A 114,936-nucleotide genomic window follows, 5' to 3' on the forward strand; every position below is an offset into this window, starting at 1 on the left:
GGCTTGCCGCGGAAGTCGGCATGAGCCCGTCGAGCCTGCACGAGCATTTTCGCGCCGTGACGGCGATGACGCCGCTGCAGTTTCAGAAGCAGCTCAGGCTGCAGGACGCGCGCAGCCTGATGCTGGTTCAGGACATCGACGTCACGACCGCCGCCTTCCAAGTGGGTTACGAAAGCCCGTCGCAGTTCACTCGCGAATATCGCCGCCACTTTGGAGAACCGCCGGCGCGCGACATAGCCCGCTTGCGCGCTTCGCCGGGCTTGGCAGTGGTAGCTTAAGTTCAGCTTGAGAGAAGTCGGCGTCGTGACGTTTATTAAAATATTCAGAGGGTGACCGACGAGAACGCGTTCGAAAGGACGCGCTATCGTTTTTCCTGATGCCATAAGCTGCCGGCTCCCTTTCGGCCCCATTGCGGAATCGCGCCCTGCGTGCGGTTACTTCGCCCATTTAGAAACCCCATTTCTAAGCTCATGCAAGCAACGGCGTCTAACTCCGTGTGGATTCGAAGCGTATCGTTGTTGCTGCACCGGACGATCATCCAGGAGATTGGGTCGGAGGTAAGCGGTCATCGCCATGCAGGACGCAACCCCATCCCTTCGACGTCGCACTCTTCATTCAAGAGGAACAAGCATGATGAACATTGTGGTTTCTGTTGCTGCCTTTTCACTGGTCCTACTGTCGACGACGGCCGCTGGCGCTGCAGAAGGAGATGCCGCCTTAGGGCAAAAAGCGTTTCAGCGCTGTTCCGCCTGCCATTCGACCACCGACCAAATGAAGGCGGGGCCCGGCCTCGGTGGGGTTGTTGGGCGTACCGCAGGTACGATGGAGGGCGTCCGCTATTCGGTGGCCATGAAAGCATCAGGGCTGGTGTGGGACGAAGCGATGCTGGACCGGTTCCTTGCAGCGCCCCGTGATGTCGTGCCGAAGACCACAATGACCGCTAGCGTGCCCAACCCTGAGGATCGGCAGAATATCATCGCCTACCTGAAGTCCCTGACCCAGTAGTGGCGATCGGCCAACCGAGCTGTTTCGCGCCCCGACCGAGCCCTCACGTGATTGTCCGCACGTTCGCTCGCATTCAGAAGCAGCGTTTCTAACCACATGCGGTCTCAGCAAGCTAATCCGCCACCGACGGACGGGTTATCGTCGGGCATCGGCGCCCCTGCCCGCAACACCCTTTTTGCGACTGGTTCTGTCCGCCAGAGCTTCATTCATATGAACCATAGGAGCACCGACCACCCATGATCACACTGAATATCAATGGCAGCCAGCACGAGGTCGATGCCGACCCGGAGATGCCGATCCTTTGGGTCCTGCGTGACACGCTCGGCCTGACCGGCACCAAGTTCGGTTGCGGCGCAGCGCTCTGCGGCGCATGCACGGTCCACCTCGACGGCGAAGCCGTTCGCTCCTGCAGTACACCCCTCTCGGCTGCCCAGGGCGCGAAAATCACCACTATCGAAAAGGTGACTGACGGCACCGATCGGATCGGCGCCGCCGTCCATGCGGCTTGGGTGAAGAACGATGTGGCCCAATGCGGCTACTGTCAAAGCGGTCAGATCATGAGCGCCACTGCGTTTCTCGCATCCCTGCCAAAGGGCACGCAGCCGACCATCGGTGAGATCGATGCTGCAATGGAAGGCAACATCTGTCGCTGCGGAACTTATGTCCGCATCCGCGCGGCAATCGCCGACGCCGCTAGCACTCTCGTCTGAGGAGACGCCATATGTTGCCGAACATCGATTACAGCGAATTACCGCGCGCCCTGCAGCACATGCTGGAAAAAGGACGCTCAACAATTGTCCCGGCAATGCCGCGCCGGAGCTTCCTGAAAATGACGGGAGCCTTCGGTTTGGCTGTCGGCGTTTTCCCTCACTTGGCCGCCGCGCAGGCCACTGACGCAGTTAACGCGGGTCTCAAGCCGACGGAACAGCCCTCTGCTTTCGTTCAGATAGCGACCAATGGCGAAGTGACGGTCACGATCAATCGGTTAGAGTTCGGCCAAGGTGTCCAGACGGCATTGCCGATGATCCTGGCGGAAGAGCTCGATGCGGACTGGAGTCTTGTGCGAAGCCAACTCGGTACCAATGATGCGGCCTACGTCGATCCGCTCTTCGGCATGCACCTTACCGGCGGTTCGAACACCATCAAGAACAGCTTTACGCAGTATCGCGAACTGGGTGCGCGCGTCCGCGCCATGCTCCTTGCTGCGGCGGCGGCTCGCTGGAGCGTTGACGTCGTCACGCTGCGGACCGAGGCAGGCGCGGTCCTCGCCTCCAATGGCCGCAAGCTCGGTTATGGAGAGCTTGCGGAGGCAGCTATGGCCCTGCCAGTGCCCCAGAAGATAGCATTGAAGGACCCGACGGATTTCCGCATCATTGGCAAGCCCACTCAGCGTCTGGACGCGCAGGCCAAGAGCAGTGGCCAGCAGAGTTTTGGCATCGACTTCAGGTTACCGGGACAATTGACGGCCGTTGTCGCTCGCCCGCCGGTGTTCGGCGCTAAGATTGCCTCCCTGGACGACAGTGCAGCACGCGCAGTAAAAGGCGTAAGAGCTGTTTTGCGGATCCCGTTGGATCGCGGCGCCGAGGGTGTGACGGTCATTGCCGACGGGTACTGGCAGGCCAGCCAGGGTCGTGATGCTCTCAAGGTGGAATGGGACACATCGGCTGTTGAAAAAGTCGATAGCGAAAAGCAGCTTGCTCAATTTCGCGAGATTGCGACTAACCTTGGCCCGCGCCTTTTCGATACAGACATGGCGCCATTGGAAACGGCACCGCTCACCCTGGATGCCGAGTTCGTGTTCCCGTATCTTGCTCACGCGGCGATGGAACCCCTGAACTGTACCGTCAGGCTTTCGAACGATCGCGCCGAGATCTGGATGGGCAGCCAAAGTGCCGGGCTCGATGCCGGCGTTGCCGCAAACGTGCTTGGGCTCAAGCCGGAACAGGTCGTGGTGAATGTGCTCACATCGGGAGGCGGCTTTGGTCGGCGCTTCTCGAGCAGCAGCGACACGGCAATGGAGGCCTGTCAGATAGCCAAGGCCGCCAAGGCAGCGGGAATCGACGCACCGGTGCGCATGCTCTGGAGCCGCGAGGACGATATGAAGGGCGGTTACTATCGCCCGACGCACCTTCATCGCGCCCGCATCGGCTTTGACAAGCAGGGCAACGTGCTCGCCTGGGATCACACCATCGTCGGTCAGTCCATCCTCACGGGAACGGTGTTCGAGCAATTCCAGGTTAAGAACGGCATCGATGCCGCGACAACCGAGGGGATGCGGAGCCCCTATCCGCTTCCCATGCGTCTGACGGTCCATCATCCTGTTGCCAACGTACCGGTTCTTTGGTGGCGCAGCGTTGGCTCCACGCATACGGCTTTCGTGATGGAGACCTTGCTTGACGATATAGCGCGAGCCACCGACCAGGACCCGGTCGCCTACCGTATGAGGATGTTCGGCGAGGAGCATATTCGTCATCGCGATGCGCTTCAGCTCGCGGTAGATAAGAGCGGTTACGGTAGCAAGACCTTGGCGGAAGGCAGGGCCTGGGGCGTTGCCGTGCATGAATCCTTTTCATCCGTGGTGGCATACGTGGTCGAAGCCTCCGTCGTCGATGGGCAGCCGAAGCTGCATCGCGTCACCGCCGGTGTTCACTGCAATCTGGCCGTCAACCCCCGGACGGTGGAAGCACAGGTGCAGGGAGCGGCGATCATGGGTCTTTCAGCCTGCCTTCCTGGCTCTGAAATCACGCTCAAGGACGGTGTAGTGGAGCAAGGCAACTTCAGCGAATACACGGTGGCAAGGATCACTGACGTGCCCGAGTTCGATGTCCATATCGTACCAAGTGCCGAGGCCCCGACAGGCATGGGCGAACCCGGTTTGCCGCCCTTGGCACCAGCGTTCGCCAATGCCATCTCGCGTTTGACAGGCAAGCCGGTGCGGCAGATGCCTTTCAACATCGCTTAGACGGACATGAGCGGGTCCTGTGCGCCACATAGTAAAGAGCATCGCACAGGACCAAGACGCGCTACAGCCCAACCCACGCTAGCCTTTGAAACGAAGTGCTTCGACGAATAGAGCAAACGCCGCCGTATGCTGGCGTCTGCTTGGATAATAGAGGTGATAGCCAGGAAACGGCGGACACCAGTCTTCCAGGACCCGGATCAGCCTGCCGTCTGCGACATGTTTAGAGACCTGGTCTTCGAAGGTATAGGCAAGCGCCAGTCCGTCCAAAGCAGCGGCTTCAAGCATGAGTCCATCGTTCAAAATGAGCGGCCCGTTCATCCTGACTTGGAGTTCTTCTCCGTCGCGCTCGAACTCCCATGCATAGAGTCCGCCTCCAGTGGTCTGCCGATAGCTTACTCCGCGGTGTTCCCCCAGTTCGCGGGGCGTTTGAGGGATTCTGTGGTTGGCAAAGTATGATGGCGATCCGACGACTGCCATGCGCAGGTCAGGGCCGATCTTCACCGCCACCATGTCCTTCTGGACCTGTTCGCCGACCCGGATGCCTGCGTCGAACCGGTCCGCCACGATATCGGTGAGGCCCTCGTCGAGGATGATTTCCATTTCGATATCGGGGTATTCCGCCAGGAACTTTGCAACGACGGGCCACAGTACGCTTATCGCGGCATACCGAAACGTCGTGATGCGGATCTTACCCGCAGGCTTGTCACGAAGTGCGGTGACGGCTGCGATCTCGCTTTCGATGTGATCGAACGCCGGACGGAGGTTTCTGAGCATGCGTTGCCCGGCGTCCGTCAGCGAGAGGCTTCGGGTGGTGCGAGAGATCAGCCGCACCCCCAGCTTCTGCTCCAGCATTCTGACTGAATAACTGACAGCGGATTGGGAAAGCCCCAGTTTGGCGGCGGCGCGAGTGAAACTGCCGGCCTCGGCGACAGCGATGAAAGCTGCAAGTTCGCTGAAATCACCGTGTCTCATTTATCAATCCCATTTCTGACTTCATGCCGATTATAGCGACTAATCAACAATTGTCTTCATCGCTATCTGTCGTTCCACAGTTCCCGACATTCTTCGAACCGACAATCAAGGAAACTATCATGAGCAAAGTGTGGATGATCACTGGGGCCGGGCGAGGCATGGGCCTCGATTTTGCCAAGGCGGTACTTGCCGCTGGCGACAAGCTCGTCGCGACTGGCCGCAATCGCGAACGCGTCGCCAAGGCGATCGGTCAATCGGAAAACTTGCTGGTTGTTACGTTGGACGTGACCAAGCCGGCGGATGCCGACGTCGCGGTTAAGGCCGCAGTTGAATACTTCGGCCGCATCGACATTCTGGTCAACAATGCCGCGAATTTCTATGCTGGCCATTTCGAGGAGTTGACGCCGGCCCAGATCGACCTGCAGTTGGCGAGTAGCCTTATCGGCCCGATGAGCGTCACCCGTGCTGTCCTGCCGCAAATGCGCAAGCAGAGATCCGGCAAGATCATCTCGATCTCGTCCACGGCCAGTTTGCTCGGCTTTGAATTTTGCAGCGCTTACGCCGCGTCGAAGTTCGCCCTCGATGGCTGGATGGAATCGCTGCAGGGGGAAGTGGCCCCGTTCAGGATCGAAACGATGATCGTCAATCCGGGCTTCTTCCGGACCGAGCTTCTGACCGACGAATCCACACAATACGCTCCGATATCCATCAGCGACTACGACGAACGGCGCGACGAGCACCTGGCCTTCTGGAAATCCGCCAACGGACAACAGAGCGGTGATCCCGCAAAACTCGCTCAAGCCTTGATCACCCTGGTGAACCAGGCGGAGTTGCCCCGCCGATTCATCGCGGGTGCCGACGCAGTCGGTATGGTGGAACAGAAAATTGCGCTGCTGCAACAGCAGATCGAAGCCCACCGGGAGCTATCGGTTTCACTGGGGTTTGAAGCCGAGGCCTAGGTCTTCTTCGGCAGTGCACCGACCCACACCCGCGCCGCCGAGGTCCGATGACTACCTGCCGCCGATCGGCATTCACCCAGCGCTGAGCGATCATTCGAATTCAGAAATGCCACTTCTAAAGCTATGCAGATATTCCCGCCTAATCGGATGATCCAGTGAATCCTATTCTTCAAGCCGTCAACATGAGCCGCAAAGACGAGGGCACTGCTTGCCTCGTCACACCGACGTTTCGGTAGACGACGCCCTCTTGGTCGCGGTCAATCTGGAGACTGATCATGGAAAAAAAGCAAAGACATCAGGCGATCGAGCTGAATATCGGCCGCCGAGATTTTGTGGTTGGGGCGACCATTACCGGAGCAACCTTGCCGCTGGTACCAATGGCCTGGGCCGCATCGTCGGATAAGCCAACCACACAGGCAGGATCGACCATGAAAACGCGCAAACTCGGAAATATGGAGGTGTCGGAAATCGGCGCCGGCGCCATGAGCATCAGCGGCACCTACGGTCCGCCGGCCGACATCGCCCAGGGTATCCAACTTTTGCGTACCGCCCATGACAAGGGCGTGACCTTCTTTGACACGGCCGAAGTTTACGGGCCATTCATAAACGAAGAGTTGCTGGGTGAAGCCTTGGCTCCCATCCGCGACGAGGTGAAGATCGCGACTAAATTCGGCTTCGCCCTCGACGGGACCACCGCGCGGGACAGCCGGCCGGAACGCATCAAGCGGGTTGCTGAAGCATCGCTGAAGCGCCTCAAGACCGATCGCATCGACCTCTTCTATCAGCATCGCGTCGACAGGAACGTGCCAATCGAGGACGTGGCAGGCGCCGTCAAGGACCTGATCCAGGAAGGCAAGGTGCTGCATTTCGGCTTGTCCGAACCGAGCCCCAGGACGATCCGGCGAGCCCATGCGGTTCAGGCGGTAACGGCAGTGCAGACGGAATACTCGATGATGGAGCGCGGGCCCGAGACGAATGGTGTCCTGGCGACGTGTGAGGAACTCGGAATTGGCTTCGTGCCGTGGGGCCCGCTCGGGATGGGGTATTTGACCGGCAGGATCGATAGCAACACCAAGTTCGACCCGAAAACGGACCTTCGCGCGAATTTTGAACGCTTTACCGCGGAAAACATGGCAGCGAATATGCCGATCATCACCTTCCTGAGCCAGTTCGCGGCGAAAAAGGGGGTATCGCCTTCGGCTGTCGCGCTGGCATGGCTGAGAGCACAGAAGCCTTTTATCGTGCCGATACCTGGCACCCGCAACATTGAACACCTGAATGAAAATCTCGACGCGCTCCGTGTTGAGTTGACGCCTGCAGATCTCGTCGAGATCGACGCCGTGCTCTCCACCATCACGGTGCATGGCGGGCGCATGAGCCCGATGTACATGGAATCGGTAGACGTCGACGCCTGACCTTCCCAAACGACGGGCGCCCACAGCGGCGCCCGTTGACATTTGCCTGGGCCGCGATCGGCCGCATTCCTGCATCCAAAAAGGATCCCCATGCCTTCGTTCCGCCCCGCCCTTGTCGCCCTTTTTGGGGCCGCTCTGCTCCTAGCGCCGAACCTCGCCGCCACGGCCGCCACCGCGCTACCTTCCCGAAAGATTTCAAGCAGATGGTTATGTATGGAGATTACAGGCGTGGCTCAGGTGGCGAGCTGGCCTATGCCCTGAAGGAAACGATCGACATCGCGAAGGCTGGCCAGCCGTTACCGCCGGGCACCAGGCTTGTACTGGAGATTTATGACGACGGTGCTCTAACCAGCTATTTCGTCATGGAGAAGGGCGTGGATTGGGGCCTAGAGGTCGACGAGGAGAAGCGCACCGGTGATTGGCATTTCCAGCAGTTCGATATTAACGGCGAGGTCAACCGCGCGGCCATCGCTGACCGATGCGAGTCCTGCCATCAATCCGCGGCCAACAACGACTTCATGTTCACCGTTAACAGGATGCGGGACTATCTTCCGTGATATCCTCGCTTCTTACTCGCTTGGGAGTGGTTTTCGTTGCGGGCGGCTTGTTGATGGTCGCCCTGGCTTACGATTGGCTCGGAAACGCAATGCACGAGATCGCGGGAACGGTCATGTTCGCGCTTCTGATCGTCCACAACACATTCAACCGCCGTTGGTACGCGAGAGCTGCGAAGACCCGCCGAAACCTCCGTGTTTCAGCCGACATCGTTGTTGTATTCTTTCTAGCGGCCACGACGATCGTGCTTCTGATGACGAGCTTGATGATCTCTCGCAGCCTGTTCGACTTTCTGCCATTCGGTGGGGGATCCAGCACCCGGCAAATCCACGGGCTCGCCGCATACTGGTCGCTTCTCATCGTTTCAATCCACGTCGGCATGCGATGGTCAAAGATAATGGGTGTGACAAGCAGATTATTTGGGTTCGTCGAAAGGAGTGCAGTTAGGACCGCCATCCTCCAGATGACCGCCCTCGCAATCGCCGGCTATGGAATCAATAGTTTCTTTGTCCTCGGCCTCCGGTCGAGGCTGAAGGCTGAGATCACAATGGATTTCTGGGGTTTCAGCCAGGCACCACTCGAATTTTTTGTCCATCTGGGCTCGATCATCGGACTATTTGCATGTGCCACGCACTACACTATGACGGTGCTGAACATCTGGTCAAAGTCTCGAAGCTGGCGCGCATCGTGATTGTGACTTAGTGTATCATGGCTGCAATGGACCAATCCTAGCCTAAGCGCGCAGCACCCTAACGTCAGCTTTTGCGTTGCGTGTCCTAGCAGCGGACGGTCTGCCGTCGGCCCCAAATCGGTCATTCCATCCAGGCCGAGCCGATGTCCGCTACTGGAGACGTAGCGCTTTTGTAAAACAGGGTCCTGCAAAGGGGACCAGTTCCAACCGTACATTTGCCGACTGATCGAATACGCTAACCGCTATTCCGCTCAAGCGTTTCAAGGTGCTCTGTGCACACGTCTTTGACCAACTCGAGCAGCAGGCTGGTCCGCTCTCCCAGCCACGAGAGCGCCTCCTCGTTGATCTCGTAGTGCTTTGAGTACCGCGCCTTCACGTAGGCTTCATTCAGCGTATTGAACCAGGCCCGTTCGCGATGCTGGTCGCGCGGAAAGGCATCGGCCAGCCGCCGGTCCTGTTCCTCGGCGAGAGAGCGCAGGAACTTGATGTTGTGGGAAGGCGGCCCGTAGTTCGTGAGCGTCAGTAGGACGCAGGAGTAGGCTTGCTCGAGCGACTGGTGGAGAAGAAATGCTGCCAAGCGGGTATTCTTCAGGTCTAAGTAGTAGCCAACGCCTTGAGCAAAGGATCGGGCCAACTCAAATCGTTCAGAGAAGTGGTTCCTACCAATACGCAACCGATCTTCCGGCGACAGCGGTTGCGGCTCCGCCAGCGGCTCGTCATCCAGTTCATAAAGGACGATGCCTTCCTTGCGAATGTCGGAGAAGAAATACTGCCCCTCCTTCAGGTAGGTGTTCACCTCGCGCCTGGAATGGACGATGAAGCTCACCGGCGTTTCGATCGACGTATCGCGGATCAGCCGGTCGGCAGCCTTGTACCAGTAGTCGGCGAACTCGCACAGCCTGCGGTCGTTGACGATGATCAGCAGATCGAAGTCTGACCGATAGCCTTTCATGGTGAACGGCTCGTCGACCCATCCGCCCTTGGCATAGGAGCCGAACAGGATGACCTTCAGGATCCGGCCGCGCTTCTTGAAGTCGGCCGTGCCCTCCTTCAGCGCGTCCTCGAATTCTTCGTGGAGGATCTCCAGAACCTGGGCCAGTTCGCGTTGTTTGCGCGGTGGCATGTGATCGAGGGATGACTTCATCATGGACGGCGATGATCCTCAGAAAGGACAGGAGCTGCACTTGCAATACGAATGGTTGCGTCGTTTGCTTCTACACACACGGCACGGCGCACGGAAGAAGGGATCGGCAAAGAAGACAGGGTCAGGCGGTAGGCTTTCATCGCCCCCTGCGCATGATCGAACATCCGTTTAAATTCCGGGTCGACCATAATAGCGCAGCTTGCCCGCCCTTGCGGGCCGTTCTCCCTGTAACGTAAGGTTTGAGCAAGGTGAGGCGCGGACCGATGTCATTCGAGCGGCAGGATCAGGACGTCGCGGGCCGGCACCTCGATCATGCCGCCGTCATGGGCGTGTCCGATCGGCCAGGCCGCCTTTCCAGTAGCGAGCCGGCCATGGCCTTCGGCGAGCTTGACCTCGGTCAACTGCGCCGCGCGGGTCGGGTTGACGAGCCAGAGGAAGCTGCCTTTTTCGCTCTTATGGATACGCGCGAACAGCGCCTTGTTCGACGAGGTCGCATGCGGCGCGCAGCGGCTCCAGCGCAGCAATTCGGCGAAGAAGGCGCCGTTCGTCTTGCCCTGCGACTTGTAATAGGCGACCGATGGATTGGTGCCGATCAGCAGCGTCCGGCCCTTGCCATAAGTGTTCTCGACCACGGCAAGTCGTCCGTCGTCGAAATTGCCGCGCGCGGTGCCACCGGCAAGCACATAGGATTGCAGGAAACCGCCGCCATCCACCGCCGCCCAATCCAGCTTGAAATGGATGCGGTCGCCGACATCCGGCATGAACTCGACCTGGTCCTCGCGAGCGCCGAAAACCTTGTCGAGGCCCATGTTCGGCTGCACCTGGCCGACATGGCCACGGTCGCCGAAATAACCGGGGCAGGCCTCGGCGATCAGCGTTCCGCCATTTTCCACCCAGGCGGCGAGGCGTTTTGCCTGCTCGGCAGTGAACATGATCGGATAGGGGAAATAGAGACGATCATAGGCGTCGATATCGTCGATATGGACCCAGTCCGGCTGGACGCCGGTTTCGAGGAAGGCGCGATAGGCCCCCCACATCGCTTCCGGATAGGGTTTTTCCTTGCGGTCGTAGTTCAGCAGGTAATCCCATTCCTGAGTCTCCGGAACCACCAGGATGCCGATTTCGCCGCGCACCGGCTTCGCCTCCCAAAGGGCGGCCTGCGCCGGGTCGTTCGCCCATTTCGCCATGTCGCTCTGCATCTTCGAGCGTGGTGTGCGGGCGCCGTCCATCCCATAGGCGCCGAAGGCACCGAAGAGCGGCCCGTCGAGCAGCGGCCGCCAGCGCAGGTTCAGCACCCCGCGGGCACCGCCCGCAAACGAGGTCATGCTCCACAGGCGGATATCCTCGGGCTCGGCGACGCGGCCGTCATCCTTGTCGCGGCCGATCACCTGCGGCTGCAGCCAGAGCGGTCCGCCCTGCCGCTCGGCATGCCAGAAGGGTTTGCCACGCGCCGCGGCGCGGTTGATATCGACGCCGTACCAGTTCTTCCAGGCTTCCGACCCCTTGCGCGCCTGGATCCAGGTGAACCCGTAGATCTCGACCTTGGAGGCGGCCAGCCAGTCGTCGCAGCCGTTCGCCGCCATGTTGGGGATGGCGCCGGAAATGCCGTGGGCGGCGATGGTGTTCTTCGGGTCGACGGCGCGGATGGTGTCGATGCGCCATTGCATCTGGTCGTAGAAATTGTCGCGCTTGAACTGCAGCCAGTCGATGCACTCCGGATAGGGCGCCATGTGGACCGGCGGCTCGACGTCCTCCCATTCGGCATAGCTGTAGCGATGCCAGGCCTTGGCGAGCACTTTCAGCGTGCCGTATTTCTTCTCCAGCCATGTGCGGAAGGCCGACTTGGTATAGCTGCTGTAATCGACATCGGCGGAATAGTTGCACTCGTTCCAGACGTCGTAGCCGTAGATCGCCGGATGGTCCTTGTAGCGGGTGGCGAGTGCCGTCAGGAACCGGCCGGCCGCTTCCTTGACTTCTGGGCAGTTGAGCGTCAGTGCGCCCGCACCGCCGCCATTGTTGGAAAAGCCGCCGGTCGCCGCCGAGACGCCCATATAGGAGCCGAGCCTGGTGCCGTCGGCATTGACCTGCAGCGCATCGGCATATTTGCGCACCGCCCAGTCGGGCACGGCGTGGATCAGTTCGGCGATGACCGTCTTGATGCCGTTCTGGGCGGCGAGATCCATCTGCTGGTCGTATTCCTCCCAGTCGTAGACGCCGGGCGCGGTTTCGATCGCGCTCCACATGAACCAGTGGCGGAAGATGTTGAGGCCGTCTTCGCCCGCCGTCGCATAGTCGCGCTCCCAGTCTTCGCGGGGCGGATTGGACTTGCGGAAATAGACGGCGCCGTAGGGGAATTGGATATCGTTTTTGAGCATGGTCCTGTCCTTCTTCATCGATGTTCGGACATGGCTCCGCCTTCCGGAGAAGGGCTCCGGTCTGGAAGTGGCGTCGGTGGTGTCCGTTTAGTTCCGAAAAGCATTGATCTTAGCGTGGCCCTCCGGGGAGATAGGGCTTCATCCACCCAAGGCCTTCGCTGGTGCCGGCCTTCGGCCTGTATTCGCAGCCGACCCAGCCGTCGTAACCGAGGTGGTCGAGTTCGCGGAGAATGAAATCGTAGTTGATCTCGCCGGTGCCCGGCTCGTTGCGACCGGGATTGTCGGCGATCTGTACATGGGCGATCTTCTCTTTCAGGCGGATGAAGGTGGGGATGAGGTCGCCTTGCATGATCTGCATGTGGTAGAAATCGTACTGGATGTAGAGATTGTCGGAGCCGACCTTGTCGAGGACGCGTTCCGCATGATCGGTCGTCGAGAGGAAAAATCCGGGAATGTCGCGCAGGTTGATCGGCTCGATCAGCAGCCTGACGCCGGCATCGGCGCAGCGCGGCGCGGCGTATTTCAGGTTGCCGACCAGCACCTCTTCCAGAACATCGACATCCGCATCCTTCGCCACGAGGCCGGAGATGACGTTCACCTGGCCGCAGCCGAGTGCCTCGGCATAGTCGAGCGCCAGAGCCACGCCGTCGCGGAATTCCTGGACGCGATCCGGCAGGCAGGCGATGCCGCGCTCGCCGCCGGCCCAGTCGCCCGAAGGCACGTTGAAAAGCGCCTGGACGAGGCCGCTTGCTTTCAATGCATCGACGACCTTCTCTTTCGGCTCGGCATAAGGGCCGAGATATTCGAGCCCGCCGAAACCGTCCTTCGCGGCAGCGGCGATGCGATCGAGGAAGGGCAGGTCCTGGTAGAGGAAGGAGAGATTGGCGGAGAATTTCGGCACTGGCACTGTCCTTCAGGAAACGGATGCGACGAAGCGGTGCCGGTGCAGCATGCGCTTGTCGCGGGGGTCGGGATTGGGAACGGCGGAAATCAGGCTCTTGGTATAGGCCTCCCGTGGCGCGGTGCAGATCTGCTCGGCCTCGCCGAGCTCGACGATCTTGCCGCGATGCATGACCGCGACACGATCGCAGAAATAGCGCACCACCGAAATGTCGTGCGAGATGAAGATGAAACTGAGGTTCAACCGCTGGCGGATGTCGAGCAGCAGGTCGAGGATCTGGCTGCGGATCGACACGTCGAGCGCCGAAGTCGCCTCGTCGGCGATGATGATGCGCGGATCGAGCGCCAGCGCCCGGGCAATGCCGATGCGTTGCCGCTGGCCGCCGGAAAATGCGTGCGGGTAACGTTCCATGCCCATCGGATCGAGCCCGACGAGCCGCATCAGTTCGGCGACGCGCTCTTCCAGCGCCTTGCCCTTGGCGAGACCGTTGATGATCAGCGGGTCGCCGATCACTTCCTTGACCGTCATGCGCGGGTTGAGCGAGGCGAACGGGTCCTGGAAGACGAGTCGCACTTCCCGGTGGAAATGGCGCAGCTCCTTCTTGGTCAGGCTGGTGACCTCGACTTCGCTGCCGTCCTTGTTGCGGTAGACGACGCTGCCTGTCGTCGGCTCGACGGTGCGCAGGATCAGCCGGCCGAGCGTCGTCTTGCCCGAGCCGCTTTCCCCGACGATGCCGAGGTTCTCACCGGGATAGAGATCGAAATTGGCGTCGTCGACGGCGCGCAGCGAATTGGTTTTTCCGTGCCAGCCGAAGGTCTTGCCGAGAGTGCGGACCGAAAGGATCGGCTGCCGCGGCTCCGACGACGCGGCCACCGCCGGCACCCTGCCTTCGACATGGCGGGTGAGCTTCACCGTCGAGGCGAGAAGCTGGCGCGTGTAGGGGTGCTGGGCGTCATGGTAGATCGCATCGACCGGGCCGCGCTCGACGATATGGCCGAAGCGCATGACGGCGACGTCATCCGCCACTTCGGCGACGATGCCCATGTCGTGGGTGATCAGCAGCATGGCCATGCCGCGCTCCACCTGCAGCCGCTTGATCAGGTCGAGGATTTCGGCCTGGGTGGTCACGTCGAGCGCCGTGGTCGGTTCGTCGGCGATCAGGATGTCGGGATTGCCGGCAAGCGCCATGGCGATCATCGCCCGCTGACGCATGCCGCCGGAAAATTCGAACGTGTAGCGGTCGGCCATCTGGTCCGGATTGGGGATTTCCACCTGGCGCAGCAATTCGACCGTTTTCGCCCGCGCGGCGCGCTTGTCGAGATTGCTGTGCAGGCGCACGGCTTCGGTGATCTGCGAGCCGATCGTATGGACCGGCGACAGCGAACTCATCGGTTCCTGGAAGATCAGGCCGATCCTGCGGCCGCGAATGGCGCGCATGGCTTGGCCATCCGGATCGAGCCTGGCGATATCCGGGAACTCGCCGGCGTTTCGCAAAAGGATGCGCCCGCCGACGATGCTGCCGGGCCTGTCGACGATCTGCAGCAGGGAACGGGCGGTGACGCTCTTGCCCGAACCGCTCTCGCCGACGAGGCAAAGCGTCTGGCCGCGCTTCAGCTCGAAACTCACATTCTCGACCGCATGCAGGATATGGGTCCGCAACCGGAAATCGATCGAGAGGTTTTCGACGGAGAGGACGGTGTCTTCGGCAGGACCGGTCATGGTTTCCTCCTCAATTGTCATAGGGGTCGGCGGCATCGCGAAGGCCGTCGCCGAAGAAATTGAAGGACAACACGGCGACGATCACCGCGAGCGAGGGCCAGATCAGCAGCCATGGTGCGGTTGCCACCGTGCGGATGTTCTGGGCGTCCTGCAGCAGCACGCCCCAGCTGACGACCGGCGGCTTCAGGCCGATACCGAGGAAGGAAAGCGAGGTTTCCGCAACGATCATCGTCGGCACGGCAAGCGTCACGACGGCGAGAATATGGCTCGTCAGGGACGGCAGGATATGGCGGAAGATCAGGCGCTTCTCGCTCGATCCGTCGAGGATTGCGGCGGTGACGAAGTCTTCGCTGCGAAGAGCGAGGAAACGGCCGCGCACCTCACGGGCGAGGCTGGTCCAGCCGAGCAGCGAGACGATAATGGTGATGACGAAATAGACGTTGACCGGCGACCATGTGAGCGGGATCGCCGCTGCGAGGCCCAGCCATAACGGGATGGTCGGCATGGCGCTGACAACCTCGATCATGCGCTGGATCACCGTATCGATCCAGCCGCCGTAAAAGCCCGATATCGAGCCGAGCACGACGCCGAGGACGAGAGACATGACGACGCCAACGAGACCGATCGACATGGAAATCCGGGTGCCATAGACCAGCCGCGAGAAGACGTCGCGCCCGAGGCGGTCGGCGCCGAGCAGATACATCGGATCGCTTGGATTGATCGGGCCGATCAGGTGGCGGTCCATCGGGATGAGGCCCCAGAGTTCGTAGCGCGGGCCTTTGACGAACAGGCCGACCGGCACGACCTTGGTGTCGTCGACGACGAAGGTGCGGCGCAGCGCCACCTTTTCGATCTCGACCTTGTAGCCTTTCACATGGAAATTGAACTCGGAACTGCCGTCCGGCTTTTTGACGAAGAAGCTCAGGCCCTGCGGCGGCGCATAGGTATATTGCGGCCGCGAGGTGGCGGGCAGGCTGGGTGCCAGGAATTCGGCGAACAGGCCGATCAGATAGAGGATCACGATGACCGCGCCGGCAAACATGGCCACCTTCTGGCGGAGAAGCTTTCCCGCAATCAGCCTCCAGGGGCCGACCGTTGCGGTCGAAACGGTCTTTCCGGCTTTGAGCGGACTGATCGAGGGGCCGTCGGCGACGGTGTGAGCGGGGCCGGAATAGGTTCCGAATGTATCGTGCGTGCTCATGCGGCCTCCCTCAATTGAACCGGATGCGCGGATCGAGCAGCGCCAGCAGCAGATCCGATAGCAGCATGCCGACAAGGGTGAGGGCACTGAGGAGCAGGATGAAACTGCCGGCGAGATACATGTCCTGCGATATCAGCGCTCGGAACAGCAGCGGCCCGGCGGTCGGCAGGTTGAGGACGATGGCGGTGATCGTCACGCCGGAGACCAGATGCGGCAGCACCCAGCCGATCGCCGAGACGAACGGGTTGAGGGCGATGCGCACCGGATATTTGAGAATGACCTTGTATTCCGGCAGGCCCTTGGCGCGGGCGGTGATCACGTACGGCTTGTGAAGCTCGTCGGTCAGGTTGGCGCGCAGGACGCGGATCAGCGCCGCCGTCCCGGAAGCGCCGATGATGATGATCGGGATCCACAGATGCGCAAGGAAATCGCCGACCTTGGCAAGGCTCCAGGGCGCTTCGGCATATTCGGGCGAGTTGAGGCCGCCGACACTCTGGCCGAGATAACGGTAGGCGACGTACATCAGCACCAGCGCCAGGATGAAGTTCGGCACCGCAAGCCCGATAAAGCCGAAAAAGGTGAAGACGTGGTCGCTGATCGAATGGCGACGGACGGCGGAATAAATGCCGATCGGCAGCGCGACGATCCATACGAACAGGAGGCTTAAGAGCGAGATGACCAGGGTCGAACCCATCCGGCCCCAGATCAGGCCGGAAACGGGCTGGTTCCATTCGAACGAATGACCGAAGTCGCCACGACTGACGATGCCCCAGATCCACTTGAGATACTGGATGTAGAAGGGATCGTCGAAGCCGTAGATTTCCTTCAGCCGCTCGATCTGGGCCGGATCGACGGTCTGGCCGCTGTCGCTCATCGTGGCGATCATCGACGTCAGGTAGTCACCCGGCGGCAGCTGGATGATCAGGAACGATATCAGCGACATGCCGAACAGGGTCGGGATCATGTAGAGCACGCGCTTGAAGATGTAGCCAAGCATCGGAATAGTTCTCCTCCCGTTGAAAGCGCCGTTTAGGCGCCACCTTCGGATCTTCATCCGCCCTCGGCCCCTCCAGGCCGAAAGCGTTCCTCCATTTTAGTCTCCCACCTTATTTCCAGGTGAGATGCAGCACTTCCAGCCGCTCTATTCCCGGCACGTCCACCTCCGCGCGTCCGTCCTTGACGCTGAAGCTTGCCGCCCTGTCCGCAACGACCAGCCAGGCTTTCGCAACCGATTTGCCGCTCGGAACTTCCACCGAAACGGTCTGGGCCGCCAGAGGATAATTTTCGCGTATCGGCCCTTTCATCATCATCGGGTTGGTGAGGTTGAAGAGGCTGAGCGCGATACCCTCGGCGTTTTCCCTGAGGGCGAGGTCGATGACGCCGGGGCCTTTGACGGTGACGCGCGGGGTCTTGCCAAGCGCCCAATGGACGGCGTTGGACAGCAGCCGGGCGTGATCGACGGCAAACACTTCCCAGAAGATTTCACCGATATTCCAGGGAATATAGACAGTGCGGCCACCCATGCCGGTTTCTCGGGCGATGACGGCCGCACCTTCCGGGTCTTTACGCGGATAGACCTCCTCCATCGGAAGATCCGGGAAATCGGGAACGTAGAGGACCGGCGTTGCAGCGCCCGCAGCCGGTTCGACATGGATCAGCCTTGTGCCGCCCATGATCCGCTCGGCGCCGTCGAAACCCTTGTTGACCGGGTGGTCGCCGGACAGCGCCACATAGGTGTTCTTGACGATGCCGCGCGGGCCGGAGACGAATTTGGCGCCAAGCACGTCCGACAGCCCGAATTCGGAACGCGCCTTGCCGAATTCATCGCGAAGCGAGGTCTCGTAGGAGGCGACGACGCTGCCGCCGCGCGCCACATAGGCGCGGATCGCCTCGTTCTGCGCATCCGAAAGGCAGGAGGCATTGGCAAGGATGATGACCTTGAAGCGATCGAGATTGTCCCGGGTGAGCACCTGATCGGACAGAAGCTCGAAGGGCAGGCGGGCCTCGACCAGGGCATGGTAGATGCCGAGGTCGTGTTTCTCCGCCGCGTGGCGGTCTTCCGGTGCCCAGTGACGCAAGGTGGTCGAAGGGTCGATCACGGCGATCTCTGCCGTCGGCCTCATGCTTTCGAGGACCGGCTCGACCGCCGACTGCAGCACGAAGGCCTCGGCGACCGGATCCACCCAGCGCTTGTCGGGCACCACGCCGTTGAATTTCGTGAACCAGGCGAAAAGCCCGTGGGCCGTGCCGTTGTTGATCCAGAGCTGCATTTCCTCGCCGGAGGTCACCGCATCCTTCCAGCGGTATTCCTCTTCCGGACCGATCGAGGTGATCAGCACCACCGGACGATCGGCAAAGGTGGCGCGGATGCGCTTGCCGTTGCGGCCCGCGGACCAGCCGAGCTCCAGCCCCTTGCGGCCCTGATGGTCGACGACGAGGAAGGGGCAATGTTTGGTGATGACCGAGAGGTCGAACTCCATCAGCGACGCGCCGCTCATGTTGGGGATGAAGCTCGCATGCGGCCGGATGGCTTTGACTGCGTCGTCCCACTGGGCGATCATATCGGTCAGCACCCGGCGGCGCCATTGCAGCCAGGCCTGCCAGGCCGGGTCCTCGGCATCCGCCCTTCTGGGCAGCGCATGGCCGGTCATGTCCTTGAAACGGCGGGCGCTGTCTTCGCTGTAGTCGACGCCGTGGCCTTGCCAGCGATTGGCGAAGATCGCGTCCACATCGTATTCGCGGACGATCTCCTTCACCACCTCCGGCATGAATACCGAGTTGTAGTCGCCATAGGCATTGGTGACCCAGACATCCGGATAGGCCCAGTGGCGGCGCGGCGTGCCGTCGGCATTGATCATCACCCATTCCGGATGAGCCCTGGCCGCATCGTCATGGATGGCGTGCGGATCGACGCGGGCCATGACATGCATGTCGAGCTTGCGGGCGGCATCGACCAGCGCGCCGAAAATGTCCCTGTCACCCAGATACTGGCTGACGTAGTGATAGGGAACCTCGCTTGGATAGTAGGCGATGTAACCGCCGGCGCTGAGGCATAGGGCGTTGGATTTGGTGCGCTTGAAGACGTCGATCCAGAAGGCCGGGTCGTATTTTTCCGGATCATCCTCCACGAAGGTCAGCTGGGTCCAGCGCGTCGCGGTCCTGTACCAGTCGGGAGTCCGCAAGGTGTCGGTGTTCTGTCGTCTCGCCTCGAGCATGATAGCATCCAGTTATCGGAAAAAGGGGCCCCATGGCGCCGGCCGGCTTGCGCCGGCGCCCGGAAAATCATCGCAATTGGCGAGGCCTTCAGACCTTGTAGAACTGCTCCGGCATGGTCGGGGCAGGGGTCGGCCAGCCGAACGAGTTCGGCATGGTCTTGGTGATGTTCCTCATGTTGTTCTTGACGATGCCGTAGCCGTCCGGCGGCTGCGAAATCCCGAAGACATAGAAGTTGTCGGCGGCCCCCTGGAGGATCTGTTTCATGATCTCGCGCTGGCCGGCCTGGTCCGATGTCGCCTTCAGCTTGTCGTAGAGCGCGAGCAGCTTCTTGGTCTCTTCCGGCGGCTCCTCGGCATTGGCGTTCTTGGGATCGAGATACCAGAGCTGCCAGGCCGGGGCATACATCGCGTTGCTGTCGGTCGGCACGTAGTAGCGCGGATCGAGCATCGCCGCGACGCCGCCATTGGCGCCGAACTGATGCGCGGTCGCGTCGAAATCGCGGCCCTGGCGCACGCGGGTCTCCCAGAGGGAGCGGTCCATGGTGCGCATCTGCGCATCGATGCCGACCGCCTGGAACATCGGGATCGCCAGCTGGAAGAGATCGAGGAAGATCGGGCGGGCCTGGTCGATCTCGAAGATGATCGTCAGCCGCCGGCCCTTCTCGTCGAGACGGAAATTCTGGCTGTCGCGCTTCGGAACCAGCTCGTCGAGCATGGCGTTCGCCTTGTCGACGCTGTACTCGGTGAACTGCTTGGCGAGCTGATCGCTATAGAGCGGATCGCCTTCCTTGATCGACGGCTGGGCGGCCGCGCCCTGGCCGACCAGCACGGCGTCGATCAGCGTCTGCCGATCGAGCGCGGTCGACAGGGCCGCTCGGAACTTCTTGTTGCGGAAGAGCTTTCGCTTCGTCTCGTCATTGTGGTTCAGGTTGAAGATGAAGTTCATGACGTTGGCCTCGGTCGAGGTCAGCGTGTAGAAATCATAGTCGCCCTGCTTGCGCGCGTCGTAGAGAACCGACTTGTTGTTCGGCGTGGCGATATACTGGTCCATCAGGTCGATTTCGCCCTGCATGCATTTCAAGAGCAGTACCTGCGGATCGGCGACCATCTGGTAGACGATGCGGTCCATATAGGGCAACTGATTGCCCGCGGTATCGACCTTCCAATAATAAGGGTTGCGTTCGGCCACGACACGCTCGGTGTTTTCGCCAGGCGCGATCGTGAAATACCAGGCGTTGAGGCAAGGCTTTTTCGACGAATTGAGGAAGAAGGCGTTGTCGTCCTGGAAGCCGGAGGCGGACTGAAATGCGGCGATCCAGCTCTGGAAGCCGCGCTGCTTGGCCAGCTCGTCTGCTTTCGGATTGTAGTCGATATGGAATTGCTCGAGATAATGCTTGGGGCAGCGCGTGGTGTGATCCCAGTTGGACCAGGCGACCTGCAGCGGGAACATGCCGTTAGGTTTTTCGAAGATCACCTTGAAGGTCTGTTCGTCGACCACTTCCAGCTTGGCGGGCTTGCCGGCGGTCTTCCAGTGGCCCTGGCTGGTGACGGCAACGCGTTTGTCGGTGAGCACCGTGTCATACCAGAACTTGACGTCGGCGGTGGTGTAGGGATGTCCATCAGACCACTTCATGCCCTTGCGCAGGCGAATGGTGTAGACGGTGGAATCTGCATTGCCTTCAAAGGCTTCCGCGACATTGAGCGTCACCCCCGACCAGTCGGGCGTGTAACGCAGGAGAGGCTCATAGGCCTGGTAGCGGAACAGCATCGAGAGCGAACCGCCGCCGACCAGCGCCAGCTTCCAATCGCCTCCGTATTTACCAACACTTTCAAGGGGTTTGATGACAAGGGGGTTGGCGGGCAGCCGATCCTTGAGGGGAGGAAGGGCGCCGCTGGCGACCTTATCCTTCAAGAGACCGGCTTCCTTGTAGTCGACGGCTAAAGCCGGCAGGGCCGGCAAAATCAAAACGGCCGAAGTCCCGGCCAGAAACGCGCGACGTTTCAGCTTGATCATGAGTGTCTCCTCCACACGCAGTCCCCGCCGTTACCTATTATTTCCCTTGGGCGTGGATAACGGAAAGCTTGCATTCGAATACTGTTAGGTAAAGTGTTATGTAGGCTTGTTTGGGAAAATTGCGTTTTGCAGTGCGGCAGTGCCGCCAGGCGGCAATGCAGAGAGGGCTGGAATGAAAAACAGGGGGCGGGTCACCTTGCAGACCATCGCGCGCGAGGTCGGCCTTTCGAAATATGCCGTGTCCAGATCGTTGTCGGGCAAGAGCGGCGTCAGCGAGGAAACCCGCGAGCGGATTCGCGAAACAGCCCTGCGTCTCGGCTATAGCAAGCCCGCCCGCCAGACCGCGCCGGGCGATATCGCGGTGGTGTTTCACGACCTCGACCCGGTCAACAGCGAGCTGCACATGCAGATCCAGAACGGGGTCCAGGCAGAGGCGCACAGGCTCGGCATGGCTCTCAGGATGTTATGGACCCACAGCCAGGGACAGCTTGAAGAACTGGCGCGCACCTGCGCCGGACTGTTGCTGGTCGGACCGCACGACCGCGAGGCGATCCGCGCCGCGATGGCGACCGGCACTCCGATCATCCGGTTCGGCTGGGTCGATCCGCTCGAAGATGCCGATCAGGTCTCCGGCACCGACCATGAGGCAGGGCAGGCCGTGATCCAATACCTGGTAGACCTCGGTCACCGTTCCATCGCCTATGTCCATGGCACACCCGGTTATCGCGGCCGCCGCGAGCGCTTTTATGGCGCGCGCGAAATCGCCGAGCGTCACCCGGATGTCACGTTGCATGTCCTGCAGTTCGAGGAGGAGAATGGTTTTGCCGAAACCTATCGCGCACTGAAGGAAAAAGGTGCTCGGCCGACCGCCTTCTTCTGCGCGCATGACGGCTTGGCGCTCACCGTCGTTTCCGAACTCCTGGGCCAGGGCTATCGCATTCCCGATGATGTCTCGGTGGTCGGTTTTGGCGATTTTTCACCGGCAAAGCAGATCTCGCCAGCTTTGACGACGGTGCGGATGGAAGGCCAGGAATGCGGAGCCGTCGGCCTGCGGCTCCTGCTCGAGCGGATCGAGAACCCGCGCCAGCCGGGGACGCCCGCCCGCAGGGTCCAGGTCGCGTCGAGGATCATCGAGCGCCGCTCCACCGGGCCATGCAAGGGCGGCGTGCATCCCGACGATCGCATGGTACTTGGGCAGGAACCGCGTGTAGTGCCCGTCTGACGGTTCCCGCCGCCGCCCGTCCGAGCATCGCTGCTCCGGTGGCGAATGGACTTCGAGGCCTCTATTTGAGGCTCTTCATATCCACCATGTCCATGTCGGTGAAGGACTGGTTGTCTCCGGCCATGCTCCAGATGAAGGCGTAGGCCCCGGTGCCGGCGCCGCAATGGATCGACCAGGGCGGCGAGAGCACGGCCTGTTCATTGCCGATGATCAGATGGTTTGTCGCCGCCGGCCGCCCCATCAGGTGAACGACGAAGGCGTTTTCCGGGATCTCGAAATAGAGATAGGCTTCCATCCGCCGGTCATGCAGATGCGCCGGCATGGTGTTCCAGACGCTGCCGGTCTCCAGCCGGGTCAGCCCCATCAGCAGCTGGCAGGTCGGCAGCACTTTCGGATGCAGATACTGGTAGAGCTTGCGCTTGTTCGACGTGGCACTTTCGCCGAGATTGTTCTCGATCGCATCTGCGCTGCTGACGATCCGTGAGGGTAAGGTGGCGTGCGCCGGCGCACTGTTGATATAAAATTTCGCAGGCGCAAACGGGTCGTGGCTTTCGAAGAAGATCTCCTTCGTTCCCATGCCGAGATAGAGCCCGTCCATTGGCAGGAGTTCGTAAGCCTTGCCGTCGGCGATGACGCGGCCCGGTCCGCCGATATTGATGAGGCCCAGCTCGCGGCGCTCCAGCAGGTAGTCTGCGCCGACCAGTTTGGCCAGTTCGCTGCCGACGCCGAGGCTTGGCTGCGTCGGTGCCACTCCTGCCACCAGCATTCGGTCATAGTGGGTATAGACAGCCTGCAGCGTCCCCGCGACAAACAGATTCTCGATCACGAAATTCTCGCGCAAGTCCGCGCTCGTCATACGCTCCGACTGGCTGTAGTGAACGGCATGGCGCGTCCGGACATCGATCGTCATGGTCTGTTTTCTCCTGTTTCTCGGCGCGAGCGCGCCGGGTAGTGTCTCAGTTTGAACTTCGGCTTTCGACCCGGATCCGAAGTTCGATCTAACCGGGTTGGTGTCCCGTGCGGACGCGGCACGCCGCTTCTATCCGGGCCTGGAACTCTATCTTCGTCACGCCCGGCTCGCCCGAACGCTCAGCCACCAATCATCGGGGCTCCCGACGCACCGACGTACGTCGCTGACGATCCAGCCGGCCTCTGTAAGTGCAGTTCGCAGGGCAGGCTCGCGCCAGTACGTTTCGACATAGCGCCGAGGCGCTGCAGCGCTGCCATGTGTGGACATATCCTCGCCATCACCCTCTCTGACAGAGGCGTGCAGCCGGCCGCCGGTCCGGGTCGCCTCGGCAAGCCGTCGAAGCACCACGCGCAAATCTTCGCGCGCGACGTGAATCAGGCAGGCGCAGGCCCAGACCCCGTCATACGGCGTGCCGGGACGTTGCGGGTCGGCCAGGTCTTCGGTCAGCGGGTCCAGCAGGTCGGTCTTAAAGCCATTGTCGCGAAGCAGTTCGACGAAACCCTTCGAAATGTCGGTGCGCCGGACGCTAATCCCGCGCTTCTCAAGCTCAAGTGCATCTCGCCCGCCACCGCTTCCGATCTCCAGCACCCTCCCCGAGCCACCCAGCGCAGTCACGAACGCATCGATCTCTGTCGCGACCCATTCGGGCATCGCCGCCGCTTCAGCAGCGTACTCCGCCGCGACCGTGTCATAGGACCGCACAGTGTCCCTGTCGGTGCTCATCTTAGCGCTCCTCCCCCAAGACAAGGGCCCCCCAAACGAGCGAGAGGCCCACCTCCCGACCATAGCAGAAGTTCGGTCTGAGACACTACCGAGGGCTGCTATCGCTTGACGGCGGTGCTGAGCTCGACCTGGTCCCCCAGCCGCCCAGACTGGGACATCATCGATTGTGTGTCCAGCAGCGTTTCCGCATAGGCCATCATCAGTGGCCCGACACCCTTGATGTCGTCGGGGCGGATTTCCTCGGAAAGATAATAGCCGACGGTGCCGTCGCGATAGCGGCCGTTAAAGCCTCCGAGGCCTGCGACGCAACAGATGTTGTGAAGCCTCGGCCGTCCATCAGCATCCCGCCGCAGCTCCTGTCCCGTCAGCGATTGCAGGCTCGCTCGACCGGCCTCGGAAACGTCGGGGGGGCCGCCAAGCCGCGCGAGCTTCTGGAGGAAATAGGAGAACATCGCCGTGGCCGAGCTTTCGGGATAGTTCTGCGCTTCGTCCGGCCGGTCGATCACCTGCAGCCAGCGGTGATCCGCGGTGCGAAGGGCAATGATCCGGGACGCCAGCGCCGCGGCGCGGTCGGTGAGCTCCCGCCGCGCTACGCCGGCGGGCAGGTTTTCGATGATGTCGACGAAAGCCATTGCCAGCCAGCCAATCGATCTTGCCCAATGGGCCGGCGAAAGGCCGCTTTCCGCATCCGCCCAGGCCTGTTGCCGGGCCTCGTCGTAACCGTGGCGATAAAGATCCGCCTGCCGGTCATAGGTGAGGTCGAGCGCCGTCGTGAACTGCCGGAGCGCTTCCTCGACGGCCTGGGGTTGTGAGACCGCCTGGGCGTATTCCACCTTGAACGGCAGCGCCATGTAAAGCCCGTCCAGCCAGATCTGATGCGGGTAACGCAGCTTGTGCCAATAGACGTCGCTGCCGGTGCGCGGATGCGTTTCGAGCTGTCGCGCCAGCGGTGCGGCGGCATCAAGCCAGCGGTTTTCGCCCGTCAGCCGATGGAGAAAGACGAGCGCCCGGCCGGGCAGGATGTTGTCGATGTTGAATTCGTCGATCGCGTAGCCGACAAGCCGGCCTTGCGCGTCGATCTGGCCGCTCACCAGACGGATGAGATGATCCAGCCACAGGCGCTCGCCGGTCGCTTCGTAAAGCGCGATCAGGCCGCGGTAGAGGCAACCGTCCTCGTAACACCAGGCGCCGCCTTTGTAATATTCATAATCGCGCGCGTAATTCTCGAAGTAGTCCCGAAGCATTGGATTTCAGTCTTGAGCTGGATGGATGGAAACCGGAGAAAGCCGCGCAAGGCGGCTGAAAACGGCGTTTTCCGCAACGATCCCGGCATGCCGGAGCGGCAGGAGTAGAGAGGCCATTTCCGGCACTTCGGCCTCGGCATCCGGCGCGAAGGAAACGGTATAGTTCTCGAAGGCAATGTCGCGGATCGCCGCTTCCGGCAGGCCATAGAAGACGGCGGCCGCCGTTCGCGCGCCGGTAACGGTAACATTCTCGACGGAGATCGAGCTTATGCTCGGCGTTTCCAGGGAGACCGGCAGCGGCGACCGGGACTGGACGTAGTCGGACCGGCCGTCGGCATCGCAGAAATAGAAGGAATTGACGGCAACCGGGGTTGCGACGTCCTCCATCAGGCTGTCGGCAAGCCGGATGTCGGCGACGGTGCCGCCACGCCCCCGCCGCGTCTTGATACGCAGCCCCCGATCGGTTCCCTTGAAGTGGCAGTTTCGGATGGCGATGGCGCTGATGCCGGCGCTCATCTCGCTGCCGATGACCACCGCGCCATGGCCGCGCTCCATCAGGCAGTTCTCTATCCGCACATGCTCGGTCGGGCGGTCCGGCCCACCGAGAAGGCTGCGTTTGCCGGCCTTGAGGGCGATGCAATCGTCGCCGACCGAGATATGCAGGCCGACAAGGCGGATATCGGAGCTGCTTTCGGGGTTGAAACCGTCGGTATTCGGGGAGTCCGGATCGTTCTCAATCGTGAGATCCGCGGCGATTAGCCGTCTGCAGAAAACCGGGTGGACCGTCCAGGACGGCGAATTGCGGATGGTGAGGCCGGAAAGGGTGACGTCCTCGCAAGCCGACAGGAAGATGGTGCGGGCGCGCCTGGCGCCCTGGCGTGTTTCCTTCGGCCACGACCACCAGTCGCCGCGGTCACCGCCGCCGTCGATGATGCCGGTGCCGGCAAGATGAACATTGCGGCAGTCGATCGCGTTGATCAGGCTGGCGTAGCAGGCCTCGGCCACGCCTTCCCAGGTGCCGAGAATGCGGCCATCCGCATGGCGCGCCGGCAGGATGGGAAAGTCTTGCCTGTTGGCGATTGCCGCGAGCTCGGCGCCGTCTTCGAGAAACAGGGTCATGTCGCTCTTGAGGAAGATCGGACCGCTCAGCCAGCGCCCGGCCGGTATTCTCAGCGTGCCTCCGGGAGCGAGCCCCGCGATGGCCCGCTGGATCGCCGGCGCATTGTCCTGTGCGTCCGTCGAGGCGCCGAAATCGCGGATGTCGATCGCGGCGGTTTCCCGCCGTGTGGTAAATTCGAGCCGGGCATCACCTGCATGGAAAATGTAGGTTGTGCCCGGCTCAAGGGAGGCGACCGAGAAGACGACGGTCCGTGTCGTCCCCTCGGCGACCAACGCGCCGCCGATCTCCCGAACCTGCCAGGCAAGCGCGTCATCGCGTGTGTGAAGATGCCTTTCGGCATCGACGCGGAAGGTCGCGTTGCGAGGGCCGGTGATCAGGAGTTCGATGGCGACGTCCGTCACGTCCTCAGATCCCCGTCAGCGCTTGGTTGATGCCGGCGATGATCTCGGTTGCGGCATCCTTGGAGGATTGCTGGCCATAAGCGAAGGCTTCGAAATTGGTATCGAAGACTTCGGTGACGCGCGGATGCTCGTTGAGCGGCGAGACGCCGGGGCTGGTCGGCTCCATCACCCGCTTGTAGGCTTCCAGCTGCACCGGCTTGATCTTGCCTTCCTTGGTCAGCGTGTCGAGCGCTATCTTGCTGGACGGAATGCCGCGCGTCGCCCCCATGATCTTGACCGCTTCCGGGTCGTTGAGCAGGCAGTTGAGCACCTGGGCCGCGGCCTTCGGGTCCTTGCTGTTCCTGGAGATCGAAAACAGCATGGAGGGCTTTCGGTAGACGCCGTCGGTCTTGGCGCCCTCGATCGTCAACAGCTTGACGGGCACGAGCTCCTGGCCCTTTTCCATCGGCGTTGCGATCTTGCCGTAGGTGCTGTCCCACTGGTAGGTGCCGGCGACCTGGCCCTTGGCCCATTTCTGGTTTTCATGCAGCGGCGTATTGCCGCCGGCGGCCACCTGTTTCCAGCTCTCGATGACGCCCTTGTCGACCAGCGTCTTGTAGAATTCCAGGCCTTCGGCGAGTTCGGCTTCGCTCCAGGCGACCTTGTTGGTGGCCGGGTCGATCAGGTCCTTGCCAGTCTTCTGGGTGGTGCGCAGGATTACCATTAGGCGGGCGTCGAGAGCCGCACCTTCGAACGGATAATACTCCTTGCCGAGCTTTTCCTTCATCTTCGGGGCTGCGGCGATCAGCTCTTCCCAGGTTTTCGGGATCGGGACACCGGCCTTGTCGTAGGTCGTCTTGTTGAACATGAAGACGCGGCCGGTCGTGGAGACGGAAATGCCGTTCAGCTTGCCCTTGACGGTGCCGCTGTCGAGGTCCGACTTCGACCACTGGCTGAGGTCGATGATGTCCTTGTACTGGTTCAGGTCAGCAAAGCCGTCGCCGTTCTTGGTGAACAGCGGCAGCCATGGCCAGTTCACCTGCATGATGTCGGCCTCGGTGCGGCCGGCGAGCTGGGTGGCGATCTTTTCCTGATGGCCCTGAAAGCCGGTGAATTCGGGCGCGATCGTATTGCCGAATTTCGCGCCGCAGACCTTCAGGGCCTGCTGGGTCGCGACATGGCGGTCGTCGCTGCCCCACCAGGACATGCGCAGGTCCGAAGCGAATGCGGTCGAAAGGCTGGTGGCGGCAAACAAAGCCGCCGTCATGAACATGGTTCTCATTTTGGCTCCTCCCAAGTTGGAACGATGAAGTTTCAAATCGCCAGGCTGATGTTCTCCCCGGACTGGCGGTCGAACAGATGCACTCCCTTCGGGTCCGGACTCAGCCAGACCCAGTCGTCGCGAAGCGCGCCGCGGTCGTAGGACGCGGACGGCACCACGGCGATGAGGCGTTTCGGGCCGATGTCGACATAGAGGTAGACTTCGTGGCCCATGAACTCGATATGGGTAAGCTTGCCCTTGATGGTGCCGGGCGTTTCGGCCGCGACGATGTGCAGGTGCTGTGGCCGGATACCGAGTGTGACGTGCTCGCTGCGTCCGGAAATCCGCTTGGTGAACTCGTCGCCGAGCACGATCACCTGCTCCGCTGCCCGCACGCTGTTCTCTCCCTCGAACGTGCCGTCGAGGAAATTCATTTCCGGGCTGCCGATGAAGCCTGCAACGAATGTATTGGCCGGGCGGCTGTAGAGCGTCACCGGATCGGCGACCTGCATGATGTGGCCGTCCCTCATGACGCAGATGCGGTCGCCCATGGTCATGGCTTCGGTCTGGTCGTGGGTAACGTAGATGACGGTCGCCTGCTGGCCGTCCGCCTTCAGTCGCTTGTGCAGGTCGGTGATGCGCACGCGCATCGAGGCGCGCAGCTTGGCGTCGAGGTTGGAGAGCGGCTCGTCGAACAGGAAGACCTGCGGTTTCTTGATCAGCGCCCGGCCGACGGCGACGCGCTGCGCCTGGCCGCCGGAGAGCTGTTTTGGGAGCCGGTCGAGCAAGGGGTCGATCTCGAGAAGACTGGAGACGTGGCTTGTGGCCTGCTCGATCTCGGCGGCCGGACGGCGCTTCAGCCGCATGCTGAAGGAGAGGTTCTTGTGGACCTTCATATGCGGATAGAGCGCATAGTTCTGGAAGACCATGGATATGCCGCGGTCGCCCGGCGTCTTGTCGTTGACCAGCTCGCCGCCGATGCGGATCTCGCCGCCGGTCACCCGTTCCAGCCCGGCGATCATCCGCAGCGTCGTCGACTTGGCGCAGCCGGACGGGCCGACCAGCACCATGAACTCGCCGTCTTCGACATCGAGGTTGATGCCATGCACGGCGCGGAACGAACCGTAGTCTTTTTCGAGGTTTCTCAGTTGAAGACGCGCCATGTGACTATCCTTTGATCCCGCCGGAGGAGATCCCGTCGATGAAATATTTCTGGGCGAGGAAGAAGACCGCGAGTGCCGGTGCCAAGGACAGGACCGACATCGCCAGGACCCGGTTCCATTCGAAGGCTTCGGTCGTGTCGATCGACAGTTTCAGCGCCAGCGAGATCGGGTATTTGTCGACCGAAGAGATGTAGATCAGCGGCCCGAGGAAGTCGTTCATCGTCCACATGAACTGGAACAGGCAGACCGAGATCAGCGCCGGCATCAGAAGCGGCACGACGATAAAGATCAGCGTCTGCCAGGTGGTGGCTCCGTCGACCCGCGCTGCTTCCTCCATGTCGCGCGGAATGGCACGCAGGAACTGCACCAGCATGAACACGAAGAAGGCATCGCCCGCCAGCGCCGAAGGCACCCAGAGCGGCAGGTAGCTGTCGAGCCAGCCGAGATCGCGGAAGATCAGGTATTGCGGAATGCGGGTGACGACGTTCGGCAGGAGCAGCGTCGCGATCAGCGCGGAAAACAGCACCTTCTTGAACGGGAAATCGAAGCGGGCAAAGCCATAGGCGACCGCCGTGCAGGAAATCGCCGTGCCGATCACCTTCGGGATGACGATCCACAGCGTGTTGATGAAGAACGTGCCGAAGGAATAGGGCGTCGAGGTCTTCCAGCCCCTGATATAGCCGTCGAGCGTCGGGTTCTCCGGCCAGAAGCCGGGATTGGAGAAGATCTCCGAATTGGTCTTGAACGATGCCCCGATCAGCCAGATCAGCGGATAGAGCATCAAGAGCCCGACCGCGGTCAGCAGAGCGTAACGCAGCGCGGCATTGAAGCGGTGGCGGCGCGTTTCGCGGCTGCGGACGATGTCGATGTCGCGGGTTGCTGGGGAATTCTGGGAGAGGATGTGATCGGTCATGGTCAGCTCCTCTTGTCGCCGGCGTAATAGACCCAGTGGCGCGAAGACCAGAAGGCGATGAGGGTGAGGGCCATGATGATGAGGAACAGGACCCAGGCGATGGCCGAGGCATAACCCATGTCGAAGCGCTTGAAGGCCTCGTCATAGATGTAGATCGGCAGGAGATAGGTGGATTTCAAAGGCCCCCCTTGGGTGATGATGTAGGGTCCGTTGAACTCCTGGAAGGCCTGGACCATCTGCATGATCAGGTTGAAAAAGATGACAGGCGTGATCAGCGGCAGGGTGATGTAGACAAAGCTCGTCCATTTGCCGGCGCCGTCGATCGAAGCTGCCTCGTAGAGAGTCTTGTCGATGCTCTGGAGGGCGGCGAGGAAGATCACCATGGCCGAACCGAACTGCCAGAGGCGCAACAGCGTGATGGTGAACAGCGCATTGGTCGGGTCGCCGAACCAGTTGACCGGCTCGAAGCCCATGAGGGCGAGGCCCATGTTGACGAGGCCGACATCGGCGAAGATGTAGCGCCACAGAACCGCGATGGCGATCGAGCCGCCGAGGATCGAGGGCACGTAATAGGCCGTTCTGAAGACGTTGATGAACCTAAGCTTGTAGTTGAGGATCACCGCCATGAAGAGCGCGAAAGCGAGCTTCAACGGCACCGTCGTGAATACGTAGACCAGCGTCACCCAGAGCGATTTGCGGAACGTCCGGTCGTTGGTGAACAACCGGATATAGTTCTGCAGGCCCGTGAAGACCGGCTCGTTCATCAGGTTATAGTTGGTGAAGCTCAGATAGAGTGACGCAAGGAAGGGCAGGGCGGTGAAAACCAGGAGCCCGATGATGAAGGGCGACAGATAGATAAGCCCAAGGAACTTGTTGTCGCCGCTCATGCCGCCCGCCCCAGTCTGGCCAGCGCTTCCGGCAGGCGGTTCATTCGACCGGCATGTGCGGTGACGGCTCGGTCACAGGCAAGGTCGCCCGTGAGGTTCGTCGCGCAGTTGAGCGAACCACCGCGGATAGAGGCGATGTTGAACGAAGAGACACTTGCTTTATTGTGCATCGCGACTTCTGGCCCTTCGATTTGCGCACACACCTGATCCGTCAGGCTCCCGCAATTGAAGCGCCATTTCCTCCCATTAATGTCTCAGGCGTGTTGAGTTCTTAGCTCCCGGGCTGATATTCTCACTTTACCAGTCAGATCAAATCGACGAATTCGGGGAAAAGGATGGAGAAAATCGAAGGTAGCGTTCTGTCTGCCATTCCGATGAACGCGATGGCGTTGACGTTGACGCGCTCAACCATAAGGATGCAGCACTCGCATACCTGGGGCGTCGACAAATCGAACAGCGTGCATGACCTGATCATCTGCCTGACGGGCTCGGCTCGTTATGAAGTCGGGGGCGAGACGATCGACATGGCGCCGGGCAGGGCGATGCTCCTGCCTGCGAATACGTGGTTTTCCGGTCATTCGACCTCGCGGGAGGCCTATACCGGCATCGCCCAGCATTTCACGCTCGACCTCTTCGGACGGCTCGACCTGATCGCTCAGATGAACCTGAAACACGCTGTCACGCTCGCCCGCTGGGAGATGATGGAGCCGCTGACGCGTTATTACCACGACAATTCGCCGCCCTATTCGACGACGCTGCTTCAGCATCACCTCTTCATGTTCCTGTTGATCGAATTCATCGAGCAGGCTCATACCGGCTGGAGGGAGCAGTCGGTCGGCAACGTCAACAATCCGGATGCGCTGTCCTTTTCCGTCATGGTGGCGGCGAGCCAGATCGCGGCCGATCCGCTCGGCGAGGAGATCGTCGGAAGAACGATCGATTCGGTGCCGTACAATCCGGATTACTTCAAGCGGGAGTTCCGCAAGCGCGTTGGCTGGACGCCCGACAAGTTCCAGGAGTTCAAGCGGATGGAGCGGGCCATGGGCCTGATGGCCGGCGGTTGTACGGTGAAGCGCGCCGCCGAGCTTTCCGGCTATACGGACGCCTACTATTTCTCCCGCATGTTCAAGCGCTATATCGGCATCAGCCCGCAGGGCTATCAGCAATCGGAAAAGCGCAGCCGCGAGGGCGCCTTCCCGAGAGGCGAGGAGGATGGCCAGCTCATCTATCCGCTGACCCGCTGAATAGGGCGAAGTCTCTGGGCCGGCTCCCGTGATTCCCGGCCGACCTTGCCGCAAATTGGCAGGCCCGGCGCCGGAATTTCTCCCGGCGCCGGGCGATTGTTCACGCGAGCTATTTGCCCGCCTGCCTGGCCGCACGCTCGATGACGTCGGCGACCTTCTCCGGCTGGGAGGCGAAGACGGCGTGGCTTGCCTTGATCTCGGTGATGTCGCTGCCGGCGCGCCGGGCCATGTCCCGTTCCAGTTCCGGATTGATGGAGCGATCCTCGGTAGCGACGATCGACCAACTTTTCCTGGTCTGCCAGGCGGGATTGCCGACCTTGGCCGAGAAAGCCTCCTTGGCGGCAAATACCTGCGACCGGGCGAGGAACCTGGCCTCGTCCTTCGGCAGGTCCGCCGCGAAATCACCCGGGAATGCGGCGGGGTCGATATAGAGATATTTGCCGTCCTTCGTCTCGCGGATGTTCATGCCGCCTGCCGGTTTCGAGCTTGCGAGGCTGAGCAGGCTTTCGCCCTTGTCGGGCTGGAACGCCGCCACGTATACGAGGCCGGCGACATGCGGGTTGTGTCCGGCTTCGGTAATCACCATGCCGCCATAGCTGTGTCCGACGAGCAGGGTCGGGCCGTCCTGAAGGTCCAGCACCCGGTTGGTGGCGGCGATATCGTCGGCAAGCGAGGTGATCGGCTGCTGAACGATCGTCACGTTGAAGCCGCGCCTTTCGAGGATTTCGGTTGCCTTGCGCCAGCTTGAGCCATCGGCCAATGCGCCATGGACGATGACGATGTTCTTGACCTCCGCGGCCTGCGCCGCAAACGCGATGACGCTGGTGGCAAAGGCAAGTGCGAAGGTGGAAATACGTCTTTTCATGAGCTTACTCCTGTTAGTTGATGTAGGATTGGGTTTGGGATAGGGCCTAACCGAAGGTGAAGGCATAGGCTTCGACACCCGGATCGAGGAAGCGGATCTCGAAGCTGCGGGCCTCGACATTGCCGGCCTGACGAACGAGCTGGTAGAGCTTTGTCGCCGTCACCGTGCCGTTGCCGTCTGCGTCGATATCGGCGCCGTGGTCCGTTCCCGGAGCCTTGCCGTCGATCGTCACCCGGAAGCGGACCGGCTTGCCGGCGGCGCCGGGACCGAGGACGAGATGCAGATCGCGGGCACTGAACCGGTAGGCGATGCCGCCGCCCGGCTGACTGAGCGTCGCCTGTTCCGCGCCGACCGTCCAGGTGCCGGAGAGGCCCCACTCGTTCAGGCTCGGTTCGTCGATCGAATAGTCGCGGGCGGCGTCGGCGCGCAGGGTCTCGCGGGAGGCGAAATTGGTGGCGCGCTTGTAGCCGAGATAGGTTTCGCCGGAGCGCACTTTGCTGAGATCCGGGCTTGTCTCCGCGCCCTTGGCGTCGGGCACGACCGGCGCGCTGGCTGCCATCTCGCTTCCGGCTTCGCGCAGCAGATCCTGGATCGCCTGCTCTGACTGTTTGTAGTTGCCCTCGCCGAAGTGGTGATAGCGGATCTGGCCCTTGGCATCGATCAGGTACTGGGCGGGCCAATAGCTGTTCTCGAAGGCGCGCCAGATCTTGTAGTCGTTGTCGATTGCAACCGGATAGCCGATCTTGAAGTCACCGACGGCCTTTTTGACATTGTCGATCTTCTTCTCGAAGGCAAATTCGGGTGCGTGCACGCCGATCACCACGAGGCCCTGATCCTTGTACTTTTCGGCCCAGGCGCGGACGTAAGGGACGGTGCGGATGCAGTTGATGCAGGAATAGGTCCAGAAATCCACGAGTACGACCTTGCCGCGGAGCTGTTCCGAGATCAGCGGCGGCGAGTTCAGCCACGCGACCGCGCCGTCGAGCGAAGGTGCATGACCCTCGACCGGCAGGGTGCTGCGGAACGGCCGGGCGATATCGGCTGCGGCGCTCGCCATGCCATTGCCGGCGATTTCCGAAGGCGTGCCGGTTGCGGGCTTGGAATGCAGCCTGTCGAGTACCGCCTGTTCGAAGGAGGCGGTGCTGGCATAGGACAGACGGGCGAGCAGGCCGGTATCGAGGCCAAGCGCAATGACCGCGACGCCGGCAAGCACGGCGGCACCCAGGACCTGGCGAATCCGTTCGCTGACACCGAGCGAACGCTTCATTCCGGCAAAGACCTTACCGCCGACGGTGAGCGCAACGGCGAGGGAAGTTGCTGCGCCCGCGGCATAGGCGACGAGCAGGAATGTCGTTTCGAGGTTCGCGCCCTGCAATGCGGCACCAGTGAGGACCAAGCCGAGAATGGGGCCCGCGCAGGGAGCCCAAAGCAAGCCGGTCGCGACGCCGAGGACCAGCGAGCTCGTCACCGTGGGTACCGTACCAGGTGTCCCCGAGGCATTCAGGAGCCGGTTGCCGAAGTCGACGACCGGACGGGTGACGAAGCTTGCGACACGCGGCGAAAGGAGGCTGACGCCGAAGACCGCGAGCAGGACGATGGCGGCGAGCCGGCCGTATTCGTTGGCGTGGATCGCCCAGCTGCCTCCGACCGCCGCAAGCGTGGCGACCAGCGCAAAGGTGGCAGCCATGCCGATGAGCATCGGCAATGTGCTGCGGACGAACGGTTGCCCGGCGCGCGCAAAAACGAAGGGAAGAATGGGGAGAATACACGGGCTGAGGATCGTCAGCGCGCCTCCGAGATAGGCAATGATAAGAAGCGTCATCATCGTTTCCTTTGACACCGGATGTTCGGGTTCTGGGCGGCGGTGCGGCTCAACCAGCAACGGGCCAATCTGGTCGGCGCGACGTATCCCGGATGTGTCCGGTTCGAGGGAAAATGTACCGAAGTGTAGGAAACCGCCCGATGCGCTACAGAGCGACACAAATCGCCAGGCGCGGCGGAAGGTGGCCGGATCGGCGCTGCCTGAATTGTATCAGAACGTATCCCGGCGGCCGGATGCTACATCCGCATTCAAAAACCGGCGGCTCGGGACATATCGGGGATACATGCTCCGGCTTCCTTCCGATCGTGATCAACACGAATTGGAGAGATCGATGCCCGACCTGATCAACCACCAGCGTCGCCGCTTCTTCGGCGTTGCCGCCATGACCGTTGCAGCGGTCGAATTCGGAATGACCGGCACTGCCGGCGCCCAGTCTCCACCGCCTGCGGCAACGACATTGACCGCCGCCAAGGTGGGCACCAACACCTCCTTCGAAACGCTGAAGCAGGTCAAGGCGGGCGTGCTCGATGTGGGTTATGCCGAGGCCGGTCCGGCAGACGGCCCCGTCGTTTTGCTGCTGCATGGCTGGCCCTACGACATCTACAGCTTCGTGGATGTCGCGCCGCTGCTCGCTTCTGCCGGTTACCGGGTCATCGTGCCCTATCTGAGGGGCCACGGCACGACACGCTTTCTGTCGAAGGATATGCCACGCAACGGCCAGCAGTCGGCCATTGCGGCCGATATGATCGCGCTCCTCGATGCGCTGGAGGTCGACAAGGCGATTATCGCCGCCTTCGACTGGGGCGCCAGGACCGCCAACATCATGGCGGCACTGTGGCCGGAACGCTGCAAGGCGATAGTATCGGTGAGCGGTTACCTGATCGGCAGCCCGGAAATCAACAAGAAACCTCTGCCGCCGAAAGCCGAGCTTGCATGGTGGTACCAGTTCTATTTCGCCAGCGAACGCGGCCGGTTGGGCTACGAGCAGAACCGGCGCGATTTCAACAGGCTTATCTGGCAGACGGCGTCGCCCACCTGGAAATTCGACGACGCGACCTTTGAAAGATCGGCCGCCGCATTCGACAATCCCGACCACGTCGAGATCGTTGTCCATAACTACCGCTGGCGGCTGGGTCTTGTCGAAGGCGAGGCCCGGTTCGATGCCTTCGAACAGCAGCTCGCCATGGGGCCGATGATCTCGGTGCCGACGATCACCATGGAAGGCGATGCCAACGGCGCGCCGCATGCCGATCCTTCTGCCTATGCGGGCAAGTTCTCCGGAAAATACGAGCATCGCACCATCACCGGCGGGATCGGCCACAACCTGCCGCAGGAGGCCCCGCAAGCCTTTGCGCAGGCTGTTCTGGACGTTGACCGGTTTTGAGCCCGATGGCTGCCGCGGAGATATTTCTTGGCTTCGCGGCAGCCATCCTGCGGTTTAAAGAAGGAAGGGCGGTGCGATACCGTTCTCATCGGACAAGGATTTGAAGCCCGAAAATGGATCATATCGACCATATCCTGATCGTCGATGACGACCGCGAAATCCGTGAACTGCTGTCGAGCTACCTGAAGAAGAACGGCCTCCGGGCGGCGGCGGCCGCAGATGGCCGCCAGATGCGCAGTTTTCTCGAGGCCAATGCGGTCGACCTGATCGTGCTCGACGTGATGATGCCGGGCGATGACGGGCTCGTGCTTTGCCGCGAGCTTAGGGCCGGCAAGCACAAGGCGACGCCGATCCTGATGCTGACTGCCCGCAGCGACGAGATGGACCGGATCATCGGGCTCGAAATGGGTGCCGACGACTATCTGCCGAAACCGGTTGCCGCGCGCGAATTGCTGGCGCGCATCAAGGCCGTCCTGCGCCGGACGCGCATGCTGCCGCCCAACCTGCAGATCAGTGAGGCAGGCCAGCTGCTGAGCTTCGGCGACTGGCGGCTCGATACGGTCGGCCGCCATCTGCTCGACGGACAGGGCACGGAAATCGCGCTGAGCGGTGCCGAATACCGGCTGCTGCGCGTCTTCATCGACCATCCGCAGCGCGTGCTCAACCGCGACCAGATTCTCAACCTCACGCAAGGCCGCGATGCGGACCTGTTCGACCGGTCGATCGACCTTCTGGTGAGCCGGCTTCGCCAGCGGCTCGGCGACGATGCGCGCGAGCCGACCTATATCAAGACCGTGCGCAGCGAAGGTTACGTCTTTTCGGTCCCGGTCGCGATCTCGGAGCCGAAGCCGTGAGCGCCAGCGTCTCCCGTTATCTGGGAAAATTATGGCCGAGCACCCTGCGTGCGCGGCTTTTCCTCATCCTGTTTGCAGGCCTCGCCATCGCCTACGGGCTCTCCTTCAGCATCCTCTTTATCGAACGTTACATGTCGGCAAAGGCCGTCATGCTCGGCACGCTTGAAAACGATCTTGCGACGTCGATCGCCATTCTCGACCGGCTGCCGGCCGGCGAGCGGGCCGATTGGCTGGATCGGTTGAGCCGCGGCAACTACCGCCTGGTGCTCGGCCCGGGGATTGCCGGCGTGCCGGAAATGTCGGGCCGCGGCGCCGAGATTACCGGCAGGATCCAGGAGGCGGTGGGGCATCGGTTCCCGCTGCGGGTGGAGTCCATCCCCGGTGACGTCAGGCGGCTGCAGGGCCATCTCACCCTTTCCGACGGCTCTCCACTCACCATCGACGTCACGCCGAGGGGTGTCATGCCGATCGCCGAATGGCTTCCTTACGTGTTCGCCGTCCAGATGGCGCTTCTGGTGATCTGCACCTGGTTTGCGGTCCGGCAGGCGATCCGCCCGCTCGGAGACCTTGCGGCCGCAGCCGATGCGCTCGATCCCAACAGGAAAGGCCCGCCGTTGAGCGAGACCGGCCCGAGCGAGGTCGCCCATGCGGCTCGGGCCTTCAACGCCATGCGCGACAGGATCGCCCACTATCTCGAGGAGCGGGTGCAGATTCTCGCCGCCATCTCCCACGATCTCCAGACGCCGATCACCCGCATGCGGCTGCGCGCCGACATGGCGGACGATTCGCCCGAGAGGGACAAGCTGGTGCATGACCTCGGCGAGATCGAGCGGCTGGTGCAGGACGGCATAGCCTATGCGCGCAGCGCGCATGGCAATGGCGAGAAGGTTTCCCGCATCGATCTTGCCTCGTTCATCGACAGCATTGCCTATGATTATCAGGACACCGGCAAGGCGGTGACCGTCGCCGGCGTGGTACAGGGCACCGCATCCACCAAACCGCACGCGCTGCGCCGCATCCTCTCGAACTTCATCGACAATGCGGTGAAATTTGCCGGCGCGGCCGAGATCAGCGTCGAGAGAAGGGGCGAGGGCGACATCGTCATCACCGTCCTCGATCGCGGGCCGGGGATTCCGGAAGAAATGCTGGAGGCGGCCATGCAGCCATTCTTCAGGCTGGAGCAATCCCGCAACCGCGAAACCGGCGGCTCGGGGCTTGGTCTTGCCATCGCCCAGCAGCTTGCCGCAGCGCTCGGCGGTTCGGTGAGGCTCTACAATCGCGCCGGTGGCGGGCTGGCTGCCGAAGTCACCATCCGCTGATACCGGAAACAGACTGATTTTTTGAAGCGTTTTGTATGAAAGGATGTCCTGCGAGGTCTGCGCTACGGTTCGATACATTTCCGGCGATTCTGGAAACATGCCGGATACCTCCGCCCGTCAAACCACTCCCGTCAACCGATGTCGCAACCGGCGACACCAACAAAGGAGTGTTCCATGACCAGGATCGACAAGGTTCTCTATACCGGCAAGACCCACACGACCGGCGGGCGCGATGGGTTCTCGCGCAGTGACGACGCCCAGCTCGACGTCAAGCTTTCACCTCCCGGCAGCGCGCATGCCGGCACCAATCCCGAGCAGCTCTTCGCAGCCGGATGGTCGGCGTGTTTCATCGGCGCCATGGGTCTTGCCGCAGCTAAGCGGAAGATCAAGTTGCCTGCCGAGACGGTGGTCGATGCCGAGGTCGACCTCGGGACGACCGAGGGCGCATATTTCCTGCAGGCCCGCCTCAACATCAGCCTGCCGGGCATCGATCCGCAATTGGCGAGAGAGCTTGTCGAAGAGGCTCACCAGACCTGCCCCTATTCGAAGGCGACCCGCGGCAACATCAATGTCGAGCTGATCCTCGCCTGAGGAAACGCGATTTGCGCGTCGCGCCGGATCGGCCGCGGCGACAGGCAAGAACGGACAACTGGACGAGGCGGGCGCCTCGTCCCTGGAGAACCCCATGAGATTGGTGATCATCTGCATCCTGGGAGCGGCCGTCTTCGCGGCGCCCTGCATATACGACGTAACCTCACTGGAGCCATCGGCCTTGGCCGGTCTGCTGGCTGCAGGTTCCTCGTTCTGAAATCCCGTCCGGGAAAAGCGGCGGCCGGAAGCGCGAACCCGGTCGCCGTCGTCACATGCTTCGCGATCCCGACCCGCACTCGACCACGCGACCGTAGTGGTCTACTCCTCGGAATGCGCGTGTCCGGCATGCCGGTGAAACGAATATCGTCATGCTGTGGCCCTGTCGTTTCAAGCAAACTGCAACGGACGCGCGTTAGGCAATGTGGGATATCGCGCTCGCAGGAATGCGGGCGGCTTTTGGAGGGAGCTTGGGCATGAGCCAGCCAATTCTGATCTGGGGCGCCGGTGCGATCGGCGGCACGCTGGGTGCGGCTTTCATCCGCGCCGGCGAGGATGTGATCTTCGTCGACAACGTCAAGGACCATGTCGATGCGATCAACGAGAACGGACTGAAGATCGTTGGCCCGATCTTCGAGGATACCGTCCAGGCCAGAGCGTATCTGCCGGAAGAGCTCGAAGGCCAGTATCAGCGGACTTTCCTCTGCGTCAAAGCCCATCACACGGAGGCGGCGGCAAGGTCTCTCGTCCAGCACCTCCCCGCAGACGGATATGTGGTCTCCGCCCAGAACGGGCTCAACGAACGCGTGATTGCCCGCATCGTCGGAGAACATCGCGTCATCGGCTGCTTCGTCAATTTCGGCGCGGACTACCTGGAACCGGGCGTCGTGCAGTATAGCGGCCATGGCGCCGCGGTGATCGGTGAACTCGACGGGCGTTTCACCGATCGCGCCGAGGATATCTATCAGCTGATGCGGCATGTCGAGCCGAAGGCCCTGATCACCAACAATATCTGGGGCTTCTTGTGGGGCAAGCTCATCTACGGTGCGCTGCTGTTCGGCACGGCTCTCACCAATGACAGCATCGCCGATGTACTCGATAATCCAATCGCCCGCCCGGTTCTGCGCCGGCTCGCGCTGGAAGTCGCGACGGTGGCGGCTATCAACAACATCCGGCCGGAAGCCTTCGACGGGTTCGATCCGGCTGCCTTCGGGCCGCTGGCCTCGCCGGAGCAGACCGACACGTCGTTCGACGACATGGTGGCGCATAATCGCAGGTCGGTGAAATCGCATTCCGGCATCTGGCGCGATCTCGCCGTGCGCAAGCGCAAGACCGAGGTGGACGCGCAGGTGATGCCGGTCGTCGAGATCGGCAGGGAATCACGCGTTCCGACGCCGCTTGCCGCCCGCCTGATCGCCATGATCCACGAGATCGAGGACGGTAAACGCCCGCTCGACATGGCCAATCTCGAAGAACTGGCGACGGTGACGGCATGAACATTTCGTTCGACGGCAAGGTGGTGATTGTCACGGGCGCCGCCCACGGTTTCGGCCGGGCGATCGCGCGAGGGTTCGCGAGCCGCGGCGCGGCGGTGCATGCCTGCGACGTCGATGCGGCGGGGCTCGATGAAACGGTCGGGCTCTGCGGGCCGAAGGCCGAGGCGCATGTGCTGGATGTCGGCAATCGCAACGCCGTGCAGGAGACCGTCCGGGCGATCGAGGCAACCTCCGGCGCGCCGGACGTGCTGGTCAACAATGCGGGCGGCGTGCGCGGGCAGGTGGGCCGGCCGATCGAGGAAATATCCGAAAGCGACTGGCAGACGATCTTCGACGTCAACCTGTCCGGCGCCTTCTTCATGGCCCAGGCGGTTGCGCCGGGCATGAAGCGGAAAAACGCAGGCCGCATCATCAATATCTCCAGCGGCGCCGGTCTTGGAATTTCGCTGACGGGCATCCAGGCCTATGCCAGCGCCAAGGCCGGCCAGATCGGGCTGACGCGCCAACTCGCCCATGAACTGGGGCCGTGGGGCATCACCGTCAACAATGTCGCGCCCGGCTTCGTGCGCTCCAACCCGGCGACCGAGCGCCAATGGGAAGCGATGGGCGAGGAAGGGCAGGCGCGGCTCCTGCAGAATATTGCCCTCAAACGCCTTGGTACGCCTGACGACATCGCGGCCATGGTGATGTTCTTCGCGTCCGACTTCGCCGGCTGGATTTCCGGGCAGATCATCAGCGTGGATGGCGGCAAATGAGCGTCGGGGGCCTATCTCGACGCGCATGATCAGGCCTGAAGAAGGGGCTCATTTCCGTTTGGCAATCTGCCAGAGAAAAAACGGACCACCGACGAGGGCGATCAGCAGGCCGACAGGCACCTGCCAGGGAAAGATGATCGTCCGGCTAAGCCAGTCGGCAACCGCCATTGTGACGCCGCCGAGGAACGCGCTGACGAAAAGCTGAGGCAGCGGCCGATGATAGCCGAGATAATCGGCGGCACGTGGCGCGATCAGCCCGACAAAACTCAGCGGGCCGACAAACACGGTTGCGGCAGCCGCGCAGAGCCCGGCCGCCAGGAGGATGGAGAGCCGCACGGTTTTCAACGGAACGCCGAGCGACAACGAGGTCGCCTGGCCGAGCGGCAGGATTTCCAGCCACCGCGACATAAGCGGTGAACCGGCCAGGATGGCGAGCAAGATGCAGCCCGCCGTTGCCGCATCGCCGAGAGTCGCCCGGTAGGTCGAGCCGGAGAGCCAGGCGAGCAGGAAATCGATACGCGGATCGCCGCTTGCCAGGACGAGCGCGGCAAGCCCCGTGCCGATGGTTGACAGGGAAATTCCCGCAAGCAGGATATGGTCGGGCGAAAAGGACGCCCTTGCCGCCATCAGCACGATTGCCCCGAGCGTCAGCAATGCGCCGGCCGCCGCCGCCAGGATCATGCTCGTCCGGTCGAGTTGGATACCGATCAGAAACAGCAGGATGATGCCGATCGCGGCCCCGGACGATATGCCGAGCACCTCCGGCGAAGCCATGGGATTGCCTGTCAGGCGCTGTATCAGCGTACCGGAGACGGCAAGGATCGCCCCCGCCGACAGGGCCACCAATGCGCGCGGCAGGCGTAGCGGCAGGAAGGTCGCAAGTTCGGCTCCGGAGGCCCAGTGCCACCCATCGACACCGCGTGCGAGAAGCAGGCTGAGGGCGATCGTTACGGCAATTGTGGCGATCGCCGCAAACGGCATCCACCAACCGATCACGTGGCGAGGCGACGCCATGCCGGACCCGCCGTGCGTCGGCATGATTGCCCGCATCCGCGGCAGAAGCAGGAGAAGCAGAGGAGCGCCGATGAGCGCCGTCGCCGTGCCTGTCGGCACTTCTTCCGACAGTGGCAGAACCTGCACGAGCTGGTCGGTGAACCAGAGGAGCAATGCGCCGCCTGCCGACGCTGCAACCATCCGCCGCGCAAAAGTGCGCGCGCCGAGCGCCCCTGCGATATGCGGCGCGGCAAGTCCGACGAAACCGATGACACCGACCGCGGCAACGACGGCCGCGCTTAGCCAGACGGCGACGGCCAGACCGGCCAGCCGGAGTACTGCAGGGGAAAATCCGAGGCTGCGGGTGCTTTCGTCATCAAGCTCGAGAATGCGCATCGGTCGGATCAAGCCTGTCGCCAGGGCAAATCCGATCAGCAGCTTGACCGAAAGGTTCGTCACCACGGCCGTGCCATTCTGGATGAGAGACCCCGTCTGCCAGATAAAAAGCTCCGTCATGTAGTCGCGGTCGAGGACGACGAGGAGCGCACTTGCCGAACCGCAGACCAGGCTGACGACGAGGCCTGCGAGCACCAGCAGAACCGGCGAGAGATGTCGGCGCCAGGCGATGAGGATGACCGCCGCCGTCGCCAACGCGCCGCCGCCGATCGCCACCAGCTCGCGACCGGTCTCCAGCAGGAATGGCGCAAGGATGGCGGCTGTGCCGAGCGCCAGGTTGGCCCCGGCTGCCGTGCCGACGGTTGCAGGTTCTGCGAGCGGGTTGCGCAGGGTCTGCTGGAAGATCGCCCCCGCAAGGCCGAGCGCTGCGCCGGCGACGATGCTGACCGCCACACGGGGAAGGGCGGAGTGATGGAAAAGCAACTGCCCGACATGGGTCGTGTCAGGTGCGATCAGTGCGCTCCACCAGAGGTTCAACGGCAGCAGCTCGGTTAGCCGAAGCGAGGTCAGGAGAACGCAAAGACCAGTAAACGCCAGGAGCGCGGGGATGGCGAACGGTGTTGATCTCTGCTCCAGCGAAGCCTGCCAGCCTGTTGTCATGCCGAAACCAGATTGTCGGCGAGCAGCGACGCGAAGCGGGCCGCTACATCCAGCCCGCCGAACGGCCAGAGGGTCGGAATGGAGGTGATCGGGTGGGCGCGCACGGCGGGCAGGTTTTGCCACAATGAACTTCTGCGCATCATCCGCACCGCATGCGGCATGATGGGCTCCAGACAAACGAGCCGGGCCTCATCGATGGTTGCGAGCTGCTCCACGCCGACCGTCGAAATCCCCCATTCGCTTGTCTCGCGGTCCCATGCGTTCCGAAGGTCCAGCCGGTCCAGCACATCCTGAAGCAGGCTGCCGGCACCGTAGATGCGCAGGTGCCGGTTGTCGAAAAAGGTGAAGAGGCAGAGAGGGGCAGCCTTGCGGTCCGCGAGCCGCAGGCGCGATTGGTTGATCGTCCGTTCCGTCCCAAGAAGAAGAGCTTCGGCCTCGCGCTCCCGCCCCAGGCGCTCGCCAAGCCTTTTCGTCTCCAGCCTGGCCTGCGCATATGGCGAGGTTTTGTCGGCATAGAGGGGGAGGTTGTAGGTCGGCGCGAAGCGTTCAAAATCGCTAACCTCCAATCCGTATCCGTAGGTTGCGATGATCAAGTCCGGATCGAGCTCTTCCAGCAGCTCAAGGCTCGGCTCGCCCCGTGATCCGAGGTCGAGCGTCGTCTCCGGCAATGTCGGCTGATCGACCCATTGCCTATATCCTTTGAGATCGCCGACGGCGATCGGCGCAAGTCCAAGGGACATCACCATCCCGGCCGCCGTCCACTCCAGGCAGGCGACGCGCCGGGGAGGGGATGACGCGAAACCGCGAAACGGGAAGGCGGCAAAGGCGCCCGTCCCGCCCAGGAACGCGCGCCTTGTCGGATAGTGGAAGCCAGCGCTCAAGTCGCCTTCCTTACCAGGTAACCCGCACGGAGGCAGTGATCCGGCGCCCTTCGCCATAGAAGCAACCGAAGCCGTCGGCAAAGCAGGAGGCAACGTAATCCTTGTCGAAAATGTTGCTGACGTTGAGCGAAAGTGTCGTGTTGTCCTTCTTGTAGCTGAGTGCCGCGTCGGCGAGCACATAGCTGGGAACCTTGAAGGTATTGGCGTCATCGCCCCAGGTCTTGCCCACATATCGAACGCCGCCGCCGATGGTGAGGCCTTCCAGCGGGCCATTCTGCAACTCGTAGTCCGCCCAGAGCGAGACACGGTGCCGGGCGACGCCGAAGGGCGTCTTGCCGACGTCACTTGTTCCGGCGCCAGAATCCCCGTTGGTTTCCTTTGTCACTTCCGTATCGAGATAGGTGTAGGCAAGCCGCACATCCAAACCGGAATCAAGGCTTGCCACACCCTCGAGTTCAATGCCGCGCGAGGTGATTTCCCCCGTCTGCGAAATTGTCGCTCCGCCCGGGCCACTATGGCTCACGACATTCTGGCGGGCGAGATCGAAGGCCGACACAGTCATGAAGGAGTTTGAACCCGGCGGTTGATACTTGATGCCGACCTCATATTGGCGGCCGGTCTCCGGTTCGAACCCCGCCTGGGTGATCGGGTTGAAGGATTCGGTATAGCTGACATAGGGCGCCAGGCCGCTGTCGGTGAGATAGACGAGGCCGGCACGTCCGGTGAACGCATCGTCTTTCATGTTCACGTTATTGCCGGATTCGACGGCATCGCGAGCCGTTCCCCATGCCCAGTCGTAACGTCCGCCCAATGTCAGCGTCCATCGATCGAGCTTGATCTGGTCCTGTCCATAGATGCCAAGCTGGCTCTGTACGGTTTCAGTGTTCCGGTAAGGCGCCATCGCGCCGATCAGGCTGCCGTAGACGGGATCGAAGATATCGAGCGTACCCACGGTACCGCTCGATGCATAGTCGCGATAGTAGTGGCGCTTGAAGTCGATACCGGCGAGCAGGGTATGTGCCAACTCACCCGTATCGAATTCGCCGATGATCTGCGTGTCGATCGTTGCGCCCTGGAGATTGGTGCTGCCGCCGTCGGCATAACGATCATAGGTCCGGCCGTCTGCCTGCAATCCGCCGCCGAAAACGCCCTGCTCCTCATGGGTCAGCCAGACATAGCGCGCGTTCTGCCGGATCTGCCAGACATCGTTGAAATGGTGTTCGAATTCGTAACCGACGGAGCCGAGCGTGTTGTTATATTCGTCGAAAGCAGGCTCACCGACAAAACGGCTATTCGGGATCTTGCCAAAAGGATTGCCGGAAACAGTGCCCGATGCCGGAAGATACTGCATGGCCCAGCCGGAGCGATCACGCTGATACTGGCCGAGAACGGTGAGCTTTGTGTCTTCGTCCGGCTTGAACGTGATCGCCGGCGCCAGGAAAAGGCGGTCGTCGTCGACGAAATCGATCTGCGTCGAGCTCTCGCGCACAACGCCGGTCATGCGATAGAACAGCGTGTCGTCGTTACCGACAGGTCCGCCGAAGTCGAACCGGCCCTCATAATGCTCGAAACTTCCGCCGACGATCTCGACCTCGCGCAGCACCTCTTCGGTCGGCCGTTTGCTGACGTAGTTGACCAAGCCACCGGGTGTGGCCTGTCCGTAGAGAACGGAAGCCGGGCCGCGCAGGACCTCATAACGCTCGGCGCCATAGGACTCGATGGCGTTGAACATGGCGAAATTGGAATCCTTGAGCTGCAGGCCGTCGCGGTAAAACACACCACTATTGCCCGTGCCCATGCCGCGAAGCTGGACCCCGAGACCGCGATTGTCCGTACCGTAGAGATCGCCGCTGGCGCCGGGAGTATAGCGCAGCGCGCTGTTGAGGCTGTTGACCCCCTGCACGTCCATCTGATCGCGCGTGATCACGGAAATAGACTGGGGGGTCTCGATCAGCGGCGTATCGGTCTTGGTGCCTGTCGCGCTACGGGTCGCCACGAAGCCGTCCACCGGCCCCCAGGCGGTCTCCGAGGTCAATATGATCGGAGCGAGCTCTGTCGCGCTGCCCGACGATGCGGCGGCACTGGTCGTGGTCGAATCCGTCAGCACGACGGTGTTGGCACCCTGGAACCGCCAAGAAAGGCCGCTTCCGGCGAGCAGCCGACCGAGCGCTTCCTCCGGGGATGCGGAACCGCTGAGACCCTGCGTGCGAGCGCCGGCCGGCAGGGTGCCGTTGAAAAGCACGTCGATACCCGTCACCGAGGAAAAGCGCACCAGAGCAGAAGAAAGGGGCTGGGCAGGGATCGAGAACGTGTAGGACGGTGCCGGAACCTGCGCCGCTGCCGGCATTGCCTGAAAGAGCGGAATGACGCAGGCGGTCGCCAGAAGCAGCTTGCGGAACGATCCTGCCGACATGCCTGGCAGATGGCTGTTGATGATAAGACGCGACACGAAAAATCCCCCTTAGGCAACGCGACAGACCAGCGCGATACACACGCTCTGATCATGGGGACGAACGTTTTCCCAAAAAACCTGAGTGAAATTTGAAATATTTATCTCGGGTAAATAAAGGTCAGCCATGGCGATAGGGTCTGGACCTTGATCGGCAGGCCGAGCGCCAGCGTGTCGAGGATGGTATCGGACCGCTTCACGTCGACGATGATCGTCACCCGGCTCTGCGCCAGTCTGTCGTCCATGACGATGATCTTGCCGGTGCGCCAGCGGGAGAGAGACGATACGACGTCCCGAAAGGGGGTCGAAAGGAAAACCAGCTTGCCGCTCCTCCAGGAAAGCTGCGTCTCGACGTCCGCTCCGACAGGCACCGACATCCGCCCGTTCCTGTAGATCAGGCTCTGCCCCTGCTCAACGCGCTGGAATTTGTCGCGAGTGGAAACGCTGACCGCATGTTCGGTGACCGTCACGGCGATCCCGTCTTCCTGGAAGCCGACCGAAAAGGCTGTGCCGAGCGCTGTTGAAAAGAGATCCGAGGCCTCGACGACGAAGGGGCGGGATGCGTCCGGTGCGACCTGGAAAAACGCCTCGCCTTTTTCAAGGACGACCCGGCGCCGTTCGGCATCGAAATTGAGTGCCAATGCGGTCCGGGTCGATAGCGTGGCAATAGAACCATCGGGCAGTGTCACCGAGGCGGTCTCACCCGTCCCGGTGCTGTAAGCCGCCGCCGGACCCAATAGGCGCATGCCGCCCCAGGCGGCGCCGGCGAGCACCACGGCAGCCCCGCCCGTTTTCAGGACGGTTCGCCGCGATGGGGACTGCGCCTTGCCGAGATCATGGACTATGCCGGCCCCGGACCATAACCGTTCCAGATCGGAATAGGCCTTGGCGTGTCTCTCGTCGGCCAGCAGCCATTCCCGAAGGCGCTGGCGGTCGGACGCAGTCTCGCGGCCATCCAGCAGAAGCGCGAACCACTCCGCTGCCCTGCGTGAGATCTCATTCTCTGCCTGTCTGTCGCCGTCCGGCGCTTCTTCCATGAGACGCGATTCCTCAAAACCCATGAACAGAACGAATAGGAGGGGGAGAAATCTGGTCCGGCATCATGAAAGAACTGCTTACATTCCGGCTTTCAACCGTTCCAGCGCAGTCACCATATGGCTGAAGACCGTTTTGGGAGAAATTCCGAGCTTTGTGCCGATCTCGACATAGCTTAGCCCTTCTATCCGCGAGAGCAGAAAGACCTGCCGGCACTTCGGCGGCAGCGAATTGACGATGTCCTGCAGCTTTTTCAATTCATCGCGGGTGAGAACCACGTCTTCGGCAGAAGGACGATTGTCTGCGACGTATTCGAGGTGATCGACGCCGGCGACGAAAGGTGCGATGCGCCGGCGACGTTCATGGTCGGCAGCCAGATTACGTCCGGTGGTCACGAAGTAACCGGCCAGGTCGGAGACGTCGCGCAGAAGACCAGGTCGCTCCCAGAGCCTCAGGAACGTATCTTGCGTGAGATCGGCTGTGGTCGCCGCACATTCCACCCGCCGTTGGATGGCGGCGGCCAGACGTTCTCTCACAGAGAGAAAAACCTCGAGAAAATCGCGTCTACGGATATCGTCCATGCCTCCGACTATACCGGCGCCCGGGGTGGCGGCAAGAGGCCTATCTAAAAATCATGACTAACTTCATCAGGTTTTTCAAGATCACGCATGACTCGAAATCGACGCGGGTTGCTGGTTCAACGAATGGGCGAAGCCGTCGTCGATCGCGCTTGATGAACCCTGACTGAGAGCGTCAGCGCAAGCGGTCCCCACCTTCGGGATCCAGCTCTATCAGGAAAACTTCCGAGTCCCCGGAGATAACCAGATCGTCCGCCGCTTCGGCGCCGAAGGTCAGGCAATCAAGTGGCCCGAGGTCAAATTTCTCCGAACCGAATACGATCGTGTGTTTTCCTGTGGCAAGGACGAATCTCAAAAATGCCGCCGGCGGCAGCGACACGGGCGTCGGCTGCCTGATGACGCGGTGAGAAAATCGGCCGCGCCGCGTCATCACGTTGAGGTCCGTCGTCACGCCATTGACCAACGTGGCAAAAACCGGCCTGTCGGCAGGAAACGGATAAGGCTCCGAATCGAGCTCGAGAGTGACGGACAGGCCGCCATCGATCGTCAGCTCCATTCCGGCACCGGAGAGGATCGACAGGGTTCGGTCCACGTCCGGAAAGATCGAGAACGGTCCGTCGGAGGCGACGGTCGCCATGCTGATGCGCCAGTCGAAGTCCTCGATCGATGCGTCGGCGGGAAAGACGGCGATCTCCACCGTCTCGCCGCCTCCGTTCTTCCACGGCATTCGCTTGTGGTCGGATGCGCGCAGGATTTTCATGGGTCAGTTCCCGAGAATGCCGGGCAGGCGAAGTCCGTTTTCCTGCGCGCAATCCACGGCGATCTCGTAGCCTGCATCCGCGTGACGCATGACGCCGGTGGCGGGGTCGTTCCAGAGCACCCGTTCGATGCGGCGGTCGGCGTCCTCGCTGCCGTCGCAGCAGATGACCATGCCGGAATGCTGCGAATAACCCATGCCGACACCGCCGCCGTGATGCAGCGAGACCCAGGTCGCACCAGACGCCGTATTCAGCAGCGCGTTCAGCAGCGGCCAGTCGGATACCGCATCCGAGCCGTCCTTCATCGCTTCCGTCTCCCGGTTGGGAGAGGCGACCGATCCGGAGTCGAGATGGTCGCGGCCGATCACGATCGGCGCTTTCAGCTCGCCATTGCGGACCATCTCGTTGAAGGCGAGGCCGAGCTTGTGGCGCACGCCGAGGCCCACCCAGCAGATGCGCGCCGGCAGGCCCTGGAAGGAAATCCGCTCGCGCGCCATGTCGAGCCAGTTATGGAGATGCGCATTGTCCGGCAGCAGTTCCTTCACCTTGGCATCGGTGCGGTAGATATCTTCCGGATCGCCCGAAAGGGCGGCCCAGCGGAACGGGCCGATGCCGCGGCAGAACAGCGGGCGGATATAGGCCGGCACGAAGCCCGGGAAGGCGAAGGCATTTTCCAGCCCCTCGTCCTTGGCGACCTGGCGGATGTTGTTGCCGTAGTCGAGCGTGGGAATGCCGGCGTTCCAGAAGGCGATCATCGCCTCCACATGTTCGCGCATCGATGCGCGGGCGGCTTTTTCCACCGCCTTCGGATCGGTTTCTCGCTTGGCCTTCCATTCCGCGATCGTCCAGCCCTTCGGCAGGTAGCCGTTGATCGGGTCGTGGGCCGAGGTCTGGTCGGTGACCATGTCCGGGCGGATGCCGCGGCGGACCATTTCGGGAAGAATTTCCGCGGCATTGCCGAGCAGGCCGACGGATTTTGCCTCGCCGGCTGCCGTCCAGCGGCCAATCATCTCCATGGCTTCATCAAGCGTTTCCGCCTTGGCATCGACATAGCGGGTGCGCAGCCGAAAATCGATGCTGTCCGGGTTGCATTCGACCGCCAGGCAGCAGGCGCCGGCCATGACGGCGGCAAGTGGCTGGGCGCCGCCCATGCCGCCAAGCCCACCGGTCAGGATCCACTTTCCCTTGAGGTTGCCGCCATAATGCTGGCGTCCGGCTTCCACGAAGGTCTCATAGGTGCCCTGCACGATGCCCTGGGTGCCGATATAGATCCACGACCCGGCGGTCATCTGGCCATACATGGCCAGTCCCTTCTTATCGAGCTCGTTGAAATGGTCCCAGGTGGCCCAGTGGGGCACGAGGTTCGAGTTGGCGATCAGCACGCGCGGCGCGTCCTTATGAGTGCGGAAGACACCGACCGGCTTGCCCGATTGCACCAGCAGCGTTTCCTCCTCCGTGAGCGTCTTCAGCGTCGCGACGATCCGGTCGAAATCGTCCCAGGTGCGGGCAGCGCGTCCGATGCCGCCATAAACGACCAGTTCATTGGGGTTTTCCGCCACGTCGGGATCGAGATTGTTCATCAGCATCCGCAGAGGCGCTTCCGTCATCCAGCTTTTGGCGTTGAGCTGGTTGCCGCGCGGGGCGCGGATTTCGCGGATATTGTGGCGGGGATTGGTCATCGGAACGTTCCCTTTATCGGTTGTTGTTTTTCTGCGACGCGAGGCCGAGGGCGACCCGCTCGATCTGCGTCAGGATATCTTTGAGATGGACGCGCAGCCGCTCTGCCTTGGCCGGATGATAGGCAAAGGGCAGGGCCTCCGCCGCAAGGTGGGTGGACTGGGCAAGTTCCATCTGGATCGCGTGGACGCCGGTTTCCGGCCTGCCGTAAAACCGCGTCGTCCAGCCGCCCTTGAAACGGCCGTTCAAGGTGCTCGTGTAGTCCGAAACCGCAGTTGCCACATCGAGCACCGCCTGTTCGATTGCCGGGGCGCAGGTCCTGCCCATGTCCGTGCCGATGTTGAAATCGGGCAGGGTGCCCTCGAACAGGAACGGGATATGTGAGCGGATCGAGTGGCAGTCGTAGAGCACAGCAATGCCGTGGATGGATTTTACCCGTTCGATTTCGGCTGCAAGCGCCGTGTGATAGGGCGCATGGAAATCGCGCAGCCGCTCGGCGATGTCGGCCCCGGTCGGCGCGGCACCCTGTTTCCAGATGCTCCTGCCGTCGAAATCCGTTTCCGGAACGAGGCCGGTAGTGTTCTGGCCGGGATAGAGGCTGGCGCCTTGCGGATCGCGGTTGGCGTCGATCACGTAGCGGTGGAACGTGGCCCGCACCGTCGTCGCATCCGCCAGAAGACCGTCATAGAGCTGGTGGATATGCCAGTCGGTATCGGCAAGTAGGCGACCATTGTCGTTCAGCCGGTCCCAGATCGCCAGGGGCACATCGGTTCCCGTGTGTGGAAAACCGAGAATGACGGGGGAGGTGCCCTGTCTGGTTTCAGCAATAGCCATTCACGCCTCCAGGACCGGCAGGATGTCCGCTGAAACGGACGCGGCGAGCGCGCCCGAAGCGACGAGATCTGTCGCCGCCTTAAGGTCGTTTGCCATATAGCGATCCTCTTCCAGGCTCGGAACAACGGAGCGGATGGTGGCGATCACCTTCTGGAGTTCGGAGCTGGTCGTCAGCGGCTTGCGCAGTTCCACGCCCTGCGCCGCCGTCAGCGCCTCGATGCCGATGATGGTCGCGAGATTGTCGGTCATCTGCAGAAGCCGGCGTGCGCCATGGCAGGCCATCGAAACGTGGTCTTCCTGATTGGCGGAGGTCGGCGTCGAATCGACCGAGGCCGGATGCGACATCTGCTTGTTTTCCGACATCAGGGCAGCGGACGTGACTTCCGCGATCATCAGCCCGGAATTGAGCCCCGGCTTCTTCGCAAGAAACGCCGGCAGTCCATAGGAGAGGGCCGGGTCCACCAAAAGCGCAATGCGGCGCTGGGAGATCGCGCCGATTTCGCAGACCGCAAGCGCGATCTGATCGGCGGCAAAGGCCACCGGTTCGGCGTGGAAGTTGCCGCCGGAAACGACGGTGTCATCCGAAAGCACCAGCGGATTGTCGGTGACCGCATTGGCTTCGATCTCGAGCGTGCGGGCGACCGAGCGCAGGAGATCGAGGCAGGCGCCATCCACCTGCGGCTGGCAGCGGATGCAATAGGGATCCTGCACCCGTTCGTCGCCCTGCAGATGGCTTTCGCGAATGACCGAACCCGACAACAACGCGCGCAGAGCCGCGGCCGCATCGATCTGGCCCTTGTGGCCGCGAAGTGTGTGGATATCCGGATGGAAAGGCGCGGAGGAGCCCATGGCGGCATCCGTCGACATCGCGCCGGTCACCAGCGCGGTCTGGGCAGCCCGATGGGCGCGGAACAGGCCGGCCAATGCCAAGGCCGTGGAGGTCTGGGTGCCGTTGATCAGGGCAAGACCTTCCTTGGCGGCCAGCACGACCGGGTTCAATCCGGCCTTCGCAAGAGCCTCGGCGGCGGGCAGCAGATTGCCTTTATAGAAGGCCTCGCCTTCGCCCATCATCACGGCCGCCATATGCGCGAGCGGTGCGAGATCGCCCGAGGCGCCGACCGAGCCTTTTTCCGGGATGAGCGGAATCACGCCCTTTTCCAGCATCGCCTCGATCAGGCGTACCAGCTCGAGCCGCACGCCGGACGCGCCGCGCCCAAGCGAAACGAGTTTCAGTGCCATGATCAGCCGGACGATATTTTCGGCAAGCGGTGCGCCGACACCGCAGCAATGCGACAGGATCAGGTTGCGCTGGAGCGTGGCGACATCGGCACTGTCGATCTTGATCGACGCCAGTTTTCCGAAGCCGGTGTTGATGCCGTAGACCGGCTCGTTGCCGGCTGCGATCTGGGCGATCCGTGCGGCAGCCTTCTTTATCCCCGCGTCGAACGAAGCATCGATCCGCGCCGGCGTGCCGTTCCAGTAGATGTCCTGAAGCTCGCGAAGGCTCACCGAGCCGGGTGTCAGAACGATGCTCATGCGGAAACCCTCTTGCCGTTGTAGATCCGTGCTGCCAGCGGATTGAAGCCGATGCGATAGACAAGCTCCGCCGGCCGCTCGATATCCCAGATCGCGAAGTCGGCAGATTTGCCGACTTCGAGCGTGCCGGTTTCTGCTTGAAGGCCGAGGGCGCGTGCTGCCTCCCGCGTGACGCCGGCAAGGCATTCCTCGACCGTCAGGCCGAACAATGTCGCGCCCATGTTCATGGTCGTGAGCAGCGAGGTCAGCGGCGATGTGCCGGGATTGCTGTCGGTCGCCAACGCAATACGAGTGCCGGCGTCGCGTAGTGCCTGGACGGGCGGTGCCTGCTTTTCGCGAAGCGTATAGAAGGCACCCGGCAGTAGCACCGCGACGGTTCCTGTCTGCGCCATCGCCCCGGCATCCGCCGCCGAAAGATATTCGAGATGGTCGGCCGACAATGCGCCATAGGCGGCGGCGAGGCGCGCGCCGCCGAGATCGGAAAGCTGTTCCGCGTGCAGCTTGACGGGAAGGCCAAGCGCTTTCGCCTTGTCGAAAACCCGGGTGATTTCGGCCGGCGAGAAGGCGATGCCTTCGCAGAAACCGTCGACCGCATCGACGAGTCCTTGCGAATGCGCCGCCTCAAGACCCGGCAGGACCACGTCGGTGATATAATCGCCGTTGCGGCCCTTGTACTCCGGCGGTGTCGCATGCGCAGCAAGCCAGCTCGTGACGATCCGCACCGGCCTGATGTCGCCAAGCCTGCGGGCCACCCGCAGCATTTTCAGCTCGCCCTCGATGTTCAGCGCATAACCGGATTTGATCTCGACCGTGCTGATACCCTCGGCCAGAAGCGTGTCCAGCCGGCGAAGCGCCTGGTTGAGGAGCTCGTCTTCCGAGAGCGCATTGGTTGCCTTCACCGACGAGATGATGCCGCCGCCGGCCCGTGCGATCTCCTCGTAGGTCGATCCCGCCAGGCGCATTTCGAATTCCATCGCCCGGTCGCCGCCGAATACCAGATGGGTATGGCAGTCGATCAGGGCCGGGGTGATCCAGCGCCCGCCGCAATCGGTTTTGTTTTCGGATTTCTCAAATTCGGCAGGCAGGTCGGCTAGGGCGCCGATGAAAGCTATCCGCCCGTCGCGCACGGCGATTGCACCGGCTTCGATCATGCCGAGGCCGGATGCCGACGGAGCAAAAGTGACGATCCGCGCATTGTGCCAAAGCGATGCGGAGCCTGCTGCAGATTTTGAAGAATCTTCCCCATCCATAAGCTTTTCGCCTTTCCTTATGGGCGAACATGTATATACATAATAATCCGAGTGACAAGAAGAATTTTGGTCTCCGCGAGGAAAAGGGAAGGGCGTCCATGGTCACGCTTCATGCGCAATTGGCTCTTCTGCCGGATGGCTGGCAGCAGAATGTAAGGTTGACGATCGAGGCGGACCGGCTCGCCGGAGTCGAGGTCGGCATCGAGGCGGCGGCCGAAGACGAGCGTCATAAGGTGCTGATGCCTGCGATGCCGAACCTGCACAGCCATGCCTTCCAGCGCGCCATGGCGGGTCTCACGGAAGTTCGAGGCCCCGGCGACGACAGTTTCTGGAGCTGGCGGACGCTGATGTACAAGTTCGCACTGTCAATCACGCCGGAACAGGTCGAGGCCGTCGCCTCGCAACTCTATATGGAAATGCTGGAGGCCGGCTTTTCGCGGGTCGGCGAATTCCACTATCTCCACCACGACAGGGATGGCAGCCATTACGCCAATATCGCCGAGATGGCCGAACGCATCGGGGCTGCAAGTACCGAGACCGGTATTGGCTTGACGCTGCTGCCGGTCTTTTATGCGCATTCGGGCTTCGGTGGTGCGGCGCCGATCGAGGGTCAGCGCCGTTTCATCCACTCGATCGACGATTTCGCCAGGACCATAGACGGCTGCCGTCGCCTGACCGCGGCCATGCCCGGTGCTAAACTCGGGGTCGCGCCCCACAGCCTGCGAGCCGTGATCCCGCAGGAGCTCAGGCAGGTCGTGCCGATGGCGGGCGACGGGCCTGTGCATCTCCATATCGCCGAACAGGTGAAGGAGGTCGAGGAGTGCCTCGCCTGGTCCGGCGCCCGACCCGTCGACTGGCTGCTCGCAAACATGCCGGTGACCGAACGCTGGTGCCTCATCCACGCAACGCATATGACCGAGGATGAAACCCGCCGCATGGCGGAAAGCGGCGCTATCGCCGGGCTCTGCCCAATCACCGAGTCCAATCTCGGCGACGGCATTTTCCCCGGTGAGCTTTTCCTCGGGCAGAACGGCCGCTTCGGCATCGGTTCGGATTCGAACATACTGATTTCCGTGGCGCAGGAGCTGCGTCAACTCGAATATTCCCAGCGCCTCGGCCTGAAGAGGCGCAACGTCCTGGCAAAACCGGAAGGTTCGACGGGGCGGCGGCTGTTCGAGACGGCGCTTTCGGGTGGCGGTGTGGCGCTCGATGCGGCTGTCGGCCTGGCTCAAGGCAATTACGCCGATATCGTCTCGCTTGATGTGAAAGATGTTCCCTACCTTGCCGCCGATCAGATTCTCGACCATTGGATCTTTGCGGGCGGAATTGCCGTGGATTGTGTCTGGGCGCTTGGCCGCAAGCAGGTCGAAGGCGGAAAGCATGTCCGGCGGGATGCGATCGGCCGGCGGTTCAGGACGGTAATGCAGGAATTGCTGACACTATGACCAATGGCGGCAAGGAAGCCACCCTTCATCATCGGATTCTGAGCGATATAGAGGGGCGGATCGTCTCCGGCGAATGGCCTCCCGGGTATCGCCTGCCTTTCGAGGTCGATCTTGCGGTACAATACGGCTGCTCGCGGATGACGGCCAACAAGGTGCTGACGCATCTGGCGAGGACCAGGCTGATCGAGCGCCGCAAGAAGTCCGGCAGTTTCGTGGCGCAACCGGTGACGCAGGCCGCAGTGCTCGAAATCCATAGTATCGAGGCGGAGGTCCGCTCCCTCAAGCTTCCCTATTCCTACCGGCTGGAGAGGCGGGTTCGACGCGAGGCGAACCCCGTCGATCGGCAGCACCTGGAGCTTTCGGAAACGGCTCCGGTCCTCGATCTCGTCTGCCTTCACCATGCCGGCGAGCGGCCGTTCTGCCTTGAGGAGCGGCTGATTAACCTGACGACGGTGCCCGAAGCGGAAGGCGAGGATTTTTTGGAGTCGGCGCCGGGGACGTGGCTGATCAGCCAGATCCCGTGGAGCGCTGCGGAGCATCGTATCTATGCCCAGTCGGCCAGCGCGGAGGTCGCAAAGACGCTCGATATTTCCAGGAACGCGGCCTGTCTGGTCATCGAACGGCGGACCTGGGGCAGCACCGGCCCGGTAACATTCGTGCGTTTCACCTATCCCGGCGACCGGCACGCATTGGTCGCCCGGTTTACACCCGGCGGAGAGAGCTAGTCGACGCCACTGCGCTATCAATACCCTTCGCCGGTCAGGGCGTCAGAGGCACAATGATCTCGAATTCAGTCCCTGCGCCGGTCGCCTGCCGCAGGTGAATCGTGCCGCCGTATGATCCCAGCATGGTGCGGACGATGTCGAGGCCCATCCCGGTGCCGCCCTGTTCGCGACGGGTCGAAAAGAAAGGTTGAAAGACGCGTTCCGGGTTTCCCTCCGAAATGCCGCTGCCGTTGTCGCGCACCAGAATGGTGGCGGTTCGCGCGTCGGCCGCCACAACCAGTTCCAGTCTGGTGGCGCCGTGCTGAGCCGCGTTTTCCGCAAGATTGGCGAGGACGATGCCGGCTGCTTCGAACGGCAGGGCGACGGTACTTTGCGTGTCTCCCAAGCCGAAAATTTCAAGACCGGGAAACCGTTTGCGCAGCAGGGGCAGGATATCTTCGACGCTCGTTTCGCCCTGAGCCATGGGAAGCTCCGCCTGAGCCAGCTCCCTCAACCTCGACAGCAAGGCGTCGAGCCTTTCCGCATCGGCGATGATATTGTCGAGAAAACGCAGGCGTTGCGCTGTCGTCATCGGTAGATCGGCCTGGTCGTCGCGCAGCAGTTCGGCAGCGCCCCGGATCGCGGTCAATGGCGATTTGAGTTCGTGGGAGACATGCGCGGCAAAGGAGCGGACATATTCGGTGCGGTCGACCAGCCTGCCCGCGAGGTCGAGGAAGCTTTGCGACAGTGTCGCGATCTCGCGCGTTCCATAACGTTCCAGCGGCCGGATTGCCGCCTTGCCGCCACGGGCGATCTCCTCGGTACGGGCGATCAGCGCATTGATGGGGCGGGTTATGGTGCGGGCAAGCACATAAGCGACCGCGAGCGTCAGTGTGAGGACGACGACCAGTGCCCCCGTTTCGGCGGGCGTCATCCGGATCGAGGTCGTTTCCGTGGCACGAAACCAGATGATGATCAGGACCGGCAGTGCCATCACGGCCAGAAGCACCGCGTACACGATCAGCGCCAGCGGCGGCCGCCATTTGGTCCGCACCCTTGGCGCCGTCATCACGCCTTCCTCCCGAGATCGCTGCCCAGCCTGAAGCCGACACCGTGAACGGTAGCGATAATGCCGATCGCGCCTGCCGCCGAAAACTTGGCCCGGATGTTGCGGATATGGCTGTCGATCGTGCGATCCGCCACGTGGATGCCGGGGCCATAAGCCGCCGCCATCAGCTGCTCGCGGCTGAACACCATTTCAGGGCGGGAAAGCAGCGCATCCAGAATGGAAAATTCGAGCGCGGTGGTCGTGACTACGGAGCCGCCGAAGCTCACGGTCCTGCCGGCCCGGTCGAGGCTGATCTCTCCGGCGACGAGGATATTCCCGCGGTTGTCGAAACCGCCGCCATTGCCACTGCGCTTCAGGATCGCCTTGACGCGGGCGATCAGTTCGCGGGGGCTGAAGGGTTTTGTGACATAGTCGTCGCCGCCGATCTCAAGCCCCAGCACCCTGTCGATCTCCTCGTCCCGGGCCGATAGGAACAGGATCGGAAGCCCGGAGGTCCTGCGGATCTGGCGGCAGACCTCCAGGCCATCCATTTCCGGCATGCCGATATCGAGAACGACGAGGTCGATGTTTCCTCGATGGAAGGCCATCATTGCTTCGGTGCCGTTGCGGGCGGTCGTCGACACCATGCCGGCGCGCTCCAGGGCAAAGCAGATCACGTCGCGGATATGAGGTTCGTCATCGACGACGAGGATGCGATGCGCCATGATGGGTCCTGCAGAAATTTACCGCCGCTGTTGTTATCGTTCTTCTTCTATCTTGCAATGGTTGCAGGTGAGCGAAGATAGGCTTCGATCCGCTCCGCGCGGAAACTCCAGTTCCGCCAGTCACGCGGCCGGGCGGCAAAATCATGGCCAAGCGACTGCCTGACCAACAGCGCCCTGTGCTTCTTGTCGATCGCCTCGTCGGGCAGGGCGGAGAGATAGAGATCAAGCGCCGGGATGGCGGAGGGGCCGAGCGACGACAGGTAGTCGACATCAAGCGGGACGCCCTCATGGCTCAGTTCCAGGCTGTGCGTGACGTTGAAACGGGCGATGAAGGCGGAAAAATCGATGAAGGCACTGAGATAGAGCACGCCTGCCAGCACGGCTATATTCGTGGCGATCAGCCATTGGTTGGATTGGCGCAACACGATCCGCAGCAGGATCAGGACAAGTCCGACGGCAACCAGGCCCATCCATATTCCGGCGGCAACGCGCAGTTCCGTCAGCGAATACATCTCGACATAGAGGTCGAGCCGCAGGATCGACGACAGGCAGAGAAGCACGTTCTGGCCGATCCAGACATGCACGAGGCCGCGGATCAGAGGGCTTTTGTCGCCGGGGCCGCCGCGACGCATGGCGATCAGAACGAAGGCTGCGGCAAGCAGAGCCGTGGCGATCAGCGGATAGGCGCCGCGATGGGCATATTCCGCATGGGTCATGCCATCCGGGAGATCGACACCGCCCCAGAGATAGAGGAGATCCAGCAAGGTCTGCATCGCAAAGAGCGCATTGAAGAGGAGCAGCGACCGCAGCAGAGAGGCATGGGTGAGAAACGGAATTTCGGTTGGATCCGCGGCCGTGTCGTCTGCCCGGCGTCGAGCGATCCTGCGCTTGAGGCGCGGCCGCAGCATGGCCCAGACAAAAGCGGCCATCGCCAGCCAGAAGCCGATCCGCCAGAGATCCATGAATTGCAGCAGGAATGCGAGATCGATGCTGCGCAGCGCGTCTTCGATCAGCGGATTGGCGACGGCGAAGAGAAGCAGGAAAACCGAAGCGAGAATGAGCGGCACCATCCAGATGCCGAGGTTGCGCCAGATTGCGGCAAAGGACGAGCGTTCAGCCCGCAAGGCAAGATGTTTTTGGAAATCCCGGAGAAGTCGTAACGGGACAACCAGGACAAAACGAAAAAGGACCGCGGGAAGACCGCTCGGCCGCTGCGGCACGAGCCCAACGCTCGCCAGCGCAACACACATGATCGCGCCAAGTGAAATCGCGATGCCCATTGGTGATGGGGTTTCGATAAGCGGCGCCGAGGCGAAAGCCGAAAGACCGAACAGGAGGGCCGCCGTCAAGGGCTGCGCGCGCCGCCTTGCCGACAAGAGAATCGCGGCGGTTACCAAAATCGCAAACAGGAAGAGGTTGAGCCCAGGCGCCTGACCGAAGATCAGGAAATCCGAAATCGCCACGACCGCCAGAAGTGCGGCGATCCGGTTGGCTCCGCGTGCCCTGGGCATCGGTGCCGTCAGCTTGTCAGTCATCTGCACTGCTGGTCCTCTCTCTGACGCCGCCTTCGATCACAATGAGCATGGTCGCCGGACGCCGGTCAGGAGGAATTCCTTCGGGTTGGCGATCGTCCACCAGCCACCATCCGTCATGGCGGAGGCGATCTGGCAGTGTCGAGGGAGTGATGTGGAGCGGGGTGCTGCTCTTGTTCATGACAAGAGAATGCCGGACCGGATTGCAGAATCTGTGCAGGTGGCAAGGAGTAATTCAGGAGAGTGGCGAGGCCGCGGTCCGCGCTTTCGTAGTGCGGCCATCCAGCGAAGAAGCATGGTTCATCGCTGGATGATTTCATCCGAAATCATGGATACGAAGGATCAGACCACTGGTCGCGTGGCCTGTACCGGCTCCTCGATCGCCTGGATCGCTTCATAGGCGGAAAGCACGGTCTCCATCTGCGCCGTGTGGCCCTGAATGAAGGCCGGACCATAGATGGTTTCGTCCGGATATTCGGTGATCAGCGTCAGCGGAACCGTGTGGCGGTCGTCGATCGAGATCAGGCAGGGGAAACCGTTGATGATGCGGAAGCCGGTCTCGCCGGCATGGGTTTCGAAAAGCTTGATCTGTGCGGCATTGTAGGCGACGAGGCCGGGAATAGCGGCGAGGTGGCGGCTGACGCGGTCGATCAGGATTTCCGCCTGCGCCGTCCATTCGGCGTGATGGCGCATGATGAGGAAAAAGCCCTTCGGCACCGTCCACATGGCGAATGTGCGCGGCACGTAGCCGGAAAGCGGCCGCGTCCATTCATGCGAAGGATAGCCGTGCAGATTGACGTGCAGCTTCGCACCGCTCAGCCTTTCCGCTTCAAGGCGGATCGCCTTTTCGAACAGCTCCTTGCCCGAGCGGTATTCGAGATCGTCGCCAAGCGCGGTATAGCGCGCCGCATGGTGCATGTGCAGCGGGTTGTCAGTGCGAAGTCGCCAGTGCACCTGATAACCGTCGGGATTTTCGAGCGGCGATATGACGAAATGCGCGTTCGGTCTTGAACTCAGCGTCTGCGCGGCACGCAAAGCGCCGACGATGCCGGTCGTCTCGTTGGCATGCTGGCCGCCGCTGATGATGACGGGCTTGTCGCCGCCGGCGTGATAACGGGCCTCCACGGCGCGGCCGGTCCGCGAACGGGCTTCGAAGGCGACGCCATCTATCGTAGTGAGTTCCCGGCGGATCTGCGCCACTGAGACGGGCGACACGGCGGAGGCGAGGCGCTGCGGCTCGGTTATGGCCTCGGAGGTCCAGAGCGGGCGCGTTTCGATGCGGACGGAGACGGTTTCTCCGTGACGAATCTCCGGGATGATCTGCCCCGGCTGCAGGCCCCGGTCGCCGATCGGCCGGCCGGACTTTTTCTGGAAGATTTCCAGAAGCGTGAAATAGAAATCCTCGTGCAGCGCCTCGCGCAGGCTGACGACCTCTTCGCCGACGGCCAAACGCCGGTCTTCGGCCGGCAGGGTGACGGCGATATTGAGCTCGTCGAAATAAGGTTCCGTAGCCCCCCAATCATGGGCCGCGACGGCTTCGACGGCCGAGGAGAACAGGAGTTCGTAGTCGGTCTCCAGCCGTTCGCCGGCTCCGCCGTCGAGGCACAGCCAGCCGGTCGGCGACAGCAGCGTTTCGCCGATGAAATCCGTATGGAGCCGGTTCGGCGCGAAGACTTTACGGGTCTCGAGGCTGCCGTCCCTGGCGGTCAGCGTCACTACGTAAAAGGCATCTTCGGACCCGGCCTCGAAGGTCAGCCGCGCTTCGTTTACAAGACCGGCCAGAGGATAGGCTTCGAGCAGGAAACGGTTTTTCGGGCAAGCCCGATGAACGGGGTAGACGATATGCAGAGCCGAAAGGCTCTCGAGATCGACCTCCTCGAGAAAGAAATGCAGCAACGGCTTGTAGGCGCTGCGGAACTTCGCCTCGACGCCTGCGGCGGCAAGTATCGCCTCGGCCTTCCCGCGGCTCTGTTCGTCGTCGAACACCCAGGCTTCGATCCTGGTCCCCTTGGCGCTGGAAAAGCGCGCGACGAGGGTGTCGAGCGTGCGACCGACCTGCTGTTCGTGGATCAGTGTCATGCGGAGGTTCTGCCTGTGGGATCGAGACTGTCGCGCAGCCAGTCGCCGAGGAGGTTGAGGCCAAGGACGGTGAGGAGGATTGCAAGGCCGGGGAAAACGCTGACCCACCAGGCGGTCTGCAGATAGGTGCGGCCTTCGGCGAGCATGCCGCCCCAACTCGGGATGGTCGGGTCGATGCCGAGGCCGAGGAAGGTGAGGCTCGATTCGAGCAGGATATTGGTGGCGACGTTGAGCGTCATCAGCACGATGACCGGTCCGATAAGGTTGGGCAGCAGGTGCTGGACGATGATCCGCCAGTCCTTGACCCCGATCGCGCGGGCCGAAAGGATGAACTCCCGCTCGCGCAACGTCAGCACCGAGCCGCGGACAAGGCGGGCATATTGCACCCATTGCGAGAGGATCAGCAGGATGATGGTATTCGCCAGCCCGCCGCCGACGATGGCGATGAAGGTGATGGCGAGCAGGATGAAGGGCATTGCCAGCTGGATATCGGCAAACCGCATCACCAGCATGTCCCAGATGCCCCGATAATACCCGGCGATCAGCCCCATGACGACGCCGATGGTGACGCCGCCGGCAACCGAGACGAAGCCGACCAGCAACGAGATCTTGCCGCCGGCCATGACGCGGGCGAGCACGTCGCGTCCGAGCGGATCGGTGCCGAAAACATGTGCCGGCCTGACGAATGGCGGTACGAGGCGCGACATCAGGTCGATCTTTTCGGCGCCGCCCGGAAAAATCACGCCGGAAAAGATGACGGCAATGCCGATGACGCCGACCAGCAGGGCACCGAGGACAAATTCGAGTTTCAGGAAATTCGAGGAAGCAGTGCGCGAGGCCATGGCTCTCACTCCGTCCGGATGCGGGGATCGACAAGGCCGTAGGCGATGTCGACCAGAAGGTTGATGCCGATGATCATCAGCGACAACACGGTGATGACCGCCTGCAGCACCGGATAGTCCCGGGCGCCGACGGCGTCGAAGGCAAGCGTGCCGAGGCCCGGCCAGTTGAAGACGCGCTCGACGACGACGATGCCGCCCAGCAGGCCGCCGAACTGCAGGCCGAAATAGGTGATCAGCGGAATGGCGCAGTTCCTCAGCGCATGTTTGTAAAGCACGGCGTTTTCGCTGAGACCCTTGGCGCGGGCGACCATGATATATTGCGAGCGCAGCGTCTCCAGCATGGTGGTGCGCACCAGGCGGACATTGGTCGCGGTCAGGATGATGCCCATGGTGACGGCCGGCAGGATGAAGCTTTCAAATCCGTCCATGCCGCTCGGCGGCAACAGAGGCAGGGCGATCGCGAAAAGCAGCACCAGCATGGTGGCCAGCCAGAAATTCGGGAATGACAGGCCGACGAGCGACAGGATGCGGATCATCTGGTCGGCCCACTTGCCACGCGTGGTGGCGGCCTTGATGCCGAGCGGGATGGAAATCACGATCGAGACGATCAGCGAGGTGAAGGCGAGCGCCAGCGTCGCCGGCAGCGCCTTGCCGATCAGCAGCGACACCGGCGTGCCGCCGAGGAAGCTGTTGCCGAAATCAAGCGTGAATATGCCCTTGAGGAAATTGAAGTACTGGACGAAGAACGGCTCGTTGAGGCCGAGGCCCTCGCGGATTTTCACGAGATCGGCCTCGGTGACGCTGCCGGCTCCCTGCGTCAGCATCAGCGCCGGGTCACCGGTGAGACGGATCGCGAAGGCGACCGTCAGTGTCACGGCGATCACGACGAAAATCGCCTGAGCCAAGCGTTTCAACAGGAATGCGGCCAATCTCTCGTTCCCTTGTTTTCTTGTTGGAGCCGCCGCCCCCAGTCGAAGGCGGCGGCTCGCGAAGTTTTAGTCGACGGTGACGTCGGTGAACTTCAGGCGGCTATCCGGCACCGGCGTGAAATTCTTCACCCGCTTATTGATGCCGAAGATGGCCTTCAAATTGTAGAGCGGCATTTCCAGCGCCCGGTCGGCGGCGTAATGGGCGATTTCCTGCAATAGCTTTTCGCGCTGGGCAACGTCGGTGACGGTGCGCTGCTTGGCAAGCATATCGTCCATCTTCGGATCGCTGTCGTAGGGGTTCCACTTTTCCTTGGTCTTGTACATCGAGACCGCAGTGTTGTCGTAGTCGAGCGTCCAGCCGCCCCACGACTGCTGGAACATCGCTCCCGTCTTTCCATTCGGGATGATGTCGTTCAGCAGGACGTTTGTTTCATAAGGCTTGATCGTCGCGGTGATGCCGATCACCTGCAGATAGGCGGAGATCGCCTGGGCGACTTCGATGAAGGTCGCCTCGTTGCCGCGTAGGTCGATCTGCAGGGCAGCGCCCGGAGCGACGCCGGCTTCCTTCAGGAGCGCCTGGGCCTTGGCCGGATCGAAGGGCAGCGGCTTCATGGCCTTGTCGAAGCCGAAGGACAGCGGTCCCTGGAAGCTTGCGATCGGTTCCGCCTGCCCACCGAGGATCGTCTTGATGATCGCATCGCGATCGACGCCCATGATCAGGGCCTGGCGGACCTTCGGATCCTTGGTGATGCCGTCGCGCGTGTTGAAGCGCAGTGCGTAGACTGTCGGGCCCGGCGAGGTGACCACGGCGAGCTTGGCATTGCCCTGGATGGTCGGGATCATGCCGATCGGAATGGTCGGCGGAATGACCAGATCGACGCGGCCGGCCTGCAGTTCGGCAACCGCTGTCGCCGGCTCGGAGATGAACTTGTATTCGAGATCCGAAATTTTTGGCGCGCCGCCGAAGTAGTCCGGGTTAGCGGCGAGGACGATGTTCACCTTCGGCTCGTAGGAGACGAATTTGAAGGCGCCGGTACCGACCGGATGGGCGTTGAAATAGGCGTCGCCCTTTTCGGCGATATATTTCGGCGGAACGATCATGCCGCCGTAACCGGCGAGCTTGGTGAGGATGACCGGATCGGCGACTTTCATCTTGAACTCGACGGTGTTGGCGTCGATGATCTCGACGCTGCCGATCGAATTGTAGTTGGACTGTTGCGGACCTTTGGCGCCTTCGGCTCCGAGCAGGCGGTCGAAGGTGAATTTGACGGCATTGGCGTCGAAAGCCTCGCCATTGTGGAATTTCACGCCTTCACGCAGCTTGAAGCGGATGCGCATGCCGTTGTCGAGCACTTCCCAGGAAGTCGCGAGACCCGGGACGAGCTTCAGGTCGGGGCCGCGATAGGTGAGGCCGTCAAAGATATTGGTCGAGACCGAGGCCCAGTTGACCAGGAATGTGTCGATCGGATCCCAGCTGCCCGGATCCTGCGGCGAGGACACCGTCAGCTTGCCGGCGGCGAGAGCCGAGACCGGCGCGAATGCCGTGCCTGCGAGCGCCATCGCCACGAATGCCGTCCGCAAGCCCCTCTGCATTTTTATCATCGTTTTTGCTCCTGTTGAAAAACCGAATGTCAAATCGTCACGCGCTGCGCGCCACGTAATGTCCGGGCGCGATCTCCTCCCGGGCGAGAAGCACCGGCTCGTTGCCGACAGCCCTGACCGGGCTTGGAATGTCTCCCTCGATCATCGCCAGCGGCTTGCGCCGGCGCGGATCGGCGACCGGCACGGCCGAGAGAAGCCGGCGCGTATAGTCGTGCGACGGCGTTTCGAAGATCTGGCGGCGATTGCCGAATTCCATGATCTGCCCGAGATAGAGCACCGCCACCCGGTGGCTCATCTTCTCGACCACGGCCATGTCGTGGCTGATGAAGAGGTAGGCGAGGCCGCGTTCTTCCTGCAGGTCCATGAACAGGTTGATGATCTGGGCCTGGATCGAGACATCAAGTGCGGAAAGCGCCTCGTCGGCGATGATCAGCTTCGGTTTCGAGGCGAGCGCGCGGGCGATACAGACGCGCTGGCGCTGGCCGCCGGAGAACTCGTGCGGATAACGGCGGGCATGCGCGGAGGTGAGGCCGACCCGTTCGAGCAGGGCATCGACGGTTTTTGCGATCTCCTTCTCGTTATCGAGAAGGCCGTGGGTGCGGATCGGCTCGGCGATCGAGAAACCGACCGTCTTGCGCGGATCGAGCGAGGCGAACGGGTCCTGGAAGATATATTGCACGTCCCGGCGCAGGTTGTGCCGTTCCGCCATGCTCATCGCCGACAGTGGCTTGCCCGAGAAGGTGATATTGCCGGCCGTTGCCTTTTGAAGCTGCTGGATGGTACGGCCGATCGTCGATTTGCCCGATCCGGATTCGCCGACCAGCGCCAGCGTCTCACCTGGATGGATGTCGAAAGAGACCTTTTCCACCGCATGGACGCGGTGAGTGACCTTGCCGAGCAGGCCCTTCTTGATGTCGAAACGCACCACGAGATCGCGCACCGACAGGAGCGGAGCGGCATCGTAGCGGGCAGTATTCTGGATGCGCTCGACACCCGAGAGCCTTGGTTCTCCGTCTTCGAGCACGGTCAGCGGCAGGCGCTTGGGAAACTCTTCGCCGGTCATGCTGCCGAGCTTCGGCACTGCTGCGAGCAGCGTGCGCGTATAGGCATTGGTCGGCCGTTCGAAAATATCGAGAGCCTTGCCCTTTTCCACCGCCTTGCCCTTCCACATCACCACCACGTCGTCGGCCATCTCGGCGACGACGCCCATGTCATGGGTGATGAAGATGACGGCGGCGCCGAGTTCCTTCTGCAGGTCGCGCAAGATATTGAGGATCTGCGCCTGGATGGTGACGTCGAGCGCCGTGGTCGGCTCGTCGGCGATCAACAGCCGCGGCCGGCAGGCGAGTGCCATGGCGATCATCACCCGCTGGCGCATGCCGCCCGAAAGCTGGTGCGGATAACGGGTCAAGAGTTCCGCGGCATCCGGCAGGCGGACCATGTCGAGCAGCCGCTTCGCTTCGGCGAGTGCCGCGCTGTTCGACTTGCCCTCATGCAGTTTCAGAATCTCGGCTACCTGGTCGCCGATCGTGAAGACGGGGTTCAGCGAGGTCATCGGTTCCTGGAAGATCATCGAGATCTCCTTGCCGCGAATGCTGCGCATCTTCTTCTGGTCGAGCTTCAGCAGATCGATCTCGCCGGCTGCGGTCTGGAACAGGATGCGTCCGGTCGGATAGCTGGCGCCGAGCATGTCAGCGAGCCGCATGATCGACAGCGACGTCACCGACTTGCCCGAACCGGACTCGCCGACGATTGCGACCGTCTGGCCGGCTGAGACGGAGAAGCTCAGGTTCTCGATGACGCGGGAAGCGCCGAACTCGACCGACAGGTCGTCCACGGCCAGAAGAGGGGTGGAGGCGGTTGGCGTCACGCGGGGAACTCCCTACCGATTGCGGCGGCGCAGGGCGCCTGATTGAAGGCATCGGCAGCGAAATTCACGAGATGCTCGTGACGTCTGGCGTGGCGGCTGCCGGCAGCCACCCCCATCGCTACCCGCCTGCTTTCCCGGCTCCGAATTTCTTTCGGTCTTTCCGTCAACTGCCTCATCCCCGCCTTGATAAGAATATGTCATCACTTTGTCGACAATTTGTCAACGGCGCAACGAGCTGATATTCCCGGCGGTCGGATGGCGAAGGTTCAGATGGTCTCAACTCCGGGCAGGTTCACTTGTTTCCGCCCCGTTGAAGGTCCCGGCCTAGCGGAAATGCAAGACAACCGGCGTATCGTCGAACGTTTCCACCCGCATCTCGAAACCGAAGATGGCTTGCAGGGTGTTGGGCGTCAGCAGGTCGGAAGGCGTGCCGTCGGCGACAATCCGGCCGGCTTTCATTGCCACGATCCGGTCGGCATGGGCACCCGCCTGGTTGATGTCGTGCAGCACGATGGCAATGGTCTTTCCGTTTTCATCGGCGATCCTGCGGAGCGAACGCATCAGTTCCCGGGCGAAATACATGTCGAGATTGTTGAGCGGTTCGTCGAGCAGCAGATAGTCCGTCCCCTGGGCAAAGGCCATCGCCACCAGGGCTCGCTGCCGCTGGCCTCCGGAAAGGGTTTCGATGAAGCGGTCGGAAAGATCCGTCAGGTCGAACTGCTGCAGCGACTGGTCGATGATGGCGTAATCGTCAGGCGTCAGGCGTCCGCGTCCATGCGGAAAACGGCCGAAGCCCACGAGTTCGCGCACGCGCAGCCGGCTGGTGACGATCGAATCCTGCCGCAGGATGGCGAGGATTCGGGCGAGATCGCGGTTCGGTGTCGTGTCGACGGGGAAACCGTCGACACTGATCCTCCCGGCCTGCAACGGCTGCAGCCGGGAGATGAGCGACAGGAGCGAGGACTTGCCTGCGCCGTTCGGGCCGACCAGAGCGGTGATGCCGCCCTTCGGGATCGTCAGCGAAATGTCGTGGAGGATCTGCGTCTGGCCGTGCCGCAGCGAGACGTTTTCTATCCGGATCATTTGCGGCTCCCGAAAACGAGCAGAACAAGAAAGGCGAAGCCGCCGACGAATTCGATGACGACGCCGAGTGTCGAACTGCTGCCCAGAGCATGCTGAAACAGCGTCTGTCCGCCGACGAGGATGATGACGGCCGTCAACATGGTGGCCGGCATCAGAGCTGCGTGGCTGCGCGTATCGACGATGCGTTCGGCAAGCGCCACGACCAGTAGGCCGAAAAATGCGACGGGCCCCACCAGCGCCGTCGAAACGGCGACAAGCGCCGAGACAAGCAGCAGCAGCCCGGTGACGCTGCGCGACCAGCTGATCCCGAGCCCGGTCGCCGTATCGGCGCCGAGCGCAATGACATCGAGCACATGCCGGGCTCTCCATGCGATCACCATGCCGGCGATTGTGAGGATGGCGGCGAAGGCAAGAAGGTCGGTGCGGACGTCGTTGAAGTCGGCGAAACTCGCGCCCTGGACGACGGCGAAGTCATTGGGATCGATCAGGCGCGCCAGCAGCGAATGCAGGCTACGAAACAGGATGCCGAAGATGATGCCGGCGAGCAGCATCAGACCCATGTCGGTGCGGCGGCGGAGCATCGGCAGGAGGAGGCCCGTTGCCAGTGCCATCAGTACGACAATCTCGCCGCCGAACTTGAGCTGCGCGTCGAGCGCCGCATAACCGAGCCCGCCGAGCAGGAAGACGAGCAGCATCTGGCCGAACAGGTAAAGCGCGTCGAGACCCATGATCGACGGTGTCAGGATACGGTTGTTGGTGACGGTCTGGAAGATCACCGTCGAGACGGCGATCGACACGCTCACCTGCAGAAGGGCGGCAAGCTTCATGGCGCGCAGGGCGAGCACGAAGCCGATATTGCCGCGCAGCCCGATCGTCATGAAGGCGACGATGCAGAGGAGGGCTGCCCCGGCAAGCCAGAGAAGCCGGCGATCGGGCATGTGCCGGCGCTCAGACATGGGAAGGCCGCCGGAACAGAAGCCAGAGGAAGATCAGTCCGCCGACGCAACCCATCATCGTCCCAACCGGAATTTCGTAAGGATAGCGGAGCAGCCGTCCAAGGATGTCGCAGCCGAGCACCAGGATCGCGCCGCTGGCGGCCACGAAAGGCAGCGTGCCGCGCATATTGTCGCCCATCAGCCGAGAGACGATGTTCGGCACCACGAGGCCGACGAAGGGGATCATGCCGACGACCACGACGCTCAAGGCCGAGATGACGGAAACGATGATCAGCCCGAGCTGCAGCATGCGCGCATAGTCAAGGCCGAGCCCGATGCTGGCGTCGCGGCCGAGCGCCATGATCGTCAGCCGGTCGGCGACGATCCAGGCGACCACCACCATCAGTGCCCCGAGCCATAGAAGCTCGTAACGGCCGCGCAGGACGCCGGAAAAGTCGCCATTGGTCCAGACCGAGAGATATTGCAGAAGGTCGGCCTGCCAGGCGACGAAGGTGACTGCCGCGCCGATGACGCCGCCATAGACGAGCCCGAAGAGCGGCACGAGAAAAGGCTGCGTCGGCGGAAGCCGGTGCGCCGTCATCAGGAAGAGCGAGGTCCCGAGAAGAGCGGCGGCACTCGCCGCCAGGCTTTTGAACAGAAGGCTGGCGGAGGGAAGGAGTAAGGTGACAAGCAGGATCCCAAGTTCGGCGCTCTGCGCGGTTCCGGCGGTGGAGGGCTCCACATAGCGGTTGCGGGCAAGCGTCTGCATGATGAGCCCGGCGATCGCCAGGCCGGCGCCGGCGAGGATCGCCGCGAGTGTGCGGGGCAGGCGGCTGACGAGCAGGAGTTCCAGCGCCCGCCCGTCCGAGAACAGCCGGCTGATCGGCATGTCGCCAACCCCGACGCAAAGGCTGAAAACAAAAAGGATCGCAAGCATCAGGCCGGCGATCCACCCCGTTTTCGACGATTGCTTGGCGGCGGCGATGCTCATCTGGCGGCGGTGAACGCCTCAGCGACAGTCGCGACAACCCGCTGTATCGACTGCACCCCGCCGGCGGCGATGTAGAATTCTGCAGCTGGCAGATAGATCATCTGGTTCTTCTTCCAGGCTGTCGTCTTGGCGACCAGTTCGTTGTCGAGCGTCGTCCTGGCGCCCTGTTCGCCGGAACCGATCGCGGCGGCGCGGTCGAGCACCAGAAGCCAGTCGGGATTTGCCTTGGCAATGAACTCGAAGGAGATCGCTTCGCCATGATTGGCGGCTTCGATGTCGGGCACCGCCGCCGGCAGGTTCAGCGCGGCATGCACCCAGCCGAAGCGCGAGCCGGGACCATAGGCGGTGACTTTCGGCCCGTTGGTCATGATGATCAGGCCTTTGCCCTTGCCGGCAATCGCTGCCTTGGCGGCTTCTATCCGGGCATCCAGTTCCTTCACGGCGGAAGCGGCTTCGTCCGTCTTGCCGAAGAGCGCGCCATAGGCAGCCAGCCGTTCCTTGGCCTGGGCAACGAGGTCGTCGCCATCCATGGTCATGTCGATGGTCTGCGCAACCTGCGCGGTCGCCGAAGCCTTGGTCGAGGAGCGGCCGCCGACGATGATCAGATCCGGACCGAGCGCGCTGAGGGCCTCGAGATCGGGCTCGAAGAGATCGCCGACGACTTCCACGCCCTGTTTCAGAGGCTCCAGTTGCGGGAGGTATAGCTTCTGCGGAACGCCGGCTGGCTTGATGCCGAGGCGATCGAGCGTATCGAGCGCCGCGATATCCAGGACCGCGATCTTGGCGGGTGAGGCGGCAACCTGCACCGGGCCCTTGGCAGTCAGGATATCCACCGCTTGCGCGGGGAGGGCTGAAAAAGCAAAAGCGGCAAAAGCCGCGATCGTCCTCAAGTTCATTCTCTCACCATGTCTTGACCGTGGGCCGAATGCTCGATCAGGCCTCAGGCGGCCCGATCCGGCCGCTGCCATTGCAGGCTTTCCAGATTTTCACGGAAAGCGAAGCGCACGAGATGCCTCTCGATCACCGATTCCGTTTCCGTCAGCTGTTCCTCGTCGGCTGCCGTCGCGAGGATCCTGAGGCCGCCGTCATCCGCATCGAGAATGGCGGTGCCGCAGGCAAAGCGGCACTCCCCATGGGTCTCGGAATAGGAGACGTCGATCTTGTGAGCGAAATGCTTGCACAACTGGACGAGGTATTTTCCGCCGTGTTCGGTGCGCCATTCCGCAGTCGCCTGTAACAAAGCCCTCTCCTTAAGATGACTGTCGCTCTCCACTTATCTCACCCCTGCTGCCGCGGCAACCGGGAACGCGGTTGCTGCACGGTCATGTGAACGCATGATCATGTTCTTCAGAACGTCGCCTTGGCGGTCAGAAGGAAGCTGCGGCCCGGTTCGTAAAGCGGGGTCACGTTGCCGAATTCTTGACCATAGGTGGCGCGGTCGGAATAGGTCTTGTCGAGCAGGTTCTGCACCTCGGCGCGGAATGTGAAGTTGGGCAGAGCTTCCGGCTTCCATTCTGCAAAGATATTGACGACTTCATAGGCCCTGAAGGGCGGAGAGCCTGACGTGATATGGTCGTATTCCGGAGCGATCTCGATGTCGCCGCCGATGATCAGCCCCCAGTCCGCGAATGTGTGTGCGGCGGTAACGGTGATGATGTCACCCACAGGCGTCGCGAGGTAGTTCCCCGTTTCGGAATCCGCTGGTCGGCCGTTGATGTCGACGTCGATATGGGCGTATTTCACCTTCACATAACCGCTCGACCACTCATAACCTGCACCGATCTCGAAACCCTTGGATTTCAGATCGTGATTGAGCAGCGCTCCGGCCGCAGCCGGACTGTAGCGGGCAACACGGGCATCGTTGATATCTGTGCGGAACAAGCTGGCTTCAGCGGTGAAGCCCTCATATTTGGCTTCGAGCCCGATCATGTAGTTGTCCGCCGTGACGACTTCCGGGCCATCGGGGCCGTAGCTCCAGAGCGGATTGATGTTGAAGGTCTCTGCCATCGGAACGCCGGCCCATACATGCGAGAAGCCGGCTTTGGCAGTCAGGAAATCGGTAAGATCGTATTCGCCCGAAATGTTGGCGCTCAAGCCGCTATTGTCGAAATCCGAGCCGTTGACGCCTGTGAACCATTGATGATCACCGCGGGCGCCGAAGGAAAGCCGGGTTCTTTCCCACGGCTCAAGCCTTGCCTGCGCATAAATTCCGATATTGCTCGCCTTTTCCCTTCCGGAATCCGTGGACGCTTCAAGCTCCGTCCGGTCGTTATAAAAGTCCACGCCGGCGGTAATGCTGCCGATCTCGAAAGAGAACTTGTTCTCGAACTTGCCGTTGAAACTCGTGGTCTCGCCGGTCGCGGTATAGAGGAAGCCCGGAGAACCATAAACGGGCACGCTGACTTCCGTCCCGCTATAGGCCAACATGATAGTCGGGTCCCACCAGCCTTCCGGGCTGGTGTCCGTGTAGGTGAGGACTGTATTTTGCCGTTCGAGACGATAGTCGCGAATGCGCGGCTCCCAGGGCCGGCCCGTATCGACGAAGCCGGCGTTTGCACGGAACGGGCGGGGCGCATCGTCGACCACGCGGTCGTGGCTGATCTCGATGCGGTCGCCGCTCTCGAATTCATAGGCAAGCTTGCCAAGGCCACTGATGATATCTGTGCTTGTCCCGGAAACCTCGCTTCCGGCGCCGCCGACAAAATCGTCGCCCTTGCCGAAGGTCAGGTAGCCGAGGAACTCGAAGCCCTCACGCTTGCCGTAAGCGGAAAGCCCGGTCGTCACCGTATCGCTGTTGAAATTGTAGGTCGACGTGACGAAGCCGCCGAAGGATTTGCCCGGCGCCAGAAGGTCGATCGCATCCTTGGTTTCGTAGTTGATCGAGCCGGCGAGGGCGCCGGGACCGGCGTCGGCCGGCGCGATGCCGGCGTCCACGTCCACTGCCTTCAGCAGGCTCGGGTCGATCAGGTTGGTCGCGTTGTGATGGAAGACCTTGTTGTTCTGGCGCGCACCGTCGATGCTGATGGCGAGATTGGTTTCCTCGACCCCATGGACATAAACCTTCTGCGACATGGGAAGCGAGCTGCCCACCTGTATGCCGGCCTGTTCCCGGAACACGTCCGCGAGGTCGGTCGGGTTGATGCGCTCGAGCTGCTCGGGTCCGATGACCGTTTCGCCGATATCGCCCTCGGCACCCGGTTGGCCTTGTAGGACGATCGGCCTCAGCGTCGTGGCTCCTTCGGCCGGCACATCGCCGGACGCATTTGCGGGCGTGCCGATGACGGCCGTGCCGTTGGCGATCCTGTAGTTCACGCCCGTTCCTGCGAGCATGCGCGCGAGCGCCTGATCCGGCGTGAGATTGCCGCTGACGGCCTGCGCGGCGACGCCGCGGGAAGTCGAAGCGGCCAGCGTCACCTGAAGGCCGGATTGGCGGCCGAAGGCATTGAGAGCCGAAGCAAGCGGCTGAGCCGGGATATTGAAGCTGCGCGTCGCCGTCTGGGCGAGGGCCGGGAACGCAAAGATCGCGCTTCCGCCAATCGCGGCTGCTGCGACCGTTGTCATCAAGCTCACTGCAAAAGCACTCCGCTTGCCCTTTGCCCCCACGCTACGCACTACTCCACTCACCGGCAAAATCATCCGCCCCGTCTCCTGCTACACTGTGTTCGCCAAGGCCCCCCGGCCTGCGCTTCAGGGTAAAGACGACTACGCCCGGCGCTTTTTTCACCGCATCGCAAAAATTTTCAGGAAATTTTAACGGCCTAGAAAAGCGCAAGCACCCTGAGATAGGGGGAGATGTGGTGCACCCTGCCGCCATAAGGCTGGACCAGCGCCTCGAGGGCCCGATCGGGATCGGAGAGATCGTAGAGGCCGGTGACGCGCCGATTGGCGAGATCGCCGCTCGGGATGCTGATCCACGCGGCATGATAGCGCTGCAGTTCCTCGGCGACCGAGGCGACGGTCACGTCGTTGACGAACAGCCGCCCGTTTCGCCAGGCCGCCATGTCTTCCGGCGCCAATCTTGCTCGCGACACCCGGCCATCGGTGTGGCTGACGGTCATGGAATCGCCGGGAGAAAGCTCGAAGGCGCGCGCCGCGCCGTCGATCGTGAGGCCGACCACGCCGCGAACCAGTTCCACCGTCGTATCTTCGGGCTTGATATGGACATCGAACGCGGTGCCGAGCACGGTGACCTTCACGCCGGCTGCGGTGACGGTAAAGGGCCGCGCCGGATCGTGCTTGACGTCGAAGAAGGCTTCGCCGGAAAGCAGCGTCACATGCCGTGCGCCGTTGGCAAAATCCGCATCAATCGCGCTTTCGGCGCCGAGTTCGACTGCGCTGCCGTCCTCGAGCGTGATCTTGCGCAGCTCGGCCGCTGCGGTCCTGAAATCTGCCCGGTAGCGAATGAAGAGGGAGGGGCCGGCCAATGCCAGCACAAGACAGGCCGCCAGCGCCAGCGCCGCGCCCGCACTCCAGACGCGCCGTCGGTGGTGAGCGGCAAGCATTTTCGCTTGGCCTGCCGGCCGCCAGAGGTCTTCGTGGATGGGCGTCGTCTCGCCCATCAGCTCCCAGGTCTTGCAGGCTTTCGTCCAGGCATCGCGATTTGCAGGCGACCGGTTGAACCAGAAGCTGAAATCGCGCTCGTCGGCGGCTGTACGATGTGGTTCGCGCAGGCGCAGGAACCAGTCCATCGCCTCCTCCAGAATGCTCTCGTCCGTTTTGTCGTGCCCTGCCAAGTCTCAACCTGCTTCGGATGTCTTGCGATCTCTATCCGAAATTCCCCTTCTTGCGTAGGAACGATTGGCTGGTCCGGATTTTTCGCATGTGTGGAGATATTCAGGCGTTTTTCCTGTCGAGCGCGGTGGCGATCTTGACCATGGCGGTCCGCACGTGGCGATGGGCGGTGGCGACGGAGATGCCCAGGTGGTCGGCTACGCCTTCGAGCGTATGGCCACCGAACCGGTACATTTCCACAGCAATCCGGATCTCGCTTGGAAGCGCATCGAGTGCCGCGGCCGCCACACGCACCTCGTCGCCGAACATCACCGTCTGTTCCGGATTGTCGGCGGCTTGTGGAATGGTCCAGAAGGGCGGGTCTTCGGCATGGCCACGATACTCGATCTTGCGGCGCTTCAGGACGTCGAAGGAGAGATTGCGGACGATGCGATAGAGATAGGCAAGTCCCTGGCGCGCTGATTCGCCGGGCGTCTTCCCCGGCGCGAAACGCAGGTAGGCCTCCTGCACGATATCCTCGGCCGCCTCTCGGGAACCTAGGATTCGAGCGGCATAGTCGACCAGCGCCGAGCGGTGGGCGAGATAGAGGCTGTGACGACTTTCAGCTTCCAAGGTCATGGGGTCAGAGTATCTGAGCTCGTCTAATATGCTGACCCAGCGCTCGCCACGAGATGCAACGGATGGGTCGATGATATGAATGACATGGTTGGACTCCCTATCATGCGACGCATATCTACCATCAAAAACTTGAATGCAATAGTCATATTATGATGACGGCAGCAAAGGGCGGGTTGCCTTTGCCGCCGTCATCAGTCCCTCGGCCCCGCCGCGACACGTTGGGAGAAGCGAGGCGGGGAGAGATATGCATGTTTCAGCCCTATCCGGCCGCTCTTCTAAGTCTCGGGGCGGTGAGCGGTAGATTTTGGTCGCACCAATCGGAAAAGACCTCGCCAAGCCTGTCCTTCAGTTTGCGTTCCAGCCGGTCGGCCTCGTCAAGGCGTGCGAAGACTGCACCGGCCTGGTTCCTGTCGCCGGTCTGGCCGAGTTTCATGCAGGCGTAATGCAGGTTTTTCAGCGATTGGACGAGCGCTTCGATCTCCTCGCACCAGGTTTCGAATTCAGCGGATGGCAGTTTCAGGGCGCGCCAGAAGAAAGCGAAACCGTGCTCATAAGCATATTTGCGGATGGTGATCACCGGCAGTTCGCGAACCGCCGATGCCAGGTTCGCCAGCTGCAGTCCATTGCGGCCCTCGATATGGGCCGTGACGATGTCGCGCACGGCATCGGACAACGGATTGCGGTCAGCAACGAAGCAGGCCTCGAAATAATCCCTGAGATCTTCCGGCGCCGGATTGCGTGCCTGTGCGTTGTCGAAGACATAACCGCCACCCACCGTCGGCTGCATGATCGCATGGATCACCTTTTCCCGCTCGATCTCGCCTTCCCATCGGTAATCGGGATCGTGCACGAACCATTTGTCCGGGTCGGCGGTCTTCTGCAGCATCAGGTAGTGCGGGAAGGGGTTCTGGTTGAATTTGTTCTCGCGCTCGGGAAGGTGGAACATGTCGAGCATGACCATGACCGAGCCGGTCTCCGGGCGGCTGTCGACGAGGTCGAAAAGCGTGGCGAGGTTGTCGCTCTTCGATTTCGCCGGGTCGTACCACTCCCGGACCTGGACCTGGTAGAGCCGCCGGAACCAGTCGCGGAAGAAGTCCTGGGTAATCTCCGGCGAATGATAGAGGAGCTGAAAGCTTTCGCTGACGGTGAACCGCGCATCCCAGACCCCGAAATAGAAGGGCCGCTGGTCGAGCCCCTGCCGTTTCAGGCCGTCGCAGACGCAGCTGACAAAGCAATGCACCTTGATGTCGTAATAGGCCTCGCCGTGGACCCCCTCATCTGCGGTCCCGCCCGTCATCGGGAATGACGGAATGATGGCCTTCGGCACATAGAGCGCCACGAGGTCCGCAACCGTGTCGAGTTCCTGCCGCGCGATCGCCTCTTCCGGCATGGCAAGGCCGTATTCCAGCTCGAGATTGAGGAAGATCTGCAGGATCAGAACGGAATCGAGATAAAGATCCTCGTTGAGGCGGGCTTCCGGTGCGAAGCCACGCATATGCGGATGGGCCATGTGCTCGGAAAGCACGGCCCGGACGGCTTCGAGAATATCTTCACGGGTCATGAGGCAACTCCTGCTTCGGGGCCTGCGAACTCGCCGGCCGCATGACGGACAGCGACCTCGCGGCGGCTGATCTTGCCGTTCGCCTGGCGGGGGACTTCTGCGACCTGGATCATTTCCATCGGCAATTGGTGGCTGGCGAGATGGCGGCTGCACCATGCGCGGATATCCTGCGGTGCCATGGGCTGGTTGGCGCTGTAGAGCAGGGCCACGCGTTCACCGGCAAAACGGTCGCTCCTGCGGAAGGCGACGGCGTCGGTAACGCCGGGCATCGCCATCACCGCGTCCTCCACGTCACCGGGATAGACGTTGAGCCCCGACACGTTGATCATGTCGTCCATGCGCGACACGAAGACCAGCATGCCGTCTGTGCGGCGGTAGCCGAGGTCGCGGGTGTGGATTGCCGCGCCGCCATCGCTCCGGACGACGATCTCGCCGGTATCGTCGGAGCCCGTTCCGGTCTCGGCCGTCAGATGCGGCAGGACGAAACCCATGTCGCCTGCGGCTCGCATGTCAGGGTTGATGGCGATGCAGCCGGATTCCGAGCAGCCATATTGCTGGAAGAGATGCTCGCTCCTTGCGCGGATCTGCACGAACCACGGATCGGGAAGCAGTGTGCCGGAGGTCATCGCCGCATGAAGCTTTTCCCCCTCGGGCAAAAGCCGCGAGAGCGTATGGAGGATCGCCGGGGAGGAATAGAGGAGCGGCCGCCCGGTTTCGCGCAGCACTTTCAGGAGATATTTCGGATTGGCGGTCTCGACGATGACGGGGACCTGGCCGCGCTTGAGGGCCACGAGAATCCCGCAGATCAGCCCGTAGGAATGGGTGGTCGGGCAGGCGATCACCGGCGTCATGCCTTCGGGTTCGCGGAAGGTCGCGACATAGCTTTCGACCTCCCGGTCGATTTCGGCCCACGGCCGGGCGATGCATTTTGCTGCCCCGGTCGTTCCCGAACTCATGTGCAGCAGCCGACCCGGCTTTGGCGCCTCTTGCTTCGCGTCGAGCACTTCGGCCGTCAGGCTGTTGTAGAAAAGCCGGTCGCAATTGGCCGTGATCGCCAGTTTTCGGGCAGCGGCGTAGGGCGTGCCGGGATGGATCGGCAGCACGCTGGCGCCCGCCTTGCGGATGGCGAAGAACAGGGACAGCCATTGGGTCGTCTCGCTGAAGCAGACCGCGTAGCGTCCGCTGTCGTTTTCAGCAAGGCCGATCTGCGCGGCGATGCGTCGCGATGTTTCATCGAAATAGGTGTGATCGTAGAGCCGTCCATCGATCTGGATCATGGCTTTCTCCTTCGTTCAGACGTCCTGGCAGCCAAGGCATTCGGCACCTCGTGGTGATATTCCGGCTTCAGCGCGAGGAGCTTTCGGGTGATCAGGGATTCGGTGAGGATGAGCGCGCGGTCATGTCCCAGCAGCGATTGCCGGTGCTGCATGTCCTGCTCTTGCGCATAGGACGTGAGCAGGCTTTCGACCCGCTGCCAAAAGCGGAATTCCGGAAGTCCGTAACAGACGTCGAGAAGATGCGAGATCTCCGCCAGGTTGAACACGAACAGCGTGTCCATCACGAGTTCCCGCAGGGAATCGAGATTGTCCGTCCAGTAATACTGATCCGGTTCCGCATGGCGGTAGAGCGGGTTCAGCGCAGCGAAATCCGGAGCTCTCTTCGGCTCGTGCAGGAAATCGGGCGCAAATTCCACGCTCTCGTGGAAATCGCGCAGGATAAGCCGCACCGGCCAGCCGTCCCGGTGGACGAGCAGCATATTCTGGCCGTGGGCTTCAACGGCGATCCCATGGGCGACAAGGAGGTGCCAGACAGGCAGGACGGTGACCTCCAGCAGCCGGTTCATCCATGGCATGAGGCCGAAACGCTCGATCCACTCATCCGCAAAGGGCCTTCCGTCCGCTTCGATCATCATCAGGGCGTTGAAAGGGATGATCGCCTCGCCGGGTGACAGCGTCGCCTCGGCGTTTTCCCGCCAGATCGCACCCAGCTGGCCGGCCAATGGACCTCCGGCATCGGCGATGACCCCGGCATATTCCTGCAGGATGGTGAGGGGAAATTCCCGGCCAAACAACGGATCGTCGCGGACGATGCCGGCGATCCAGGCAGACAGCACCGGCGCCGTGCAGACCGAATGCGGCTCCAGCGTCCTGCGCGACGAGGTGTTGACGATGTTGAGCGGCAGCTTGATGCTTGCCGCGAGCGGCCGGTCGATATTGAACAAGGACCGGACCGATTGGCTCGCCACGTAGCGATCACCCGCGGGGCCGAGAGAATGCGCCTCTCCCGCGGCGATCCACCCCGTTCGCATGGTTTCGCCAACGTCTTTCCATTGCCACGGATGGAGAGGCACCAGCCCGAAATCTCCGGCCGGCAAGCCGAGCTGTTTCCGCCTCGCCTCCAACGCTGTCCACGTCTCGTCGCCGAGTTCGGTGCGCCAGAAGGCGTCGCTGCTGCCCGGAAGCGCCTGAGCGAGATGTTTTTGCGCGACGAGCAGCCAGACGAGCTGGAATGGCTGCCCGGCTTCCGGTCCGTAGGCGGCATGATCGGCAAACGAAAATCCGGTTCGGGCTCTGTAACAGGGATGGTACGGATGCCCTTCATCGACGGCACCTTCCAGTTCGACGAAGGAAAGGGCACGGCGGTTCTTCAGGGGCAGGTTCTGATGGTTCCATTCGGAAAAGGCGATCGTCTGCTCCAGCTCGCCGAGCAGCTTGCCGCGTGCGATCCCGGTGCCGGGCAATGACGGGATGATCGCGCCGAGCGAGGCGCTTTCCCAATGGCCATCCACGGCCCGTATCTCCACCGAACCCTTCGCGATCCGGGCGCGTCCGAACGGGCCGATCGTGCCGCGGCACCGGAATTCCCGACCACTGAGCATCCACTGAAATTGCGGCGCACCGCCACAGGCGCTTTCGCGCACCTCTATGACGCCCTCGAACAGCAGTGCCGCCACGAGCTGGCGGATGACGCGGTCGCGAGGTTCTGCCGCGGCTTCAAGAGGCAATGGCATGGCCGGTCCTCGGTGCCGCAAGCGCGATCGGAACCCTCAGCGGGTTCGGGATGGGCCGATAAAGGGAATGCACGCCGCTCGACTGCAGTTCGTCGACATCGAAAAGGCGGGTCGTGAGATTGGCCTTCGACGTGATCGTCGGCAGATCGAGAACATGCCTTGCAAAATCCCGGCCGGCGCCGGACATCGTTTCGGCGCAGTGTTCCAGATGCGCCCGCAGGGCAAATAGAAGGACACCCTCGTCGCAAAGTCCGTCATGGCCCATCCGGCTGATGACGGAAAAGACCTGGTTGACGATCAGGTAATAGGCGAACCGGTCACGGATTTCGGCATCCGCGAAATAGAGCGAAGCGATCGTTTCCGTTTCCGGCGCGTGCCCGGCAAGCAGGCTGCGATAACGCTCCGAAAGATAAAAGCCCTGGTTGTCGCGATAGTAGCTGGCGGCCGGATAACCCATGCCGATATCGAGGAGGGTGTTCTGCTGGTGGGCTTCGAGCGCCACCCCGTAATCGTCGTAGAGTCGGATCAATGGCTTCACGGCACAGCCGAGATAACGCCGGAACCATGCAAGCGCGGTGTTTGAAATGCCGTCGCCGCCCCTGGCTGCGAGCTTGCGGATGGTCCGCGCCAGTCTCGACAGATCGCCTGGAAGCGGGTCGGCGGTGAGGGCGGCGACCGTCACGACGCCCTGTGCCCTCGCGCCCTTGAATGGATTTTCGCGCAGGATGATTTCGAAACCGCTCTCCTCGCGACCCGGTATATCGAGGGTGATGTAGGCGGGATCCTGGATGATGCGGAAATTTTTTGAACGCTCGGCAAAGCCGAGGCCCTCTATCAGTTTTGCCATCGCTACCCCGGCTTCAAGCTCCGGCCGGCGATTGATGCGCACGGAATTGGTGATGCGCACGGGAAGCGAGAACTTCAGCATCCAATCGGAATGGGGGCTGTAGACGGTGCGTACCGACGACGTCGCGGTGAACAGAGATCCCGCGGGACCGAGATGACGCAGGCGGCCGTCGCGCTGCAGCGTCTGGATGCCCGGATCGAGAAGCAGCGCTTCGGCCTGTAGCGGGTGCATAGGTAGGAGGCATTCGTCCGGTTCGATGCCGAGATCGGCTCCGGATGCGCCGAGCTCCGCGCGGATGATTTCGTGCGCCTGCATCGTTCGCGCTGAAGCCTCGCGGACATGTTCTGTCCGGGCGGCAAAATACTGCAGCTGGAATTGTCCGCGCAGTTCCGGGGCGTATCGCTCCTGCTGCCAGAATGTCATGCCCTGCCGGCTTTTTGGCGTCGGATGCTGCCAGTGGCCGAAGACGAGCGATTGTTCCGCCTCGATGAAATGTCCCTCGTCCGGCGGCGCGGGCGAGGCCTTTTCGAGGTAGAGCGTCATCTGCTGGTAGCTGTCGAGAACACGCACCAGCAGCTCCAGTTCAAAGCTGCGCAGGGCCTCGGTCCGGTCCTCCTCCATTTGCCGGTAGGCTTCCTGGAGGAGGAGATGCAGCGCCGACATCGGCTCGACCGCCCGCCAGGACATGTCGGACGCGGCGCGCGTCCACAATCTGCCGAAATGCTGCGGTCCGCAGACGGACGCGGAGAGGATCTCCGCACGCAAGAGGATCTGCTGCTGCGTCAGCGGCCATTCGATGGCATCGACCGGTCCGCTCATGCTGCGGTGGACAATCCGGCTGCCGGAACTGACCTCCCGCAGATAGCAGTTCGCAAAACTCTGGAATGTCGCCGCTTCCGCGGTCTGTCTTGACGATTGCATATGTCTCCATCCCCATTGCGCAAGCCGACGACCACGCAATGGCTTTCCAGTCAGCGTCAGGCGGTCGGAGCCGACAGCCTGTGCCGGTTTTCAGCCAGGCCTCCTCCGACAGTGATCTGGCTGCTGGGAGTGTTTTTTCTGGATTTCCGGCTGCAGCGCCGGGGCAGGGGACCGTCTGACGTTTGGCCCTGCAGGAAGAGCAGGAACCGAACGCCCCGCATTGCTGCGATGCGACGGGCTCGTTGCGGTCTGCGATGCCTGAAGCTGTGATCTCATGGCGGCGAACCCGTCCCTGTCATCCGTTTTTGCACGCCTTGCTCTTGCTCTGCAGGCGCTCGGCAACAAGGACGATCTGTCCGCTCCTTTTTTTCATCGCTTTCAGAATTTTTGATCCGCGCCGGCAGGTTCTGCTTTGATGATTATCCTGTGGGCGACAAAATCGCGGGTCTTGCCTTACCAAAGGCCAAGGCCTGTGGTTGAATTCGCAAGGGAGGAAACAATGAAGATCACCAAGCTTGAAACTGTGCGCGTTGCAGAGCGTGCGAACCTGTTGTGGGTACTGGTCCACACCGACGAGGGAATTACCGGCCTCGGCGAAACCTTTTTCGGGGCAGAGACCGTGGAAAGCTATATCCACGAATACGTGGCTCCGCGGGTCATCGGCCGCGACCCGCTGCAGATCGACCTCCTGGCGCAGGAACTGGTCGGTTATATCGGTTTTCGTTCCTCAGGCGCGGAAGTTCGGGGCAATTCGGCGTTCGATATCGCCCTTTGGGACATTTTCGGAAAGGTCACGGACCAGCCGATCGCCCAGCTGCTCGGAGGCTTCAGCCGCAGGGAAATCCGCACCTACAATACCTGCGCCGGTACCGAATATATCAAGAAGACGACGGGCCAGGCGACCGCCAACTACGGTCTGACCGGTGGCACCACCTATGACGATCTGAACGGCTTTCTGCATCGCGCCGACGAACTGGCCGAATCGCTGCTCGAAGAGGGCATCACCGCGATGAAGATCTGGCCGTTCGACGCGGCCGCGGAAAAAACCAAAGGCCAGTATATCTCGATGCCGGACCTGAAACTTGCGCTTCAGCCTTTCGAAAAGATCCGCAAGACCGTCGGCGACAGGATGGATATCATGGTCGAGTTCCACTCCATGTGGCAACTCCTGCCGGCCATGCAGATCGCCAAGGCCCTGACACCGTACCAGACCTTCTGGCATGAAGACCCGATCAAGATGGACAGCCTGTCGAGCCTGAAGCGTTATGCGGAAGTGTCGCCGGCGCCGATCTCAGCCTCCGAGACGCTTGCAACCCGCTGGGGTTTTCGCGATTATCTCGAAACCGGCGTTGCCGGCATCGTCATGCTCGACATTTCCTGGTGCGGCGGCCTTTCGGAGGCACGCAAGATCGCGTCCATGGCGGAAGCCTGGCATCTGCCGGTCGCGCCGCACGACTGCACCGGCCCCGTGGTCCTCTGCGCCTCGACGCATCTGTCTCTCAACGCGCCGAACGCCCTGGTGCAGGAAAGCGTGCGCGCGTTCTATAAGACGTGGTACCGGGACCTGGTGACGGCGCTGCCGGAGGTGAGAAACGGCATGATCACCGTGCCGCCAGGCGCCGGCCTTGGCATGGAGCTCAACCCCGAGCTTGATCGAGCCTTCACCGTCAGCCGACGGACGTCCGACGTCTCCATTCTCTAAGGTGCAATTGAAATGACTATATCCTCGGCGACCGTGCTCAAGACCGCGAGCATGACCGGCCCGATGCTGATGCTTCTCGGCATGCTGATGTTTGCCCTCAACGACGCCATGGGCAAGTGGCTCGTTGTAAACTATGGGCTCGGTCAGGTTGTCCTGATCCGCAGCCTGGCAGCACTGATCATCCTGGTGCCGATGGTCTGGAAGGCAGGTCTTGGCAATCTGCTGACCGTCGAAAGGCCCGGCATGCAGTTCTTCCGCGTGGCGTTTTCGACGGCTGAAGTGTTCTGCTTCTATTATGCGGTCATGTACCTGCCGCTCGCCGACGTCATGACCTACTGGCTGGCGGCGCCAATCTATGTTGCGGCCTGCTCGCCCTTCCTGCTCGGTGAAAAGGTCGGCTGGCGGCGCTGGACGGCAATCGCCGTCGGTTTCGTCGGCGTCATCATCACGCTCGAGCCTTCGAGCGCCATGTTCAGCATGCCGGCCGTCATTTCGATCGTCGGCAGCGCCGCCTTTGCCTTCATGCTGATTTCCGGACGCTTCCTGCGCGGCACGCCGGATAGTGCGCTGGTCTTTTTCCAGGTCGTGGGAGCCGGTATCGCCGGCCTTGCCTTCGCGCCCATGGACTGGTCACCGATTGCATCGAGCCGCGATCTTCTTCTGCTCGGGCTGCTCGGTATCGTCGCAATGGCCGCGCATATGCTGGTCAACCGCGCCCTGAAGATTTCCGATGCCGCGACCGTGGCGCCGCTTCAATATACGCTGCTGCTCTGGGCGGTGATCTTCGGCTGGATGTTTTTTGGCGACGTCCCACGGTTCGGCATGATGGTCGGGGCGGCACTGATCGTCGCTTCCGGCCTCTTCATCTTCATCCGAGAGCAGATGCTCAAGAAGCGCCAGAGCGTGCTTCCGGCTGTTCCGGAATGAAGTAACCCGCGGCGCTTTGAGGCACCGCGGGTTTCATTCGTCAGACGGGCTACAGCCGGGATACGGGCGCGTTCCGTTACTTGCGGACTTCCTTGAGCTCGGCGACGATGGCGTCGACCACCTCGGCGCCAATTGCAGCCTTGTGCTTCTCATAGACGACCGCGGACTTTTCGCGGATGCGCTGCTGCTCTTGCGGCGAAAGCGTGTTGACCTGCAGGCCGGCCGCCTTGATCTTCTCAAGCGACTTCTTGTTGAGGTCGCCGATCACCTGGCGTTCCACATCCCTGCCGACGACCGCGCAGGCGCGAAGGGCAGCCTGCTCGTCCGGGGCATAGGTGTTGAAGATTGCCTTGGAGAACAAGAAGAGGAACGGCGTGTAGGCGTGGTTGGTCTCGGTGACGTATTTCTGGACTTCGAAGAACTTCGAGGTATCGATCGTCACATAGGGATTTTCCTGTGCGTCGATCGCCTTGGTTTCGAGCGCCGAGAAGACCTCGCCGAAGGCCATCGGGGTGGCGTTGGCACCGAGGTTCTGGAAGGTGTCGAGGAAGATGTTGTTCTGCATGACGCGAACCTTCATCCCCGAGAAATCTTCCCATTTGGTGACCGGGCGAACCGAGTTTGACAGGTTACGGAAGCCGTTTTCCCAGTAGGCGAGATTGACAAGGCCGGCGGCATCCAGCTTCTGGTTCATCATGTCGCCGAACTTGCCGTCGAGCACCTTGTAGGCTTCCTGCGCATTGCCGAACAGGAAGGGCAGATCGAAGACGCCGAGTGCCGGGACGATGCCGACCAGAGGCGACGACGACGTCACCACGGCTTCCTGGACGCCGGAGCGCAGGGCCTGGGTGGCCTGCAGGTCGCCGCCGAGCGCACCGCCCCAGAAGGCTGTCAGCTTCATCTTGCCGCCGGACTTCTCGTCCAGGCACTTCTGCATGGCGGCGATGCCGTTGCCGACCGGATGGTCGGCATTGATGCCGTTCGAAACGCGGATGTTGCGCGCCTTGAATTCGGCGAAGGCCGGTGCGGCCGATGCGCAAGCGATGGCAAGTGTGGTGGTAGCCAGTAGCAGTTTTCTCATATTATCCTCCCATGGATGAGCTTGAGACAGGTTTAATGGAGCCAGCGTGCAGGCACGAGCACGAGGTCTGGAAACAGGACCAGCAGAAACAGCACAATCGTCTCAGCAATCAGGAACGGCCAGACCCCGGCCGTGACCTTGCCAAGCGGAATGCGTGCTACGCCGCTGACCACGTTCAATACTACGCCGACCGGCGGAGTGATGAGGCCGATGGAATTGTTCATGATGAAGAGCACGCCGAAATAGACCGGGTCGATGCCAGCCTGCTTGACGATCGGCATGAGGACCGGTGTCAGGATCAGGATGGTCGGCGTCAGGTCGAGCGCAGTGCCAACGACGAGCACCAGGATCATGATGGCGAACATCAGCAGCATCGGACGGTCGATCAGCGGCTCGATGTAACCGACGATCTCGGCCGGGATGTTGGCCGCGGTGATCAGCCACGAGGACACCAGCGCCGCCGCGACCAGGAACATGATGACCGAGGTGGTCTTGGCGGCCTGCAGGATGACGTGCGGCAGGTGGCTTGGCTTCAGCTCCCGATAGATCACCATGCCGACGAAGAGCGCGTAGGCGGCGGCGACGACGGCGGCCTCGGTCGGCGTCATGATGCCGGCCTTGATGCCGCCGAGGATGATCACCGGCATGCCGAGCGCCCAGGCGGCACGGCCGGTGACGCGCAGGCGTTCGCTCGTCGACGCCTTCGGCAGCGGCTGGACATTGTCCTTCCGCACGACGATGAGCCAGGCGATGATCAGTGACAGGCCCATCAGGATGCCGGGAAAAATGCCGGCAAGGAAAAGCTGGGTGATCGAGACGTTGCCGGCGACGCCGAAGACGATGAAGGCCATGGACGGCGGAATGATCGGCGCGATAATGCCGCCCGCCGCTATAAGGCCGCCGGAACGGGGAACGTTGTATCCAGCCTTCGCCATCATCGGGATAAGGATGGCGGCAAGGGCTGCCGTATCGGCAGCGGCCGAGCCCGAAATACTGGCCATGATGACGGCTGCCATGATCGCGACAATGCCGAGGCCGCCGCGGATATGGCCGACGCAGGCAATGGCAAAATCGATGATCCGGCGCGACAGGCCGCCCGAGTTCATCAGCTCGCCTGCGAGGATGAAGAACGGAATGGCGAGCAGGGTGAAGGTATCGACACCTGCGATCATGTTCTGGGCGATGATCTGGGTGTTGAACATGTCCATGTACCACATGAGCACGACGCCGCAGAACATCAGCGAGAACGCGACGGGCACCCCGATCGCCATGGCTCCGAGAAGCGATACGATGAATACGATAAGTGTCATCAGGTACGCTCCGCCATCTGCTCGATCGTCAGGTTTTCACCGGCAAAGATGCTGATCTCCTCCGCCGTTGCCCGGCCGGTGACATAGCGGAACAGCCGCTCCAGCGCGATCAGCGACAAGCCGGCGCCGGTAAACAGGCCGATGCCGTAGACCCAGATCATAGAAATGCCGGTCACCGGCGCGCTCATGCTGGCGTTGATCTCGAATTGCTGCCAAGTCCCCCAGAAAAAGATCATCGAGCAAGCGAGGATGACGAGGTTAGAAAGGATCATGCAGACCAGCCGACCCTTGCGGCCGAAAAGCGCCACGACGCTTTCGACGCCGAGGTGACCATGTTCGCGAAATGCGACGACTGCGCCGACGAAGCTCAGCCAGACGAAGAAGTAGCGGGAAAGTTCTTCAGAGACGGACATGCCGGAATTGAAGGCGTAGCGAAGAACCACATTGGCAAACACCATGATCGCCATTGCTGAAAGCAGCAGGATCAATAGGACTTCCAATGCCTTAAAAAAAAGATCGATTGCCTTTTGCATGTTCCCCTCCGAATTCTTACAAGAGCCCGCGCCGTGCGAAGGTCTTCGTCACCGTCGACAACGTCAAATTCCGCTCCGGGCGTTTGCCCGATGCTCCGCTTCATCGACCAGCGGCTCAAGCGGCAGACTGGACGCCACGATGTGGTTTCCGATTTGGTATGCGATCAGACTCTCCTCCATCGCAAAGATCTCTCCCACGCTCCCTCAATTGTCAGGATGTCTGACAACCTCCACCTGCGGTATCTCTAAAGACAGTTTTACTCGCTGTCCAGCGGCCCTTGACCGCTTTCGGGAAATCCCCTGGATCGATCTAACGAGGCGGCTGGCTGGAAGCTTAGTAAACTTTCAACTGAAGGTCGAGACGGCTTGCCGCACCGTGAAGGTGATGGCGCATTGCCTCCCGGGCGCGGATGGGATCGCGGCTCGCAAGCGCATCACGGATTGCGACATGTTCCGCGATCGTCACTTCGACGATCTCAGTCAACACGGCTGCCTCCCTGGCCGTATTGATGGCCAGATGAATTCGCTCCGCGATAAAACCGAGGAATAGCAGGAAGTATTCGTTATGCGTGGACGCCGCGATCTGGCGATGGAAGGCGAGGTCGGCGAGGACGCCTTTCTCGGTCCATTTTTCTCCGCCCGTCATCTGTTCAAGCGCTTCGTCGAGTTTCACTAGGTCTTCGGCGGTGTGATTGGCGGCTGCGAGACCGGCCGCCTCGATCTCGAGGGGCAGCCGGAGCTGAAACAGGCTTTGAAAACTCGCGTGGTCGGAAAGATTGCCCTGTTCGATGCGAATCGACTGCCTGTGCTCAAAATCGGTGGCGAACGCTCCAACGCCTTGCCGGGTCTCGACCAGGCCCTCATTGCGAAGCTGCGCGATCGCTTCGCGCACGACCGATCGGCTGACGCCAAAGGTCTTCGCCAGAATGTGTTCCGTCGGCAGCTTTTCGCCGGGCGCAATCCGGCCGTCACTGATCTCGCGCCCGATCTGCGACGCGATCCGTGCGGGCAGATGCTCGTTTCGTCTGATCTGGCTGAAGTCCATTACCACGGCGCCGCCCCTCCCTTGTGACGCTCTTCTACGACTTCCCGGTAAAATTTAACTGGCAGCCCGGGTTCATCACCATGTCAGGATCGATGGCATTCTTGATGGCCGTCAGCAAGCGGCGTTTGGTTTCCGGAAGGCGTGCATCGAAATCTGCCCGCTTGAGGCGGCCGATGCCGTGCTCGGCGCTGAGGCTTCCCTGGAAGCGGTCAAGCACCTGGTTCAGGATGGCCTTGGACTGATAGATTCTTTCGAGCCGCTGCTCATGGGGCAGTTCCACGGATGGCAGAACGTTGAGATGGACATTCCCATCGCCGACATGACCGTAGGAGACGCAAACGCAGTCGGGCAGCGCGTCGTGGATCGCCTTTTCGGCCTCGGCGACAAAGGCGGGCACTTTGGAGAGCGGAACCGAAACGTCGCTGCGCATGTGGACACCACGTTTCGCCTGGCCTTCGTTCATCCCTTCGCGGATCAGCCACAGGTTTCGCGCCTGGGCCTGTGATGAGGCGATCGCGCCGTCGAGGACGATTCCGTCTTCCATGACGCCTTCGAGGAACCGCTGCATCAGGTCGCCGATATCGACGAGGCCCGAGCCGGAAACCTCCATGAGAACATAGCAGGGATAGTCGGTGGCCATCGGCATCGGCAGGTCCGGGATGGCTTCCCGGGCGAGCGTGAAGGCAAGGGGTGGCATAAATTCGAAGGCGGACATCAGGTCGCTGCAGTCGCGCCGGGCACGGCGATAGAGGGTGATTGCATCCTCCAGAGAGGCGAGGCCGACAAGGGCGGTCGCCACCTGATCGGGGTTGGGCGTCAGCTTGATCGACACGGCGGTGACGATGCCGAGCGTGCCTTCGGCACCGATGAAGATCTGCTTCAAGTCTATGCCGCGATTGTCCTTCCTGAGTGTCGAGAGGCCGTCGAAGACCGTACCATCCGGCAGCACGACCTCGAGGCCCAGCACCAGTTCGCGTGTCATGCCGTATCGAAGCACGTTGATGCCACCGGCATTGGTGGAGACGTTGCCGCCGATCCGGCAGCTTCCCTGCGCGCCGAGCGCCAGCGGGAAGAACATTCCCTCTGTGGCGATCGCCTCCTTCAGCTCCCACAGGATGCAGCCCGCCTCGACGACGGCCGAGAAATCGTCGACATCGATCTTGCGGATACGGTTCATGCGTTCCAGGCTGAGAACGACTTGACGCTCCGGCGCATCGGGAATGCCGCCCAGCACGAGGCCTGTATTGCCGCCCTGCGGGACAATCATGAGCCCGAACTCTCGGCAGGCTTTGACGCAAGCCACCACGTCATCCGTCGATCGCGGCCTCAGGACGGCGACCGCAGCACTGGTCACGTCGCCGTGCCAATCGCGACAGTATCGCGCCATCGCATCCGTATCGGTCAGGACAAGGTCCTCGCCAAGCATCGATCGCAGGAGGAGGCGATGCTCTCCGGCCGGGTCAGTTTGCAGGCTCGTCATTCTGCGTGGTTCCTTCGGATGATTCGTCCCCTGGATGGATAGTTTCGTTTGCCCCACGCCTTGTCCCGGCGCACAACTATCCTGTTTGCAACGGAAGCATATAAGGTTATCAGACAACCGTACAATATAAATTTGGCGTATCCGGGCAGTCATGTGCTTCGGTCGAAATGGGAGGAAGCATGCATATTCTGATCATAGGCGCGGCCGGGATGGTGGGCCGCAAACTGACGGCGCGTCTCATCGCCGACGGTGGCGTTCTCGGCAAGCCGATCGATAAGCTGACCCTCGTCGACGTCGTGAAGCCCGATCATCCGGAGGGGTTTTCCGGATCCGTGGTGACGAGCGACGCCGACCTCTCGATGCCGGGCGAGGCCGAGAAGCTCATCGGGTCCCGCCCCGACGTAATTTTTCATCTTGCCGCGATCGTCTCGGCGGAGGCGGAGCTCGATTTCGAAAAGGGCTACCGGGTCAATCTGGATGGCACCCGCTACCTGTTCGATGCGATTCGCCTCGCAAACGGCGAGGATGGCTACAAGCCGCGGGTCATCTTTACGTCATCCATCGCTGTTGCGGGTGCTCCCCTGCCGTTCCCCATTCCCGATGATTTCCATCTGACGCCGCTTACCAGCTATGGCACCCAGAAGGCCATTTCGGAGCTTCTCCTCTCGGACTACACCCGCCGGGGTTTCTTCGACGGCATCGGCATCCGGCTACCGACCGTGTGCATCAGGCCCGGCAAGCCCAACAAGGCTGCATCCGGCTTCTTCTCGAACATTCTGCGGGAGCCGCTGATCGGGCAGGAGGCGATCCTGCCGGTATCGGATGACGTGCGTCACTGGCATACGTCGCCTCGCTCGGCTGTCGGATACCTCGTCCATGCGGCGAATATGGATCTCGAGCGGGTCGGCCAGCACCGCAATCTTTCCATGCCGGGCGTCAGCGCAACCGTCGGCGAGCAGATCGATGCGCTTCGCCGCGTGGCCGGCGAAAGGGCAGTACATCTCATTCGTCGCGTCCCGGACGAGATGATCATGAGAATGGTTGCAGGCTGGGCACCTGGTTTCGAGGCAAAACGCGCGACCGCCCTCGGCTTTACCGCGGAGAGAAATTTCGACGAGATCATCCGCGTCCATATCGAGGATGAGCTTGGAGGCCGCCTGTGATGGGAAATCCGCGAGTGGACTAAGGGGCTTGCCTCAAAAACGAACGGCGGTCCTCGCTCAGATGTCGGAATCCCTCGGAGCGAGGCCGCGTCATTTATATGTGGCGTTTGAACTTTAGCGATTTATTTCATTCTTGCCGCGTATCCTCCATCCGTAGATTTTTCCCAGGCAGATTGGCAGTGCTTGAGGGGGCTATGCTTGGTGCGGAAGTGATGACCCTGCTGGAATCCTGTCCGCTTGCCGCGCTCATTGTGAACGCAGCGGGCTTCGTCACCTTTGCGAATGCCGAGGCAAGAGCGCTCTTTGGCGCAACCGACACTTTGCATGGCACAGCCATAACCGATCTCCTGCCCGGGTGGCCGCTGGACAATCCCGAGGGTTCGCCGGTTCTCTTGAGCAGCAGGGCAGGGGAAGCTCGGACCTGCAATATCAGAGTTTCGCCATGTCCCGGCTCGGATGAGCCGCTCACCATGATCTGGATCGATGCCGGCGGCCAGGAGAAATCGGCGGGGCTCGCCGCACGGGAAGCCAATCTTCGTCTGCGATATGTCATCGAGATGTTGCCGCAAGCGGTCTGTGTCTTCGACGCCAAGGACCGTTACGTCCTATGGAACCAGAAATACGCCGATCTCTATGCCGATATCGCCGAATACCTGACGCCCGGAATTCCGTTCGAGGAGATCTTGAAGATCAGCCTTGCAGGCGGCAGCATCCAGGAAGTGGTGCCGGACCAGGACGTCTGGCTCAGCGAGCGCATGGCGAAGTTTCGACAGCCCGTTTCCCAGGAGGAGCGGCAAATGAACGACGGGCGATGGTTGCGCTATGACGATCGCCGCACGCCGGATGGCGGCGCCATCGGGATGCGCATCGACATCAGCAGCCTCAAGCAACGGGAGGAGTGGCTTCGGCAACTGTTCGACGCCAACCCGATGCCGATGCTGCTCTGCGACGGGGACAGCCTTGCGATCCTTGAAGCCAATCACGCGGCGCTTCAGTTCTATGGCTACGATAGATCGGTCCTTCTTGCCAAAGTCGTTTTCGACATGCACGCCGAAGGCCAGGGTGAAGAGTTCGCCGCGAGGCTCCGCAATCTCGACGGCAACTGCGAAGCGCGCACCGTCTGGCGCCAGCGAACGGCGGAGGGCCGGGAACACCATGTCCTCATTTATGTCCGGTTGCTCTACGACGGCGGCGATCGACGGCTCCTGCTGACGATCGCGGATGTCAGCGACCGGGTGCTGGCGGAAGCGGAGGCCAACAGGTTGGCGCATCATGATATTCTGACCGGCCTGCCGAACCGTATGCAGTTCTACAAAGCGCTCGATGAAGCATTCAAGACTGAAGCGACCGAGGGCGCCGTCATCGTCTACTGCCTCGATCTCGACGGATTCAAGCCGGTCAATGACACGTTCGGCCATGCCGCCGGCGACGAGGTCCTGCAGCTTGCCGGTGAGCGATTGCGTTCGGCGGCAGGCGGACATCTGGTGGCCCGCCTCGGCGGCGATGAATTCGCAATCCTCGTGAAAACCGAAGACCAGGCGGATATCGGCCTTGCCGATCGGTGCATATCGGCCTTGAACGCACCCTTCCGGATCAAGGGATTGTCGATCAGCATCGGGGTCAGCATAGGCGTAGCCGCTGCAAGCGTTGCCGCCGGCGATCGGGAAACGCTTGTCCAGGCAGCGGATCGTGCGCTTTATCGGGCAAAGTCGGCCGGCCGCAACACCTGGCGGATGGCCGAAGACGAGATTATGCCCTTGGCTGTCACGGTTGGCTGAGGCCACAGGCAGACCCGCATCATCGCTTGGCACCTGGTCTTGAGAACGCGGCGGCTCCGGCGGGTTTAAACGTCATTCTCAGGATTGGCTGCCGTGGGACATCTCATGTTCGTAAAGCTGTTCCATGCTCAAGGATGCAACCTCGGCAAAGGGCGTCTGATTGCGGACGCGGCCGGCACCGAGAATGACGACCTCGTCGCAGAAGGAAATGGTGCTGTGGTGATGGCTGACGACGATTGTGGTGCGGCGCCCGGCTCTTAATTTCAACGTCTCCACGATCGATGCCTCGGACAGGCCGTCCATGGCATTGGTGGCCTCGTCCAGGATCAGGATTTCCGGATCGCGGACCAGAGCTCTTGCCAGTGCGATCCGCTGTCGTTGACCGGCCGACAGGCTCGCTCCCCGGTAGCCGACGACAGTTTCATATCCGTCAGGCAGCTTCTCGATGAATTCATGCGCTTCGGCAAGCCTCGCTGCGCTTTCCGCCGCGGGGAGGGACGTATCGTGGCCGTAGACAATGTTCTCGAAAATGGTGCCATCCACCAGTTCAAGATCCTGGCTGGCAAGCGCGATCTGTCGGCGCCATGCAGCAGGATCGATTTGATCGAGTGGAATGCCGTCGACAAGAATATTGCCCTGATCCGGCTCCACAAACCGGCATAGGAGATTGACGATCGTGCTCTTGCCGGCGCCCGACCGCCCGACAATTGCGGTCGAGCGGCCCTGGCGAATGTCGAAGCTTACCGAACGCAGGACCACGGGCCGCGTGCTGGAGCCCGGATACCTGAAGGTCACCTGGTCGAACTTGATCTGCTGGCGGAGCCCCTGGATCGGGTGGCTACCCTGGGGCGCCGCTGGTTTGTCGGAGGAATCCAGTAGCCATCCGACCTCTTCCAGCGACCCGCTCCATCCCTGGATCTGGCTCCAGGCCATCTGCAGCGCGCGGACATGCGGTTGCAGCCGATAAAGCAGGACGACGAAAGCGACGATGACCGGGAACCCGACCCCGACCTGCCATGCGCTGACAACCACGCCCAGAAAGAGGGCGGAATGCAGCACTTCGGTTAGTGGCGGGAGAGCTGCCTGGCGGCTGTTAAGAACGAAGCCAGCCTTCCGCACCGCATTTGAAGCCGCGTCGAAGATCGTTCTTTCACGCAGTTCCTGTCCGAATGCGCGGATCAGGCGCCCGGCGTGAACGAGGTGAAGCATTCTCGCGGCAAGTTCACTGTTGAACGACGTGACGTTGCGGCTCGGGCCCTTCAGGCCTGCCGACAGCAAGGCATGGATAGCCTGGATCAGGACAAGCCCAAGCGTGACGCACAGCGACATCTGCCACGAAAGAAGCAGCAGAAATGCGAGCAGGATAACGGCCGCCGATGCATTCACGATCGCGGCAAGGATGGTCTGGACCGCGTCCGAAGCCCGCCAGGACTCGTTGGAGACGATGTTCAGCAGCCGCCCCGGGCTTTGCTGCAGGAAGAACGGGTAGCCGATCGTCAAAAGCTGGTCGGCGAGACGGTGCCGGATCGAATGACCGGCCTTGCCATAAATGAAATTGGCAAGCACCGCGTTGGCAAAGGCCAGCACGTTCTTGACGGTGATCAATCCGAGAATGGCGGCCGCGATGACGATTAGCCGCGTCTGGTCGTCCAATCCGGTTCCCACCCGTTGAAAAACGGCGGAAAGGCCGGCCATTCCCGAAACATCGTTCTCACCGGCAATGATGCTGAGCATCGGGATGACAAGACCGATGCCGGTGCCTTCGAGCACGGCGCTGCTCAGTCCCAGGACAACCACGACAGCCAACAGGCCGGTGTTTTTCCCCAGAGCCTCGCGCAGGAGGTGAGAACTCGATGTGAGGAAATCTAGCATGGCGGCGTTCCCCGTTGCGGGCGGGGCAGACGGCTGGTCGTGTCGGTATCCGCCTGTCTTGGCCACCGGACGGCGAGCAAGGCAAATTTGGCTGCTCCGACCAGGTTCATGGCCACGATCGTCAGGTGGGACAGGGAAATCTCCGGATCGAAACGGTAGCCGCCGAACAGTTCCCGCCAGGCCGATCGGGTCGTCCAGCAGAAATGGCGAAGCAGCCAGGGGGCCTTGAAGGCATGCTTGACGCAAAGGCCGCCGTTTCCAAAGCTGTAATCCCGGTGAAGCCGTTCGATGGCATCGCGTGTGGTTCGCCCGTGAAAATGCTGGACCGTCATGTCGGGAACATATTCGATTGGAATGCCGAGCTGATGGGCACGAACGAGGTAATCCGTATCTTCTGCGGACCGCAGCGGGCCGCCGGCCCCGAACCGCTCGTCAAAGCGCCCGATGCGGGCTGCCGCTTCTCGGTGCATGGTCATGTTGCAGCCGAGCACGAACCCGCCGGGATGAACATCCGGCGTGAAGCGGGCCCGGAATCGCGACCGCTTGATTGTGAAAGGAAGATCGTGCGGGCTGCCGAGATCAACGCGGCCACCCCGGACAATACACCGTTCACCGGCCGAATAATGGCGGTTCAGATCCTGGAGGTACGAGCTCTCGACGACGCAGTCATCGTCGATAAAGATCAGCAGCCGGCCTCGCGCCCGCTCCATTCCCGTGTTGCGCGCGGCAGCCAGGCCAGGCCGCAGCTCCACCATCCACCTGACGGGAACAGCGGATTTCGCCGCGATGCGGGATAAACGCGCGGCTGTATCGTCGGTGGATCCATTGTCGACCACCACCAGCTCGCAGCTTAGGGAACAGGCTTTGCAGGCGGCTTCGATCGAGCTGATACATGCCTCGAGCGCGGCCGCCCTGTTGCGGGTGCAGACGATAAAGCTTGCGTCAACAGGGTGATGCGCGTCGGGGGACGAGGCGGGGCTGGCGCGTATGGGTTGCTCGTGCTCCCTGGACATCAGGCGAGCCCTCGAAGCGGTAACACCGTTTTGGCCGGCACCGATTGATAATACCGTGCCAACCCATCGAGCCTCCGGATCGCCTCTTCCGACATGCGGCTCAACCAGGGTGCAGCGACGGCGGCTCGAAGGCCGTAGCGTTCCCGCCGCCGGATGACATCCCATTTTCCCGTTCGCATGAGAAATGCGTGGGTCAACTCCGGACGCTGCTCGTCAGCAATGAATTGGTAGAGAAAATAGAAGAAGCACAGGGCTCCTTCTGCGTAGCTGCTGGCGCTCGTACCCACCTGCTCGGCGACCTTTCCTTCGATCGCGAGCATGCAATCGGCGGCTAGCCGCACCGTATCCGGCGTAACGGCTGCGCCGATAGCAAGAAGAGCATCGGGATCGTCGTTGAGAGCCTGCCGTTCGAGGTTCTCGGCGACGATCTTCAGGTGGGTTCGGCGCATTTGCCGCCTGTGCTTGTTGGTAACGCTGTCGCTGTGGATACGATAGGCGATCAGGCTCTCATCGATCATCGCCGCCGGAAACTCACGGGTAATGCGCCTGAAGAGATCGAAATCCTCCGCGTGGACATAGCTTGCGTCATAAACCAGCATATCCTCGGGAATGATGTTGCGATTGTACATCACCGTCGAATGCAGGAAGATCGTGAAGAACAGCGACAATATGTGCCAATCCCCCGACTGATAAATGGGATTTGGCGTGCTGCGCACGACGCGGCTGCCGAGAAGCCGATCGACTTCCGTTCCGCAGATCGCAAGCTGAGGCTGCTGCTCAAAGAGCGCGATTTGACGGGAAAAGCGGGTTGGATAGGAGATATCGTCCGCGTCCATTCGGGCGATCAGGTCACCTCTAGCCAGGGCTATGCCCTCGTTCAAGCTCGCGATCAGTCCGCGGTTCTCGCGCGAGACGATGCGAACGCGATCGTCAAGCTTCTGATATCGGTGCAGAATATCCAGCGAGAGATCGTTCGAGCCGTCATCGATGGCGACGATCTCAAGGCGCCTGTAGTCCTGCCGCAGGATGCTCTCGACCGCGGCAGCGAGATAAGCTTCGCCGTTGTAGACGGGCAATACGACGGAGATCAGCGGGGAGGACATCGTTCGACTCGCAATGGCGTGGCAAATCGGAGTTCCTGCATTTGCGCAGCCTCCGAAATGGCTGTGGCAGACGGCGCGTCACACGTCGGGTCAAGCTTTCTTGGCGGGACGTACGGGAAATAGCGCTTGAGCTGGTTGAGTGGTTTTTCGAAGGCCAGCCACGAGATCGCGGCCAACGCCAACGTACCCGTGGTTCCTAAGATGAGGCGTCCGAAACCCTGTTCCGAGACGTTGAACGGAATCCACGGCTGTGCGCTTACGACGAAAGAGAGGACGATCGGATGGAACAGATACACCCCGTAGCTGACACGTCCGATAGCGGTGATCGGGGGCAATTCCAATAGAGGGCCGGGAGCTCCCCGCAGACCCGACGAACAGTATCCGACCAGGGCGGTGAGCGGGATAAGAGGAAGAACCTCCAAGCCGATCCAATTCATCCAGGCGAGCGTCGGTGACAGGGGGAGCGGTTTCAGCCACATCAAAATGGCTGTTGCAACAAGCAAGGGTGCCGAACTTAGCCGCATCCAGTGCGGCAATGTCTGAGATCGCGTGCGATGGAGCGCAAGGAGCGCGCCCGCCACCAGCGCGTCCATCGACGCCGGAGGAAGAAGATCCCGCGCGAGCGAAGGGGTCCCCGTGAACGGCCAATAGAATCGATAGGCAAGCGAGCATGCGATGAGAGCGATGCAGATCGGCTCAAGCCAGCGGCGCGAGGCGAGCAGGATGACGAGCGGCCACACGATATAGAACTGCTCTTCGATGCTCAGGCTCCAGGTGTGACAAAGCACCCAGGGCGTCCATTCATCGCGAAGGGCGTACCAGAAATTCGAGAGGTAAAGGGCGTGCCATTTGATGCTACCGCGGGCCTGCTCGAGGTTGACCAGCCAGACGAAGCTGAGCACCGCAAAGTACGGTGGGAATATGCGGAGCGCCCGGCGAATATAGAACGATCTTATCGCGGTGCCTGGTTCGTACTGGGTGGCAGAGCGCGCTTCCAGCAAAAGCCGGGTTATCAGGAAACCGCTGAGAACGAAGAACAGGCGAACGCCGATATGGCCCCAGTGCGACCCATCGGCCGCGAAAAAATGCGCGTACAGAACCATCGAGACGGCAAGGGTTCTAAGGCCATCCAATTGTCGGTCGCGTGCATGAAGCATGGAGCCCCCCAGTTGCGCAGAACTTGTGATAACTCCCGCCTCGCTCGAATTTTGCCGCCGTGCTTTTGTTTGGAACCCCAAGGAACTGTTTTGGCAGCCCGAAAAGTTCAGGTGGAATCCGACCAAACTGTGGCCGCCACTACTTTTCAGACTTTAGCCCCGCAATAGGGCAGCCTTTAGTCCTATTTGAAGAGGCAAGGTTTTCGACTGCACGTTGTGCAGGTCCATTCCGGGACCATTGCCCGGTGCATCGTCCGACCGACGATGCGTAGCAGCGACCTGGCGCTCCGGTTGATACCGACGGCCGCCGAAAGGCAGGCCGTCGGGCAGGATCGTTAGCCCTTGATGGCGATCCGCTTGACCTGCGACTGCGCCTTTTCCGTCTTCGGCAGGGTCACAGTCAGAACACCGTTGCGGAAGTGGGCGTCGCCCCTGTCTTCCTCCACCTCGACACCAAGCGGGATGCGGCGTTCGAAGCGGCCGTAGAAGCGCTCGGAGAACTGGCGGTCCTTGCTCTCGGTTTCGGACTGCTTTTCGCCTTTCAGCGTCAGCACGCCATCGTTGAGCAGGACTTCGATATCCTTTTCCTCCAGGCCCGGAATCTCGGCCGTCACCTTGACCTCCTTCTCGTTGTCGGAGATCTCGACGCTCGGCCATCCACCGCCGAAGCTGTTGGCTGCACTCAATGACGACAGGCCGGAACCGAAGCCACGGAAGACGTCATCGAACAACCGGTTTACCTCGCGATGCAAAGACAGGAATGGGTCGCGATCATTGTCGCGCAACAGACTGGGAACCTGATTGCCATTGTTGCGGCCCCAGGGAATGAGATCACGAACACTCATGGTTCTTCTCCTTTCTGTTGGTTCAGTTGGCATGATTTTTCCGCCGGCACCGGGGGCGGCCCGGTACCTTCGATCCTCCTTGGAAACAACATGGATACAAGAGGCGCCAAAAAGCGATCAGCGCCTCCCGGACTTACGCCAGGCCCTCACAAGGAGGCCCACATAACTGATTTAATTCAGGTGGTTACAGTTTCAAGAGGAGCCTGATCTTAGACATCAGGAATGGAAAATTTCGCCTCCGTTTCGGTATGGGGCGGATGAATTTTTCATAGGGGGCGACATGATGAGCAGTAGCCGGCGAGGGCGCGCTGCCTCGTCAGGGGCTGAAGCAACCTCGTGCTTGGCCGCGCATCGCCATTTCAACGACGCGTGCAGCGATACACTTTTATACAAATTCGGACGCCCGCGGCACATCTGTGCGACAAACCTTCGGTAGGTCTTCCATGTGATCGATGGTGCCGGCGCAATAACGTGCTGGCGCCGGTGATAACTCAACATGGGAGAGGTTTCATGGCTCGGCTTTCTATAAACGATATCATCCGTGACGTTGACGTTGAGCCTGACACACCGCTGCTATGGGTCATCCGCGAACAGGTCGGGCTGACCGGTACCAAATACGGCTGCGGCATTGCGCAATGCGGTGCCTGCACGGTTCATATCGACGGAATTGCGACGCGCTCCTGCGCCATTCCGGTCTCCAGCGTGACCGAGCAGCAGAAGATCGTCACCATTGAAGGCCTTTCGCCGGACCTGACGCACCCTGTTCAAAAGGCATGGCTGGAACTTGACGTGCCGCAATGTGGCTACTGTCAGTCCGGCCAGATCATGGCGGCGACAGCCCTGCTGAGCGCCAATCCCCGGCCGACCGAGCAGCAGATCCGTGACGAGATGACCAACATCTGCCGCTGCGGCACCTACAATCGGATCAAGGCCGCGATCGAGCTTGCATCCAACACCATGGCCGGCTGAGGAGGACACCATGAACACGATCACTGTTTCCCGCCGCGGCTTCCTTGCCAGCGGCGCTGCGGCCGCCGCGGGCCTCACGCTCGGCTTTCACGTACCCTTTGCCGGTGACGCTTCTGCACAGTCCGTCACACCCGAGGTCAATGCCTGGGTGGTTATCAGGCCCAACGACACCGTGGTGGTGCGTGTCGCACGCGTCGAAATGGGGCAGGGCACGCTGACAGGTCTCGCGCAACTCGTTGCCGAAGAGCTTGAGTGCGACTGGGACAAGGTCACCTGGGAGTATCCGACGCCTGGCGAGAATGTCAGACGCGGCAGGGTCTGGCAGAACTTCGGCACTGCCGGCAGCCAGGGCATACGCCAGTCCAACGAATATGTGCGCAAGGGCGGCGCGGCGGCGCGCATGATGCTGGTTCAGGCCGCGGCGAATGAATGGAAGGTGCCGGTTGGCGAATGCACCGTCGCCAAGGGCGTCATCACGCATGCGGGCACGGGCCGCTCGACCAGTTATGGCAAGGTTGCAGCGGCGGCTTCCTTATTGACGCCGCCCGCGGCTGACAGCATCACGCTGAAAGATCCGAAAACCTGGACGATCGCCGGCCGGCCGTTGAAGCGTCTGGACACGGCGGAGAAATTGAACGGCCGCCAAGTCTACAGCATCGATATGAAGCTGCCGGGCATGCTGAATGCCGCGCTGAAGGTCTGTCCGGTATTCGGTGGCAAGATCAAGAGCTTCGATGTCACCCAAATCGAGAAGATGCCCGGCTTCAAGAAAGCCGTAAGGCTGGGTGATACTGGCGTCGCTGTGATCGCCGACACCTGGTGGCGCGCCAAGACCGCACTCGACGCCCTGCCGATCGAATGGGATGAAGGCCCGAACGCCAACGTGCAGCAGGCCGATATTCTTGCGGCACAGCAAGAAGGGCTGACGGCCCGCGAAGCCATTCTCGGTAGCAAGAACGGCGATGTGCCGGCGGCTCTCGCGAGTGCCAGGCGTACCGTCGAGGCCGTCTATGCCGTACCGCACCAGCACCACGTCACGATGGAGCCGATGAACGCGACGGCGCTCTGGACGGCTGAGAAATGCGAGGTCTGGACGGCCACCCAGAACGCCGAGGCAGCTCTCGCCACCGCCGCGGAGGTTTCCGGCCTGCCGATCGACAAGAACGAAGTCTACCGGCTGCATCTGGGCGGCGGATTTGGCCGGCGCTCGTCGAGCCACGATTTCGTGCGCTACGCCGTGTTGATCGCGAAGGAGTTGCCGGGCACGCCGATCAAGACGATCTGGTCGCGCGAAGAAGATATGACCCATGGCTGGTATCATCCCGCCACGCAGTGCCGCCTGGTCGCAGGATTTGACGAGCAAGATAATCTGAGCGCGTTGCACATGCGAATTTCCGGTCAATCGATCCTTGCAACCCTCAATCCTGACCGTCTGCAAAATGGCCGCGATGCGGCGACATTCCAGGGTCTCAACCCCCAAGGGCCGGAAAGCCAGTTGGGTTATACCGTTCCGAACCTGCTGATCGAGCACGCGATGCGGAATCCGCACGTGCCCGCAGGCTTCTGGCGCGGCGTCAACAATAACCAGAACGCCATCTATCTGGAATGCTTCCTGGATGAACTCGCGCATTCGTCGAAACAGGATCCGCTGGAGTTCCGCCGCAAGTTGATGGCGAACCATCCGAAACATCGGGCGGTGCTCGACGCTGTCGCAGAGAAGGTAGGATGGGGCACGCCGGCGCCTGCCGGTGTCTATCGTGGCATCGCACAGCAGATGGGCTTTGGCAGCTACGTCGCGGCCTGCGCCGAAGTCTCGGTAAGCGAGGCCGGCATCTTGAAGATCCATCGCATCGTCGCAGCGACGGATTGCGGCCATGCCGTCAATCCGCAGCAGATCGCTGCGCAGGTCGAAGGCTCATTCGTCTACGGCCTTACCGCAGCGCTCTATGGCGAGATCACCGTCGCCAATGGCCGGGTCGAGCAGGAGAATTTCGATGCCTACCAGATGCTGCGCATGGACGAGATGTTCGACGTCGAGACGATCATCATGCCGTCCGGCGGCTTTTGGGGCGGTGTGGGCGAGCCGACGATTTTCGTCGCGGCACCGGCGGTGCTGAACGCCATTTTTGCTGCAACCGGGATAAGGGTGCGGCAGGTTCCGCTGTCGAAAACCAGTCTGAAGAAGGCGTAGGCACACCAACCGTCGCAAAGTGAGTGGCATCGATGAAGCGGGTGCGGCGCATGAGGGAAGTTTGGATCTCGATCGGTCTTCTAATGGCGTCATCTCCCGCGATGGGGCAGCCGGCGGTTAGTCCGGCTGCGGCGCCTCCGGGCGCGTCATCCTGCTCGGGTTGCCATGCACCGTCAGCCGTCGGCCATTCGATCGGTTCGCTGCAGGGTCTTTCCGCGCCCGACATCCTTGGCGCTCTGCAAGCCTTCCGCAATGGCGAACGCGAGGCAACGGTCATGGGTCGTATCGCAAGGGGCTTTAGCGATGGCGAGATGCGGGCCATCGCGGAATGGCTGGCAAGGGGAGAGGAATGACACGAGCTTCCTTCAGTCGTCGCGCAGTGCTTCAGGCTGGTGCGGCTCTCGGCGCAGCCGCGGCACTGGCGCGGCCGGCGATTGCGCAGTCGGCTGGCCGCGTCGTGGTAGTCGGCGGCGGCTTTGCCGGGGTAACCTGCGCGCGCGAACTCAAGCGCGGCGGTTTCAACGTGACACTCGTGGAGCCATCGGCCACCTACACGGCATGCCCGTTCAGCAACGGAGTGCTTGCCGGCTTGCGGCCGCTGTCGCGGCAGCAGTTCACCTATGACGCACTCAAGAAGGACGGGTTGGCGGTTATCGCGCAGCGTGCGACAAAGATTGACGGGCAGCAGAAACGCGTCTCGTTGTCGGATGGCACGATACTCGGGTACGACCGCCTCGTGCTCGCGCCGGGCATCGACCTGCGCTTCGACGCACTGCCCGGCTACTCGGAAGACGCCGCACAGATCATGCCGCATGCCTGGAAAGCCGGTGAGCAGACCTCGTTGCTGCGCAGCCAGCTGGAAGCGATGCCGGATGGCGGCACAGTGATAATCTCAGTGCCGGCAAATCCCTATCGGTGCCCGCCGGGACCGTATGAGCGGGCGAGCCTGATCGCGTATTATCTCAAAACCCAAAAGCCGCGCGCAAAGCTCATCATCCTCGACGCCAAGGACACATTCTCGAAGCAGGGACTGTTTCAGGCGGCGTGGAAGGCGCTTTATCCGAACCTCGAATGGGTCTCGATGTCGTCCGGCGGCAACGTCATCGAGGTGGATGTCGGGCAAAGGGTACTCGTCACCGAGTTCGGCCGCCACAAGGCCGACGTCGCCAATGTCATTCCGCCGCAGCGCGCGGGCGAGATTGCCGCACTTGCCGGTGCCACCGACCGCAGCGGTTGGTGTCCGATGGATCCGGTCACCTTCGAGTCGCGACAGCAGGCGGGCATTCATATCATCGGCGACGCCTGCATCGCCGGCGGCATGCCGAAATCGGCGTTCGCAGCGAATGCGCAAGCGAAAGTCTGCGCCGTGGCGATCGCAAGTCTGCTCGGTGGCCAGGCACCGCAGACGCCGAAATTGATCAACACCTGCTACAGCCTCGTTGCGCCCGATTACGGCATCACGGTCGCGGGCGTCTATCGGCCCGTCAACGGCGTGCTGACTGACGTGGAAGGGGCAGGCGGTGTCAGCCCGGCCGATAGTTCAGCCGCCTTCCGCTCGCTGGAAGCCTCGCACGCCGATGCCTGGTTCCGCACCATCACGGACGAAGTCTTTGGTTAGATGGCTGTTCCTCATTGCTGCGTTGTTCGTCGCCCCGCCGGCGATAGCGCAATTGCGCGCTTTCACTGTGGTCGGCGACGCCATTCCGCAGTCGCTGACCGGACAAGCCGGCGCCGCGGCGCGGGGCCGTACCGTCGTCACCGACCGCCAGAAGGGGCTTTGCCTTCTGTGCCATACCGGACCTTTCCCCGAACAGCGGTTTCAGGGCAATCTCGCGCCAGATCTTCGCGGCGCCGGCAGCCGGTGGGATGAGGGGCAGTTGCGATTGCGTCTGGTCGACAGCAGCAAAGTGAATCCGTCGACGATCATGCCGGCCTATTATCGTCTCGATGGTCTGACGCGCGTCGGAGGCGCCTGGCAGGGCAAGCCCGTCTTGTCGGCTGAGGAAGTCGAGGACGTCGTGGCCTTCCTGCTGACGTTGAAGGATACGCCATGACGGAGAGATCGGTCCAACCAAAGCTTTCTCGCCGCGCCGCACTTGTCGGCGGCCTTGCACTGATCGTGGCGCGGCCGGCGCGTGCCACGCCGGAGGCTATGCAGGACGCCATCCGCGATTTCATCGGAAGTGCCTCGGTCAAGGCTGGCCGTGTGAAGATGGACATTCCCCCGCTCGTTGAGAACGGCAATTCCGTGCCGCTTGCGATCACCGTCGAAAGCCCGATGACAGAAGGTGACTTCGTCAAGGCGATTGCGGTCTTCAACGAGAAGAACCCGCAGCCGAACATCGGCGTTTTCCATCTAAGTCCTCGATCCGGCCGGGCGTTCGTATCGACACGCATCCGGCTCGGCGATTCCCAGAACATCACGGCGATTGCCCAGATGAGCGACGGCAGTTTTTGGTCCGGCTCGGTTGAATTGATCGTCACCCTTCCGGCCTGCGCGGAGAATTAACATGGCTCGCGTCTTGATCAATCTGCCAAAGGCGAAGCGGGGCGAGATTGTCGAGATCAGGACGTTGATCCAGCATCCGATGGAAACCGGCTATCGCCCGAAAGGGGATGGCACGTCGTTCCCCCGCGACATCATTCGGAATTTCGTCTGTAAGCTGAATGGTATCGAAGTTTTTCGCGCCGATCTATTCCCGGCAATTGCCGCAAACCCGTTCATCGCGTTCACGATCAAGGCAGAAGAGGGTGGCACCATGACCTTCTCGTGGATCGACGACCGCGGCAGGTCGCAAACAGAAACCGCAGATTTCATCGTCGAATGATGCCCTCCGTCGCCTTCACCTCGATGCTGTTCTGCGCGGTGGCGGTTTCAACCGTCATTGCCGCCGCCCAGACACGAGACCCCCGGCGGTCGGGGTTTGAAGACATGAGCCGAGAATCGCAGGCAATGCAGCGCGACGATACTGCCAATCCCGGCATGTTTGCCGTATTGGAGGGCGAGGAATTATGGAGGGCGAAAGTCGGCAGCCGGAAAACGTCTTGCGCCGATTGCCACCAGAATGCCGAGGTCAGCATGAGTGGCGTCGCCGCACGCTATCCCTCCTTCAGCACGGCACGGAATGGGCCGGTCGATCTGCAGGGACAGATCAATCTCTGCCGCGAGACCCGTCAGAACGCGCCGCCGTTTCCGCTTGAGGGACCGGAATTGCTCGCGCTCTCGGCCTATGTCGGCAAGCAGTCGCAGGGTATGCCCCTCACGCCGCCGGACGATGCGCGGCTCGAGCCGTTCCGCAGGCAAGGCGAAGCACTCTACAACATGCGGCAGGGACAGCTTAATTTCTCCTGCGCCAACTGTCATGAGGATCATGCAGGGCAGCGCCTGGCCGGCTCGCTCATCCCCCAGGGGCACCCGACCGGTTATCCGCTCTATAGATTGGAGTGGCAGGGTATCGGATCGTTGCAGCGGCGGCTGCGAGGCTGCCTTATCGGGGTCCGCGCAGAGCCTTACGCCTATGGCGCGGAGGAATATATCGCGCTTGAGTTGTTTCTGATGTCTCGGGCAAAAGGCATGGCGGTCGAGACGCCCGCTATCAGGCCGTAACTGTACCAAACGACGCGTGTTCACCTCGCGTCGAGGCAACGACGCGCCGCCCCGACAACGGCTACTGTCTTTTGCCGGATGCGTCGAATTGCTTGAGATAGGCGATCAGGTCGGTGATCTGGTCGGGATTCTTGATCCCCGCATAGATCATTTTGGTGCCCGGGATCTTTGCCCTTGGGTTGGTCACAAACTCACGAAAGCTTTCATCGGTCCAGGTGATTCCGGCATTTTTGTTTGCCGCCGTATAGGCGTAGCCTTCCACGCTGCCGCTGGTGCGGCCGAAAAGCCCGTTGAGGTGAGGACCCGTAACATTGCGTGCGGTCTCACCGACCTGGTGACACGCCCGACATTGCACAAAAACGCGCTCACCGGCTTCGGGACTCTGTGCCAGCGCGCTGCCGGGTTGTAGGAGAAGTCCGACAATCAAAACAACAGCAAGCCGCTGCATGCCCTCACGTGTGGTGTTTCGGCGCGCAGCGCCCGGGCGTTCGGTATTCTCTCGGTGTGGGACTGCCATGTTTGCTCTCTGTTTAGCTTGGGAAGCAATGCGTCGGGGCGCGTCAGAACAAATGCTCGCCCTTCCAGCTGGTCTGCCGATTGATACTTTACCCCTGTCGCACAACTGTGCCGTCAGGCAGGAAATTTGTCGCAAGATGTCGCAAAACTTGGTGGTTGGTCTTGCGCCTCTGCAACCTTCTCCGATCCGCGAAGCCGCGCATGACTGCCTAAAAGAACGATAAAGCCCGCAAAGGGGCGGACGAAGGCGTTCCGGAACGTCCCCTAAGGTCATCGGAAGGTCAACGGAACGTCGCCGCCGGACAGCAGGCTTGCGAAACTTTGATACACTTTTCTTGGTGCAGGAGAGGGGGATATTCTTATATAGAATGCTGAACAGAGGTTACGCAAAATGCATGACTTGGCGCATGTCGTGGTCGTCGACGATCACAGCGATATCCGGGATCTCGTTCGACAATATCTCGAGCAGCAAGGCTACAAGGTCAGCGTCGCCGAGAGCGGCTCGGTGCTGCGGCGGGTGCTCGAACACCATACCGTCGATCTCATCATTCTCGACATCATGATGCCGGGTGAAGATGGGCTTTCGGTCTGTCGGCAGGTTCGCGCCACGCTAGACGTTCCGATCATCTTCCTGACGGCGATGGCTGAAGATACCGACCGGATCCTCGGCCTCGAACTGGGGGCGGACGATTACCTCGTGAAACCATTTAATTTCCGCGAACTGCTGGCTCGTGTTCGGGCTGTCCTGCGCCGGGCTGCCAATCCCGCGGTCCCGGCCGCAGCACGGCAGTCCAAAAAGCTGCGCATCGCGGGATGGCGGGTCGATATGGGTCGCCAGGAAATTTCCGGAGCAAACGGCGTCGGCATACCTTTGAGCACGGCAGAGTTTCGCTTGCTGAAGGTCTTCATCGAACGGCCGGGCATGATCTTGAGCCGCGAACAACTTCTGGACCTCACCACCGGAAGAAGTGCCGATATCTTCGATCGCAGCATCGACAACCAGGTGAGCCGCCTGCGCAAGAAGATCGAGGAAAATCCAAAAAACCCTTCAATCATCAAAACCCATTGGGGCGGCGGGTACAGCCTGTCGGTCGAGGTGGCATTCGAATGATCAAGCTCTGGAAAAAAAGCCTGGCGGCGCAGTTCATAGGACTGATGCTTGCCGCCCTGATCATCTCGCAGGCGCTGGCTTTTCTGATCTCGTGGGACGAGCGCACAATGGCGTTGAGAGCCGCGGCGAAAAGCGAATTCTTCAGCCGGGGCGCGTCTATAACCCGGTTGGTCGAGTTGATACCCCCGGAAATCCGCGCGCAGGCTCTTTACGCCAGCGAAACCAACTACTCGAAAATCTGGCTGACAGACCAGGAACCCGAGAAGGCCAGCGCTTGGCGCCTGCAGGCGGTGGGTCAGCTTTCCCGCCAACTCGAAAACTTCGTCGATCTATCAAAGCAGGTTGACTGGACCGCTCCCTCCAAGCCGCAATTGCCCGATCCGAAGGAAGTCGCGCGTGAAAATACGGACGAGGAATGGGCGAGCCCGCCGCCGATCCTGTGGAACCTGCCGCAACCCGCGAAATTCACCTATTTCGACCGGCGCAGAGGGTTTGGCCTTGCGGTCCAGCTTGGCGACGGACGCTGGCTGAACTTTGCTTCGTACCAGGAAAACACCGGCCGATGGTGGAATTCCAAGTCCCTGACCTCGGTCGGATTGACAGCGCTGATCCTGGCGTTGATCGGGATCTTCATTGCAAGCCGCATTTCCCGCCCCTTGCGCAATCTGGCGCGGTCGGCGGAGGCGCTTGGGCGGGGAGAAAACCTTCCGCCTATTCCCGAGGGCGGGCCGGGAGAGATCCGGCGCACGGCGGAAGCCTTCAACAGGATGCAAAGCCGCCTCCACCGTTTTGTCGAAGACCGGACCAAAATGCTTGCGGCGATCGGCCACGATTTGCGAACGCCGCTGACCTCGCTTCGTTTGAGAGCAGAATTCGTCAAGGATCAGGAAACACAGCAGAAGATGCTGTCTACCATTGACGAAATTCAGGCGATGACGGAAGCCGCCATTGCGTTTGCGCGCGGGGAATCGACGGTAGAAGAAACCCGTGACATCGAACTCGATGCTCTTATCGGCAGTATCTGCGACGACCAGTCGGACCTTGGACATCCGGTCAATTACGTGGAGGCGGAACAGACGCCTTATCGCTGTCGGCCGGATGGGCTCCGCCGTGCGGTCCGAAACGTCGTGGAGAATGCCGTACGATATGGCGGTGAAGCCAAAGTCTTCATCCGGCACACGGCAACCACAGTCGATATCGTCGTCGAGGACCGCGGACCGGGGATACCCGAGGCCATGAGGGAAAAGGTTTTTGCTCCCTTCTTCCGTCTTGAAGTATCGCGGAACAAGGATACGGGCGGTATCGGCCTGGGGTTGTCGATCGCCCGTGCCATCGTGCGGCAACATGGCGGCGACATTTCTTTCCTCTGCGGTGAAAGAGGAATGCAGACGATCATCTCCCTTCCGCGAGAAGGAATAGTCGATCCGGTACCCCTTCACCAAGGCCGCGGGTGGAAACTGACGCGAGCGCCGACTTCTTCGCAAACCGCGGGAATACCCGGTAAAATTGCTTCTCCGTCGCGGCGGTCCGCTTAGTCCCGCACGAGGGTCGTCGCAGATGCAGGAGCCGGTGGTTTCCAAGCTCTTGGGCGGCCTGGCGGGATTGATCCGTAAATCCAATGGCGCCGCGCCGGGGTGTTGCATCAAGACGGCGATGGTGGGGGCATACGAGACGTGCTTTCTCGGACTATAAGCTCCCATTCGACAAGTGTCGTATAAGGCGTGACGTCATTGATCCGCGAGACGATCGCCTCCGCCGTCAATCTGCCGATGCGTTCGCGGTCGGGGCGAACTGTCGTCAGCGAGGGGCTGACGCAGCTCGCCGCCTCGTTATCGCCGAATGCGATGACACCGATGTCTTCGGGTACGCGCCGGCCGAGTTTCCTGAGCGCGCGCAGCACGCCGAACGCAACCACATCGCTGTTGCAGGCGATCGCATCGATCTCCGGATGGCTTTGCAGAAGCTCGGTCGCGAGCCGCTCTCCGAGTTCCGGATTGCCGCCCTGCTGCGCCGTATGCTTGACGACGTCGGGGAGCGAGGCCTTGGTTGCTGCGGCTTCCAGCCCGCTCAGGCGCTTCTGGGCGCGTTTATCGTTTTCGCGGACACTGCCGACGAAGGCCAAGCGCCTATATCCTTGAGCTATCAGATGGTTGGCCTGGGCCGCCCCGACGCTTGCGTGGTCGAAACCGACAGCAGTATCGATCACGTCTCCGCCCGTGTCCCACATCTCGACAATCGGGATGCCGGCTGCCTTGAGAAGCTCGACGACTTTCGGCGGATGATCGACGCCGATGATGGCAACCGCCGCCGGGCGCCAGCTCAGGATGGAGCGGACGAGCCGCAGCTCCTGGTCGGCATTGTACCTGGTATTGGCGAGCATGACCTGCAGGTCATGCTCCAGCAAAGCCAATTGCAGCGAATCGATGATGTTGGCGAATTCCGAGTAGTAGAGTGAGGTTACCACGACCCCGACAATGTCCGATCGCGTCCCGGAAAGCCCGCCGGCAAGCCGGTTCGGCACGTAGTTCAGCTCTTCCATGGCCGCATTGATCCGGCGACGTAGCTCGACCCGGACCGTGTTTGGAGCGCGCAGCGCGCGCGAGACGGTGTTGACCGAAACGCCCACACGCTCGGCGATCGAAGCAAGGGTCGGGACGGTGCGCCCCGCACCCTCGGAAAGGTCCACTGTCATTCGGCTCTAAAAAATCCTGTGAGTGATCGTTGCGTTAACGGTAACTTTATGCCATCGTTTTGAAGGAGAGGCAAGCGAAAGACCGAACACCGGCGCTTTCTTTGGATGGAAAACGACGGCACGGTTGACAATCACCGGCGTGGAGGCGGGACATATGGCTGAAAAGCCAAACATCATTCTGATTATGACGGACCAGCAGCGCTACGACTCGATCGCTGCGCTCGGATACCCCTATGCCGTGACGCCGAATATCGACGCGCTCGTCGAGAAGGGCGTGGCGCTCACCAATTGCCACATCACCGCGCCGAGCTGCGTTCCATCTCGTGCGAGCCTGTTCACCGGTTATTATCCGCATACGACGGGCGTTCTGGCGAACGGCCAGAAATGGCAGCATACCTGGGTCGAGCAGCTCCGCGATGCGGGCTATCGTTGCGTCAACGTCGGCAAGATGCACACGATTCCATACAATTCGGATTCCGGTTTTCATGAGCGCTATGTCGTGGAAAACAAGGACCGCTACATGGAAGGCCGCTGGTATTTCGACGAGTGGGACAAGGCGCTTGCGGCGAACGGCCTCGTCAAGCGGCAGCGCGAACTTTACCGTGAGCTCGAGGATTACCGCGACCGGTTGGGCTGCTTTGAATGGGAACTGCCCGAGGCGCTGCATTCCGATGCCTTCGTTGGCAATATGGCGAAGTGGTGGGTCAATACCTATCCGCCGACCGAGCCGCTTTTCCTTCAGGTCGGTTTTCCAGGCCCCCACCCGCCGTTCGATCCTCCTGCTCGTTATGTAGAGCCCTATCTGAAGCGTAACGACCTGCCGCTGCCGAAGCCGACCAGGGAAGAGCTGGATTCGCTTCACCAGGAGCTGAAGGAAAAACGCCAGCACGACGTCGAGGTTGACCATGATTCCGTCGTCTGGAGCCTTGATCCGAGAGAAGACCAGATGCAGCGGCTGTGGGCGCACTATCTCGGCAATGTCACGCTGATCGATGAAAAGGTCGGGGAATTGCTCGAAGCGCTCGAAGCGCGCGGCTATCTGGAGGATGCAATCGTTATCTTCACCTCCGACCATGGCGAATGCCTCGGCGAACACGGGCTGATTCAGAAATGGTCGATGTACGACATAGTCACCCGCGTGCCGACCATCATCTGGTCGACGGCGAACCGGTTCGAGGGCGGTCGCACCGTGGATGGGCTCTGCCAGCTCTTCGACCTCGGCCCGACGATCCTGGAATATGCCGGCATCACGCCGCCGATATCCTTCGAAGCGCAAAGCCTGAAGCCTGCACTGGAGGGCGAGGACTGGAAGCCGCGCTCCCATGTGTTCTGCGAGCAGATCGGCGACGTGGCGATGGCAGGCGGTGTCGAGTTCATGACCGGTGTCAGAAGCGACCGGTGGAAGCTCGTTCACTTCAAGGGCTCAAGCGACGGGCAGCTCTTCGACCTCGAAAACGATCCGAAGGAAGTGAAGAACCTCTGGAACGATCCAGGCTGTGTCGAGCAGAAGCGCGAACTTTTGGATGTGATGCGCGACTGGTTGATCGAATCGAATTTCAAGACACGCGACGTCACGGTGGGGATGCGATGAACCACCAATCTCAGCAGAGCCGGCAAGTTTTCGCGAGGGAGGCATGACCTTGTCAATTTCAACGATTGAGGAAAAGCCCGAACGAGCCCCTCGGCGCTCTTTGCTGTCGCACCCGATGGGCATGCTGGCGGTCAACATCGCCGCGGTCGTCGTCGGCATCTTTCTCTGGGCCTTCGTCACGTCGCAGGGCGTGGTTGGCTTGCCGACGCCGCTCGCTGTCGCCAAGCAGGCGGTGATCCAGGCGAAGAGCGGCCTCCTGTGGACCGACGCCCTGGCGAGCCTCGGACGCGTTTTTACCGGTTTTGCGTTCGGCATTGCGGTAGCAATCCCGGTCGGTTTCCTGATGGGCTGGTACCGCATCGCCCGCGGCATCATCGAACCCTATGTCCAGTTCTTTCGGACGATCCCGCCGCTTGCCATCATTCCCCTGGCGATCGTCACCATGGGCATTGACGAAACTCCCAAGATCTTCGTCATTTTCCTGGCGTCTTTCCTGTCGAGCGTTGTCGCGACATATCAAGGTGTCGTCAACGTCGACAAGACGCTGATCAATGCCGCGCGTGTGCTCGGTGCCAACGACTTCACCATCTTCCGGCGGGTCATCGTCCCGGCATCGCTGCCCTATATCATGGTCGGCGTCCGCGTCGGCCTCGGTTCGTCATGGGCGACCGTCGTGGCGGCGGAGCTGATTGCTGCGCAGTCTGGCCTCGGTTTCCGCATGCAGCAGGCGCAGCTCTATTACGATCTTCCGACAATCTTCGTCAGTCTCATCGCGATCGGCGTGCTCGGTCTCATCATGGATCGCATCGTCATCGCATTCGATGGCGTTCTGACCGCATGGCAGGAAAAGCTATGAGCATCAAGATCTCGTTCCAGAACGTCTCCAAGACGTTCATCATCGCCGGGCAGACGTCCTTCAACGCGCTCCAAGGTCTCAACCTGGACATCGAAGACGGGGAGTTCATCACGGTGGTCGGGCCATCGGGCTGCGGCAAGTCGACCGCCATGAACATTGCCGCAGGCCTCACAGGTCCGTCTTCAGGGCAGGTCCTGGTCGACAACGTTCCGGTCAAGGGACCCGGCCCCGAGCGTGGCGTGATCTTCCAGCAATATGCGCTTTTCCCCTGGCTGACGGTCCGCGAGAACGTCGAGTTCGGGTTGAAGATTGCCAGATACCCGAAGGCGGACCGCCGCAGGATCGCGGACCGCTTTGTGGACCTCGTCGGGCTCTCCGATTTTGCCGATTCGCTTCCGAAGACATTGTCCGGCGGCATGAAGCAACGATGCGCCATTGCCCGGGCCTATGCCGTCAATCCGAAGATCTTGCTCATGGACGAGCCATTCGGCGCACTGGATGCTTTGACCCGCGTGCAGCTTCAGGGCCAGTTGCTGGCCACCTGGAGCAAGGAGCGGCGTACGGTGATGTTCATCACCCACGATGTAGACGAGGCGGTCTATCTCGCGAGCCGCGTCGTCGTCATGGCCGCCAGGCCCGGCCGGCTTCACAGGATCATTCCGGTCGATCTGCCCTATCCGCGCACCGAGGAGATGCGCCTTTCGCCGGAATTCACGGCTTTGCGCAACGAGGTGTGGCGGTCGGTCTACCACCCGGCCGCGGCCTGAAACCTGCAATCACTATCGGCTGTTACAAGGAGGAGATGAACATGCTGACGAGACGAACCCTGGTGAGGACGACGGCGGCCTTTGCCGCCGCGAGCGCTTTTTCCATCGGAGGAAAGGCAAGCGCCCAATCTGCCGACATGACCATCGGATATATTGCCGACTTTCCGAATGCCAGTGTCCTGGCGATCGCGCAGGATCAGAAACTCTGGGAAGCGGAAGGCATCACGCCATCCGTCAAGGTTTTCACCAACGGCCCGATCCAGATCCAGGCGATGGGCGCCGGCAGCCTGAATTTTGGCACGATCGGGCCCGGCGCACTCTGGCTGCCCGCCAGCGGTCGGGCCAAGGTGATCGGCGTCAACGATATAGGCTTCTCCGACCGCGTCATCGTCCAGGGCGGGATTGCCTCGATCGCGGATCTGAAGGCCAAAAAGGTTGGCGTCCCGCAGGGCACGTCCGGCGACATGATACTCCGGATGGCGCTGACCAAGGCCGGCATGACCATAGGCGACATCCAGGTCGTGCCCATGGATCCGTCCACGGTGGTTGCCGCCTTCACTTCCAAGCAAATCGACGGGGCCGGCATCTGGTATCCGCTGATCGATACGATCAAGCCGCGCGTGCCGGATATGAAGGAGCTGGCTTCGAACCAGGATTTCTACCCGCAGACCTCGTTCATCAACACCTTCGTCGCCCGCAATGAGATCGTCCAGCAGAACCCGGATCTCGTGAGGAAATTCCTGCGTGTCATGAAGAAGGCAATGGACTATCGCGTCGCAAACCTCGATCGATCCATCCAGATCACCACCGCATTCCTCAACGCTCCAGTGGAGGTGACCGAGAAGGTGGCGCGCAGCCGCAAGATGCTGACGAGCAAGGAACTGGACGCCTTCACGAAAGACGGCACCGTCGATAAGTGGCTGACGGAATTCAACAAGATGTTCCAGGAGTTCGGCACCATCAAGGAGCCGCTGCCACCGGCACAATTCTATACAGGCGATCTCTTCACCAGCGCCTGATCGTTAGGCCTTTGACTTTCCGCCGGTGACGGCGGAAAGTTCTCCTCGACGAGGGTTGCGGGAAACCATCGGGCTTGAGCGACTCGTTTCGATCGTCGATATTGATATTCGTCCGCTAGGCAAAAACTAGAGCGTCCATTGGGCGGCGATTTTTTCTCGCGGCCGTCGAGCCGCCGGTGACAGTTCGGGTCGCTCTATGACGGGAAGAGAGATCGAGGCTCTCAAGCCCGGATTGTTCGAGGCAAGAACGATATCCCCGCCATGGTGGCGAACGATCGCTCTTGCAATTGACAAGCCCAGACCGACACCGCCAGTTTCACGGTTGCGAGACTTCTCCAGGCGGAAGAAGGGAGAGAAGACCTTCTCGCGCATCGCATCAGGGATGCCGGGGCCGGGATCCTCCACGACGATTTCAGTCGCGGATGGCGATTGGCGCACGAAGACCTTGGCCTGCCCGCCATAGCGGATCGCGTTTTCGATGAGATTACGGACGGCGCGGCGTAACCCGTCGGGGCGGCACCTGTAGGTTATCTTCCTGCTTTCGACATACTCAACCCGTTGGCCCATTTCTTCCAAGTCGGCACACAGGCTCTCCACCAATGCGTTGAGATTGACCGTTTTTGTTTCCTCGACCGTCGCCTCGCCCTTTGCGAATGCGATCGTCGCCTCAGTCATGACCTGGATCTCGTCGATCGTGACCAGCATCTTCTGCTGAAGTTCCGGATCCCCGACAAACTCGGCGCGCAAACG

General features: G+C 61.6%; 101 protein-coding genes (1 of these 101 only partly in view). 37 read left to right on the plus strand and 64 right to left on the minus strand.

Features of this window, described 5'->3' with window-relative positions; translation table 11 throughout:
* The 4 genes from C5J24_RS19290 to C5J24_RS19305 all read left to right on the plus strand — a co-directional run.
* The coding region (locus C5J24_RS19290) for a helix-turn-helix transcriptional regulator (protein WP_172724056.1) at positions 1-278 on the plus strand (278 nt) is incomplete at its 5' end.
* A 352-nt stretch (positions 279-630) separates the two neighbouring features.
* A complete protein-coding gene (locus tag C5J24_RS19295; protein ID WP_046668539.1) occupies positions 631-1,005 on the plus strand; it encodes a cytochrome c family protein in 375 nt (124 codons plus the stop codon).
* A 236-nt stretch (positions 1,006-1,241) separates the two neighbouring features.
* Positions 1,242-1,715, plus strand: coding sequence for a (2Fe-2S)-binding protein (locus C5J24_RS19300; protein WP_105420166.1), 474 nt, complete (start codon positions 1,242-1,244; stop codon positions 1,713-1,715).
* Between the two features lie 11 nt (positions 1,716-1,726).
* Positions 1,727-3,967: a xanthine dehydrogenase family protein molybdopterin-binding subunit gene (locus C5J24_RS19305; protein WP_105420168.1), complete on the plus strand. Its 2,241-nt coding sequence runs from the start codon at positions 1,727-1,729 to the stop codon at positions 3,965-3,967.
* 78 nt (positions 3,968-4,045) lie between these two features.
* Here C5J24_RS19305 and C5J24_RS19310 read toward each other — a convergent pair whose 3' ends face one another.
* Complete coding sequence (locus tag C5J24_RS19310; RefSeq protein WP_046668536.1) at positions 4,046-4,939, minus strand: LysR family transcriptional regulator; 894 nt, start codon at positions 4,937-4,939, stop codon at positions 4,046-4,048.
* A 119-nt stretch (positions 4,940-5,058) separates the two neighbouring features.
* On the opposite strand from C5J24_RS19310, the gene C5J24_RS19315 reads away from it, so the two are divergent.
* From C5J24_RS19315 to C5J24_RS19330, 4 genes are all read left to right on the plus strand, one after another.
* The gene (locus C5J24_RS19315) at positions 5,059-5,898 is read left to right on the plus strand and encodes an SDR family NAD(P)-dependent oxidoreductase (protein WP_105420170.1); all 840 of its coding nucleotides are present in this window, start codon (positions 5,059-5,061) and stop codon (positions 5,896-5,898) included.
* A 428-nt stretch (positions 5,899-6,326) separates the two neighbouring features.
* Positions 6,327-7,313, plus strand: a complete 987-nt coding sequence (locus tag C5J24_RS19320; protein ID WP_105420566.1) for an aldo/keto reductase — start codon at positions 6,327-6,329, stop codon at positions 7,311-7,313.
* Between the two features lie 35 nt (positions 7,314-7,348).
* A complete protein-coding gene (locus tag C5J24_RS19325; protein ID WP_245446718.1) occupies positions 7,349-7,870 on the plus strand; it encodes a cytochrome P460 family protein in 522 nt (173 codons plus the stop codon).
* 89 nt (positions 7,871-7,959) lie between these two features.
* Positions 7,960-8,559, plus strand: coding sequence for a DUF4405 domain-containing protein (locus C5J24_RS19330; RefSeq protein WP_172724057.1), 600 nt, complete (start codon positions 7,960-7,962; stop codon positions 8,557-8,559).
* Between the two features lie 235 nt (positions 8,560-8,794).
* Here the strand turns inward: C5J24_RS19330 and C5J24_RS19335 are convergent, their stop codons facing one another.
* The 9 genes from C5J24_RS19335 to C5J24_RS19370 all read right to left on the minus strand — a co-directional run bounded on the left by C5J24_RS19335 (position 8,795) and on the right by C5J24_RS19370 (position 21,128).
* Entirely contained in the window at positions 8,795-9,706 is a 912-nt protein-coding gene (locus tag C5J24_RS19335; protein WP_342588836.1) for a nucleotidyltransferase and HEPN domain-containing protein, read from the minus strand.
* A complete protein-coding gene (locus tag C5J24_RS31965) occupies positions 9,703-9,891 on the minus strand; it encodes a hypothetical protein (protein ID WP_172724058.1) in 189 nt (62 codons plus the stop codon). The genes C5J24_RS19335 and C5J24_RS31965 overlap by 4 nt, the downstream gene beginning before the upstream one ends.
* Before the next feature lie 78 nt (positions 9,892-9,969).
* Positions 9,970-12,078 carry a beta-galactosidase gene (locus tag C5J24_RS19340; protein ID WP_105420568.1) on the minus strand — a complete coding sequence of 703 codons (2,109 nt, stop codon included), beginning with the start codon at positions 12,076-12,078 and terminating at the stop codon, positions 9,970-9,972.
* Positions 12,079-12,187: 109 nt separating this feature from the next.
* Positions 12,188-12,979: a 2-oxo-tetronate isomerase gene (gene otnI, locus C5J24_RS19345; protein WP_105420176.1), complete on the minus strand. Its 792-nt coding sequence runs from the start codon at positions 12,977-12,979 to the stop codon at positions 12,188-12,190.
* Between the two features lie 12 nt (positions 12,980-12,991).
* On the minus strand, positions 12,992-14,698 hold the full coding sequence (locus C5J24_RS19350; protein ID WP_105420178.1) for an ABC transporter ATP-binding protein: 1,707 nt from the start codon (positions 14,696-14,698) through the stop codon (positions 12,992-12,994).
* Positions 14,699-14,708: 10 nt separating this feature from the next.
* A complete protein-coding gene (locus C5J24_RS19355; protein WP_105403221.1) occupies positions 14,709-15,899 on the minus strand; it encodes an ABC transporter permease in 1,191 nt (396 codons plus the stop codon).
* A 10-nt stretch (positions 15,900-15,909) separates the two neighbouring features.
* Positions 15,910-16,896 carry an ABC transporter permease gene (locus C5J24_RS19360; RefSeq protein WP_105403222.1) on the minus strand — a complete coding sequence of 329 codons (987 nt, stop codon included), beginning with the start codon at positions 16,894-16,896 and terminating at the stop codon, positions 15,910-15,912.
* 109 nt (positions 16,897-17,005) lie between these two features.
* Entirely contained in the window at positions 17,006-19,114 is a 2,109-nt protein-coding gene (locus C5J24_RS19365) for a family 10 glycosylhydrolase (protein WP_105420180.1), read from the minus strand.
* 88 nt (positions 19,115-19,202) lie between these two features.
* Positions 19,203-21,128, minus strand: a complete 1,926-nt coding sequence (locus C5J24_RS19370) for an ABC transporter substrate-binding protein (protein WP_105403224.1) — start codon at positions 21,126-21,128, stop codon at positions 19,203-19,205.
* A 172-nt stretch (positions 21,129-21,300) separates the two neighbouring features.
* Here C5J24_RS19370 and C5J24_RS19375 point away from each other — a divergent pair, with 172 nt between their 5' ends.
* Positions 21,301-22,350 carry a LacI family DNA-binding transcriptional regulator gene (locus tag C5J24_RS19375; protein ID WP_105420182.1) on the plus strand — a complete coding sequence of 350 codons (1,050 nt, stop codon included), beginning with the start codon at positions 21,301-21,303 and terminating at the stop codon, positions 22,348-22,350.
* Between the two features lie 61 nt (positions 22,351-22,411).
* Here the strand turns inward: C5J24_RS19375 and kduI are convergent, their stop codons facing one another.
* From kduI to C5J24_RS31970, 9 genes are all read right to left on the minus strand, one after another.
* Positions 22,412-23,260 (minus strand): 5-dehydro-4-deoxy-D-glucuronate isomerase, encoded by an 849-nt coding sequence (gene kduI, locus C5J24_RS19380; RefSeq protein WP_105420184.1) that lies wholly within the window; start codon positions 23,258-23,260, stop codon positions 22,412-22,414.
* A 156-nt stretch (positions 23,261-23,416) separates the two neighbouring features.
* Entirely contained in the window at positions 23,417-24,043 is a 627-nt protein-coding gene (locus C5J24_RS19385; RefSeq protein ID WP_105420186.1) for a bifunctional 2-polyprenyl-6-hydroxyphenol methylase/3-demethylubiquinol 3-O-methyltransferase UbiG, read from the minus strand.
* A 98-nt stretch (positions 24,044-24,141) separates the two neighbouring features.
* Complete coding sequence (locus tag C5J24_RS19390; RefSeq protein ID WP_105420188.1) at positions 24,142-25,287, minus strand: glycoside hydrolase family 105 protein; 1,146 nt, start codon at positions 25,285-25,287, stop codon at positions 24,142-24,144.
* 6 nt (positions 25,288-25,293) lie between these two features.
* Positions 25,294-26,808 (minus strand): glycoside hydrolase family 28 protein, encoded by a 1,515-nt coding sequence (locus C5J24_RS19395; protein WP_105420190.1) that lies wholly within the window; start codon positions 26,806-26,808, stop codon positions 25,294-25,296.
* Positions 26,809-26,812: 4 nt separating this feature from the next.
* Positions 26,813-28,069 carry an ABC transporter substrate-binding protein gene (locus C5J24_RS19400; RefSeq protein WP_105420192.1) on the minus strand — a complete coding sequence of 419 codons (1,257 nt, stop codon included), beginning with the start codon at positions 28,067-28,069 and terminating at the stop codon, positions 26,813-26,815.
* A gap of 32 nt (positions 28,070-28,101) precedes the next feature.
* Positions 28,102-29,211, minus strand: a complete 1,110-nt coding sequence (locus C5J24_RS19405) for an ABC transporter ATP-binding protein (RefSeq protein ID WP_105420194.1) — start codon at positions 29,209-29,211, stop codon at positions 28,102-28,104.
* Positions 29,212-29,215: 4 nt separating this feature from the next.
* Positions 29,216-30,124: a carbohydrate ABC transporter permease gene (locus tag C5J24_RS19410; protein ID WP_105420196.1), complete on the minus strand. Its 909-nt coding sequence runs from the start codon at positions 30,122-30,124 to the stop codon at positions 29,216-29,218.
* 2 nt (positions 30,125-30,126) lie between these two features.
* Entirely contained in the window at positions 30,127-31,011 is an 885-nt protein-coding gene (locus C5J24_RS19415; protein WP_105420198.1) for a carbohydrate ABC transporter permease, read from the minus strand.
* Positions 31,008-31,181, minus strand: coding sequence for a hypothetical protein (locus C5J24_RS31970; RefSeq protein ID WP_172724059.1), 174 nt, complete (start codon positions 31,179-31,181; stop codon positions 31,008-31,010). Before C5J24_RS31970 ends, C5J24_RS19415 begins: the two co-directional genes overlap by 4 nt.
* Before the next feature lie 165 nt (positions 31,182-31,346).
* Here C5J24_RS31970 and C5J24_RS19420 point away from each other — a divergent pair, with 165 nt between their 5' ends.
* The gene (locus tag C5J24_RS19420) at positions 31,347-32,255 is read left to right on the plus strand and encodes a helix-turn-helix domain-containing protein (protein ID WP_105420200.1); all 909 of its coding nucleotides are present in this window, start codon (positions 31,347-31,349) and stop codon (positions 32,253-32,255) included.
* 109 nt (positions 32,256-32,364) lie between these two features.
* Here the strand turns inward: C5J24_RS19420 and C5J24_RS19425 are convergent, their stop codons facing one another.
* On the minus strand, positions 32,365-33,120 hold the full coding sequence (locus C5J24_RS19425; protein WP_105420202.1) for an alpha/beta fold hydrolase: 756 nt from the start codon (positions 33,118-33,120) through the stop codon (positions 32,365-32,367).
* A 46-nt stretch (positions 33,121-33,166) separates the two neighbouring features.
* Entirely contained in the window at positions 33,167-34,942 is a 1,776-nt protein-coding gene (locus C5J24_RS19430; RefSeq protein ID WP_172724060.1) for a cytochrome c biogenesis protein DipZ, read from the minus strand.
* A gap of 331 nt (positions 34,943-35,273) precedes the next feature.
* Between C5J24_RS19430 and C5J24_RS19435 the strand changes: the two genes are divergently transcribed.
* From C5J24_RS19435 to C5J24_RS19460, 7 genes are all read left to right on the plus strand, one after another.
* Complete coding sequence (locus C5J24_RS19435) at positions 35,274-36,326, plus strand: alpha/beta fold hydrolase (RefSeq protein ID WP_105420206.1); 1,053 nt, start codon at positions 35,274-35,276, stop codon at positions 36,324-36,326.
* 113 nt (positions 36,327-36,439) lie between these two features.
* On the plus strand, positions 36,440-37,180 hold the full coding sequence (locus tag C5J24_RS19440) for a response regulator (RefSeq protein WP_105420208.1): 741 nt from the start codon (positions 36,440-36,442) through the stop codon (positions 37,178-37,180).
* Positions 37,177-38,499 carry an ATP-binding protein gene (locus tag C5J24_RS19445; protein ID WP_105420210.1) on the plus strand — a complete coding sequence of 441 codons (1,323 nt, stop codon included), beginning with the start codon at positions 37,177-37,179 and terminating at the stop codon, positions 38,497-38,499. The genes C5J24_RS19440 and C5J24_RS19445 overlap by 4 nt, the downstream gene beginning before the upstream one ends.
* Before the next feature lie 174 nt (positions 38,500-38,673).
* Positions 38,674-39,090 (plus strand): organic hydroperoxide resistance protein, encoded by a 417-nt coding sequence (locus tag C5J24_RS19450; protein ID WP_105420212.1) that lies wholly within the window; start codon positions 38,674-38,676, stop codon positions 39,088-39,090.
* Positions 39,091-39,184: 94 nt separating this feature from the next.
* The gene (locus tag C5J24_RS32580) at positions 39,185-39,307 is read left to right on the plus strand and encodes a hypothetical protein (protein WP_256386085.1); all 123 of its coding nucleotides are present in this window, start codon (positions 39,185-39,187) and stop codon (positions 39,305-39,307) included.
* A 256-nt stretch (positions 39,308-39,563) separates the two neighbouring features.
* Positions 39,564-40,583 (plus strand): ketopantoate reductase family protein, encoded by a 1,020-nt coding sequence (locus tag C5J24_RS19455; protein WP_105420214.1) that lies wholly within the window; start codon positions 39,564-39,566, stop codon positions 40,581-40,583.
* On the plus strand, positions 40,580-41,338 hold the full coding sequence (locus tag C5J24_RS19460; RefSeq protein WP_105420216.1) for an SDR family NAD(P)-dependent oxidoreductase: 759 nt from the start codon (positions 40,580-40,582) through the stop codon (positions 41,336-41,338). Before C5J24_RS19455 ends, C5J24_RS19460 begins: the two co-directional genes overlap by 4 nt.
* A 48-nt stretch (positions 41,339-41,386) precedes the next feature.
* Here the strand turns inward: C5J24_RS19460 and fhuB are convergent, their stop codons facing one another.
* From fhuB to hutI, 10 genes are all read right to left on the minus strand, one after another.
* The gene (fhuB, locus tag C5J24_RS19465; protein WP_105420218.1) at positions 41,387-43,387 is read right to left on the minus strand and encodes a Fe(3+)-hydroxamate ABC transporter permease FhuB; all 2,001 of its coding nucleotides are present in this window, start codon (positions 43,385-43,387) and stop codon (positions 41,387-41,389) included.
* Entirely contained in the window at positions 43,384-44,325 is a 942-nt protein-coding gene (locus C5J24_RS19470) for an ABC transporter substrate-binding protein (RefSeq protein ID WP_245437439.1), read from the minus strand. Before C5J24_RS19470 ends, fhuB begins: the two co-directional genes overlap by 4 nt.
* Entirely contained in the window at positions 44,279-46,717 is a 2,439-nt protein-coding gene (locus C5J24_RS19475) for a TonB-dependent siderophore receptor (protein ID WP_245437440.1), read from the minus strand. The genes C5J24_RS19470 and C5J24_RS19475 overlap by 47 nt, the downstream gene beginning before the upstream one ends.
* 101 nt (positions 46,718-46,818) lie before the next feature.
* Complete coding sequence (locus C5J24_RS19480) at positions 46,819-47,754, minus strand: FecR domain-containing protein (RefSeq protein ID WP_105420222.1); 936 nt, start codon at positions 47,752-47,754, stop codon at positions 46,819-46,821.
* 78 nt (positions 47,755-47,832) lie between these two features.
* Positions 47,833-48,288: an RNA polymerase sigma factor gene (locus C5J24_RS19485; protein WP_245437441.1), complete on the minus strand. Its 456-nt coding sequence runs from the start codon at positions 48,286-48,288 to the stop codon at positions 47,833-47,835.
* A 217-nt stretch (positions 48,289-48,505) separates the two neighbouring features.
* A complete protein-coding gene (locus tag C5J24_RS19490) occupies positions 48,506-49,090 on the minus strand; it encodes a HutD family protein (protein ID WP_105420225.1) in 585 nt (194 codons plus the stop codon).
* Between the two features lie 3 nt (positions 49,091-49,093).
* A complete protein-coding gene (gene hutU / locus C5J24_RS19495) occupies positions 49,094-50,767 on the minus strand; it encodes a urocanate hydratase (protein WP_105403245.1) in 1,674 nt (557 codons plus the stop codon).
* A gap of 13 nt (positions 50,768-50,780) precedes the next feature.
* Positions 50,781-51,599 carry an N-formylglutamate deformylase gene (gene hutG / locus C5J24_RS19500; protein ID WP_105403246.1) on the minus strand — a complete coding sequence of 273 codons (819 nt, stop codon included), beginning with the start codon at positions 51,597-51,599 and terminating at the stop codon, positions 50,781-50,783.
* Positions 51,600-53,135, minus strand: coding sequence for a histidine ammonia-lyase (hutH, locus tag C5J24_RS19505; protein ID WP_105403247.1), 1,536 nt, complete (start codon positions 53,133-53,135; stop codon positions 51,600-51,602).
* Positions 53,132-54,385: an imidazolonepropionase gene (gene hutI, locus C5J24_RS19510; RefSeq protein WP_105403248.1), complete on the minus strand. Its 1,254-nt coding sequence runs from the start codon at positions 54,383-54,385 to the stop codon at positions 53,132-53,134. The genes hutH and hutI overlap by 4 nt, the downstream gene beginning before the upstream one ends.
* A gap of 98 nt (positions 54,386-54,483) precedes the next feature.
* Here hutI and C5J24_RS19515 point away from each other — a divergent pair, with 98 nt between their 5' ends.
* The gene (locus C5J24_RS19515) at positions 54,484-55,830 is read left to right on the plus strand and encodes a formimidoylglutamate deiminase (RefSeq protein WP_105403249.1); all 1,347 of its coding nucleotides are present in this window, start codon (positions 54,484-54,486) and stop codon (positions 55,828-55,830) included.
* Positions 55,827-56,555, plus strand: a complete 729-nt coding sequence (hutC, locus tag C5J24_RS19520) for a histidine utilization repressor (RefSeq protein WP_105420227.1) — start codon at positions 55,827-55,829, stop codon at positions 56,553-56,555. The genes C5J24_RS19515 and hutC overlap by 4 nt, the downstream gene beginning before the upstream one ends.
* 34 nt (positions 56,556-56,589) lie before the next feature.
* On the opposite strand, the gene C5J24_RS19525 is transcribed toward hutC, so the two are convergent.
* The 20 genes from C5J24_RS19525 to C5J24_RS19620 all read right to left on the minus strand — a co-directional run bounded on the left by C5J24_RS19525 (position 56,590) and on the right by C5J24_RS19620 (position 81,858).
* Complete coding sequence (locus tag C5J24_RS19525) at positions 56,590-57,603, minus strand: HAMP domain-containing sensor histidine kinase (protein WP_105403251.1); 1,014 nt, start codon at positions 57,601-57,603, stop codon at positions 56,590-56,592.
* On the minus strand, positions 57,603-58,307 hold the full coding sequence (locus C5J24_RS19530) for a response regulator transcription factor (protein WP_105403252.1): 705 nt from the start codon (positions 58,305-58,307) through the stop codon (positions 57,603-57,605). Before C5J24_RS19530 ends, C5J24_RS19525 begins: the two co-directional genes overlap by 1 nt.
* A 47-nt stretch (positions 58,308-58,354) precedes the next feature.
* A complete protein-coding gene (locus tag C5J24_RS19535) occupies positions 58,355-59,848 on the minus strand; it encodes a DUF4173 domain-containing protein (RefSeq protein ID WP_105420229.1) in 1,494 nt (497 codons plus the stop codon).
* A gap of 333 nt (positions 59,849-60,181) precedes the next feature.
* The gene (locus C5J24_RS19540; protein WP_105403254.1) at positions 60,182-61,918 is read right to left on the minus strand and encodes a M14 family zinc carboxypeptidase; all 1,737 of its coding nucleotides are present in this window, start codon (positions 61,916-61,918) and stop codon (positions 60,182-60,184) included.
* A complete protein-coding gene (locus C5J24_RS19545; protein WP_105403255.1) occupies positions 61,915-62,760 on the minus strand; it encodes an ABC transporter permease in 846 nt (281 codons plus the stop codon). The genes C5J24_RS19540 and C5J24_RS19545 overlap by 4 nt, the downstream gene beginning before the upstream one ends.
* Positions 62,761-62,765: 5 nt before the next feature.
* Positions 62,766-63,689 (minus strand): ABC transporter permease, encoded by a 924-nt coding sequence (locus C5J24_RS19550; protein ID WP_105403256.1) that lies wholly within the window; start codon positions 63,687-63,689, stop codon positions 62,766-62,768.
* A 66-nt stretch (positions 63,690-63,755) separates the two neighbouring features.
* Complete coding sequence (locus C5J24_RS19555; protein ID WP_105403257.1) at positions 63,756-65,291, minus strand: ABC transporter substrate-binding protein; 1,536 nt, start codon at positions 65,289-65,291, stop codon at positions 63,756-63,758.
* Positions 65,292-65,328: 37 nt separating this feature from the next.
* Complete coding sequence (locus C5J24_RS19560) at positions 65,329-67,161, minus strand: ABC transporter ATP-binding protein (protein ID WP_105403258.1); 1,833 nt, start codon at positions 67,159-67,161, stop codon at positions 65,329-65,331.
* 324 nt (positions 67,162-67,485) lie between these two features.
* Positions 67,486-68,244, minus strand: a complete 759-nt coding sequence (locus C5J24_RS19565; protein ID WP_105420231.1) for an ABC transporter ATP-binding protein — start codon at positions 68,242-68,244, stop codon at positions 67,486-67,488.
* Complete coding sequence (locus C5J24_RS19570) at positions 68,241-69,182, minus strand: iron chelate uptake ABC transporter family permease subunit (RefSeq protein WP_105403260.1); 942 nt, start codon at positions 69,180-69,182, stop codon at positions 68,241-68,243. The genes C5J24_RS19565 and C5J24_RS19570 overlap by 4 nt, the downstream gene beginning before the upstream one ends.
* Positions 69,183-69,192: 10 nt before the next feature.
* A complete protein-coding gene (locus C5J24_RS19575) occupies positions 69,193-70,170 on the minus strand; it encodes an ABC transporter permease (protein WP_105403261.1) in 978 nt (325 codons plus the stop codon).
* Positions 70,167-71,066, minus strand: coding sequence for a siderophore ABC transporter substrate-binding protein (locus C5J24_RS19580; protein ID WP_105420233.1), 900 nt, complete (start codon positions 71,064-71,066; stop codon positions 70,167-70,169). The genes C5J24_RS19575 and C5J24_RS19580 overlap by 4 nt, the downstream gene beginning before the upstream one ends.
* A gap of 44 nt (positions 71,067-71,110) precedes the next feature.
* Entirely contained in the window at positions 71,111-71,410 is a 300-nt protein-coding gene (locus tag C5J24_RS19585; protein ID WP_105403263.1) for a DUF2218 domain-containing protein, read from the minus strand.
* A 107-nt stretch (positions 71,411-71,517) separates the two neighbouring features.
* Positions 71,518-73,731 (minus strand): TonB-dependent receptor, encoded by a 2,214-nt coding sequence (locus tag C5J24_RS19590; RefSeq protein WP_245437467.1) that lies wholly within the window; start codon positions 73,729-73,731, stop codon positions 71,518-71,520.
* 197 nt (positions 73,732-73,928) lie between these two features.
* Positions 73,929-74,903 carry a FecR family protein gene (locus tag C5J24_RS19595; protein ID WP_172724061.1) on the minus strand — a complete coding sequence of 325 codons (975 nt, stop codon included), beginning with the start codon at positions 74,901-74,903 and terminating at the stop codon, positions 73,929-73,931.
* A 100-nt stretch (positions 74,904-75,003) separates the two neighbouring features.
* Positions 75,004-75,519: a sigma-70 family RNA polymerase sigma factor gene (locus C5J24_RS19600; RefSeq protein WP_046634306.1), complete on the minus strand. Its 516-nt coding sequence runs from the start codon at positions 75,517-75,519 to the stop codon at positions 75,004-75,006.
* Positions 75,520-75,778: 259 nt separating this feature from the next.
* A complete protein-coding gene (locus tag C5J24_RS19605) occupies positions 75,779-77,080 on the minus strand; it encodes a DUF6005 family protein (RefSeq protein WP_105403266.1) in 1,302 nt (433 codons plus the stop codon).
* On the minus strand, positions 77,077-78,357 hold the full coding sequence (locus C5J24_RS19610) for an AMP-binding protein (protein WP_105403267.1): 1,281 nt from the start codon (positions 78,355-78,357) through the stop codon (positions 77,077-77,079). Before C5J24_RS19610 ends, C5J24_RS19605 begins: the two co-directional genes overlap by 4 nt.
* On the minus strand, positions 78,354-80,090 hold the full coding sequence (locus C5J24_RS19615; protein WP_105403268.1) for an IucA/IucC family siderophore biosynthesis protein: 1,737 nt from the start codon (positions 80,088-80,090) through the stop codon (positions 78,354-78,356). The genes C5J24_RS19610 and C5J24_RS19615 overlap by 4 nt, the downstream gene beginning before the upstream one ends.
* On the minus strand, positions 80,074-81,858 hold the full coding sequence (locus tag C5J24_RS19620; protein ID WP_105420236.1) for an IucA/IucC family siderophore biosynthesis protein: 1,785 nt from the start codon (positions 81,856-81,858) through the stop codon (positions 80,074-80,076). The genes C5J24_RS19615 and C5J24_RS19620 overlap by 17 nt, the downstream gene beginning before the upstream one ends.
* A 499-nt stretch (positions 81,859-82,357) precedes the next feature.
* Here C5J24_RS19620 and C5J24_RS19625 point away from each other — a divergent pair, with 499 nt between their 5' ends.
* Together C5J24_RS19625 and C5J24_RS19630 are read left to right on the plus strand one after the other, a co-directional pair.
* Positions 82,358-83,560 (plus strand): mandelate racemase/muconate lactonizing enzyme family protein, encoded by a 1,203-nt coding sequence (locus C5J24_RS19625; protein ID WP_105420238.1) that lies wholly within the window; start codon positions 82,358-82,360, stop codon positions 83,558-83,560.
* 12 nt (positions 83,561-83,572) lie between these two features.
* Positions 83,573-84,487, plus strand: coding sequence for a DMT family transporter (locus C5J24_RS19630; protein ID WP_245437442.1), 915 nt, complete (start codon positions 83,573-83,575; stop codon positions 84,485-84,487).
* Positions 84,488-84,563: 76 nt separating this feature from the next.
* On the opposite strand, the gene C5J24_RS19635 is transcribed toward C5J24_RS19630, so the two are convergent.
* From C5J24_RS19635 to C5J24_RS19655, 5 genes are all read right to left on the minus strand, one after another.
* Entirely contained in the window at positions 84,564-85,568 is a 1,005-nt protein-coding gene (locus tag C5J24_RS19635; RefSeq protein ID WP_105420240.1) for a TRAP transporter substrate-binding protein, read from the minus strand.
* A 32-nt stretch (positions 85,569-85,600) separates the two neighbouring features.
* The gene (locus C5J24_RS19640; protein WP_105420242.1) at positions 85,601-86,878 is read right to left on the minus strand and encodes a TRAP transporter large permease; all 1,278 of its coding nucleotides are present in this window, start codon (positions 86,876-86,878) and stop codon (positions 85,601-85,603) included.
* Positions 86,878-87,411 (minus strand): TRAP transporter small permease, encoded by a 534-nt coding sequence (locus C5J24_RS19645; RefSeq protein WP_046666103.1) that lies wholly within the window; start codon positions 87,409-87,411, stop codon positions 86,878-86,880. The genes C5J24_RS19640 and C5J24_RS19645 overlap by 1 nt, the downstream gene beginning before the upstream one ends.
* A 334-nt stretch (positions 87,412-87,745) precedes the next feature.
* On the minus strand, positions 87,746-88,456 hold the full coding sequence (locus C5J24_RS19650) for a FadR/GntR family transcriptional regulator (RefSeq protein ID WP_105420244.1): 711 nt from the start codon (positions 88,454-88,456) through the stop codon (positions 87,746-87,748).
* Between the two features lie 34 nt (positions 88,457-88,490).
* Positions 88,491-89,936, minus strand: a complete 1,446-nt coding sequence (locus tag C5J24_RS19655) for an FAD-binding oxidoreductase (RefSeq protein ID WP_105420246.1) — start codon at positions 89,934-89,936, stop codon at positions 88,491-88,493.
* A gap of 179 nt (positions 89,937-90,115) precedes the next feature.
* Here C5J24_RS19655 and denD point away from each other — a divergent pair, with 179 nt between their 5' ends.
* Together denD and C5J24_RS19665 are read left to right on the plus strand one after the other, a co-directional pair.
* Complete coding sequence (denD, locus tag C5J24_RS19660; protein ID WP_105403275.1) at positions 90,116-91,099, plus strand: D-erythronate dehydrogenase; 984 nt, start codon at positions 90,116-90,118, stop codon at positions 91,097-91,099.
* A gap of 194 nt (positions 91,100-91,293) precedes the next feature.
* A complete protein-coding gene (locus tag C5J24_RS19665) occupies positions 91,294-92,877 on the plus strand; it encodes a diguanylate cyclase domain-containing protein (RefSeq protein ID WP_105403276.1) in 1,584 nt (527 codons plus the stop codon).
* 78 nt (positions 92,878-92,955) lie between these two features.
* Here C5J24_RS19665 and C5J24_RS19670 read toward each other — a convergent pair whose 3' ends face one another.
* The 5 genes from C5J24_RS19670 to C5J24_RS19690 form a co-directional block, all read right to left on the minus strand.
* Positions 92,956-94,749: an ABC transporter ATP-binding protein gene (locus tag C5J24_RS19670; RefSeq protein WP_105403277.1), complete on the minus strand. Its 1,794-nt coding sequence runs from the start codon at positions 94,747-94,749 to the stop codon at positions 92,956-92,958.
* Complete coding sequence (locus C5J24_RS19675) at positions 94,743-95,762, minus strand: glycosyltransferase family 2 protein (protein WP_105403278.1); 1,020 nt, start codon at positions 95,760-95,762, stop codon at positions 94,743-94,745. The genes C5J24_RS19670 and C5J24_RS19675 overlap by 7 nt, the downstream gene beginning before the upstream one ends.
* Positions 95,762-96,865: a glycosyltransferase family 2 protein gene (locus tag C5J24_RS19680; RefSeq protein WP_105403279.1), complete on the minus strand. Its 1,104-nt coding sequence runs from the start codon at positions 96,863-96,865 to the stop codon at positions 95,762-95,764. The genes C5J24_RS19675 and C5J24_RS19680 overlap by 1 nt, the downstream gene beginning before the upstream one ends.
* The gene (locus C5J24_RS19685; protein ID WP_105403377.1) at positions 96,850-98,022 is read right to left on the minus strand and encodes an acyltransferase; all 1,173 of its coding nucleotides are present in this window, start codon (positions 98,020-98,022) and stop codon (positions 96,850-96,852) included. Before C5J24_RS19685 ends, C5J24_RS19680 begins: the two co-directional genes overlap by 16 nt.
* Positions 98,023-98,357: 335 nt before the next feature.
* Positions 98,358-98,867, minus strand: coding sequence for an Hsp20/alpha crystallin family protein (locus C5J24_RS19690; protein ID WP_105403280.1), 510 nt, complete (start codon positions 98,865-98,867; stop codon positions 98,358-98,360).
* Positions 98,868-99,377: 510 nt separating this feature from the next.
* Between C5J24_RS19690 and C5J24_RS19695 the strand changes: the two genes are divergently transcribed.
* From C5J24_RS19695 to soxA, 8 genes are read left to right on the plus strand one after another with little or no spacing between them, the layout of a single operon-like run.
* A complete protein-coding gene (locus tag C5J24_RS19695; protein ID WP_105403281.1) occupies positions 99,378-99,836 on the plus strand; it encodes a (2Fe-2S)-binding protein in 459 nt (152 codons plus the stop codon).
* A 10-nt stretch (positions 99,837-99,846) separates the two neighbouring features.
* Positions 99,847-102,027 (plus strand): molybdopterin cofactor-binding domain-containing protein, encoded by a 2,181-nt coding sequence (locus C5J24_RS19700; RefSeq protein ID WP_105420248.1) that lies wholly within the window; start codon positions 99,847-99,849, stop codon positions 102,025-102,027.
* A gap of 50 nt (positions 102,028-102,077) precedes the next feature.
* Entirely contained in the window at positions 102,078-102,380 is a 303-nt protein-coding gene (locus C5J24_RS19705; RefSeq protein WP_105403283.1) for a cytochrome C, read from the plus strand.
* The gene (locus C5J24_RS19710; protein ID WP_105420250.1) at positions 102,377-103,645 is read left to right on the plus strand and encodes an NAD(P)/FAD-dependent oxidoreductase; all 1,269 of its coding nucleotides are present in this window, start codon (positions 102,377-102,379) and stop codon (positions 103,643-103,645) included. The genes C5J24_RS19705 and C5J24_RS19710 overlap by 4 nt, the downstream gene beginning before the upstream one ends.
* Entirely contained in the window at positions 103,605-104,081 is a 477-nt protein-coding gene (gene soxX, locus C5J24_RS19715; RefSeq protein WP_105403285.1) for a sulfur oxidation c-type cytochrome SoxX, read from the plus strand. The genes C5J24_RS19710 and soxX overlap by 41 nt, the downstream gene beginning before the upstream one ends.
* Positions 104,078-104,536: a SoxY-related AACIE arm protein gene (locus C5J24_RS19720; protein WP_105403286.1), complete on the plus strand. Its 459-nt coding sequence runs from the start codon at positions 104,078-104,080 to the stop codon at positions 104,534-104,536. The genes soxX and C5J24_RS19720 overlap by 4 nt, the downstream gene beginning before the upstream one ends.
* Position 104,537: 1 nt before the next feature.
* Entirely contained in the window at positions 104,538-104,855 is a 318-nt protein-coding gene (gene soxZ, locus C5J24_RS19725; RefSeq protein ID WP_105403287.1) for a thiosulfate oxidation carrier complex protein SoxZ, read from the plus strand.
* Positions 104,855-105,634 carry a sulfur oxidation c-type cytochrome SoxA gene (gene soxA, locus C5J24_RS19730; RefSeq protein WP_371674727.1) on the plus strand — a complete coding sequence of 260 codons (780 nt, stop codon included), beginning with the start codon at positions 104,855-104,857 and terminating at the stop codon, positions 105,632-105,634. Before soxZ ends, soxA begins: the two co-directional genes overlap by 1 nt.
* A gap of 61 nt (positions 105,635-105,695) precedes the next feature.
* On the opposite strand, the gene C5J24_RS19735 is transcribed toward soxA, so the two are convergent.
* Positions 105,696-106,082, minus strand: coding sequence for a cytochrome c family protein (locus C5J24_RS19735; protein WP_105403288.1), 387 nt, complete (start codon positions 106,080-106,082; stop codon positions 105,696-105,698).
* A 459-nt stretch (positions 106,083-106,541) separates the two neighbouring features.
* Here C5J24_RS19735 and C5J24_RS19740 point away from each other — a divergent pair, with 459 nt between their 5' ends.
* Complete coding sequence (locus C5J24_RS19740) at positions 106,542-107,261, plus strand: response regulator (RefSeq protein ID WP_105403289.1); 720 nt, start codon at positions 106,542-106,544, stop codon at positions 107,259-107,261.
* Positions 107,258-108,796, plus strand: a complete 1,539-nt coding sequence (locus C5J24_RS19745; RefSeq protein WP_105403290.1) for an ATP-binding protein — start codon at positions 107,258-107,260, stop codon at positions 108,794-108,796. Before C5J24_RS19740 ends, C5J24_RS19745 begins: the two co-directional genes overlap by 4 nt.
* A 107-nt stretch (positions 108,797-108,903) precedes the next feature.
* On the opposite strand, the gene C5J24_RS19750 is transcribed toward C5J24_RS19745, so the two are convergent.
* A complete protein-coding gene (locus tag C5J24_RS19750; protein ID WP_105403291.1) occupies positions 108,904-109,953 on the minus strand; it encodes a LacI family DNA-binding transcriptional regulator in 1,050 nt (349 codons plus the stop codon).
* 154 nt (positions 109,954-110,107) lie between these two features.
* Here C5J24_RS19750 and C5J24_RS19755 point away from each other — a divergent pair, with 154 nt between their 5' ends.
* The 4 genes from C5J24_RS19755 to C5J24_RS19770 all read left to right on the plus strand — a co-directional run bounded on the left by C5J24_RS19755 (position 110,108) and on the right by C5J24_RS19770 (position 114,186).
* Entirely contained in the window at positions 110,108-111,544 is a 1,437-nt protein-coding gene (locus C5J24_RS19755; protein ID WP_105420252.1) for a sulfatase, read from the plus strand.
* A 115-nt stretch (positions 111,545-111,659) separates the two neighbouring features.
* Complete coding sequence (locus tag C5J24_RS19760) at positions 111,660-112,400, plus strand: ABC transporter permease (protein WP_172724075.1); 741 nt, start codon at positions 111,660-111,662, stop codon at positions 112,398-112,400.
* Entirely contained in the window at positions 112,397-113,167 is a 771-nt protein-coding gene (locus tag C5J24_RS19765; protein WP_105420256.1) for an ABC transporter ATP-binding protein, read from the plus strand. The genes C5J24_RS19760 and C5J24_RS19765 overlap by 4 nt, the downstream gene beginning before the upstream one ends.
* 41 nt (positions 113,168-113,208) lie before the next feature.
* A complete protein-coding gene (locus C5J24_RS19770) occupies positions 113,209-114,186 on the plus strand; it encodes an aliphatic sulfonate ABC transporter substrate-binding protein (RefSeq protein WP_105403379.1) in 978 nt (325 codons plus the stop codon).
* 126 nt (positions 114,187-114,312) lie between these two features.
* Here C5J24_RS19770 and C5J24_RS19775 read toward each other — a convergent pair whose 3' ends face one another.
* Positions 114,313-114,936 carry the 3' end of an ATP-binding protein gene (locus C5J24_RS19775; RefSeq protein ID WP_105403295.1) on the minus strand. It continues 861 nt past the right edge of the window, so the window shows 624 of its 1,485 coding nt (coding positions 862-1,485); the start codon falls outside the window, past its right edge; the stop codon is at positions 114,313-114,315.

It is taken from the genome of Neorhizobium sp. T25_27 (assembly GCF_002968565.1).
Classification (GTDB): domain Bacteria; phylum Pseudomonadota; class Alphaproteobacteria; order Rhizobiales; family Rhizobiaceae; genus Neorhizobium; species Neorhizobium tomejilense.

Excerpts from the sequence above, each read along its gene's own strand:
- C5J24_RS19580 (WP_105420233.1), bottom strand. The coding sequence starts at position 71,066 with ATGAACTTGAGGACGATCGCGGCTTTTGCCGCTTTTGCTTTTTCAGCC.
- hutH (WP_105403247.1), bottom strand. The coding sequence starts at position 53,135 with ATGAGCATCGTTCTGACACCCGGCTCGGTGAGCCTTCGCGAGCTTCAG.
- C5J24_RS19735 (WP_105403288.1), bottom strand. The coding sequence starts at position 106,082 with ATGCAGCGGCTTGCTGTTGTTTTGATTGTCGGACTTCTCCTACAACCC.
- C5J24_RS19540 (WP_105403254.1), bottom strand. The coding sequence starts at position 61,918 with ATGACACTGATCCACGAACAGCAGGTCGGTCGCACGCTCGACACCCTC.
- C5J24_RS19295 (WP_046668539.1), top strand. The coding sequence starts at position 631 with ATGATGAACATTGTGGTTTCTGTTGCTGCCTTTTCACTGGTCCTACTG.
- hutI (WP_105403248.1), bottom strand. The coding sequence starts at position 54,385 with ATGGATGGGGAAGATTCTTCAAAATCTGCAGCAGGCTCCGCATCGCTT.
- hutG (WP_105403246.1), bottom strand. The coding sequence starts at position 51,599 with ATGGCTATTGCTGAAACCAGACAGGGCACCTCCCCCGTCATTCTCGGT.
- hutU (WP_105403245.1), bottom strand. The coding sequence starts at position 50,767 with ATGACCAATCCCCGCCACAATATCCGCGAAATCCGCGCCCCGCGCGGC.
- C5J24_RS19630 (WP_245437442.1), top strand. The coding sequence starts at position 83,573 with ATGACTATATCCTCGGCGACCGTGCTCAAGACCGCGAGCATGACCGGC.
- C5J24_RS19755 (WP_105420252.1), top strand. The coding sequence starts at position 110,108 with ATGGCTGAAAAGCCAAACATCATTCTGATTATGACGGACCAGCAGCGC.
- C5J24_RS19360 (WP_105403222.1), bottom strand. The coding sequence starts at position 16,896 with ATGCTTGGCTACATCTTCAAGCGCGTGCTCTACATGATCCCGACCCTG.
- C5J24_RS19765 (WP_105420256.1), top strand. The coding sequence starts at position 112,397 with ATGAGCATCAAGATCTCGTTCCAGAACGTCTCCAAGACGTTCATCATC.
- C5J24_RS19705 (WP_105403283.1), top strand. The coding sequence starts at position 102,078 with ATGAGGGAAGTTTGGATCTCGATCGGTCTTCTAATGGCGTCATCTCCC.
- C5J24_RS19310 (WP_046668536.1), bottom strand. The coding sequence starts at position 4,939 with ATGAGACACGGTGATTTCAGCGAACTTGCAGCTTTCATCGCTGTCGCC.
- C5J24_RS19420 (WP_105420200.1), top strand. The coding sequence starts at position 31,347 with ATGGAGAAAATCGAAGGTAGCGTTCTGTCTGCCATTCCGATGAACGCG.
- C5J24_RS19750 (WP_105403291.1), bottom strand. The coding sequence starts at position 109,953 with ATGACAGTGGACCTTTCCGAGGGTGCGGGGCGCACCGTCCCGACCCTT.
- C5J24_RS19600 (WP_046634306.1), bottom strand. The coding sequence starts at position 75,519 with ATGACCTTGGAAGCTGAAAGTCGTCACAGCCTCTATCTCGCCCACCGC.
- C5J24_RS31965 (WP_172724058.1), bottom strand. The coding sequence starts at position 9,891 with ATGGTCGACCCGGAATTTAAACGGATGTTCGATCATGCGCAGGGGGCG.
- C5J24_RS19655 (WP_105420246.1), bottom strand. The coding sequence starts at position 89,936 with ATGACGAGCCTGCAAACTGACCCGGCCGGAGAGCATCGCCTCCTCCTG.
- C5J24_RS19365 (WP_105420180.1), bottom strand. The coding sequence starts at position 19,114 with ATGCTCGAGGCGAGACGACAGAACACCGACACCTTGCGGACTCCCGAC.
- fhuB (WP_105420218.1), bottom strand. The coding sequence starts at position 43,387 with ATGACAACAGGCTGGCAGGCTTCGCTGGAGCAGAGATCAACACCGTTC.
- C5J24_RS19480 (WP_105420222.1), bottom strand. The coding sequence starts at position 47,754 with ATGGAAGAAGCGCCGGACGGCGACAGACAGGCAGAGAATGAGATCTCA.
- C5J24_RS19460 (WP_105420216.1), top strand. The coding sequence starts at position 40,580 with ATGAACATTTCGTTCGACGGCAAGGTGGTGATTGTCACGGGCGCCGCC.
- C5J24_RS19570 (WP_105403260.1), bottom strand. The coding sequence starts at position 69,182 with ATGCCCGATCGCCGGCTTCTCTGGCTTGCCGGGGCAGCCCTCCTCTGC.
- C5J24_RS19425 (WP_105420202.1), bottom strand. The coding sequence starts at position 33,120 with ATGAAAAGACGTATTTCCACCTTCGCACTTGCCTTTGCCACCAGCGTC.
- C5J24_RS19320 (WP_105420566.1), top strand. The coding sequence starts at position 6,327 with ATGAAAACGCGCAAACTCGGAAATATGGAGGTGTCGGAAATCGGCGCC.
- C5J24_RS19410 (WP_105420196.1), bottom strand. The coding sequence starts at position 30,124 with ATGACCGATCACATCCTCTCCCAGAATTCCCCAGCAACCCGCGACATC.
- C5J24_RS19415 (WP_105420198.1), bottom strand. The coding sequence starts at position 31,011 with ATGAGCGGCGACAACAAGTTCCTTGGGCTTATCTATCTGTCGCCCTTC.
- C5J24_RS19740 (WP_105403289.1), top strand. The coding sequence starts at position 106,542 with ATGCATGACTTGGCGCATGTCGTGGTCGTCGACGATCACAGCGATATC.
- C5J24_RS19695 (WP_105403281.1), top strand. The coding sequence starts at position 99,378 with ATGGCTCGGCTTTCTATAAACGATATCATCCGTGACGTTGACGTTGAG.
- C5J24_RS19400 (WP_105420192.1), bottom strand. The coding sequence starts at position 28,069 with ATGAGAACCATGTTCATGACGGCGGCTTTGTTTGCCGCCACCAGCCTT.
- C5J24_RS19720 (WP_105403286.1), top strand. The coding sequence starts at position 104,078 with ATGACGGAGAGATCGGTCCAACCAAAGCTTTCTCGCCGCGCCGCACTT.
- C5J24_RS19455 (WP_105420214.1), top strand. The coding sequence starts at position 39,564 with ATGAGCCAGCCAATTCTGATCTGGGGCGCCGGTGCGATCGGCGGCACG.
- C5J24_RS19620 (WP_105420236.1), bottom strand. The coding sequence starts at position 81,858 with ATGCAATCGTCAAGACAGACCGCGGAAGCGGCGACATTCCAGAGTTTT.
- C5J24_RS19350 (WP_105420178.1), bottom strand. The coding sequence starts at position 14,698 with ATGACCGGTCCTGCCGAAGACACCGTCCTCTCCGTCGAAAACCTCTCG.
- C5J24_RS19305 (WP_105420168.1), top strand. The coding sequence starts at position 1,727 with ATGTTGCCGAACATCGATTACAGCGAATTACCGCGCGCCCTGCAGCAC.
- C5J24_RS19490 (WP_105420225.1), bottom strand. The coding sequence starts at position 49,090 with ATGAAAATCCTGCGCGCATCCGACCACAAGCGAATGCCGTGGAAGAAC.
- C5J24_RS19625 (WP_105420238.1), top strand. The coding sequence starts at position 82,358 with ATGAAGATCACCAAGCTTGAAACTGTGCGCGTTGCAGAGCGTGCGAAC.
- C5J24_RS19375 (WP_105420182.1), top strand. The coding sequence starts at position 21,301 with ATGAAAAACAGGGGGCGGGTCACCTTGCAGACCATCGCGCGCGAGGTC.
- C5J24_RS19590 (WP_245437467.1), bottom strand. The coding sequence starts at position 73,731 with ATGACAACGGTCGCAGCAGCCGCGATTGGCGGAAGCGCGATCTTTGCG.
- C5J24_RS19670 (WP_105403277.1), bottom strand. The coding sequence starts at position 94,749 with ATGCTAGATTTCCTCACATCGAGTTCTCACCTCCTGCGCGAGGCTCTG.
- kduI (WP_105420184.1), bottom strand. The coding sequence starts at position 23,260 with ATGACGATCGATGTCCGGACGCGCCATGCCGTTCACTACAGCCAGTCG.
- C5J24_RS19770 (WP_105403379.1), top strand. The coding sequence starts at position 113,209 with ATGCTGACGAGACGAACCCTGGTGAGGACGACGGCGGCCTTTGCCGCC.
- C5J24_RS19745 (WP_105403290.1), top strand. The coding sequence starts at position 107,258 with ATGATCAAGCTCTGGAAAAAAAGCCTGGCGGCGCAGTTCATAGGACTG.
- C5J24_RS19470 (WP_245437439.1), bottom strand. The coding sequence starts at position 44,325 with ATGGCGAAGGGCGCCGGATCACTGCCTCCGTGCGGGTTACCTGGTAAG.
- C5J24_RS19340 (WP_105420568.1), bottom strand. The coding sequence starts at position 12,078 with ATGCTCAAAAACGATATCCAATTCCCCTACGGCGCCGTCTATTTCCGC.
- C5J24_RS19700 (WP_105420248.1), top strand. The coding sequence starts at position 99,847 with ATGAACACGATCACTGTTTCCCGCCGCGGCTTCCTTGCCAGCGGCGCT.
- C5J24_RS19440 (WP_105420208.1), top strand. The coding sequence starts at position 36,440 with ATGGATCATATCGACCATATCCTGATCGTCGATGACGACCGCGAAATC.
- soxX (WP_105403285.1), top strand. The coding sequence starts at position 103,605 with ATGCCTGGTTCCGCACCATCACGGACGAAGTCTTTGGTTAGATGGCTG.
- C5J24_RS31970 (WP_172724059.1), bottom strand. The coding sequence starts at position 31,181 with ATGCACAATAAAGCAAGTGTCTCTTCGTTCAACATCGCCTCTATCCGC.
- C5J24_RS19675 (WP_105403278.1), bottom strand. The coding sequence starts at position 95,762 with ATGTCCAGGGAGCACGAGCAACCCATACGCGCCAGCCCCGCCTCGTCC.
- C5J24_RS19575 (WP_105403261.1), bottom strand. The coding sequence starts at position 70,170 with ATGAGCATCGCCGCCGCCAAGCAATCGTCGAAAACGGGGTGGATCGCC.
- C5J24_RS19335 (WP_342588836.1), bottom strand. The coding sequence starts at position 9,706 with ATGATGAAGTCATCCCTCGATCACATGCCACCGCGCAAACAACGCGAA.
- C5J24_RS19355 (WP_105403221.1), bottom strand. The coding sequence starts at position 15,899 with ATGAGCACGCACGATACATTCGGAACCTATTCCGGCCCCGCTCACACC.
- C5J24_RS19615 (WP_105403268.1), bottom strand. The coding sequence starts at position 80,090 with ATGCCATTGCCTCTTGAAGCCGCGGCAGAACCTCGCGACCGCGTCATC.
- C5J24_RS19390 (WP_105420188.1), bottom strand. The coding sequence starts at position 25,287 with ATGCTTCGGGACTACTTCGAGAATTACGCGCGCGATTATGAATATTAC.
- C5J24_RS19760 (WP_172724075.1), top strand. The coding sequence starts at position 111,660 with ATGGGCATGCTGGCGGTCAACATCGCCGCGGTCGTCGTCGGCATCTTT.
- C5J24_RS19690 (WP_105403280.1), bottom strand. The coding sequence starts at position 98,867 with ATGAGTGTTCGTGATCTCATTCCCTGGGGCCGCAACAATGGCAATCAG.
- C5J24_RS19640 (WP_105420242.1), bottom strand. The coding sequence starts at position 86,878 with ATGACACTTATCGTATTCATCGTATCGCTTCTCGGAGCCATGGCGATC.
- hutC (WP_105420227.1), top strand. The coding sequence starts at position 55,827 with ATGACCAATGGCGGCAAGGAAGCCACCCTTCATCATCGGATTCTGAGC.
- C5J24_RS19635 (WP_105420240.1), bottom strand. The coding sequence starts at position 85,568 with ATGAGAAAACTGCTACTGGCTACCACCACACTTGCCATCGCTTGCGCA.
- denD (WP_105403275.1), top strand. The coding sequence starts at position 90,116 with ATGCATATTCTGATCATAGGCGCGGCCGGGATGGTGGGCCGCAAACTG.
- C5J24_RS19405 (WP_105420194.1), bottom strand. The coding sequence starts at position 29,211 with ATGGCGCGTCTTCAACTGAGAAACCTCGAAAAAGACTACGGTTCGTTC.
- soxA (WP_371674727.1), top strand. The coding sequence starts at position 104,855 with ATGCCCTCCGTCGCCTTCACCTCGATGCTGTTCTGCGCGGTGGCGGTT.
- C5J24_RS19515 (WP_105403249.1), top strand. The coding sequence starts at position 54,484 with ATGGTCACGCTTCATGCGCAATTGGCTCTTCTGCCGGATGGCTGGCAG.
- C5J24_RS19650 (WP_105420244.1), bottom strand. The coding sequence starts at position 88,456 with ATGGACTTCAGCCAGATCAGACGAAACGAGCATCTGCCCGCACGGATC.
- C5J24_RS19710 (WP_105420250.1), top strand. The coding sequence starts at position 102,377 with ATGACACGAGCTTCCTTCAGTCGTCGCGCAGTGCTTCAGGCTGGTGCG.
- C5J24_RS19430 (WP_172724060.1), bottom strand. The coding sequence starts at position 34,942 with ATGACGCTTCTTATCATTGCCTATCTCGGAGGCGCGCTGACGATCCTC.
- C5J24_RS19555 (WP_105403257.1), bottom strand. The coding sequence starts at position 65,291 with ATGATAAAAATGCAGAGGGGCTTGCGGACGGCATTCGTGGCGATGGCG.
- C5J24_RS32580 (WP_256386085.1), top strand. The coding sequence starts at position 39,185 with ATGAGATTGGTGATCATCTGCATCCTGGGAGCGGCCGTCTTCGCGGCG.
- C5J24_RS19525 (WP_105403251.1), bottom strand. The coding sequence starts at position 57,603 with ATGACGGCGCCAAGGGTGCGGACCAAATGGCGGCCGCCGCTGGCGCTG.
- C5J24_RS19315 (WP_105420170.1), top strand. The coding sequence starts at position 5,059 with ATGAGCAAAGTGTGGATGATCACTGGGGCCGGGCGAGGCATGGGCCTC.
- C5J24_RS19530 (WP_105403252.1), bottom strand. The coding sequence starts at position 58,307 with ATGGCGCATCGCATCCTCGTCGTCGATGACGAACCTCATATCCGCGAC.
- soxZ (WP_105403287.1), top strand. The coding sequence starts at position 104,538 with ATGGCTCGCGTCTTGATCAATCTGCCAAAGGCGAAGCGGGGCGAGATT.
- C5J24_RS19680 (WP_105403279.1), bottom strand. The coding sequence starts at position 96,865 with ATGTCCTCCCCGCTGATCTCCGTCGTATTGCCCGTCTACAACGGCGAA.
- C5J24_RS19370 (WP_105403224.1), bottom strand. The coding sequence starts at position 21,128 with ATGATCAAGCTGAAACGTCGCGCGTTTCTGGCCGGGACTTCGGCCGTT.
- C5J24_RS19605 (WP_105403266.1), bottom strand. The coding sequence starts at position 77,080 with ATGACCCGTGAAGATATTCTCGAAGCCGTCCGGGCCGTGCTTTCCGAG.
- C5J24_RS19665 (WP_105403276.1), top strand. The coding sequence starts at position 91,294 with ATGCTTGGTGCGGAAGTGATGACCCTGCTGGAATCCTGTCCGCTTGCC.
- C5J24_RS19450 (WP_105420212.1), top strand. The coding sequence starts at position 38,674 with ATGACCAGGATCGACAAGGTTCTCTATACCGGCAAGACCCACACGACC.
- C5J24_RS19645 (WP_046666103.1), bottom strand. The coding sequence starts at position 87,411 with ATGCAAAAGGCAATCGATCTTTTTTTTAAGGCATTGGAAGTCCTATTG.
- C5J24_RS19610 (WP_105403267.1), bottom strand. The coding sequence starts at position 78,357 with ATGATCCAGATCGATGGACGGCTCTACGATCACACCTATTTCGATGAA.
- C5J24_RS19435 (WP_105420206.1), top strand. The coding sequence starts at position 35,274 with ATGCCCGACCTGATCAACCACCAGCGTCGCCGCTTCTTCGGCGTTGCC.
- C5J24_RS19300 (WP_105420166.1), top strand. The coding sequence starts at position 1,242 with ATGATCACACTGAATATCAATGGCAGCCAGCACGAGGTCGATGCCGAC.
- C5J24_RS19330 (WP_172724057.1), top strand. The coding sequence starts at position 7,960 with ATGCACGAGATCGCGGGAACGGTCATGTTCGCGCTTCTGATCGTCCAC.
- C5J24_RS19565 (WP_105420231.1), bottom strand. The coding sequence starts at position 68,244 with ATGATCCGGATAGAAAACGTCTCGCTGCGGCACGGCCAGACGCAGATC.
- C5J24_RS19385 (WP_105420186.1), bottom strand. The coding sequence starts at position 24,043 with ATGAGCACCGACAGGGACACTGTGCGGTCCTATGACACGGTCGCGGCG.
- C5J24_RS19545 (WP_105403255.1), bottom strand. The coding sequence starts at position 62,760 with ATGGCCTCGCGCACTGCTTCCTCGAATTTCCTGAAACTCGAATTTGTC.
- C5J24_RS19685 (WP_105403377.1), bottom strand. The coding sequence starts at position 98,022 with ATGCTTCATGCACGCGACCGACAATTGGATGGCCTTAGAACCCTTGCC.